A 115343-nucleotide genomic window follows, 5' to 3' on the forward strand; every position below is an offset into this window, starting at 1 on the left:
AAGCTCTTGTTGCAAGCTTGATTGTTTTGTTTGAAGTTGAGCTAGATATTTCTGAACTTGCTCAAGCTCGGCACGACACTGGGTAAGTGCATGTTGCTGGGTTTGCCATGCATTAAATTTAGTTTGCTCGAGTGCAACAGCTTGCTGCTCTTGTTGTTGCTGCAAATCGAACAAGGCCTTGGAGACTGCACTGTCATCAACACGATAGGGATGATGTGTACTTCCGCATACTAGACAAGCTTCGCCTTCTTTAAGATTGGCCCGTAACTGCTCAATATTTTCAGTGTGTAGTAAACGCTGCTGTTGCAAAATGTGCTGTAACTTTTCACGTTCAGCTTTTGTTGTTTGGTAGTCTTGTTCAGCTAACTGGCAAACGGTTTTAAGCTGTTCTTCTTGCGCGGAGGCTTGAGTATGTTTTTCGGTGAATTGTTGAAGCTCAGCATATAGCTCATGATAAATTTTTATTTTTTGCTGAATCAGATCTAACTGTGTGACTTGAGCAAGTTTCTGATCTTTATCTTTACGCTGCTGTTCAAGTTTTAACTCAATTTGTTCAACTGTGCCGAGTGAAGCTGTGAGTTGTTCAACTTCACTTTTAGCTTCCGATAGCTTTTGGCGAGCAAGGGTAGGGTTTCCGAGCTGTTGTTCAATTGCTTGGTAATTTTGAATAAATTGCCCAAGTTGATGTAGATGTGCTGAAAGGCCTTTATCCAACACAGCATATTGCTGAGTTTGGGTAAGCTGTTGTTGCAGATGAATTTGGTTCTGCTCAAGCTGTGCAATGTGCTGTTGCACAGTGTTTTGCTGCTGGTGCAGTGGACTGAGTTTTTGCTCAAGTACGTTTCTTTTTTCTTTGCACTTTTTATATTCATCGGCAATAAAAGCACGTTCCTGAATGGACTGCCGAACTTGATTTAAAGCATATTGATGCTGTTGCTCAAAATCGAGTGTCTGTTTGAGCTCTTGTTCTGCGAGTTGATATTGTTTTTGTCCCGTTTCAAAAATTTGCACCAACTCATTAAACTTGGTTTGAGCTTGATGAATTTGCGGCTCAAGTTGTTGTAGGGTTTGTAAATTTTGAGATTGCTGAAAAACTTGTGGGCGTATTTCAGAGAAAACTTCGAGTCGTTTTAATTGCTCACGCTCACCAGCCAATTGTTGATGATGATTTTGTTGAGTTTGAAACTGTTGCTGTTTAGCTTGAACTTCTTGCTCAAGTTTCGCCTTACGTTCAAACCATTGTTGCTGTTTGTCTAAGATATTTTTTTGCTGTTCTAATTTTTGATGATTTTGTTCAGCTTGCTGATATTGTTCGGTAAAAGCCGCAATTTCTTCATCAGACAAAATTTCAATGTGGCCTAAGAACTCTTCAAGCTGTTTACGCTGCTTTGCTATATCTGCAGTTTTACGAAAAGCCAGCTCACCAATTTTGGCGAAAATGCTGGAGTTGGTCAGGTACTCGAGTAACTCACCTCGTTCGCTGTCTCGTGCTTTTAAAAACGCGGTCACTTCTGACTGGGCAAGTAACACGGCACGCGTAAATTGTTCAAAAGAAAGTTGAGTAATTTGTTTAACTTTTTCATCAACCGCTTTGGCTTTGTCGGCAAGCACGACACCGTCGGTCAGGCATTTTAAGTGGCGCTGTACACTTTGTAATTTACCATTTGGGTTTTCGCGTGCCCGTTTAATTTCCCAACGTGCCAAATAGCGTTTTTGATCTTGTGCGATAAAGCAAAGCTCAGCGAAACCATGTCCTGTACCACGGCGTAAGACTGTTAAAGGTGAGTTGGTCAATAACTCGGAACCATCAACATCTTTTAATTTGCCGTCGCTGTCTTTTAGACGTGGAACCCGATTAAACAAAGCTAGACACATGGCATCTAAAATGGTCGATTTACCTGCGCCAGTTTTCCCTACAATTGCAATTAAGCCTGCATGGGCGAGAGGCGCGCTTTCAAAATCAATAAAGTGTTCATCAGAAAGGGATGCCAGATTTTTTATTCGAATGGATAAAATTTTCATGACATATCCTTAAGGTGTTGCATCATTTTCAAGATGTTTTTGTGCTTCTTGTACTAGACTTAGAAAATCTTTTAAGACCGAATCATCGGTGCTGTAACCTTGTTTTTCCCAAATATTTTGAAAGAGCTTTTCTGGTGTTGGCGGTTCAAGTGCGATTTGCTGAGTGGTATTTGAATCAGCCGCATCTTTATTCACATATTGACGTGAAATACGTACTAAACGATAGCGGTCAGGGGGTAAGGCCGCTTCAAACTGCTGACGTAAATTAGGCTGCGGCGGCGTTAAACTATAATATTCAATATCGACATATTCACGGTGGTCAATATTCTCAATTACGCCGTTTGGCAAGGCTTTGAGTTGTTGTAGCACCTCATTTAACTCACCACGAATACGGTGCAACTGTATACAACGTGGAATTTCGACAGCGTCAAATTGCAAACGGCTGTCTGCCTCCTGAGTCGGGTCGATTTTGACCTCAACCACTTGGTGCTTATAGTTAATTTCACTAAAAGAAAGCGGAATGGGTGAACCGCTATAACGAATGTGTGGCTGGCCTACTTTTTGTGGTTTATGTAAGTGCCCTAAAGCGACATAGTCGACAGCATCTTCAAATAAAGTTGTTGAAAGTGCCTCTTCATTACCAATAATAATTGGGCGTTCAGAGTCGGATGTTTCCCCACCTTGCATATGGGCATGTGACATCAAAATAAGCGCTTGGTCTGGTGTTTTACGACGTTTGGCTTCTGCAATGAGTTGCTGGTGCAAATAGGCAATCGCATTTTTGCTATTGGTGGTATGTTCGTTAAAGCCCGTAATTTCGGCCGAACGTAAAAAAGGCAGGGCAAGGCACCACGCTACAATATCTTGATTTTGATTATAAATAGGTAAAAGTAATCGATCGAGATCTAGGGTTTTATCTTCATTCCAGCGAACCACGCCCACGGTTTTTGCGTTGTATTTTTCTAAAAGCGGTTCAACCTGTTCAATACGGTAGCCTGAGTCATGGTTACCCGCAATCATGAGTGTTTGCATGTGCGGTGCAATGCGATGTGCATCTGCTAAAAATTGGTAGAGTTGTTTTTGTGCTTGAGATCCAGGGTTAATGACATCAAAAATATCGCCGGCAATGAGCAGAGCATGTGGTTGTTTTTCTTGAATTTGAGTGAGTAACCAGCTTAAAAATTGTTGGTGTTCGTAGTGGCGTGAATGATTATAAAAAAACTGCCCCAAATGCCAGTCAGAAGTATGTAGAAAATGTACGGACATAGAAACAGACATCAAACCAAAATAAACACAGATACGTTAGCATAAATTGGCGAGAGATTTTATCAAGACATTTTAAAGTGCTCGTTATTTAAGCCCCACTAAAACTTGAATTAAATTTTTCACTTTAAACGCTGCTTTGTTACTATCGACTTAAACCATGAACTTTGAGAAAAAAATGACCATTCATGAATACGAAGTAAAAATACAGTGGGAAGGCAATACGGGTACAGGCACTTCTTCTTATCGTTCATATAAAAGAGACTTTAGTATTCAGCATCCGCAAAAGGCCACAATTCAAGGTTCATCAGATCCTGCCTATTTAGGCGATGTGACCAGATGGAACCCTGAAGATTTATTGGTGGCATCAGCTTCAGCTTGTCATAAGCTTTGGTATTTACATCTGTGTGCAGTCAATCATATTCATGTGCTGAGTTATGTCGACAAAGCACTTGGCTTTATGGAAGACGCAGATCCCGTTAAACGTGGTCATTTTACCCAAATTATTTTAAGACCAGAGATTGTTTTAGAAAAAGGTGCTGACCAAGAACTTGCAGCAAAACTGCATGAAGAAGCACATCACGAATGCATGATTGCCAATTCGGTGAATTTCCCAATTACATGTGAAGCCAGCTTTAGCTTTGCTGAATAAATAATATGAAATGCCACCGATAAAAAGGCGGTGGCTATAAATTAAAAATAAATAGAGTCGTTAAATAAAATCTTTAAGCTGCATTTTCATCGACTTGAAAAATACCAAAAACGTTGTGGTCTAAATCGACAAAGTAACCATGCCAAGCACGGCCCGGAATAGCGAATTTATCCATCGCGACAATACCACCTTGCGCTAAAATTTTTGCAGCCACTTCATCGAAGTTTTCCACCTGAACCGAACAGGTAAATGCATTGGTGCCATATTCCATCGGAGGGGTTTGAGCGGGGCGTTTTAATAGTCCCCCCATAATTGAAGGTGTCTCTATGCGGTAATATTCAATCGGTAAGTTTTCATCGAGTTTAAATTGCCAGCCAAACACAGCTTGATAAAACTGCGCATCGCGGGCAGGGTTTGAAGACTGGATTTCAAAATAGGCAATGTTGTTCATATTATTTAAATCATATTTTTATGGTGTAAAAAGTATACGCATAGCCTTTATAGCCACGAAAGGACTATTGTGTATGCTGAGCGTAAAATAAATGAAAGTGCTAGAAAATAAAAACCGACGATTCGAGTGATGAGAGAATCGTCGGTCAAAAACTTCATCAAGGGTTTCGGCTGCTAACAAAACCTAATCCGAAGGAAGGAAAGAGTCGTAATGAAAGGTCACCGAAACAATTTTGCGGATGCCGTGCAAAGGAAGTATTCGGTTGCTGCGACCTTATTACCCTATATAACGTCAAGAGATCAGGATTGGTTGACAGAAAAATGAAAAAAAATCGAAAAAAATTTATAATTATTTTTTGAACCCATAAATTAGGCAAAAATATGACCAAATTACGTTCTTACTTTCTCTGGTTTTTTGGTTTATGCATCGTACTTACCTTAATTGTAGGTGTGGTTGCAGCACTATTACCAGCGAGTGTAGGTGGTATTTTAACAGCCGTTCCATATTTAGGCGCAATGATTTTTGTCTTATTTAAATTTTTAAAGAAAGAACGCCGTGCACCGACTGTACAAGAAAAAAAGAAATTTACTTTAGGTTTTAGTCTGATTTTTTGGGGCTATAACTTGTGTGGTGTTTTATTTGGCCTGTTTTTATTTGCCAGAAAAGACCCTGAGATTTTGCAGAACTTTATGCTTTACCTCAAACAGCCTCAGTTCTTAAGTATTATGGTGATCATGCTTTTAATATTAGCTATTCCACTTTATTTAATTACCTACTGGTTTTATGGTAAACAAGCACAGCGCATGGCTGACAAAATGTTTAACGTGCAATAGATCACTATGAAAACTCATACGTTTAAATATAAATGAGTCTTATACAATTAAATAAAACTTGAATCCTCAGCTTAGGAGGAACTATGAATAAGAATGTATTAATTACAGGTGCAAGTGGTTTTATCGGAACGCATTTAATTAAGTTCCTCTTACAGAAAAATTATAACGTGATTGCGGTGACACGGCAGGCTGGAAAGGAATCTGACCATCCTGCCTTGCAATGGGTGCAAAAGTTTGAAGATATTTCGACACGTCAAATTGACTATGTGGTGAATTTGGCAGGCGCAAATATTGGCGAGAAACGCTGGACCGAGTCACGTAAAAAACAACTCATTGAAAGCCGAGTAAATACGACCCGAAAATTGTATGCGTGGCTCAAGCAATCTGAAATTTTTCCGGAAGTAATTGTGTCTGGTTCTGCAATTGGTTATTACGGAATAGATGATCAAGAAAAGTGGACAGAAGTGTGCACAGAACAAAGCTCGCCACAGCCTATTTTTATGTCCGAGCTTTGCCAAGAGTGGGAACGCGCAGCGTTAGCAGACGCTCAGCAAAATACTAAAATTATTCGTTTAGGTGTAGTGTTTGGGCAGGGCGGTGGCATTTTGCCTAAAATGTTGCTTCCTATTCGACTCAATTTAGTCGGTCAAATTGGTCACGGTCGTCAGCCTGTAGTTTGGGTACACATTGAAGATGTATTAAATGCAATAGAGTTTATATTTCAGCATCCTCAATCTGCTCAAATTCACAATATAGTAGCGCCAGAAAACGTGGCTCAAAAAGCTTTTATTGAACAAGCTGCTGAGGTTTTAAATAAGAAACCACTGTTGTCAGCACCAAGCACGGTTTTCCGCTGTTTGTTGGGCGAACAGTCGCAATTGATCTTAAATGGTCAGTACGTCAAACCCGCTGCCTTACAAGCAGAAGGCTTTGAGTTTGCTTATCCCAAGTTAAAAGCAGCTTTAGAGAATATACTCACCTCAGGCTAAGATTTTATTTTGCAAGCGCTCTGGTGAATATGCTTTGGCATCAACTAAGGTTGGTTGACCCAGCATAAGTTGACGGAGCAATTGCGCAGAGCCTGCGCCCATACATAAACCATTTCTAAAATGACCAAAGTTTGCCCAGAGATTGTCCATTTCAGGCATTTTGCCAATGTAGGGAACGCCATTTGGTGAACTTGGTCTAAGTCCTGCCCAACGATGTACAATCGGGAAATCGGCCAGTTCAGGCACCATTTCTAAACATGCTTCTAAAATATTGTGCTGAGTCGTTTCATCGGTAGAGGTGTCAAAACCACGATGTGCCATGCTTGACCCGCACACGATATGACCGTCCATACGTGGAATCAAATACATCACTCGATTCATACACATGGTCGGTAGCCAGTGAGCAGGGGTTTTAAATAACAGCATTTGACCTTGAACAGGTTCGACTGGAATTTCGAGTTGTAATTGTGTGTTCCAGTAATGGCTCCAAGCACCCGAAGTTATTACAAAATGGTCTGCCGTATGTTTGCGACCATCTTCGGTTTGTAGCGCTTGTATCACATCGCCCTGTTGAATCAGTTTTTTAACAGCAGTGTGTTCGAAAAACTCAACTTTTGGATGTTGTTTTAAATAGAGAATCAGTGACTGTAAAACGCGTGGGTTGCGAATATTAGACAGTTCAGGGAAATAAATGGCTTCTTGAAACTGATCGGAAATATGTGGATTAACTTGCTCTAGCGCATCTCGTTGTAAGTATTCACAGCGCTGCATCGGTTCTTGATGCTGCTCGGCGTAGGAAAGTCCAACGTCAAAATCTTCTTCATCAAAAATCAGCATGCCTGTGTCATGAATTTCAAAATCAATCCCTGTAACAGGGTAGAGCTTTTGGTTCCATGCTTGATAAGAGGCTTTGCCAAATTGAGCAAGTTGGTTCACTGCATGCACATAGCGCCACGGGTACATCGGAGAGAGAATACCTCCGCCAGCCCAAGAGGCTGCTTGACCCGCTTGTTGTTGATCAAAAATGCTGATGGTACAGCCTTGTTCAACCAACTCCAGCGCAGACATTAACCCACTTATGCCCGCGCCAATGATTGCAATATGCATGCAGTGTTATCCTTTCTCTGCGAACTTAGTTCATTTCCTTGAGTTTTTCAGCAGCGGTTTCTGCAAAGTAAGTCCAGATTCCGTCTGCACCAGCGCGGCGGCAGCACATGAGTGATTCTAAAATGACTGAGTCTGATAACCAGCCATTTTGAATTGCGCCAGCTAACATCGCGTATTCGCCACTCACTTGGTAAATGAATGTAGGAACACCAAAGGTATCTTTCACTTCACGTACCACATCCAGATATGGCATGCCCGGTTTTACAATCACCATGTCGGCGCCTTCTTGAATATCAAGCGCGATTTCATGTAAAGCTTCGGCACGGTTGGCAAAGTCCATCTGGTAGTTATATTTATTACCACCTTTGAGGTTGGATGCAGAGCCAACAGCATCACGGAACGGACCATAGAAGCTAGACGCATACTTTGCAGAGTAGGCCATGATGTTGGTGTAGATGTGACCATTAGCTTCTAAAGCCTGACGAATTGCGCCAATACGGCCATCCATCATGTCACTTGGTGCAATTACTTCGGCACCTGCTTCTGCGTGACTTAAGGCTTGTTTAATCAAGCATTCTACAGTCTCGTCATTGAGCACATAGCCAGTTTCATCAATAATGCCGTCTTGACCATGAGTGGTATATGGGTCGAGGGCACCATCGGTAATTAACACCATTTCTGGTAATTCTTTTTTAAGCAGACGACATGTGGTTTGTACTAAACCATCTTCATGCCATGCAGCTTCTGCGGTGAGGCTTTTATCTTCTTGCGGGGTAACTGGAAAAAGAGCCAGTTTTGATACGCCCAATTCCAAAAGTCTTTCAGCTTTTTTCAGTAACAAATCTGCCGACAAACGCTGAATGTTCGGCATACTTGGAATATCTTGGGTCTGATTTTGTCCCGGTAATACAAATACTGGATAAATCAAGTGATTGGTAGTGAGCTGTGTTTCGCTGACCATCGCACGCAACTGGTCATTTTTACGGATACGGCGCATGCGAGTGGCTGGAAATGCAGGACGATTGAACGTATAAGTCATAACAATCTCGATGTTCGGTATTACACTAGGATAGGTTGGCGGATATTCCATTACTGTCAACCGACTGCTGTATTGTAGCCCCATAATGCTGGATTTGTACAAAATTATGGGTGTTTATCATGCTTTTAAATTTAGGCAACATATGAGTGAAGAAAAGAAAAATTGGACTGGGAACATCCATTTAGGTGCAAAAACTGACCTAACTGTGGTTCTCAACCAATTATGTAAGGCGTTTAATAGCTCTCCTTTTTTTAAGCATAGTGGAATGATTATGCGTGTGGTGGACGGGCACATTGAAGGCTATATCGAGATGCAACCCAACCTGATTGGCAATCTGGCATTTCAGATTTTGCATGGCGGCGTTGCTGCAACTTTGCTCGATAGTATTGGCGGAATTGTGGCAATGGAACACTTATATCGCCGTTCAACTCCCGAAACTTTAACTGAAACCATTAAACAAGTGTCACGTTTGGCAACCGTCGATATGCGTGTAGATTATTTAGCACCGGGGCGTGGTAAATATTTTATTGCACGTGCCGAAGTACTACGTTTAGGTCGTAAAGGCTGCACCATGCGTATGACCATGGTCAATGATGAAGATAAAGCCATTGCTGCGGGTATTGCTTCATATGCCTATTAAGCAATGAATTGAATCATTTAAAAGCGCCAAGTGCGCTTTTTTTAGTGTTTGAAAAGCAGAAATTTTTACAAAATCTTTGAGATAAACATTAATTTAATTAGAACGAACGCATGAGTTATAAAATTTTATTCTCATATTATGAGGTTTTAGCGTTAAAATTAGCTCCTTTGACAATGCGGTATGTCTTGTTTATAGAAAAATAAAAACTCTATAACAAGGTGTAGTGCGAGATTGATGGCAAAGCCAACTCATCTTTAGGAACATACCATGACTGATGCACAAAGCAATGTACAAGAAACAGTGCCAACAACATCTGCCTCGGATGAAAACAATCAAAACAAGCGCAAAAAATTTCTTGGTTTTTTTGCGCTGATTTTATTGATCGCCGCTATTTTGTATGCAATCTGGGCATTATTTTTAAATAATTCCGTGAGTACGGATAATGCCTATGTCGGTGCAGAAACCGCGCAAATTACTTCAATGGTGAGCGGACAGGTCGCTCAGGTTGTCGTAAAAGATACCCAAACTGTACATCGTGGTGACGTGCTGGTTCGTATTGATGACCGTGATGCCAAAATTGCATTAGCTCAAGCTGAGGCAGAACTTGCCAAAGCAAAACGCCAATATAAACAAACTGCGGCAAACAGTAGTTCTTTAAACTCTCAAGTGGTGGTGCGTGCTGACGAAATTAACAGTGCCAAAGCACAGGTTGCTCAAGCACAGGCAGATTATGACAAAGCTGCTTTAGAGTTAAACCGCCGTGCGCAGCTTGCCGCCTCTGGTGCAGTGTCTAAAGAAGAGCTCACTAAAGCACAAAGTGCAGTTGAAACAGCCAAAGCAGGGCTAGAGCTTGCTAAAGCTGTTTTAGCGCAAGCTTCTTCAAGCCGTAAAGCTGCTGAAAGTACTTTAGCTGCAAACGAAGCGTTAATTCAGGGTGTAAGTGAAACTTCGACTCCGGATGTACAAGTTGCACAAGCACATGTAGAACAAGCTCAGCTTGATTTGGAACGTACCGTGATACGTGCGCCAGTCGATGGTGTGGTTACGCGTCGTAATATTCAAGTTGGTCAACGTGTTGCACCGGGCACGAGCATGATGATGATTGTACCGCTTAACGATTTATATGTAGATGCAAACTTCAAAGAAAGTCAGTTGAAAAAAGTCCGTCCGGGTCAGGCTGTCACGCTTACTTCAGATTTATATGGCGATGACGTTGAATATCATGGCAAAGTGATGGGCTTCTCTGGTGGTACAGGCTCTGCCTTTGCCTTAATTCCGGCTCAAAACGCAACAGGCAACTGGATTAAAGTGGTTCAACGCTTACCGGTTCGTATAGCACTTGATCCGAAAGAACTTGCTGAACACCCACTGCGTGTTGGCTTGTCGATGGAAGCAAAAGTCGACTTATCTGCGAAGTAAACGCTTATGAAAACGCAAACACCTTTTGCCGAACTAAGCGGTGGCCGTTTAATACTGGCAGCGTTTGTTATTGCCTTGTCGAATTTTATGGTCGTGCTCGATACGACCATTGCCAACGTATCTGTACCGCATATTACCGGTAACCTTGCCGTTTCAAGTACACAAGGGACATGGGTTGTTACGTCGTATGCTGTTGCAGAAGCGATTTGTGTACCTTTAACAGGTTGGCTTGCAGGGCGCTTTGGAACCGTTCGGGTTTTTATTTTTGGTCTGATTGGTTTTACCATTTTTTCTTTCTTGTGTGGTCTAGCAAACTCGTTAGGCATGCTGGTGTTTTTCCGTATTGGACAAGGTCTATGCGGTGGCCCACTCATGCCACTCAGTCAAACTTTGCTGATGCGTATTTTCCCTCAAGAAAAGCATGCACAGGCGATGGGTCTATGGGCCATGACGACCGTCGTTGGACCAATTTTAGGGCCAATTTTGGGTGGTCTGATTAGTGATAACCTGTCTTGGCACTGGATCTTCTTTATTAACTTACCGGTTGGGATTATTTGTGTTTTAGCAGCAATGCGCTTGTTAAGAGTGGCTGAAACAGAGACGATTTCTTTAAGAATCGATACTGTCGGTTTAGGTCTGTTAATTTTGTGGATTGGTGCGCTACAGCTCATGCTCGATTTGGGGCACGAACGTGACTGGTTTAATAGCACCAGTATTATCGTTTTAGCTTTAACTGCCGCCATTGGCTTTGTAGTGTTCCTGATATGGGAACTCACCGACAAACATCCCGTCGTGGATGTCAAAGTCTTTAGGCATAGGGGCTTTGCTATTTCGGTGCTGGCTTTGTCGCTCGGCTTTGGCGCATTCTTTGGCAGTATTGTACTGATTCCGCAGTGGTTGCAAATGAACCTTTCCTACACCGCGACGTGGGCCGGATATTTAACTGCAACCATGGGCTTTGGTAGTTTGACCATGTCACCGATTGTGGCAAAACTTTCGACCAAACATGACCCACGTGCGCTGGCGAGCTTTGGTTTAATTTTGCTGGGTGGTGTGACCTTAATGCGGGCATTCTGGACGACAGACGCCGACTTTATGGCACTGGCGTGGCCGCAAATCTTGCAAGGTTTTGCTGTACCGTTCTTCTTTATTCCACTGTCAAATATTGCCCTCGGTTCAGTGTTGCAGCAAGAGATTGCATCTGCTGCGGGCCTCATGAACTTCTTAAGAACTATGGCAGGGGCAATTGGGGCTTCAATTGCAGTGACCGTGTGGGACGACCACGCCAAAGTTGCCCGTAGTGAAATGGTGTCAAACCTACATACGACTGAAGTACAAAACACACTTTTGCAAAATGGTTTTACGCCTGACTCGACCTTAGGAATTATTTCAAACCTTGTCGATAAAGAAGCCATTACCATGTCGGCAAACCATGTATTTTTGCTATTTGCGATGGTGTTTGTATTTGCAGGGCTGGTCATTTGGCTGTGTCCAAAACCCAAACAGGTCAGCGGCATGCCTTCTCACTAAATATAAAAAAGCATCTCTTCGGAGGTGCTTTTTTTAGGCCAACTACAAAATGAGCAAGTTTATAAATAGCAGATTTTGCCTGTATTTAAAGAAATAAAGCATGCCAGAATTGGGCAAATCAGTTATAAAAGAGTGTGATAACAAGCAAGGAGGCATCACACAGAGCATAAAATAAATACCCTCAATCATTTAATATTATTAAAACTTTATTTTTATCAAAGATTAAAAAACTGAAGACCTGAAAACAAAGAAGCTTGCATGGCAATTGCATGGATAGGCAGGCGTATATATTGGAGTTATCACGTGAATAAAAGATATTCATTTTTGTTCAGTAGTTTATTAGCAGTCGGTTTATTACAAGGATGTGGAGATGACTCCTCGTCAGATCAGCCCAAGGATGATTCAAATACAACCCCGCCCAATTTAATTGTAGATAACGACCCCACCAGTTGTAGCAAACTGGCACAAGACGGTTCAAGCGTGGTGGTCGGTTCAAACCAAAATGGTGACCCAGCCGCACCAGAGGGTGCGTCGGGTTATAGACTCGGTAACACGGTTAAATACGCAGATAAATATATGGTGGTGGCAAATACGCCACTTGCGGTAAAAGCAGGTTGTGATGTTTTAAAAGCAGGTGGTAGTGCAGTCGATGCAGCCGTAGCGGTACAAGCCGTGCTTGGTTTGGTCGAGCCACAGTCGAGTACCATTGCCGGTAGTGGTTTTATGATGTATTACGATGCCAAAACCAAGCAAGTCACTGCTTATGATGGCCGTGAAACTGCCCCTGCCGCAGCCAACGAATTTTATTTAATTCGCCAAGATATGGATGACCCAAATTCACCTGCACCTGTGCCAAGTGCGCGCCGTAGCGGTCGCTCGATTGGTGTGCCGGGTGTGATGCGTTTACTCGAACAAGCCCAACAAGAACATGGCAAGCTTGAATGGAAACAGCTTTTTGGTGAAGCGATTGGTTTGGCTGATAACGGGTTCCGCATTCCGGGGCGTTTGGCAGATGCCATTGCAAGCAATGCGAGTAATTTAGCGCTTGATGCAGATGCAATGAGAATCTATTTTCATTCAGATGGTTCACCACGCAAAGTCGGCGAGACCATGACCAATAAAGAATATGCAGATACACTTAAAGCAATAGTCTCCGAGGGTGCAAATGCATTGCATACTGGTCGGATTGCTCAAGCGATTGTTAGTGAAGCTAGCCGAACTGAAGGAGAAGACCCAGCAAAAACTCCAATTACCCCAAGTTTGATGACTTTGCAGGATTTATCGAACTATCAGGTTAAAAAACGCGACCCGATTTGTACGACGTATCGTGACCGTTACTATGTATGTACCATGCCGCCTCCATCTTCGGGAGGGATTGCGGTTGCGCAAACGCTGGGTATTTTAGAAAACTTTGATATGTCGCTTTATCCACCTAAAAACCCTGAAAATGAAGGCGGTGTGCCCGATGTCATGGGTGTGCATTTAGTGTCTGAAGCAGAGCGTTTGGCCTATGCCGACCGTGACAAATATGTGGCAGATACCGACTTTGTTCGTTTACCAGCACAGGGTATTGCAAGCTTTATTGATAAAAATTACCTGAAACAACGTGCCGCACTAATTAACCCGAACCAAAGTATGGGCGTTGCACCAGCAGGTAATTTCAACCCAGCTTCGGGTGTCGACACGACTGTTGAACATGGCACGACTCAGTTCACGATTGTAGATGCCTATGGCAATGTGGTTTCAATGACATCGACTGTTGAATCGAGCATGGGTTCATTCCACATGGTGGATGGTTTCTTGCTGTCAAACCAGTTAACTGACTTTAGCGCAAACCCTTATGACAGCACTGGGGCGCTGGTTGCCAACCGTGTAGAAGGGGGCAAACGCCCACGCAGTACTATGGCGCCAACCTTAGTGTTTAAAGGCACCACGCCAGATGAGTTTTATATGGCAACAGGTTCACCAGGTGGCGGTACCATCATTCAATATGTAGTTAAAACTTTAGTGGGTGTATTGGACTGGAACTTAAACGCACAGCAGGCAACTTCGCTTGTTAACTTTGGCGCGACCAATAGCAAAAACACCAATGTAGATAGCTCGAATGTACAGCTTTCTTTGCTTGATTTGATTGAAGGCTTAAAAGCGAAAGGGCATGGCATTTCTAACACTGCGCAAACCAGTGGTATTTCAACGGTTATGAAAGTAAATATAAATAATCAAAGTAAATACGCAGGTGGGGTAGACCCACGCCGTGAAGGGATCGTGTTAGGCAATGGAGCCTTATAGACCCAACTTAAAAAAAAGCTGTCATTTTTGGCAGCTTTTTTTATAAGGGGCCTTGAAAAAAACAAAAGGCACTCAATTATGTAAGTATGTTCATCAGTGGCAGACTGTTGATAAAATGCACAGCATTTTATTTTAGTTATGCTATGATGTGCAGACATTCATGGGGATGTTATTGGCTTCGACGCCGGTGATGAAACTCATAGATGCATGCCGAGAGCGCATTTTCTCTCGTAAATAAAATTTGCATTTTAATAGTCGCAAACGACGAAACTTACGCTCTAGCTGCCTAAGGGCAGTTTGTCCGCTTCCTAGAATACTTGTGGTTTAGGAACCCGACCGTAGCGCACGCACACAAGTCCGTATAGAGTCAAGCCTCGGGGCTTTATACCAAACTTAGAGGATCGCACCTTGTACCCTGTTCGTCGGGTCACTTGGTGTTAAAACAATAGACGATATCTAAGCATGTAGTATTCTCGAGCGTAGTGCTGGCGGACGCGGGTTCAACTCCCGCCATCTCCACCAAATACTAAGATCAAAGTTAATCACATATGATTAGAGTTGATCAAAAAGCCTTAAATCTTAATGATTTAGGGCTTTTTTAATGCCTTCGATTTAATCATTCTTGATTCAGCTTAATCATTGATAATCAAACTTTATCACTATAAGCTGTTATACAATTGTTATACGGTATAACACTATGCTTTCGGATGCCCAAGTAAAGTCATTAAAACCTAAAGAATCTAGATACTCAGTTGCAGATGGGGAAGGATTGAACATTTCAGTATTTCCAAATGGAAAAAAGAAATGGGTTCTGTCATACCGTCAAAATGGAAAGCAAAATCAAAAAATGCTTGGTGAATATCCCGTTATGGGATGTAAGGAAGCACGTCTACAAGCAAGACAATTAAAATTAGAATATCAAGGCAAGGTAGCCAATTCTCCACCAGTCCATAAGGTCATTGAGGAGTGGTTGAGTATCATGAAATCGCAATGGACCAGCAAAAAATACTATGACACGGTCGAATATCGACTTGCATATCTAACCGAAGACTTTAAAAATCTTCCAATTAATGAAGTTGAAAGAAAGCACATCTCGAAGAAAATTAAAGAAATTGTTGCAAAAGGTACTTTAGAAACAGCAAGCCGTGCATTAAGACTTGGCAAGCAAGTATTTGATTTTGCAATTGCATCAGATTATACAGATCGTAATCCATGTACATTGGTGGAGGATGTAATTCCAGAATATGAATCTGACAGCCACCCTTGTTTACCCGCAAGTGAAATGCCTGAATTTTTTAGGCGTATGCAAGCGAGCCATTCAAGTTCCATAGTTAAAATGGCAATGCTTCTAGTTTGTTATACAGGTACACGTATAACAGAATTATTAAAAGCTAGATGGGATTCAGGCGAATTAGATTTTGAAAATAAGGTTTGGATTATTCCAGCTGATCGCATGAAAAGAAGAAAGGAATTAATGGTTCCATTAGTGCCGCAGATTTATGCACTATTTAAGGAGCTAGAAAGCGTAAAAACAGATGATGGTTATATATTTAAAAAACGTGGAAAGCCTTATGAGTATATGACCTCTGAGTCGGTACTAACCATGATAAAAAGAATGGGTTACGAAGACAAAATGGTTACCCACGGTTTTCGTTCACTTTTTTCGACTCATGCAAATGAAAGTAAATTATTCCGTGGTGAGGTGATCGATTACCAGATCGCTCATGTGAATAAATCCACAAAAGCAGATAAGACAAGTAAAATTTATAACCGTGCCGAATATTGGGATGAGCGAGTAGAGCTTATGACTTGGTATGCAAATGAAGTAGATGAGTGGTTGAGAGCAAATGAATAAAAAAGCTGATTACACAATTATTGGATGTAAAGACGAGGCTGAATTTATTAAGCTATTGTCCAACCAATATCTATATAAAGATATTATAAAAAGCTCAATTCAAAAACTTGATCCAGAAAAGTTTGAAAATCAAGAAGATTATTATTCACGATGTGCTGATTTTGAAAACCTTATGAATAGATATCTTGGTGAGTTTGAAGAAAATTATAATGGTGCTGAGTTTCATTGGTACTTTTTAGAAGGTTTAAATGCTTTTTTTAATGAACACTATTTGCCAGCTTTATTGAGTTTAATATGTGGAATTGAAGCCTCCCTACGCTCAACACTTCATTTAATCAGCAACAGTGAAGTAGATAGATTATATATACCTGAAAATATGAATAAACAAATGATTATTACTGCAAAGCAGAAAGGTTTACCTATTTCAGCACTGGCTTTCCGTGATGAATATGATTTTCATGAAAAATTAAGTAATAATGACAAGTTAAATTTATTAAAGTTAAGAAACGATCTTATGCATGGAAACATCAGTGAATTTACCAAATCTGTTAATGATGAAAGAATATTTTATCCTATTCATTTATTAAATTCATTAATAGAAATAATCTTAATATCTAAAAAATGGCTCAAGGATTTAAATGAATTTAAAAGTAAATTTTGAATTAAGGCCGTTAATGCGCACCTTTAATTCACAATTTAATCGTAGTTAAAGAGTAATAAGTCCAATTATTAAAGCTATTAATTTGGACAAATTTTAATTTATAAAGTAGAAAATTGGAAAAATTAAAGTGGAAAAAAATTACTTTGATCAATTGGTAAATAATGAATCCCATTATGAAATTACATTTAATGATTTTGACGAATTTTTAACATTTATAAGACCAGATAAATTACATGTAAAAGATCTTATGACAAAATTAAGAATAGAATCTAACCCATCAACTGTTAATTTTCCTTCATTTAAGATAAAAGATTTTAAAGGTTATAGTACATTAGACAAGTCGATCATATATCGGGGACATGGAGAAAGTTGTTGGGATTTAAAACCAACCTTTTATCGTAATAAAAAAAATATTGGGTGGATTAAGACTAATTGGAGTGTAGATCAAAATTATGAGTCAGAAATTTTATTGAAATTCCAAGATTCCTGTGATTTAGCTGGTGTTCAATTACCATCAGACAATGATCAATTGAGAAGAAGACAAAAAAGTAAGTTAGTTAAATATAAGAAATCGTTTGGGAGAAGTCAGATAGATTGGTTTGATGATGATTTTTTTGAGTTGGCTGTGTATGCGCAACATTATGGAGTTGCGACCAGATTGCTCGATTGGTCCAAAAACCCGTTTGTAGCTAGTTATTTCGCTTGTTCTCATGCTCTCAAAATGAATTATGATCCAAATTCAAAATTTTGCATTTGGGTATTAAATTCTGAAAGTATTACAAATGAATTGAATCAAGTACTCGAAGTGCTTGATCCCCCTAAAGGCCTTAATCAGCATATTTCTCATCAACAAGGCATCTTAACTTACACGAAAAATCACATCAAAATTTTTAATGAATTTGGAACTCGACCATGCATGAAAGAGATTCTAAAGTATTATGATAGTGGATACAGATTATTAAAAATAACTTTAGGATATGAATTAATCATTGAATTATTTAATTATTGTAATTTTCATAATTTTAATGCATGTCATTTATTTCGTGGTGCCAGCGGTGCAGCAATGCACACAACTGATCTAATAAATTTTGATGACTATAAATATCCTATAGAAGATTAAAGGCGCTTATTTAGCGCCTTGAATTGCGGTTTTAATTTTAGCTACGGATTGAGAAGTCCATCCTTTATAAGTTTTGGACTCTCGATCTGGCGGAAACTCCTCCAAATAATATTTTTTAAATGTATTTGGAGCCATACCGAGTTCTTTAGCGAGCTGTCTTAAAGAATACCAAGACATTTAAATCTCCTTACTTTCCGCTTTTGGATTAGCCCACCAAAGAACAGGACCATTTTCTGAATCAAATGCTGCAATTAAAAATAGACCTTGTTCGGGTGGTTGGGGCCTCCAATTGCACCAATCGCTAGTGTTATCTTCCGGGATCTCTTCAATATCCCAATAATCAAAGTTTTCGATTATTATGAAAACGCCAAGATTCTTTTGCAGTTGTGCCCATTGTTCTTTTGTATAAAACTCAGCATGCTCTCCAATAGTGTCATGCTGTTCAATATCAGGGTGAAACCAGCAGCTATTTAAATCATCTGGCAGTTCAATTGGTTGAATTTGATATATCATGCTGTCACCTCACCAAAAAACATTATTAAAAAAGTTAAAAACCATAAAATATTTGTTCCATAAGTACTTCTTTCATTGTTTTATTCCCTCAAAAGCTTGTTTACGAGCAGAAGCCTGATTGTTGAGTAAGGAGATATGAGCATCCTTAATTAGCTCATTGCTCTGCATGACACGTTGCTTGGCATGGAGGGCAGAGGTCGCTTCGATACGACCCCTTAGAGTGCCGTTGCCATGTAGTTTGGCAACATACCTAAAGATATAGGTACTTAAGCGCTCCAACCCTCCATGTCCTTTTTTGCCTTGCATGCCTTCACAATCTGGTTTTCAAAGCTGGTACCTTTGAAGCGTTTATAGATTGTGGCCAGATCTGCCTCATTTTGTGTGTTATGAATTGCATGTAATGCTTGCTGGAATTCAGCCGTAAGTTGTTGGGCTGCATTCGGAAGTTGTTGTTGAGGTTGAGCTGCTGCTTGCTGAGTCTTTTCTTCCTCTGGTAAGTCTTCACCCGCATAGATATATAAACCCAAACCGTGTACGGCAATGCCTTTGACTAAACAACGCATCATCGCTTTGTTGATATCAAAAGCATTCGGTTTAACAATGGCTTTATTCCGATGATCCATCACTGGCAAAAACATGTACATGGTTTTACCAAACACTGTGACATCGCAATGAACCATCATAGATCCATCTGGGAAAGTCATTGGATCACGAAAAGCCCAGTTTGCTTGTGGATCTATGCGCATCAGTTTGTCCACGGCCCAAGCCCAAGACAGATATGACATGTTGTTTTTCTTTTCGATATGTCCAGATATGCTAATCGCTGCTAACTGTTCAAAGTGGTTAGCATTTTGATTATTTAAAACTGCTGGATTAATTGCTGCATTCATTTTTATTATCCTTATCTTGAGCCAGTGAAGCCGCGCTTAGTTTTATAAGCTTTGCGTTCCATTGATGAGATGTGAGAGTTACCCAAATCGATAGCCAACTTCTTTTTGCGTTGAAAGCTGATCTCTTGAATTAATACTTCCCAAATTTTTGGATACTCAGATTGGAACTTGGCCACATCTAAAGGCGTCTTAACTGAGTCCTTGATCTTGTAAAGACCCGAGCCATTAGCATTTGATGCATAGACAGTCCAACCAATGCGAACAGAGTAGAGGCCAGTATTGTCACGGCCTAGATAAGACTTATAGCCGTCTGGATGCTTTTTGAAGTTAGCCATGATTAAGCCTCCACCAACTTATTACGTTCGATGAAGCCTTTTAGAATTGCATTGATATTGCGGTGATCGTTGTAATCAGTGAAATCGATGTATGACTTACCGTTTACATCTGTAATTTCATTAATAGTGAGCTGAGTTACATCAACTGCTGTAAATTCTGAACCCGGAACACCGTAGCTATCCGGATGAGTTTCAAAGTCAAAGCTAACGTTTACTCGGAAGCCATCAAGTTTGATAACCGCAATACCTGATGTTTTACCAATGATCTTTGCTGTTTGAACACCATAGATGCTAGGTTGAGTTTGTGGTGTGAAGTTATAAGCATTAGAAGTAAGGCTAGATTGAGCTGTCTTGTATTCACAAGAAGCTAAGCCAGCAATTAAAACAAGAGCTGTAACGCCTGTTACTTTGATATGGTTGAATGGAATTGCATTTACATTCATAATTGATCTCGCAAGTTGCAAAAGCACATCGAAAGGTCAGAGAGTCGGTGTGCTTTTTTGTTGTTTGTGATAAAATATTAGCATACTAATATTAGTAGTCAATAGCTAAGCTTAATAAATATTAGTTTACTTATTTTTTGTGAATGGAATAAATTAAACAAAGCCCACTTAAAGTGGGCAGAATTAGAATTAAAATATTTTTAAAAATGGCAAGATTTTATTATTAAAATTAAGTTCTGTTTAGAATCAAAAGAAATGAGAAAAGACTTAAATAAATCCAATACCAAATCTCTCTGATTAGTTCTCGGCCACCGTATGCACCAACTATTTCAAAGCACAGACCAGAAGCAAATAAGGCCATTAGAGCCAAAATGAATAACATTACTCCCCAATCGCTTAATCCATACAAACGTTCTGGCTTTTCACCTTCCTTTTTTCTTTTTATCCAGCTTTTAAGTGATCTGTAGTAAAAGTAAGATGCACCTATACCAAGAACTATCATGAAGAGAGAAGATGCTGGGCTGTTAGTTGATGGACTGCCAGTCACTCTATATCCACTATAAATCGCAGCATTTACTTGAAAATTAGTAACCAATAAAAATATAAAAATTCCAAAATATTTTAATAAAATCATATGAGTCTCGTTTTAATATTTAACCTCTCTATTGTGTCTAACAACTACACCAATAATAGATATTTCAATCTGCAGCGAGTTAAGTGTTGGAAAGTCTGGGTTTAATGGTACTAATTCAATGATATCAACACCAAACTCATTCACTCCAATCACTCTATATTTTTTAAAAGTTGTTCTAGCAACTCCATGCTGTATTTCTTGAGCAATTACGAGAGATCCAGGCTTAGGCTCTAAATAACCATCAACAACTATCTCATCACCAGGCATAAACTCTGGTGCCATGCTTAGACCTTCGACCTTTAAAGAAAATACACATTCTGGTCGTGCGCCTTCATAAGTTGTCCAAGTTGTACCCAGAGGATTTAGCCCATCGTAGCCAACCTCGTGGAATAACCCAGCTTGTACATAATCTAATAATGGAATAGCACATAAAGGATTGGCAGGTAGAGAAACATTACTTTCATGATGTTTATTCGAAAAATTAGTATTGCCAGATTCAATTCCGGTTTGAAGCCAATAAGAATCAACACCTAAATATTTAGCAATTGAAGGGAGGTGTGAAGAAGAAGAGACTAAACCATTTTCAAGCTGACTTAGAGCTGACTGGGTGATACCAACAGCCTCAACTACATCTTTTTGTGATTTACCAGCTTTTTTTCTAGCTTCTTTGAGTCTATTGCCAATCATAAAAAAATCCTTTGCTACTGATTAAAGAATATTAGAGAACTAATATTCAATCAAATTAGAATTCTTATTGACTGAATATTAGAATGCTAATATTATCTGTGTATTACTTATATTTGAGAGATGGCCATGGAAACCATTTACCAAAATCTTGTAGAGCATTTTGGTGGGCAAGTAGCCGCAGCAAAAGCTCTTGATGTTAGTCAATCAAACATTAGTGGGTACACATCAGGTCGTTGGAGTATGTCAGCAAAAGTTGCAATTAAAGCTGAAAAAGCTACCAACGGTGAATTTAAGGCAGTCGATTTGTGTCCTGCCCTAAAAGAACTTAAGAACTTATTCGCTTAGGAATAACCATGAGCAAATTATCAATTGATCTTTCTGCAAGCGCCAGAAATGACGTTTCACGAATAATGCATGGTCTTGATTCAGGCAATCAGAAAGAGATTGCGGAACAATTAAAAGTTGATCCAAGCACTATAACTCGCCTTAAAACAGTTGAGAAAAACAATGGCTTAAATGAAATTGAAATGTTTTGCGAGCTATTGAGTTTACTTGGATTGAAGGTGGTACCAAAAGATTATCAAAGTATTGATAAAGAAAGAGTTGCAGCACTTTTAGTCATGTCTAAAAGCTGGATGAATCGTATTGAAACGGTGGATGACTTATTCCATGACGAAATCAGTGGTCAAAAGGAAAAACTTGGATATTAAAAAAGCCTGATTTCGTGGATCAGGCTTAGTTAATTCAATTACTGGCTAGAGGAACTGAATATGCAAACTAATTTATCAAATCAAACTACTAAAGACAATCTGCAAGAACAGAAGAGGCAGCAAATCATTCAATCTTGGTATGAGCTAGCTCTAAAAACGTTAGACGATTTACTTGAAAAGCGTAGAAAGAATTTGAAAAACCAAAACCGCGAAGAAAAAAATGCAGCGGTAAAACGTGATGAGTTTATGCAAGCACTTTCAGATCAGCACAGAATGCCACTTTTCCATGCTGGTCAAATCATCTCAAGTTTATATCGGGCTAAAAGAATCCGTTACTTAGGTAGCACTTTCATTCAGTTGAATGAAGAGGGGGATAAATGAGCTTAGATGCAACAATTTGGGCTTTCAAAGCAGAAGTGAAAACCTCAAGTCAAAGACTCGTTTTATTGGCTTTGGCTGATAGAGCGGGAGAATCTCACAAGTGTTACCCCAGTATTAAGCGAATGGTGAAAGACACTGTCCTTAACCGTAAAACAGTGATCAAAGTATTAGATGAACTTGAAGCAATTTCATTAATTAGATTTACAGGTGAAATCACTGGAAATGGTGTGAAGGTTTACCAGTTAATTGGTGTGATGGGCCGTGAAGAAAATGATTTAACCAGTCCCAAAAATGGAACTAGTACCAATAACGGAACTAGTTCCAATTTCGGTACTGGTTCCAAAAACGGTACTAGTACCAATAATGGGACCGCAACCAGTCCCAAAAACGGGACCGAGACCAGTCCCAATATTGGGACACAGAACCTATCAGGGAATCTATCAATAGAATCTAAAAATAAAAAAACATGGTTGAGTTTAAAAAAACTTGGTGAAGAAATACTTTTGGCAACTGATCAGGAAACTTACGAGCAGATCAAAAACGCGACTTGGTTCGATCGAGAGTTACGTGCTTTTGAACTCTACAATGCCGAGAAGAATCTTTGTGATGAACTCATGAATTACCACTTTGCAGATTGGTTAATCAACGCATGTGGAAAATACCAAGCACGTGAACAATCTAAAAAACCAACTTCTGGAACACGGGTTCGATTCCCGCAGGGAGAATCAAACTCACTAAGTTCAAAACAGATTTACGCTTTTGCTCAAAAGCTTTCTGTACATCCAGAGTTTGCAAGTAAATACGCTGAAGGAAACGAGAGCTATGAACAACTTGCAACACGTATCGCAGTAAAACTCGCAGATCCTGAGCAACAACAGAAATTAATGCCATACCTCATTCAAGTTGGTTTCACTACAAAGGGGCCGCATGACATCAATGAGCCTTGCTGAATACCGTGAATTATTTCCTATTCAGAAAAATAAAAAGCGCCGTTCAGCAAAGCAAACACGGGAACCAAGTATAGGGGAGGTTTTGTTAGTAACTCATCTTAAAGCCTGCAAGATTGATTTTGAGCAGGAATATAAATTCCATCCAAAACGTAAGTGGCGGGCAGATTTTTTAATTACGGGAAAAAAGATATTGGTAGAGGTAGAAGGCGGGATCTGGAGCGGTGGACGTCATACAAGAGGCAAGGGCTACATAGGGGATATGGAGAAATACAACGAAGCGGCAATGATGGGTTTTACAGTTTTACGGTTCAGTACAGAGCAAGTGAAAGCAGGTGTGGCGATTAAACAAATTGAGCAATTGGTGGGGTGATTATGAATATGCCAGTACAACACATTTTACAAGCGGTCGATTGGTCTAAATATAGTTTTGAAGAGTGGTGTCGCCAGCTTGGAGCTTGGCTTAATGGTGATACTGAAACTATGGTCAAAATTGTTAAGACGATGCCAACTAAACGCATCACTCAAAAACAACGTGAAAAATTAATGGCTATGTACATGAGTGATGAAACTTTAAAAGATCGCTTGTGTACTCGTCGTAAGGGTACTTGCTGTCAGTTAAATGATAATGAAGCACGTGGTGTACATAGACTGTTTATAGATATGCAGTTAATTGAAGACCATATTTTACAAGAATGGATCTCAGCTATATGGTCACATCATGTAATGGGTAATTCATTAAGAGATATTGCTCAGAGTAATGACACCTCAGTTAATCAAATTAGACAAGATTTAAAATGTGGCCTAGCTTATATCAAAAGTCGTAATCCACACTTTGCATTTGAAACTTTTGAAAAAATCACTTGAGTGTGCGCACGGGGTATGGCATATTTGTGATAACTTGGCGAATTAATATTTTATTGCCAAACAAATAGCTCGCATTGCGGGCTTTTATTTTTTTAGAATTGTAGTTTTAATATGGAAGAAATAATTTCAGCGGCAGCTACTATTCAGGGCTCTAAAATTCAAGCAAATGCCGCATTAGTCGGGGCTTTATTAGGTTTCTTAGGTGTTATTTTTACTTTAATTGCTACGTGGTTAACTGTTTTACGATCTGGCAAAGTTTCTAGATTAGCCGAGTTAAGAAGACAGGTATATTTAGAGACAATTGAAGCTTACTCACAAATGCTCTCCGAATTTGCCACCTTTTCAAAAAATCCCTTACAACTCAAAGATAATTTGTTCTTAAAAGTTGAGAGATTTGGATCATCTTTAGATAAGACAATGTTTGTATGCGATACGAAAACAAAAGAAGCAATTGTAGAGTTTTATGAAGTATATATTCCTGAGTTAAAAAACTTTTCAAAAGAAGTTTTTCCTTTCATTGATGCATATAAAGAACTCATTGCAGAAGAAAAACGTCATCAGGATGTAATGAATCAGTTTGAAAAGTTTTATTCATTACTTGATGAATTAAAAATTGAAGATCCTAAAAGTGATAAATTTAAGAACATTTTTGAACTATTGGATCATAAAATTGAAAATTCAACTAAAGTAATTAAGAAGATAGAAGAAAAAGAAGATTTTTATAACGGTTTAGAGATCAAGGTGTCATTGATAGCTTCTAATTTTATTGAAAAGCTAAATGAAAAATCATCTGAAGTGATGTATTTATTGCGTGAAGAAATTGATATTAATAACAATAAAGAATTAGATAAAAAATTAAACGAAAGACTAAGAAAATTAAATTAGTAATTTAAAGGTTATTGTCGTGTTATAGTCCAGTCTGATTAAAAACTGGTAAGTTAAATGAATATCTGTGTTGGTGGTGAGCTTGACGGGCAGAAGATAGAAAAAGAAGGTCGATTACTTAAAGCCTCTGAAATTGATCCATCATTTGAAACCGAGTACTACAAGCAGATTTTTAACCGAGACAACATCAATTATCAATTCTGGTTGCCTGTAGGTTCTAACTTGCATGACATGTCAGAAAAAGTACTAATTATTCTTAGAGCACCTAAAAACTAGTTTTATCGTTTGCCGGACGTATTACGGCGCAAAAGAGCCCCGCTAAATATCGATTATTGGCGGGGGTTTTTTTTTTTAAATTAAACTTGAAATTCATTGTTTAAAGCTTATATAGATAATTCAAACAATTAATAAATAAGGTTTAAAATGTCTAAAAATGCAATTTCAGATTTAGCTAAAGTTTTAGTTAATAATGTTTATTCAAAAACACAAGATACAACAGCCTTGGGAGGCTCTTTAATTCCTAAAATCTTGTTAGAGTTGGTTGAAGCTGATAGAGAGTTAGGCGGGCGAGGTTATCCTTTGGAAATATCAACGGATAGTAATGGAATGGTTATTACTGCAGATGATACAAAAAAAACAGAATCTTTCTCTTGGGATCAAGTGCCTAAGGGGGATAACAAAAAAGAAGTACATGAATTTATCGAACGAATATTGAGAGATCATTTCTACGCATAAAAAAAGGCCGCATTAAGCGGCTTTTTTATTGGATTAAATTTATGAAAAATGAAATCGGCTTTCATGTTCCTGTTCGACCAATGCCTCCCGAATGGCTTTTTGAATTAAATACCCCAAATTTTGCACCAGCACCTGAAATGTGGGAATGGATTAAACAAGTTTTTCTAGATCCAAAATCAAAATTATTTAATCCTGACCATATACATTTACGTTCATTTCGATATCCCGATATTGCTGTGATGTGGGCTAGATCTGGTTTTAAAAAGCAAGGGCGTCAAGTTATTGGTACTACCGAAAAAGTCATGATCAATGCGGGTGGCTGGAAGAAAGAACGACAAGAAGAACAATTCATCCAGTGGTTCAATTATTTACCTGAATACCTAATTACTTTTGATGCTTCATATTCACGCATAGCTAGTGATGTGAATTTTTGTGCTTTGGTTGAACACGAGCTTTATCACATTGCACATAAGAAGGACCAATACGGAACACCAGCTTATAACAGAGAAACTGGTATGCCTAAGTTAGCTATTCAAGGTCACGATGTTGAAGAATTTACAGGCGTTGTCCGTCGATATGGAGCTAGTGAGGATGTTATGCGGATGGTTGAAGCAGCTAATAAAAGACCGCAGCTGTCACGGGCAGATGTTCATTACGCTTGTGGCACTTGTAACTTGAAGGTGGTTTAAATTTTTTTTGCCACTCTACTTGGACGTACTTGGACGGATAGAGATAAATGGCAAGGCTAAATAAACGGGTGAAACTCTATATAGTACGGTCACTTGCTACCTATGAGACACCTAGTGAAACAGCAAGGGGCGTCCAAGAAGAATTTGGTATTACCGTGACTAAACAGCAGTGTGAAGCATACGACCCAACAAAGAAAACAGGGCAGGACTTAAGCGAAGAATTTAAAACTGAGTTCTACAAAGTCCGCAAGGAAATGAACGACAACCTTAGCGCAATTCCAATCGCTAACATTGCCTACCGCCTCAAGCGCCTACAACGCTTTATCGATCATGAACAATTCAAAGATAACCCCGTATTAGTGCCGAGCTTAATGGAGCAGGCAGCTAAAGAGGTCGGGGGGCTTTATACCAATCGCAAAGAAATAACTGGGGCAGGCGGTGGACCAGTTAAAACGGAAAATACTGAGAAGCCGTTAGCACCAGTATATACACCTGAAGAATTAGACAAACTCAGCCCACAAGAGTTATCCCGTTTGGCAATTAATGGAAAGCTATGACATACGCACTTGATGAAATAGCCCCTTTAATTAAAGAGTGGACTATTAACGTACGATTGCCTGATGTTGTCTCTGAGATGACACGGCGTTATTACTACAAGGCTGTGATTGAACAGAACGAAAAGAGCAAACAAGCTGAATTAGAAAAGTGTAGAAATGATCCTATCCACTGGTTTAATCATTGGATCTGGACATACGATCCGCGTGGTATGTCATTTGGTTTACCTGCCAATATTCCTTTTGTTTTGCGTCCTAAGCAGGTTGAGCTTGTTCAATGGTTGCTTGAGCGTGAAAACACTCAGACCCATGGACTAATTGAAAAATCCCGTGATGAAGGGATGAGCTACGTTGTGCTTGGGTTTTATCTGCATCGATGGTTATTTGTTGAAGGGTTTGCAGGTGGAGTTGGTAGCCGTAAGGAAGAGTTAGTAGATAAGAAGGGCGACCCTAAAACACTATTACACAAATTCCGCGATATGTTCAGCAAAATGCCTGACTGGATGAAACCAAAGGGTTTTGTCGAGAAAGTGCATGATAACTACATGCGAATCATTAACCCGGATAACGGCGCAACCATTACTGGTGAAGCTGGTGACAATATTGGCCGTGGTGGACGTACCACGATGTACTTTTTGGACGAATGGGCATTCGTTGAACGTCAAGAAGCTGTAGATGCTGCTATCTCGCAAAATACAAACGTTCATATCAAAGGTTCTACTCCTAACGGTATTGGTGATCGATTCCACCAAGATCGTTTTAGCGGTCGTTACGCCGTTTTTACAATGCCTTGGCGAGCTAACCCAGATAAGAACTGGACCGTTACATATAACGGCAAAGAGATTCATCCGTGGTATGAAAAGCAGCTTGCCACGCTTGACGATGTTGTACTTGCTCAAGAGGTCGATATTAACTATGCAGCGTCAGTGGAAGGTGTATTGATTCCTTCAGCTTGGGTTCAATCAGCAATAGATGCACATACAAAGCTGAAGATAGAGCCTACAGGTGATCGTATAGCTGGTTTAGACGTTGCTGATGAGGGCCGTGATAAGAACTCTTTAGCTGGGCGACATGGCATAGTTCTGGACTACATACAGTCATGGTCTGGTAAAGGAGATGATATTTTCTATACCACTCAAAAGAGCATGGATATTTGCATAGAACGTAAATACCTCACAATGTTCTATGACGCAGATGGCCTAGGCGCTGGCGTGCGAGGAGATGCAAGGGTTATCAATGAGCAGCAACGAGAAAAGGGCTGGGATGAAGTAACAGTTGAGCCTTTCCGTGGATCCGGTGCGGTTAATGATCCAGAGGGTGAAATGGTAGAGAAGCGACTTAATAAAGACTTCTTTGCAAATTTGAAAGCTCAGTCTTGGTGGTGGTTGCGTCTCCTTTTCCAAAACACCTACCGCGCTTTAAATGGTATGGAATATGACCCCGATATGCTTATTTCCATTTCTAGTGAGATAGAAGAAAAAGAGCGTACCAAGCTCCTTATGGAACTATCGCAACCCACTTATACAAAAAATGCCGTTGGCAAAATCCTTGTAAATAAACAACCAGATGGAACTATGTCACCTAACAGTGCCGATTCCGTCATGATTTGTTTTAACCCTACTAATTCCGATATCAACATCTGGAATAAGCTGTAAAGAGTCTATCTATGGGATTATTAAAATATACTGCTGATAGTTTTCAAAACTTTGCGGCACGCCTAGGCTTGGGCGCAGGAAGCCAACATGACCAGTCAACTTACGGTTTCGATTTTTTAAGTCGAGACCGGGTAAAGCTGGAAGCAATGTATCGATCGTCTTGGGTGGTTGGTCAGGTTGTTGATGTAGTCGCTGAGGATATGACCCGTGAGGGTGTAAATATTCGAGGTTTAGAAGATCCAAGCGATGCGATAAAGATCAATTCTGTAATGGATCAGCTAGAAATTTGGGACAGATTGAGCGATACGATCAAATGGGGCCGTTTATATGGCGGTGCTATTGCTGTGATGTTGATTGATGGTCAAAACGTTGGTACGCCGTTAAATATCGACACTATCGGCAAAGATCAATTTAAAGGTTTGTTAGTTCTGGATCGATGGCTTGTTACACCAACTCTTACAGATCTTGTCACTGATTTTGGCGTTGATTTTGGCAAGCCTAAATACTATGACGTGGTTGCTGATTCCTTTGGCTTAAGTGGTATGCGTATTCACCATAGCCGTGTTATCCGTCTCGATGGTGTGAACTTACCTTATTGGCAACGAATTGCTGAGAACTTGTGGGGCATTTCAGTAATTGAGCGCTTGTTTGATCGTCTTACTGCTTTTGATAGTACCTCTATGGGTGTGGCTCAATTGGTCTATAAGGCCCATTTAAGGACCTATAAAGTAAAAGGGCTTAGATCAATCATTGCAGCTGGCGGTAAAGCATTTGAAGCACTTGTAAAACAGATTGAGCATATTCGCTTATGGCAATCCAATGAAGGTATGACCCTCATGGATGCAGAAGATGAATTTGAGACACATCAATATTCTTTCTCAGGATTAGATGCTGTTTTACTTCAATTTGGGCAGCAGCTCTCAGGTGCCTCTCAGATCCCGTTAGTCCGCTTATTTGGTCAATCACCAGCTGGCTTAAATGCTACTGGTGAATCAGACCTTTCCAATTATTACGACAACATCAACCAGCAGCAAGAGCGCCGTTTGCGCACACCACTCCACAAGCTAATCAGAATTATTTCCTTATCCACTTTAGGTAAGGATGTGCCTGAGGGGTTTGAATTTGATTTTAAATCTCTATGGCAAATTGATGATGCGGCTAAAGCTGAAATTGCTGACAAGGTTACTAGCGCGGTCTGTAAAGCTGAGGAACAAGGCTTGATTTCCCGTCAAACTGCAATGAAGGAACTCCGCCAGAGCAGTGAAACAACTGGTATTTATTCCAATATCAGTGATGAGGAAATTAAAGACGCAAAGGATGATCCACCCCGACCAAGTGAGTTAGATGATGGAGAGATTACGCCACACACCGAACCGAGCGAGAAAGGTGGAGATCCGCTACGGGAGCCAGTTACGGAAGATAGCTAGCTATATCGACACTCTTGTTAAGGGCTTCGATGTAGATGACCCAACTGTTTATCCTTCAATAGTTACTGCATTACGCCGTTATGCTGAAACATTAGACCTTTGGGCTCACAATGCGGCTGGTAACATTCTTATGGATGTGGCACTGCGTGATGAGAAAACTTGGCTTATATACGCTCAAGACTTATCAAAAGGTGTTAAGGACCAGATCCGCAATACTGATATAGGTGCTACATATCAACAACTATTGGCCCAACAGGTAAGGCTCATTAAATCCTTGCCATTAGAAGCAGCACAGCGTGTACATGATCTTTCTACACGTGCTTTGATAGAAGGTGGCCGAGCAAGTGAAATATCAAGCTTAATTATGGCTACAGGCCGAGTAACTAAGGCGCGTGCAAACACCATTGCGAGAACTGAAGTATCTCGTGCCGCTTCGGTTTTTACACAAGCACGTGCTGAGGCTTTGGGAAGTGAGGGGTATATTTGGCGAACTTCTGAAGACAGTGACGTGAGACAAAGCCATAGAGAGATGAATGGAAAATTTGTCTCATGGGATAAGCCTCCAACTTTAGATCGACTCACTGGACATGCTGGATGTTTACCTAATTGCCGGTGTTATCCAGAACCAGTGATACCAGAATTTTGAACCACCTAAGGGTGGTTTTTTTATGCCTGCAAAAAAGGTGAACCATGTTTAAAAGCAAAAAAGTTAAGGGCAAAAAAACAGTAGATCGGTCCAACATTTATACATCAGGGCAAATTGGCCGTACCCGTGAAATTACGCCTGAAGGGTACTTGCTTTGCCGTGATGTTCGCTTAGCCCGTACTGGTATTTTGATTTATGGCGATGGAGAGGTGCCAGTCAAAGCAGACAATACAGGCTTAATTCAAATTTATCGTGGAGAAGAAGTTCTATTTTCTCCAACTACAATTTCCAGTGGTGAAGGTAAACCAGTCACAAATGATCATCCAGATGATTGGGTATCACCTGAAAACTGGAAAATTTTTTCTGGAGGTTCTGGCCACAACATCCATCGAGGTGAAGGAGAAGATGCTGAGTATTTGATGGGTGACTTATTGGTTATGGATAAGGAAGCAATTGATGCTGTCATGGCTGGAAAAGTAGAAATTTCCCTAGGTTACGATGCTGAATATACAGAGGTCAGCCCGGGCAAAGGGGTTCAGAGCAATATTGTGATTAATCATATTGCATTAGTTGATAAAGGGCGATGCGGTTCTCGCTGCTCGATTGGAGATAGTTTTATGACGACCAAGGTCAAAAAGAAAAAACTCAGTTTTGCTGACCGTATCCGTAATTTGGTGAAAACTGGTGATGCAGACGAAGCTGAAAAAATAGCTAAAGCTGTAGAAGATGAAGAGCTTGAAATCCCTACAGAGGATGAAGAGACTGGCGAAGTGGATGAAGGTAAAACTAGCGACGCCCTCAGTCTTCAAATTCTAAAAAAGCTAAACACTATGGATGCTCGTTTAGATAAATTGGAAAAGAAAAAAACCAAAGATTCCGAAAAGGAAGAAACTGAAGACGAAGAAGAGGGCGAAGACGGGAAAGAAACCAAAGACGATATTTTGGAAGCTGAAGAAGCTGCAAAGTTATCTGAAAATGGTGTTCAGTCTTACACTGGGGATTCCCTTCAAGAAATTCGCTCCAGAGCTGAAATCCTTGTGCCGGGTATTAGCTTACCGACCATGGATGCCAAAACAGCAGACGTTGGCAAAGTTGCTTTAGGTGTTAAACGTACGGCGCTAAAACAAGCGTATCAGGACCCTAAAGTAAAGCAGACAATTGATTTATTCACTAGTGGAAAATCTGATTTTGATGCTATGCCACAAGCAACAATTGACGCGGCTTTTACTGGAGCTGCTGAGTTAATCAAATCACAAAACAATGCCAAGGGATTCCGTTCAGGTGTTTCAACTAAAGACTTTGGCCGTCAACCATTAACAATCGACCAGATCAATGAGCGTAACCGCGCTTACTGGAACAAAAAATAAGGATTAATTAATTATGGGTAATGCTTATCTATATCGTATGCCATCAGGCATTCCGGGTGATGTGTCTCGTAAATCGCACTCAACTATTGAGTCACACCCTATTGGCTCTCAATTTGCTGCATTTGGTTTGTTCGGGAAGATTGACCCAGCTACAAGTAAATTTGTGGCTTTAGAGGCTGCTGATACCGTAGCTAAAATTTACGGTCTTTTGGTGCGTGCTTATCCAACACAGTCAGCACAGAATGAGCTGGGCAAAGCGGTACCTTTAGCTACTGGTATTACTGATGTTCTGCGCCGTGGTTATATGACGGTTAAATGTAATGCTGGAACAGCTGCTAAAGGCGGCACTGTCTACGTGCGTATCGGAGCTGGTACAGAAGCTAAGCCAGTTGGCGGTATTGAGGCTGTGGCTGATGGGGCAAATTCAATTGCATTACCAAGTGCAATATTTATGCATGCTGCAGATGCTCAAGGCAATGTAGAAATTTCATACAACATCTAAAAATTTAAATTAAGACACGGCTCGCTATAGGCGGGGTTTTTTTGTCTGGAGAAAACACGATATGAGTAAATTACTCTTAGCTACAAACATGGCAGCAGCTGTAGCGTTGGGAACAACAGCAATGCCGGTACGTGCGCGGACGCGTGACCAGATGATGACATTTGATGCACGTACTGTTGATAGTACTGGCTCATTCTTAGTTGGGGAATTGGAGCGTTTAGACCAAACGATTCATGATCCATTGGCTGATGTTACATGGTCACGCGATATTGATTTGCGCTCAGACGTATCTATTGCGGATGAAACATCATCATTTACTAATAGTGCCTTTGCTGCTGCTGGCGGGCCTTCTCCGGGTGGTAAAGCTTGGGTAGGTAAAGATGCGGATGCAATTCAAGGGATTGCATTGGATATTGGTAAAACCGCACAGCCTTTAACACTTTGGGCTATGCAAATTGGCTGGACAATTCCAGAACTGGAGTCAGCCATCAAAGTAGGCCGACCAGTTGATACTCAAAAATATTCAGGTCTACTGTTAAAACACAATATGGATGTTGATGAGCAGGTCTATATCGGTGACAGCATGCTTGGTGTTGAGGGCCTGCTTAACTCGTCAAAAGTAGGAGCTACTAACGTTGGCACCTCATGGGCAACAGCTACCGTTCAAGAAATTCTTGATGATGTAAACCTTATCCTGAATAACGCATGGATCGCATCGGCATTTGCAGTGGTGCCTGACAAGTTGCTATTGCCTCCAGTTCAGTTTGGCTACCTTGTTTCACGAGTGGTTTCTGATGCAGGTAATATCTCAATCCTTGAGTACTTGAAGCTTAATTCACTATGTAACGCCAAAAATGGCCGTCCTTTAGATATTCAACCTTCTAAATGGTGTGTTGGTCGTGGAGCTGGTGGTACAGACCGTATGCTTGCTTATACACAAGCACAGCATCGTGTTCGCTTCCCAATGGTGCCTTTACAGCGCACTCCAATTGAATATCGCGATTTACGTCAATTGACTACCTATTTTGGTCGTCTTGGTGTTGTTGAGTGGGTTTACCCTGAAACAGCGTATTACGGTGATGGGCTATAAGGATCTAGACAATGAGTAAAAAAGTACAAATTCTGCTTTCAAAACAATTGACCGTGAATCTAGGTAAAGATGAAAACGGTAATCCACGCACTTTAAAGCTAGAAGCTGGTTTGCAAGAGGTTGATCCAGAAATTGCTGATCATTGGTTTGTAAAAGCCCACGCTCAGGAAATTCCTTCAAATGCGGCATACACCAATGAGCTTGAAGGCTTGATCAAGGAAAGGGATGACGAAATTGCAGCAATGCAAATCCAACTTGATAAAGCCACAGAGCAAATTGATAAACATGCTGGTGAGATCAAGGAAAAGGATAAGGAGATTAATGATCTTAAAGTCCTTTTGGCTAAAGCTCAGCAAGAACAGTCTTCACCTGACGAAAAAGCTAAAGAACTAGCAGCAAAGGCTAAGTAACCATGTTAGATGAATCAACCTTTCGGCAGAACATGCCGGAGTTTGCGGATACTGCGCGGTATCCGTCTAGCCAGTTCAACTTTTATTTGAACTTGGGTAAAAAGCTCTTGCCTGAAGATCGTTGGGTTGATTTCTACGATGAAGGCTTGAGTTTTTTTATTGCTCACTATTTGGCTTTATTTGCCCGTAACGCTGCATTAGCTACGGTTGGTGCTGCTGGTAAGGTTGTAGGAAATGAAACGGCCAAGGCGGTTGATGGTGTTTCTAAATCAATGGATGTTTCAGGGATTCTTTATCCTGATGCAGGATATTGGAACCAGACAAGCTACGGCATTCAGTTCTTTATGTTGATCCAGATAGTTGGCGCTGGAGGGTTTCAGCTTTGAGTGTAAAAGTTACAGGGGAAGGATTAGCAGGCATATTTGAGGCTATTCAGGTTCTAACCCAACATGAAGTGTTAATCGGTATTCCACACGGTGAAACTAGATCTGATGCAGATATGACTAATGCACAGCTTGGGTATTTACATGAAAGTGGATCACCAGCAATGAATTTGCCTGCCCGTCCTTTTCTTGTACCGGGTGTAGAGGCAGTAAACGATCTAACGGCAAAGCAATTAACCAAAGCTGCTGATGAGGGCTTGAAAGGTAATTTGGCTGGAGTTAATAGATTCTTACACATAGCGGGCATGACTGCCCAAAACAGTGTTCGGCGCTATATAACGACTGCGGCTTTCACCCCTTTGTCTCAAGCTACCATTAATGCACGTCTCCGGGCTGGTAAAACCAGAACAAAACCATTGATTGATACTGGTCAATTACGTAATTCAATTACTTACGTAATCCGAAAAAAGGGGGAATAGATGCCATTTCTAGATGTATCGGATGTGCTGCAGGATCCTGATTTTATGTCCAGTGGTCTGATTTGTAAGCGAACAGCTGTAATTGTTGGTAGCAATGGTCGTGCTCAAACAACTATCACCAATCACACCTTTAATGCTGTGGTAACAACCAATAATGGTTTTCAGTTAGATCGAAAGCCAGACGGTACCATTATTAAGGGTGCAATCAATATTCATACTCAATTTGTACTTATTCCGGGTGATCAAGATCATCAAGCGGATGAGATTACATGGCAAGGTAAAAACTATATTGTTCATCAAGTTTTATCTAATACGCAGTATGGGAACGGCTTTATTAAAGCTATCTGTATCCTGAAACCAGTCACAGGCTAAATCATGAATACATCCGCAACAGGTGGTTATTTATCACCTGATGGTGGAACTGTGCCTAATGACCAGACTTTAGAAGATATTTTGCAAGAGTTTATCCATTCGATTACGGGTATCGCTGGTGAATATGTTCGCCCTCGCTTTCAAATCATCCCGCCCTCTATACCAGAGGTCGGTACTGATTGGGTAACGTTCGGAGTTCAAAACCAACTGTCTGACGATGGGCCTTACTTCTCCCAAAATCAGGAAAATCTTAAATCTGTCCGTCACGAAGATTTTGAGGTTTTCCTTTCTTTTTATGGGAACAACGGCCAGCACTTTGCAAAGTTATTTATCGATGGTTGTGCCATTCCACAAAATATATCGCAGCTTAAAGAGCATCAAATCAAATATATCGGAATTGGGCGGGTTACTACTGCGCCTGATCTTATCAATGAACAGTATGTCCACCGTTTTGATGTTGTCGCAAATTTTAGACGCAAGACAGCTAGGACATATCCAATTCTTCCTCTTTTAGACACCTCTGGGATTAATACCCAGACTTAGGAGTAACCATGACATTGTCCACCTCTGATGTTGTTAATGTCTCCATTAGTTTGGCGGCGTTAGCAGCGGGGCCGCGTAGCTTTGGCTCTTTGCTTGTATTGGGGGCTACCGATGGTGTAGTAGATCCAGTTGAGCGTTTACGTGAATATTCAGATCCAACGCCAGTAGCATTAGATTTTGGAACTGATGCACCAGAATACAAAGCGGCACAAAAGTACTTTGGGCAAGTGCCTAAACCTCGAGTTTTATATATTGGCCGTTGGGTTAAGGCTGCAAGTTCGGCCGTTTTAAAAGGTGCTGTTCTATCCTCAGCCCAGCGAGATATTGCAAACTTCACAGCTATTTCTGATGGTTCGATGAAAATCACCATTGATAGTGTTGAAAAAATTGTCACTGCATTGAATCTATCAGCTGTGACCAATTTAAATGGTGTAGCTTCGGCATTAACCGCAAAGCTCGGAACCGCTTCAGTAACTTGGAACGATGTATACAATCGCTTTGAAATAACATCATTAACCACTGGTACCACATCAACGATTTCTTACGCTATTGCCAATGCAACTGGCACAGATGTTTCGTCATTGATGGGCTTAACAGTTGGTCATGCATCGGTACCAGTGAATGGTTATGCTGCAGAACCTTTAATGGATGCGATTACCCATTTAGCTGACAAATCCCTTAAATGGTATGGATTAGATATCGCTGAGCCAATCTCGGACGCTGATGTTGAGGAAGTAGGAGATTTTATTCTTGCTGCAAATCCACCACGTATTTATGGCCAGACAATTACAAACGCATTAGCTTTGGATGGTACCAGCACAACTGATCTGGCTTATAAGCTCAGCAAAGCCAACAATGGCCGAGTATTCACAATCTTTTCTGGTGATACCCCACATGCAGCCGCTTCGGTATTTGGACGAGCATTTAGCGTCAACTTTAATGGCACAAATACAACCATTACATTGAAGTTTAAGCAGCTACCGGGTGTAGAAGCTGAAGACTTGCAAGTCTCACAAGCGAAAGCGCTTAAAGATAAAAACTGTAATGTCTTTGCTGGATACAACAATGACACGGCCATTTTACAAGAAGGCGTTATGTGTGATGGCTCATTCATTGATGAGCGTCATGGTCTTGATTGGTTGCAAAACCATTTAGAAACAGCACTGTGGAATCTTTTTTACACCACACCAACCAAAGTTCCACAGCTAGAAAGTGGCGTAAATCGTCAATGTACGGTGCTTGAGCGAGCATTAGAGCAAGCAGTAACGAACGGGCTTATTGGCCCCGGTCAATGGAATGGTGATTCTTTTGGGGCCTTAGAAACTGGTGACTATCTTCCAAAAGGATATTACGTCTTTGCCAATAGTTTAGATGATCAAGCTCAATCTGAACGTGAGGCGCGTAAATCCCCAGTATTCCAAATCGCAATCAAATTGGCTGGGGCAACACATTTCTCTGATGTGCTTGTGTCTGTTAATCGATAATAAGGACAAGAAAATATGTCTACATATTCATTTATGGATACTCAGTGCACTCTCGCCAGTGATGATGGGGTAATTGACCTAGGTTACGGTGCGGGCGTTGCAGATGAAGGTATTACCATCGCGATGGCTGGCGATGCTAACACCATGACTATTGGCGCTGATGGTGAAGGGATGCATTCATTAAGTGCCAATAAGTCTGGCACTGTGACTGTACGATTATTAAAAACATCGCCAGTTAATGCCAAGCTCTCCAATCTTTACCACATTCAACGCTCAAGCACGAAAAAGTGGGGTAAGAACACTATCACACTGAACCATACCGGATCTGGTGACAATGCGACCGCCACGAAATGTGCTTTTAAGAAACATGCTGATCTAGCTTATAAGACAGTCGGAGACTTTAACGAGTGGGCTTTTGATGCAATTAAGATCGATCAAAAGTTAGGAGCTTATGACTAATGCAAATTGGTAATCATAATTACGAAATTGGCCGCTTAGATGCTTTTGATCAATTTCACGTATCCCGAAAAATTGCACCTATTGTTCCTACGATTGTTCCCTTCATGACTGAGATCCTGAAAAGTAATGTAATGGATCTCTTAGATAAGTTTGGGGATGATCCCGATAACCCAGATCTAAGCGCTTTAGAAGATTTTGATCTAAATAGTTTTGGTGAGGCGATTCAGCCTTTTATTGATGCATTTGCGAAGATGCCCGAAGAAGATGCTAACTACATTATGAAAAAGTGCTTATCTGTCGTTACACGCGACGGTGCACGATTAGTAGTTAAAGATGCTTTGATGTTCGATAACTTAGGTATCGAGCACATCCTCCCGCTAACAATTGCAGTGATTCGTATTAACTTGGGAAATTTTATTCAAGGGTTGCTTACTCAGGCATTGAGCAAGAAACAACCCACATAAAATTTATGCATTTACCAGACCACGAAGATTGGCTTTTACGGCCGGTGATTCGTGGTCTTTGTCGTTTTGAGTCTTTAAAAGATGGAACTGTAGATCTAGCTGATATTGCATTGATGAACGATGCATTAGATGTGCAGGCAGATAACCAGCTTTTACTTGAAAGATTTAACGATCAAAAGAAAGGTTGAGATAAACATGAGCGATACAGTTATTCGTGATTTCTTAGTGTCCTTGGGTTTTTCTACGGATAACGAAGGCGCTAGAAAAATGGGCGATGCCCTCAAAGGGGTGGAGCTAAAAGCTACATTACTACATAAAACACTTTTGCTTTTGGCAACAGGTGCAGTTGTGGCAGTAGCAAAGACAGCAAGCGAACTCGATAAGCTGTATTACTCATCTCAACGTATTGGCGCATCTGCTTCAAATATTAGAGCCTACGGTGATGCAATCTCACAAATGGGTGGTAATGCTCAAAATGCATTACAGTCGCTTGAGAACGTAGCACAGAAAATGCGTAATTCACCCGGTTATGAAGGCATGCTTACAGGCATGGGAGTTGCTACCCGTGATGGTAATGGCCAGTTACGTGACCGTGTGGAAGTAATGAAAGACCTTTCAAAGACTATGAAAGGCATGGATTATTACCAAGCAAACGCTTACGCCAGTTCACTAGGTATTGATGAAAATACTCTTATGGCCATGCGTGATGATAAGTTCATCAGCAATATGGAGAAATACCAGAAATTACGGCAGGACGTTGGTTTAACTGATGAGCTAACTAAATCTGGTACAGAGTTCATGTTTCAGTTCCGTGATATTACGATGACAACTAAGGCAATCACTGAAGTTGTTGTAATGACCGCAGGGCAGGCACTTATACCCATCCTCAAGATGATTAATAACTTCTTGCGAAGTGCTATTGCTTGGTTCGCTGAACTAGATCCACGGTTTAAAGCAATTCTGGCCACTGGTTTAAAGTTTGCTTTGCTCGCAGTGATCTTTGGCGGTTTTATTGGAACGATTGCTAAATTGGCCTCAGTATTGCCAATGTTGAAAGGGCTACTTTTCCTGATCAAGTCGTTACGTTTAGCTTTCTTGGCTTCACCTATCGGTATTGTATTAGCACTTGCCGCTGCTATTGCTGCATTGTGGGATGACTACCAAACTTGGAAAAATGGTGGTGAAAGTCTTATCGATTGGTCTAAATGGGAGGGTGGCATTGAAACGGCAATTGCACGTATTAAAGAATTAGCCGAGTTAATCAAAAACTTAAAAGATAGAACTGTAGAGTTTGTTATAAAGGCAATTGATGATCCAGCAGGAACCGCAAAAGAAACTGTTGCAGCAGTAACTGAAGCTGCTAAAACTGGTGCAGCTGCTGTAGTCAACGCTACAAAAAACACAGTGAGTAATATTAAAAATACTGTGAATAGCACTAAAACAGGAAGAACACTTCAACTTTCTCAACAAGATATCGATGACCTAATTAAAGTAACTTCAACTGAAGTGGTTGCTTCTCTCAAAGGTGAGGCATTTACCAAACAAACACATGGTGTAGTAGATACAATTCTAAACCGTGTGGCATCAGGTAAGTGGGGTGAATCAGTTCGAGATGTTGCAAATGCACGAAGGCAGTTTACTAAGATTACAGGGCCAAAATCCTACAAAACTAAGTCTGGTAAGGTTATTAAGTTAAATCCGTATGGCTCAGTGCAAAACATGCCTTTAAAAGATGTAAATCCTAAGGTCCGTGCGGAAGTACTAAGTTATCTTGAGAGAAGGGCGAATGGTCAAGAATCCAGTGTAGGTGAACATTTGAATTATGCTAATCCCTATGTTTCAGATAAGAAAAATAGGGATGCATGGGTTGATGCATTTTATGAAAAATCCAAAAAAGATGGTTTGGTGTTTGGGTCTGGAAAAAATGTACATGGCCATGGGACGACTAAGGATTTGATTAAATACAAGCCAAAGCCTTTTTCTATTGCTATCTTAGGCGGGAGCAGTTCGAATATTAATGATCTAAATAATTTCAATATTCGAAATACATCGGCACTTGATAATAATCCTCATAAAGATCAAGTTAATGCTGTAAACTCTAAAACTTCAAACGTTACAATTTATCAAAGCCATAAAACCCAGATGACTATTAATGGCGCCAATAATCCATATGAAACAGCTAATATGGTGAAACGACATAATGAAAATACAATGGTTCAAATGGCTAGAAATGCTAAGAGTATTGTGTCTTAAAAAGAGGGTATATGAAGTATTTACTTTTAATGTCTTGTTTATTGCTGCCAATTTCTTCGATGGCAGCACCATCACCTTATGCTGAAAATACATTTGGTCGAATGCCTCATAAAGATATTATGAGACTAAATAAAGATGCTTGTGAAGTTGAAGGGAATGCAACAGGAGATACAGCCAGTATTGAAGAATGTATTGATTATCAAGAAAAAGCATTCGATAAACTTGTTGAGATATACAATAGACATGACATAACTGCACCTTCATGGGGATTATGTATTGGTCAATCACATATTCATCCATCATTTAATTACGTGATTATGCTTGGTTGTATGAAAGTGGTTAAAGACATTTGTAAGGAGACAAAAGACGGTAAATGGGAAAATCCAAATCTATGTATGAAAAGTATAGAATCTGGAGCATGGATTAATAATCCAAAAGTATATCAACCATACAATCCTCAATAAAAATTTTGAAAGCATAAATTTAATAAGAAACGGATTATTTTCCATGAAAACTATTACTTGTTTACTTAGTTCTCTTCTCATTTCTGCCTCAGCACTTGCACATGAAAATCCTGACCGTATAGGGAAGTGTTTTGTAGTGGATGGGAAGAATATTACTAAAGGATGTATTATTTCATCTGGTGGCGGTGCGGGTGGGATGTATACGCTTCTTACAATTGGTGAGAAAGAATACTTAATTGAAGAGTCAACCATGAATCCTGATAGTGAAGATAGATCTATCTCCATGGGGGGTGACTCAGATGAGCTATTGGAAGCTAAAGAGTACTACCGTGATAAGAAGACTAAGAAAGAGCTCAAGGAATATAAAGAAGGAGCTTGGCTTTGTTATAAGCAAGTGAGTGGCAAGATGGATGCTTGCTATAGGTCTAGATGAATTTTTTTTAAAAAAACTTAACTAAATGAAAAAAATATGAAAATTATTTAATTAGATCTGAAGATTAAAGAAAACCATATACCGCAAATCAACAATACTTTATAATAATTAAAATTATTATTTTTAGGGAGGGGTTATGAGTGCAGTTAAAAAAGACTTAAATAAAACTTATAAGCTCAAAGACTCTACTGAATCAACTGGGCCTCGATATCGCACCCTTAGGCAAGCTAGTAAAAAAACGAGATTCGATGCGCGTGCTAGAGCCGATTTTTCTTATTCTATCGCAGGGACTACAGTAAATCATCGTGTCGGCGTAAGTCAAATTATTAGAATTCGGCTTTTTAAAATTGCTGAAGCTTTAATATCACCCTTAAAACTTTCTGAAGTTAAAATTACTCAAGTTAAGTCTGACAGTTCAGAATCTTTCTTTTTATATAGTTCAACATTTTCAATAGAAACTGCATTAGATTTAAATGAAAAAATGAATGATGAGCTAATTAAATTATTAGATACTTTTGAGTTTGAAGAACTTTTAAAGTGTTCAGTGATTTTTACGGCAGAGAACTTAGAACGAAAATAAGGTTATATTAATAAGGTTATATTGTGGATAGTATTGAGTTTTTAGACTTTTGCAAAAAAATTAAAGCAATTCAACCAATTGGGGAAGTTGAATATAGACAAATTGTTGGCCGTAGTTATTATTGTGCTTATCACAAAGTAAAAGATAAGGCTTTATCTTTGGGTATGCCTGTCGATGCTTATCAAGGTGGGACACATATTACTCTTACTAAAACTCTTGAAAGTTTCAAACCGGCCTCACCAAAGTTAAAAGGGATAGCATTTAGACTGAGAGACTTTCATAAAAGACGAATTCTTGCCGATTATCATTTAGATATGTGTATTTCGGAAGTTATGGCAGAAGAAGCCTTGCGAAGTTGTGAAAAAATACTTGAAGAATTAAGTTATTTTAAATAAATCCTTTAAAGATAGTTTTTATTAGAGAAAATACTTATTAACCCTGCAATTGCAGGGTTTTTTAACGCCCGGAGAAAAGCATGGCTATCACTGAAACAGTTGGCTCCCTCTTACTTGGTGGTCATCGTTCAATAATGGGTTTATTTGCTGATGTGGTGATTGAAGAAAATCATTCTGATGAACTTGTTATTACTGAGCATCCTGTGGAAAAGGGTTCACCGATTTCTGACCACTGCTATAAAGCACCGCCCGAGGTAACAATGAAAATCGGATGGTCCGAAAGTGCTGGCAGAATGAATGGACTTATAGGTAATACGTTTATCGGTTCTGATTTGTCTCTACTAGGGATCTACCAAGGATTACAGGCTTTACAAGGTCAGCGTCTCGTTATCTCTACGGGGAAACGGCTTTATACGGATATGCTCATTAAGTCTTTAAAAAACGTCACAGAGGAGACTTCCGAAAATGCATTAATGATCGATATTGTTTTTAAGAAAGTTTTTATTTCTACCACTAAAGAAACATTAGTTTCTATTGCTGATCAGAAGAATCCAGAAGTTACCTCTGATGTGGTTGACTCGGGATCGAAACAGCCTAAACAAGTTGAACAGTCTATGTTGTCTCAAATCACTGGTTTGGGTCAGGTTGGCGGTGCTTACACGGTAGGGCTTTAATATGGCTTTGTATGAAATTCCTTTGCTCGATCGCAACCAAAAGTTTTTTATCAAACTGAACAAGGTGAATTACCAACTCAAGCTTGTTTTTCGAAAACGATGGTACCTAGATATTTTTCAAACTAATTCAGAGCCTGTTGCCTTAGGTATTCCTTTAGTCTCAGGTATCGATATTTTAAGCCCTTTTAGTCATGTAATTAGCGGCTCAATGTACGTTCAAAACCTCAATGAAGATGAGAGCCAATCATTTAGTGATTTAGGTACCAACATAAAACTATTTTGGCAGGATCCTTAAATGACTGAACAATGGAAGCGAAATTGCCGGCTAACCGTCCAGCTTAAATATGGGGAGCCAGAGGCATTGGATTTATCTGAAATGCGGATTGTATTTCGTATTAATCAACCTACAGCTGAAACACCCAAAGCAGCGGAGTTTTATATCTATAACTTATCAGTCGATACCATGAACCGGCTTGCTGGCGAGGATAATTCCAACGTGGGGGCAATGGTGTCTTTTGAGGCTGGTTACGGTGAAGAGTTGGCCACAATTTTTAAAGGTTCAACATTCCAATATCGCCGTGGACGAGAAAGCCCGACAGATACCTTTTTATGCATTCTGGCTCAGTCTGGTGATAAAGCTAAAAACTATGCGTTGGTTAATAAAACCATTGCAGCTGGTACCTCAGTCGATCAAGTCAAGAATGAGCTCGCAAAAGAGTATCAAGCGAATGGAGTGGAAACAGGCGAACTGCCACAGCTTAGTGATCAGAAATATGTCCGCGGCAAAGTAATGTTCGGGTCATTAGACGACCAGATCAGACAGTTTTGCAAAGACACAAATACCGAGTACTTCATTGACGATGAATACTTATACATGGTTGGTATCAGTAGCTTTTTACTTGACTCAGTTTTTGAAATGGATGCCAGCTCGGGCATGATTGGAATGCCTCAACTCACAACAGAGGGGCTAATGGTGAATTGCTTGCTCAATCCACAATTGCGCCGTGGTGGGCGAATTCATGTTGATACGACAAGCATTCAAACTCAGGCTTTTGATATTGATTATCAAAGTCAGGGAGTTGACCAGCCGCAGAAAGATCTTAAAACAGCTGGTGGCATTAATGGGATTTACATCATTAAAGCGGTCGAGCATTACGGCGATACACGCGGCGATGATTGGTATACAAGCACAGTTTCAGTTGGTCAGGGTGCTGTAGTTCCTAAATCGGGTATTACAATTACGGCGGTGGATTGATATGGCTTTAAGTAATAACGAAAGATCGCCTCATTTACTCAACATAATTAATGATGCGATTAAATCAGCCTTGGCCGTAGTCTGGACCAATCTTCCTTGTATTGTTGAATCTTATGATCCAGATAAACAAACAGTATCTGTTACCCCAGCTATTCAAATACCTGTTATGCGTGAAGATGGTTCAATGGATTTAGTGGATCTACCATTAATACCAGATGTGCCTGTGTGCTGGCCTAAGGCTGGAGGATTTGCTTTAACATTTCCAGTTAAGCGGGGTGATGAGTGTCTAGTACATTTCTCATCTAGATGTATTGATTTGTGGTGGCAAAACGGTGGTATTCAGCCACCATTTGAAAACCGTAAACATGATCTATCTGATGGCTTCGCTACTTTTGCGCCGCAATCTCAGCCCAAACGTTTAAAGAGTGTGGCCACTGATGCAGTTGAATTAAGAAATGATGCCGGTAATGCCAAGATCCGGATTAATGATGCTGGCGAATTAGAGTTTTTCGGTACCAAGGCATCTTTTAATTGCCCAGTTGAAATGAAAGAAGGATTAAGTGTCTTAGGGGCGTTAAAAAATAACGATATAGATGTTGGCTCTAGCCATGGCCATACGAAAGTACAACCAGGTAATGGTGAATCTGGTCCACCAAAACCATAAATAAATGAGGGGTCGCTGAAAGGCGGCTTTTTTTATGCGCTATAGAAAGCTAGATGATGATGGGGATTATAGCTTTGGCCAAGGTCAAAACAATTTCCATATAAATACACCTGATGGTGTAGCGCAGGCGGTAAAGACTCGCCTTAAATTTTGGGTAGGTGAATGGTTTGCTGATACTTCCGACGGCACCGGATGGACTACGGACGTTTTAGGGAAATTCACCGACCATTTGTTTGAGCTCATGATTCGACAGCGCATTTTAAGTACTCAGGGTGTTTTAAGAGTCGATTCGTTTGATAGTCAATTTGATGGTGAGACACGAAAGCTATCGATTCAATCAACCATTACAACGATTTACGGTTCAGCCAGTTTACAAGGGGAGATTTAAAGATGGCATTAACTAGCATAGCCCCTGTAATTAATCAGTATGGTGCTACAGCTGCAACTTATAGTGAAATTGTCGAGTATTTAAAGGATAAATACCGAGGAATTTACGGCCAAGATGTTTACTTGGAAAACGATAGTCAAGACGGTCAATGGATTGGTGTTATCGCACGTGCAATTGCTGACTGTAATGCTGAAGTTATAAATGCTTATAACTCTATGTCACCGAGTACCGCTGATACTGATGCGCTCTCTCGCAATGTAAAGATTAACGGTATTCGCCGTGCAGTGGCTACACAATCAAGTGTTTCGGTGGTGTTGGTCGGTGTTGCTGGCACAATCATTAATAACGGTATTGTGAGCGACAAAAATAATAATCGTTGGTTATTGCCGGCACAGATTATTATCCCAACTGAAGGGGAAATTGTTGTATCTGCTATAGCTGAAAAAGCTGGAGCAATTCTAGCGCTGCCCAATGCTGTTACTACTATTTCAACACCAACACGTGGTTGGCAATCCGTAAACAATCCTCAGGCATCTACTTTAGGTGCTCCGGTCGAAAGCAATACTAAATTACGTCAACGCCAAGCATTATCAACGGCCATTCCTTCGCGTTCTTATACAGAGGGGATTTTAGGAGCTCTATTTAGTCTTGATGGTGTGAGCCGTTGTAAGGTTTATGAAAATCAAAAATCATTTAATGATCCGCTAGGCTTGCCGCCAAACTCGTTGGCCGTTGTCGTAGCGGGGGGAGATGATCAATTGATTGCTGAGACGATTCGAGTAAAGAAGGCACCCGGTTGTGATCTGTACGGAAATACAACTGTGATTCGTCCAACTGTATACGGTGATCCTGTCTCCATCGAGTATTGGCGACCTATTCAGAAGTCTATTGGTATCCGTTTTGAATTAACGACTAATTCAGATTACACAGTAGATATTGGGGAGCAAATAAAGAGCGCTTCAGCTGACTACATTAACCAGCTCGATATTGGCGACCGTATTGCAATTAATAAGCTGTATGTACCAGCAGGCTTATACGGCGCATTAGATGCAAGGTCTTATGAAATAGAAAGCCTTCAATTAACTGTAGATGGTGTACCGATAGAAGGTGATTACACCTTAGCTTTTAACGCCGTGGCCTATTGTGATTCAGACAATATCGAGATCAGTGTTGCCGGAGGTGGTTAATGCAAACAGATGATTACTTGAATCTGATCATTAATGAACACCGATCTAAACCAAACTTTAATAAGACGGTCAAAGTATCGATTGAGCCGATTATTGATTGCATGAACGTGCTGCAAAGCATGAATGAAAAGTTTGATTTAGATACAGCAAGTGGGGATCAATTAAACATCTTAGCCGAATGGGTGGGAGCTCCAACTGTTGTACCTGACATTGTGCCACTTCCTTTTTTTGGATTTGAGGGGCAACCAGAGTCACTAACATTTGGTGAGACGGATGATCCTGATATTGGCGGCTTTTGGCGTGAATCAGGTGTAAGCAGTTACCGTGGCCAAAGTATCCCACCTCAAAAATTACCCTCTGTAGTGAAAGCAAAGATTTTGCTTAATAACTGCGATTGCACACTGGATGAAGCATTTGAAATCTGCAAGTTATTGACTGATGTGCCTTTCAAATTAAAGGACAACAGAGATATGACTGTCACGTTTGAATTTCTTGCTGAGTTTCAACCCATAGATAAAGAACTAGTTCGCTTGTTGTTTCCCTTACCAAGCGGAGTTGAGCTAATTTTTTCGGATGAAGTAGATGGATAAGCTAGAAGAATTTAGCCTGAATGGGCCAAAAAATACCGATGGGTTAACTTTATTGAGCGGTTTCCCATCAAATAAAAAGCCAGCTCGTCAATGGTTCAATTGGTTATTCAATTCACTAACCAAAAAGATCAATGAAATTATTGATGGCAAGCTAGATGCAGGTGCTAATGCGGTTTCTGCAGCAAAATTAGAAACAGGTCGAAAGATAAACATAACTGGTGTAGTAAATGGTAGCGGTACTTTCGATGGCTCTCAGGACATCACGATTAATACGATTGGTGGTGGAACATTGGGCGAGAAAGCAATCGCAATTATCCGTCTTAATGGTGCAAGTTTTGATTTAGTCAAAAGCCGTGGATTTGCTTCAGTTGCCAATATGGGGGGCGGTCAAATCGAATTTACTTTGACAGAAGATGCGCCTGATACAGATTATGGGGTTGTTTGTACTGGAACGAGTAATCGTGCTGATGCGGTCAGCTTACAAGAACGTGAAGACTTTGCCCGGACATTAACAAAGTTTCGCTTAATGGGCGCATTTGGTGGCGATAACACCCAAGGTGCTTATACTCCCAAAATATGTACTGTAGTCGTCTATTACTAAACTTATTAAATTATTTATCTAACCGCCTTCTGGCGGTTTTTTGTTGCGTGGAGATCCTAAAAGATGGCAACAAACTGGAATGCTGTATTGGCAAATGTAAACAACGCTGCTGATATTTTATCTATCTTACGAAAAGTGCTTGGCCAACTTGATGGCAAAGTCGATTTAACTAAAATCGATGAAATTATTTCTGATTTAGACTCCATGAAAATTGGGGTAGACACTGCTTTAAGCGATGTACTTTCAGCGCTTGTAGACTTTGACAATGCTTCACAAGAAGCACTTCAGCAAGTTATTCAGTCAGGCTTAATTGAAGGATTCGCAACAGAAGCCGAGCTTTTAGCTACTCGCCCAACTGTATTAAAAAAATATGCCAAAGCTGAAGATACAAAAGTTATTTGGTTTTGGAATAAGCCAGAGGGAGCGCCAGATGGTAATTACTGGATTAAAACTGGTTTAAGTGAGTTAGACCAATCAAAGATATATACAGATGAAAAAACTAACGAAGTAGAAAGCACCACTAAGGACTTTGCTACAAATGCAGCACTAATTGCTGCAGGAAATTTGAGTAAAACTGGCTCAAAAAATCTAATAGACTTTCATGATAAAAATGGTGATATCCCCGCGGCTTTAAATGAATTTGGAGAGTTCGAAGCCCAAGATTTTAAAAATGAACATGGTAGCTTTAATACAGTTGTTCAAAGTATTACGCGCCAGTCTTTAAGTGACTTCACTCATATTGATTACGATGCAGATGGAAATATCATATTTGGAATGAAGAAAGATGGTTCATTTACTACAGCCAACCCATCTTTAAAGTATGGATTATCTGACTTACGTGCTGGTTCTGTCCCTGCATCTGAAATTCAAGCTCTCGGCATTGCGTTAGATCAGAACGCAACTGAAAATGATATACCTTATGTGTTTGAAGTCGAAGTGAGTCCATATCAAGCTGATGGCACTCAAGCACAACGCATGTCTACAGCTATCAAGATTGGTCCTAATAAGCTGTATGTAGTATTCACGCAATTTAGCACTTATAACAGTGATCAACAGGATGGACGTTTAGTTGCTCGAACAGTTGATTATGATCTGGTTGCTAAAACAGCTATAGTTTCTGAAACAATTCCTATAATTGGAAATAAGACTGGAAATAACTTTCGTCACCCCCATTTGATCCGACTTAAAGATCGAATTCTTTTAATTTTTAATGGAAATACCCCTGACCTATGGGTCTATGAGTCATTTGATAACTGCACTACTTGGCAACTAAAAACTCAAATTGATACCACTTCAATAGCACAGATGCCATGGGCCTTAGCTCTTGATTCAGTTGTACGAATTGAAGAAGGACCTTTTGCTGGTCGAATAGTTGCTGCACTATTTTATTACGCAGCTAATTCTAGAATTGGAACTGTCTACAGTGATGATAATGGTGTTACATGGAAACGTGGCTCAATAATTAATAGTGCTGATTACTTCCCAACATATTCAACATTGAATGAAATGTCACTCGCTTGTGATGCACATAATGACTTGATTTTTGCAATTCGAAATGAATCCACCTCCGCAGAATCTAGATATATCATTTTCGCAAAATCTACAGATGGTGGGCATTCCTTCCACTTCTTTAACCAGAATATTAAAACTCCGACTGTGGGGGTGCAAATTGGAATGAAACAAATTGCTCCCAATTCATTTGGAGGAGGCATTCCAAAAATTATTGCAACGCATCCGGTAGGTAATAACCGCACCCAATTCATTTTGCGTGCTTCTTATGATGGCTGCCAATCTTGGGCATACGACTATAAGCCTTGGCCAATGACTGAAATCGTTGGTTACTCTTCATTAATCCCACTATCTGCAAAAGATTTTGCGCTCGTTGTAGAGAAGGGGCCGATGTTAAAAGAACAATCAGTTGCTATTAAATTTCTAAATTTGAAGGAGATTATGTAATGTCTACAGCGATTAAAAGTAATGAGGTTTATGCTGGAAACAAAGTGCTTCCAAATGTTGTAGACCTCATTACAGAAACCTCAGAACGGACAGAATTCTTAAGAAAACTTCTAGCAAATATCGGTGGTGATACTTCCTATATAACAGATCAAAATTCAGATGAGATCTTCGATAAGTTAGTTAATCACCGGAAACGTGTAGTTGAGGATGGCGGACAGGTCTTATCAATGGCTAATGTTGCTAGGGCATTGGTTTTTGCAAAGAAAAGCAATCTTAGTTCAGATTTGTGTTCAGCTTATAGCCCAGACTTCGGTATCAAAACCAACGGATCAAGTGTTGTTAAAATTTATGACTTAAATGGTCGAGATTGCGAATTAATAGCTGGATCTTTAGAAAGAGCGGTGGATGGTAAGCTAAATGTCGTAAAGAATTTAATAACAACAACTATGATTTCCAAAGTCAATTCAATAGCAGGCGGCCCTGGTATGATCCTTGGCGTTTGTGTTCATGATGAAGATGCTGGAAGTTCAACTTCCCAAACAGTAAGAGGCATGTATATGTCTGATAACGCTAATGCTAGTGGAGCTGGGTTGGGATATCTCGAAACAAATAAAGGAGGGCTTTCAAGACTTTATTATAAACGCCAAGTTGATGGGATAATAACAAATTTACCTTATGACCAGATTTCGAATTATAAAAAATTCTCTGGATTAGTTGGTTATATGTCAAATATAGAAACGACTAAAGGGGTTCCAAGAGTCGAAATTTACGAAAATGGGGTGCTTAAAGCTGGTGCCGATGCGCCACAAAAAGATCTCTCATTAATTCCGATTTACCCTGTCATTTCTATGCTATCCCTAAATTCATTATTTAGTGAAAGCTGGCTTATAAAGTCCACATCACAAGCATTGGCTTTATCTTTAAGTAATTACTTAAATAAAAGTATTTAAAGACATACATTTCAGGCACCCAAAAGGGTGCTTTTTTTTGCCTAAATTCTGGAGTAAAAGGCATGGAACCAGTTTCAACAAGCGGTTTAACAGCATTATTAAAATTTTATGGGGCAGCAATTATGGTGACTTTAGCAGTCGCCTTAGTAGCAGCAGTCGTATTGATGACACGTATGCCTCGCTCACCTCAAGAGTGGGCCGTAGGTTTGATTTGTACAGTTGTATCAAGTTTGGCTGGCGGTTCATTCATTATTGTGAAGTGGGGGCTTCATGAGTGGATTACTGATATTTGGGGAATGATCGCTCTTGGTGGCTTCTTCTTTATTTGTGGGATTCCCGGATGGGCTCTAGTCCGATGGATTTTTAACTTTATTGATAAACAGGAAGGCAAGACGATTGTCGAAGTAATCAAAGAAGTTAAGAAAGCCAAAAGAGATATCGAAAACAGTTAATGCCGCCTTCGGGCGGTTTTCTCATATTTATAGGAATGCAAAATGACTATTGAACAATATATTGAAGAACTTATTAAGCGTGAAGGCGGGTATGTAAATAATCCTGCTGATCGCGGCGGTGCTACTAAGTACGGTATTACTGAAGCCGTAGCCCGAACCAATGGGTTTAATGGCAACATGAAAGACTTGCCACTTGATGCAGCCAAAGCAATCTACCTTAAAAACTATTGGACAGCTCCGCGTTTTAATCAAGTGAATGTAATTAGCTCATTAGTTGCTGAAGAGCTTTTAGACACAGGTGTAAATTGCGGTACCGGTTTTGCAAAACCACTTTTACAGCGTGCATTGAACTTGCTGAATAACCAAGGTAAAGCTGGTTTTCCAGATCTTGAAGTTGATGGGGTTTATGGATCTACAACATTGGGAGCTCTAAAAACTTATTTGGCCAAGCGTGGCAAAGAAGGTGAGAAAGTCCTTGTGCGAGTTCTAAATATTATGCAAGGCCAACGTTACATTGAAATCTGTGAACGAAATCCAAACCAAGAGCAGTTCTTCTATGGGTGGATCAGTAAGCGAATAGTAATTTAAATTTACTAATTATTGACCTATAGCTCTAATAAAGTGCACTTTAAATTCTGAGTGCACTGATTTTTTATAGTTTAAAAAAATTATGTAAATCTCTATTTAACTTATAATTATTTCAATAAAGAAATAATAACCTGTTCTATTTTTTTTAATTCAGTTGATCTAATAACATTGCCCAAATGCATCATTGAGGCAACCTTAAATTCTGGTCCTGTATTTAGTATAATTTCTCCTTTATTTGTGAATTGTGGCCCAGCGTATAAAATACCTAATAATTTTATTCTTGTACCCCATAATATATTACGAGTTTTAGCATCATAGTATGAGCTGTTACTGTTATACAAAAATACAGGTGATCCTGATGAACCAGGAAAGCATGCCAAATCTATCATGAATTCTGGGCGTCCATTGTATAACTTATTCGGACTTGTAGCAGTAATTCCTCGTCTAACTAAAGGTAGATTATTTACCATATCATTAAGACCATTCGGGCAACCTACCATTGTAACCTCTTCAATATGATCTAAATATTGCCAATCTGAGTCTTCAGGAATATTTTCCATTGTCCAAAAACTTGCTGTTATAGGCGTACCTTTTAGCGATGCTTCATGTATAACATGTGAGATGATAATTGCACATAAGTCAATATTTTCATCTGGATGTTCGATTACTATATTTTGTATAGGAATTCTAGCTTCGTAAAAACCATCTTTAGGTTTGTCATTGTCTGAAGCTAAATGAAATTTGATAAATATTTCATCTGCACCTGCTATTACATGCTTATTTGTGACTAGAGCTTTCACTGAAATGTTCTCTTTTTTGTCAAACATGAAAAGAAAACCAGTACCAAACCCAATTATATTTCCTTGGGATAGCGATGTAATCTTAATGGTTGAATATAATAAATACTCAGAAGAGCTTAGTTTATTTGACATTTATTAGTTCCTTTTGATAAATATTAGCAATAATTATTTTTTCATTCTATTTTGCAAGGAGCGTGTTACCTTGCTCTTTTTAAATGACTATAAATATTATTTTATAGAAGTTTTCAAATAGATTGGATAATTAAATTTATTAAATCTTTAAAATTTTAGGAAATATTTCTTATGGCTATAAATATCTTTGGTACTGAAGCAAATAATTGTGACTCAGTTTTAGACGCACCAGCGTCAGCTGATATTAACATTCACAACACAAATGCAAATAATGTAAAAATAGTGTATAAAATTAGAGAAGACAAAAATAAGATAAGAGAAAAACTTTTAGAAAGTTTGGAATCTGGAACACCTTATCCTGTGGTTGAACGTTTTATTAATTCCCTTGAAGGTATTGATATTAATAATACAGAAGCAATTGCAAAAGAAGTATATAGCTCGGGTCTAGATAAGTTCTTAAAAAGTAAAACTCTTGGAGTTTTAGGCTTTGTTTCGTCAATAGTGGGAATTATTTCACCCTTTATTCAATAAGACTAAATACTCATAAAGAAAATTGTTTGATCCAATTAAGCCTTTGAGTTTTCTTATTTTTTTTAGTTTTTCAAAATCTTTATTTCTTTTTGCTTGTATTTCTAAATTATGAAGATTTTGAATAACTTTATTTACATCGAATTTTAATTTTTCATCTCTAACTGAAATTGATTTTTGTTTACTTATTTTTTTAGAGCTACTTCTGACCTCATAGCATGTTCCTACATTTTCAAAATTAGCATTTTCCACAACTAGATCACAATCTTCAGGTACGCTTATACCTGTTTTAAAACCTTCAAAACCAATATTTGTAAATCTCATTTGTAATTCACCTAATTATTTAGAGATTAGCATATACGTAAAATTAAATAATTTTAAATATTATCCTTTTATTTTTATCAATTCATCCCATTTAAAAGGATTTCTACTTAATTTATCCCGCGACATCGACCAGTTACGACCTGGTACATAACATGGACCAACACCGAGCTTTTTCTTCCCGAATTTTGTGTGCACGTTATCTAGTGTTTTCATCAATTGTTCTTTCTTTTCTATTGCTTTAAAATCTGTGAGCAGGTCATAGGTATGGCCTGATTTGGGCTCAAGACCCGTCAACACTACGCCGCACTTTTTGTATTTAATTCCTTCTTTATAGATTTCGTTCAACATTCTTGTTGCTGCTTTAACAAAATCAATAGCGCAATCCGTGGGCTCAGAAAACGAACCTGTGATTGATCTGTTGTAGAACGGCACATTGGGATCAAAAGGGTTTGACTGTACAAAAGCAATCATACATCCGCACAACAATTCTTCATCTCTTAAGCGCTTACACGCATCTTGAGCATACATTGAGATAGCTTCTTTTAAGTCAGTTAGCTCAGTTACGCGACCACCGAAAGATCTAGACGCGACTATTTGTTTTTTTGATGGAGGAGTGTGCTCGATCTCAATGCATGATATGCCCTGTAGTTCGTAAATAGTTCGAGCCATAACAATCGAAAATTTTTTTTGCATCTCTCGAGGTTCAGCACAAGCTAAATCAAACACCGTATTAATACCCATGCTTTGCAATTTTTTTGAGTGCTTACGGCCAACTCCCCAAACTTCAGATACTTCAATTAATGAGAAATAATATTCTTTGTTGCACGGATCCATTGTTACCAGATCGCACACACTGTTAAAGCCAGGGTTCTTTTTAGCAATATGATTTGCAATTTTCGATTCCGTTTTACTTCTGCCGATACCGACGCAGACTGGTAAGCCAAGCCATTTCCAAATTTGTTGGCGCATCTGCTGGCCAACTTTCTCCAAATCATAGTTCTTCTCATAAGCGGTGAAATCAACAAAGCATTCATCAATTGAGTATGGTTCAACTTCTTCAGCGGTTACGTACGAGCTCAGAATCTTATGAAAACGTCTCGACATTTCTGCGTACATTGCATAGTTGCTTGAAAGTACAATTACGTTATGTTGCTGAACAATGTCTTTAATTTGAAAAAGTGGCACACCCATTTTTATATTTAAGGATTTCGACTCATTGCTACGCGCCACGGCGCACCCATCGTTATTGCTGAGTACAATCACAGGCTTATTATTCAAACTTGGGTCAAAGACTCTCTCACATGAGACGTACATGTTATTGACGTCAATCAAGAAAAAAACTTTGTTCTCATGTTTCATGATTTTCTAATCATTTTAATGACGCAGGTGACAACGCCCCAGATAATTAGTTCTTGTCCTTCTTGTAGGTAGATATTTTTATATTCTGGATTTTCTGCTTTAAGCCATTGGCCAGACTCATCAATCATTAATCGTTTAACAGTAAAATCATTATCAATAAGGGCTACAACAATATCACCGTGTTTTGCATCAAGACTACGATCGACAATTAGTTCATCATCAATTTCGATTCCTGCATTCAACATAGATAAAGATGCAACTTTGACAATAAAGGTTGCAGTTTCATTCTTAATTAAGTGCTCATTCATATCGAGAGCTTTGTCTATGTAATCTTGCGCCGGAGAGGGGAAGCCAGCGTTGATCTTCTCTAAAGCATAAGGCACAAGCATGTGTGTTGTTGGAACAACTTGCTTTATAGATAAGGCTTCAGATAAAACAATACCTTGGGTGAGGTATGGCTTTATCTGGATAATGGATGGTGCAATTTCGCTCATAGAATATCCCCTAACTTGAATTTGTAACATATTCAAGATGATATGCTAGAGCTTAGTTAAATTTCAAATTTAAAAAGTTGTGGATAAATAATGATTAGTCGTAACTTGTCGTTCTTAATAGTGCATTTGGTCGGAAATTATGCAGATAAATTTACATTGTAACTGTGGAGGTAAAAGGCATTTAAATCAGAATAAAAACAAAAAAAATATTCAATCCAAGACGAAAGTTAAAACTAAATTATTGATTTAAGACTTATCCACAAAGTTAACTATAAATGTTTTTCTTAACTTTGCTATGCTATCTCCCCATGAATCATACAGTTGAAAACTAAGTAAAAAGTCAAGATTGATATATTTTTTAAAATCTCATATCTTGATTACAAACATAGGATAGATTTTATGTCTTGTGTTTATCCTTTTTAGATAACCACGAGACGAAAAGTGGGAAGTTGAGAAGGAATCTTGAAACCCCCGCACAGTCGAAAATTCTTAAGCAGGAACGTCGACTGGGGGAGGAATATAAACCTGCATTGACTTGTGTCATATCATTTACAGTAGAGAGCAATGCTACCAACAATGCTTACTACTGCTGACTGATGTTGCGATACAATCAGCTTATACGAGTGTAACTGCGACGCTACCAACGACGCTGTCACCGATGACGACATTCGATATGCATTAGCTGTATTAAAACGCAAAACATGGCACAAGGCAATGTCTCTTTAACAGGAGATTGCTATGACGAAGATATTTATCCTCGGCATGAAATTACTAAGCTTAATAGCTGACGTAATTCAAGTAGCTGATTTTATTATGCGATGATGTATTAATATTTTAATTTAAGGCTAATTAGAACCGTTTGCTGGGGCAGGCGGTTTTTTGTATGGTTTAGGAAAATAGTTAGCAGTAAATTCACCAAGCGGCATCTCGAAGAAAAACTGGTCAGCATCTTCTTTTTTGCAATTCAGCCAATCTTCTCGATACTCATCAGGAATAACAATAATAGACCGCTTTTCATCTTCTGGTTTATGGAACTGACTCATGAAAGGGTGATTATCTGCATTAATGGTCAGCATCGACATAGACCTAATTTGCTGTCCGTCAATTATTGTAGATTCATAAATGGCAGCCACAGTGAATGGCATGCCATCCTCTCGATAAATTCCCCATCTTTCCGCTTTACCGTTTACGTAACGTGGTTCATAAATTTTTTCAACTGGGATTAAAGCAAACTGACTTTTAGCCCACGCATGTCGGAAGCTGGGCTTTTTATCTACAGTTTCAGTTCGGGCATTGTATGTGTACTTAGAGAACTTTAAATCATGGTTCCAAGGCGGGATCATGCCAAACTTAACCTCACGCCATTCTATTTTGCCATCTTTAGAAAAAAAAAGAGGACAGTCGTAACCTGGATAAATATCGGCCTTATAGTCGAACGTAGGTTCAAAGAGATCTATTAGGTGTACCCGGTCTTTTGATATAGGTTCATAGTTCGCACACATTTTAATTCTTCTTTTAATTTCCATACTATATAATCTAATTATAACCAATTGAATGTTAAGTTTTTATATATTTTGGAGGGGAGTATGTTCGAACAAGTTGTACCAGTTGTGAGTTTTACAATTGCAGTGGGTACATTTATTTTTCAATTTTTTAAGTTTGTAAAAAATAAAACCCTTCTTCATATTTGTATCAGCGTAATTTTGTTGATAAGTGTTTCTACAACAGCTTATTATTGGAATAAAGATCAAAGGAAAAATAAAATTGCATTAGCAGCAAATGCATTAATTAAGCATAGAACTGGAGAGAATGTAGTAACTTGGGGAGACCAAAAGTTCCTTATGGCATCATTGTCTTTTTTAGAGAAAAACAAAGATGTCTATCCTGAAAGCTATATGAGAGCACAGAAAATTTGTAAAAATAATTCTTGTGAGCTGGCTAAGTACAAAGATGATTCATCAGATATAAATTACGACTATAATATTAGAAATGCCGCTGATTCGATTGAAGGTATTCTTCTAGGGATAAGCCTTCTAGAAAGATAATTGATCAATAAAAAGACTGTTGTTAATCATACTTAATCAAAATTAAATGTTATACATGAGTTATACCAGCATGTTATACAATAAAAAACTAACTATAAAATCAATAATTTAAAACATCTGTTCAACTCCCGCCATCTCCACCAAAATTCGAAAAAGCCCTGAAACGTAAGTTTCGGGGTTTTTTATTGGCTATTTTAGCCAATTCTGCTCTAAGCTATTTGAGTTATTTGTCAATATTTATAGAATAATTAAGAAATATTTAATGAATACTGATGATTTAAAAAAACTGATGTAATTTTAGATAATATATGACCAACGTTCTTCATCTTAAGTTCTTCTGATAATAAGCTGAATAGCGATAAATTAAATAATATTGATTATTTAAGTGTAAGCTTTAAGGAGGTTAAGCATGAGCTGAAGAATAAAACTAGAATTTGGATATTTAAGATCATTCATTCTATTGGATAAAAATTATTTTTGATTTAAAAAACAGCATAATAAAGTAAAAAAAGAGGCTCCAAATTTTGGAGCCTTTTTTGATTAATTTTCTAATTTAATCAAGACACTGCGGAAATTTTCTAAAGCCGACTCGATATTTTCAATAATTTCATTAGCTAAAATATCTGGATCAGGAAGATTATCTAAATCTGTCAGGCTTTTGTCTTTAAGCCAAAATACGTCGAGACTCGTTTTATCCCGTTTGACTAATTCATCATAGCTAAATTTTTTCCAACGACCCTCAGGATTATTTTCAGCATGCCAAGTTTCAGAACGCTCAAAACGATTCATAGGGTTGTAGCATTTGATGAAGTCTTGTAGATCTTCAAAGCGCATTGGTTTTTTCTTTAAGGTGTGATGTACGTTCGTTCTATAATCGTAGTACCAAACTTCTTTAGTCCATGGATCTTTGCTAGCAGGTTTATTATCAAAGAAAAGTACATTTGCTTTTACACCATTGGCATAAAAGATACCTGTAGGTAAGCGAAGAATAGTGTGTAATTCAGTTTTGGACAGTAACTCTTTACGGATCGTTTCACCAGCTCCGCCTTCAAACAAAACATTATCTGGAACAACAACAGCAGCCTGTCCAGTTGTTTTTAACATCGAACAAATATGCTGTAAGAAGTTAAGTTGTTTGTTTGATGTGGTTGCCCAAAAGTCTTGACGGTTATAAGTCAGTTCTTCCTTTTCTTGTTCACCTTCTTCATTCGTAAAACTCATTGAGCTTTTTTTCCCGAAGGGTGGATTTGCCAAAACATAGTCAACAGTGATTGGACTAGGGGCAATCAGCGCATCATTTGGAGAAATGAGGCTATCTTTATCAATTTCTCCAATGTTGTGCAGAAACATATTCATCAGGCACATTCGACGAGTATTCGCAACAATTTCATTACCATGGAAAGTACTGTTCTTTAGAAAAGTTTTCGCATCTTTATCTAAAGGGTTATCAGAATTTTTGGTTAAAAATTCATAAGCAGAAAGGAAGAATCCTCCAGTGCCACATGCGGGATCTGCAATTGTTTTGTTAGGTTCTGGTCGCACACATTGAACAATTGTTTTAATTAAAGAACGTGGTGTAAAGTATTGACCTGCACCAGATTTAGTATCCTCAGCATTTTTCTCTAATAGACCTTCGTAGATATCACCTTTGACATCCGTACTTAATGTAACCCATTGAGTATCATTGATCATTTCAATTAGACGAGACAACTTTGCAGGGTCTTGAATTTTATTCTGAGCTTTCGTGAAAATTTGGCCCAACATACCTTTTTCTTTCGCCAGATCACGTAGAAGGTTAATGTAATGAAGTTCTAACTCTGCACCTTTAGTATTTAAAAGCGTATCCCATTTGTATTTTTCAGGAATACCCACATTACGCTGATAAGGTGGTTTTGAATACTCATCAGCCATTTTTAAGAAGATGAGATAAGTGATCTGTTCGAGATAATCCCCATATCCAACACCATCATCACGAAGGGTGGTACAAAAGCTCCATACTTTTGAAACTATAGATGATGCACTCATAAAGTTGCCTCTGCATTAACTTGTGTAGATTGGTGAATAAATTGGTTAGATCTTAAGGTCTTACCCATAGTTTGATAAATGAGATTAATGAGGTTCTCAGCTCTTAATCTCATGAATGATTCAAAATCATCTTTACGGATCTCCTCAGTTGATATGAAATGACCTTCTAGAATTGAGTCCATTTGCTCATCAGAATATTGAGTCGTATTAAAATTCTGTAATCGACTTAAATAGATAGATGGTGCTTTGCCTCCAATTGCTCTATTTGTAGAGGCTGATAGAGGGGTTTTGTTAATAATAGAATCATATACTGCGGGTTTTATACCTTTTTCCTTACACCATTGTTGAGGGAAAATATGGTGGATATCTAATGGCTTACCATCTAAATCAAGCTGCTGAATAGTTTCGTTCCAAAAGAAGTCCTTTGCACCTTCACGGAGTACCAATGTATTAATACCTTTATAAGCAGCACTTTGACGAGATCTTAAAGTTTCAAGGCGCTCAGGTTGAAATGAAGCGTCAAAAATAGTTCTGATAATGGTTTCATTATTGTCTATCCATGCGATGATATCTTCTAAGTCATTGGCCGTTCTTGTTTCAGCGGCTCCACCATAGAGTTCACCTAAGACGCCACACCAAAACCATTGTTCTAATTTTTGTAGAATTTTAGGTTCACGCCAATTCATTTTTCTTTCAGCTAACTTTGTCATAATTGCAGCGAGAGGAATAAGCTGACCACGGTATGGCAATTCACGCTCTGAGAAAAAGCATTGTTTTGTTAGGAAGCTTGCAACTTCAGCAAAACCAGTTTCAACAGCATTTGCCCATTTCTTATAATCTTGCAAAGTCAGATTTAGTACGGCTTGTCGCTTAGCTGAAATTGCAGAAAGTAATTTACCTGTTTTACCCTCTTTCTTATCGATTTGGCGTTTTTCATAAGTGGTTAATAAACTAATAACTTGTAAAAAATCAGTTGGTTCAAGTTTTGAGATTATTTTTCTGTTTTCAACAATACGTTGATAACGTCCATCAATACCTTGTTTCTGATCTCCATACCAGTCTTCGCGTAGATTATTGTCTTTATCGTTTTCTGCTGCAAATGATGCAGTGACTAATTCAAAGACTGATAATGGGACTCCACCAGTATTTACTTTTTCAAATACGAGGCAAACAGCATCCTTGGATGTGTTTTGATTAAGCTGAATGACTGGAATTTTATAAGATTTGAATTCCTGTAAAACTTTATCTTTAAAGTCAGCAAAACGAATATATTTTTCTTGATTGTATTTGAGTAATCCCATTTCCCAAGCATGGCTATTAAAGATTAAGCTACAAGGGAAAAACATCGCTTCATACTCTTTCTCAGTCGTTGAGAAGTCTAAGGTAATGAGCTGACCAGCACCATTTTCGATTTTTTTAAAATCACGATCAAAATTGGTTTTAACAGTCTTATCTTTACCTACCGAAATGAAAGCATCATCGAATTGTCCATTAAGGGCAGCTTCGATATCAATATAGTAATAACGTTCAATTTCCTGGCCTTTTTCAGTAAAGGTTTTGACGGGTTTATTTAAAGCTAGGACTTGAGTTAAGGATGTCAGACGCTGTTGACCATCTAAGATTAGATATTTGGGTGACGGAGTTTCACTCGAAAACTCTACATTTTCAACGGCTCGCACTTTAAAGTTTACAGGCCCACCTGTTTCTAAAAGCATGACTGCACCAACTGGAAATGAGCGTGCAATACTGACTAATAGGGAGCGAATATGTTCATCGTCCCATACCCAACCACGTTGGAAGTCTGGTAATTGAAGTTCACCATTTTTGATTTGATGAATTAAAGTTTCTAATTCAGGTTGTTTAGTTTCGAATGTGCTCATATCAGTTCCTGTTGAGCAGGCTTATCTTTTTCAGTGTTTTGGGTTTTAGGCTTACGTAGTTTTTTAGGAGCTTTCTTAGCTTTTTCTTTTGCCAGCTCCTTCTCTTTTTCAGCCTTAATGCGCTCAAGTAAAACTGAAGCAGGTTCATCGTTTGGATCTTGTGGAATGAGTTCACCTGAGAACGCTTTTGCTAAAATGGACGTTTTAAATTTAATTAATTTTACTAAATTATTTGAAATTTCTGCTTCTAAAGTTTGAATTTTTTCAAAATTATCTTCTATTAATTCAACTATTTGAATTTGTTCTAAATAATTTGGTAATGGAATTATTGCATTACCAACGTCTGTTTGATTAATACTTGCTTGATTTACTGCATGTTTAGCATTTAAACATAGAGAATCTTTTCCTTTGATTGAGCTCAAGTAATAAGCGATATATTTAGGTGAGACATTTTGAAGTAGCTTGCAACGCATAATATTACTTTCAAAAACTGTTGGCTCATTTACATTTAATTTGCTAACAAAAGCACATTTTCCTAAATATTCAATACTATTTACTCGATTGATAATTAAATCATTTTCATTGAGTTGATAAGTTTTTAACTCATCATTAGTTAGATTCAATCTTTTTAAATTATCAACTTCTGTGATTTTTCCATCATAAAAACTATCAATGCGAATAATACGAGTCGCATAATCATTATATTGATCAGCTGCTTTATATAAACCATTCTGAGGAGATACAGAAAATAAATTACCTAAACGAAATAAAGCCCAATAGGGTGGAAGTGAGTGTTTTCTTTTTATTTCTTCTGTTATAGCCTCGAAAGCTTTTGGCTTGGCTGGGTTTAGCTATTTTTTTTTTAGTTTTTTCTGATTTTTCCCAATCTTTAATTTTTGTCTTCCATATTAAGAATAAATTATTAAATTCACTTTCTTGAGACTTATGAATTGATTCAATTAAGGAATGAGAGTTCTTCAGTATATCAATATTAGCATTACGCCATTCTTGTGTAAGTTTTCCTTCAAAAGCTTGAATAAGAATAGCTTCACGATAAACATTTAACTGTTCCTTAGCCATTTCTAATGATTCGATACCATCATCAATTTCAGAAAATAACTCTTCAATTTTTTGAATAATTCGGATTTGTTGCTTTAAGGGGGGGAGGAGAATGGGATTTGCATCAAATACTCTCTTGGTTACATGAACCATTCCAGATCCATGTGCTTTGGCATAAAGCTCATTGGTAATATGTGTAAGTAAATAGAACAAAAAACTCTTATTAATTCCTTTATGAGGAATAACTTTAAAAATATGCTGATTAAGCCAAGCATCTTCATTTTTCCAAATATAAGTACCTAAAGAAGCCGACCAAGCGAATAGCAGATCACCTTTTTTTACCTTATATTTTTCTTCAAATTGATGGTTTGTATAATTATAAAAAGCATTTGGATTGTTAAGATTTTGAATGCGAATAATCGGTAGGCCAGTTGTTTCCCATTCAGTAGGTTTAAATGCTCGACCATTAATATATGTCGCAATTGAGCCTAGATTAGAAATAGCCCAGCCTTGAGGAATTTTCATAGACATTATGCGACTAACTCCAAATTCATTTCTTCAATAATATGGTTCATTTCATTCCCAAATAATTGATACATACGTCCTAAACCACCTTCACTATCAAATGGTGCCATTTCGAGGTCATCATGCTCAATATGGAAAGAGTTTGCAATGTGATCACGTATCATTCGTAACCATTCAAGTTGTATGTCAGAGAACTTAGAGCCTTCTGTATTGTTCGATTTAAAAATCCACCGTTTAAAGTTTTGACGCACTGTAGCATCATACGGCACTAACGCTTCATCTAAACCACAAACACGACGTAATAAAGACATAAGGGCTGTGAGATCATTGATTGGGCGAGAAGCGCTGGTATCGTAATTCTCTAAATATGCAAATGCATCCCACACACGTAATGGTGCAAGTTTAGGGCGTTCATGTTGTAATTTCAGCAATAGATCTTTAATCATGGCATAAGTGACTTGAGCACGTTTTTGTGGAATATTAAAATAAATATTCAATGCGGAAATTTCATCAATATTTTCATGTAGATATTCGATGAAATCTTTTTTCAGTGCTTCACAGTTAGTCTGGATATCACCCGCCCATTCAGCTATTAATACTTCATCGATTTCATCTTCGAGGTACACTTGCTCAGTTTGCTTGCGTATACTATCAAGCAATTCGATTAAATCGCCATCTAGAATTTTGACAGCTTCTTTGACTCGAGCTTTAAGAATAGGTTTCACATGGTCATCAGAGACTTCTTCATCAGATGTCAAGCCGTGCTGTTCCATAGCGATCTGATTCACTTTATCGGAATCAACCGCATCAAAAAGATTTTTTACAAAAGACCTTAAGCTTAAACCTTTGGTCTCCTTTTTAAAAAGTTCAAGTTGGTAGTCATCTAATTGGCGTTCCATCCGAGAAAGGCGGTTTGCGAAAGAAACAACGGTATCTGTATCATGTACTCCTAAAGTTAAGCCTCTTGCAAGGTCTTTTAATGTTACAGTAGGTTTTGACTCCAAAGGTTGGCTAGAAGTTTTTAAGGATTCAGTCACCCCGATTGCGTCTACAATTACATAACGACTCTTAGCACCTTTAGCAGAAGGAGTTACTTTTTTCAGATTTTCTTCATCTAAAGTACGTGTACCACGACCTTTCATTTGCTCGAAATAATTTTTACTTTTCACATCACGCATAAAGAGTAGACATTCAAGTGGTCGAATATCTGTACCTGTTGCGATCATATCTACAGTGACTGCAATACGTGGATAAAAGTTATTACGGAATTGTGCTAGAACTGTTTTTGGATCTTCATCAATTTTATAAGTAATTTTTTTGCAGAATTCATTGCCTTCACCGAATTCATCTCGAACGATTTGAATGATGTCATCAGCATGACTGTCCGTCTTGGCAAAGATAAGTGTTTTTGGCACTTCAGCTCGACCAGGGAAAATGCTTGGTAAGTTGTTTTTGTAGGTTTGTACAACTTTACGGATCTGATCAGGTAAAACAATTTCTTTATCTAATTGCTTTTTTGAGTATTCAGTATCTTCATCGGTTGTTTGCCATTTTGTTTTACGCGTCTTTCTTTCACGTAACTGGATTAACCGTTCAGCCTCTACCTTAACACCTTCTTGAGTATTCTTGGTGCGAATAATAAAAGTATCATTACCAACGTTTACCCCATCAGCAACAGCTTTTTCGTGATCATATTCACTGACCACATTTGCATTGAAAAAACCATAAGTACGATTATCAGGAGTTGCTGTTAAACCCACTAAATAAGCATCGAAGTAGTCAATGACTTGACGCCATAAATTATAAATTGAACGGTGACATTCATCGATAATAATTATATCGAAAAACTCAGGAGGAATTTTTTTATTATAGACAACAGGTAGGGGTTCCTTTGGTTGAGCTATTTGCTGGGGAAGGCTTTCTTCTTCCTCAGAGTCATCCATTGGTTCATCTTTCAGTATTGAATACATCCGTTGAATTGTACTGATATAAATTTCAGCATCAGTAGGAACATAACTGCTTCTTAAACGGCTAACACTATATAACTCGGTGAATTTTCTCATATCATCTTGAGGAATATAGGTCATAAACTCTTGTTCAGCTTGTTCGCCTAAGTTCTTAGTATCAACAAGAAATAGAATTCTTTTAGGTTTGGCATGTTTTAAAAGACGATAAGAAGAAGTAATTGCAGTAAAAGTTTTACCAGATCCGGTAGCCATTTGGATTAAAGCACGAGGCTTATCTAACTTAAAAGATGTTTCTAAATTTTGAATGGCAGTGATCTGGCAATCGCGCAAGCCTATCGTGTCTAATTTAGGTAAGTCCTGTAAACGTCCACGGAATGATTTTGATTCCTGTGAAAGTTTTAAAATAGTTTCTGGCTGGAAAAAACTGAATATACGGCGAGATTTTGGCTTTGGATCCTTGAAATCTGTAAAACGAGTAATCACTCCTGTACTTTCAAAAACAAAATTTAAGGGGTAATCATTATTAATATATTTGAGAGTTGAATTGGCATAACGAGAAGATTGTTCTTCTACGGGGGTTATTTTGTCTCCCCATTGTTCAGATTTTGCTTCAATTACGCCTACAGGCTCATTGTCTATAAATAGAGCATAATCAACAGGGCCCGTAGAAGTTGGATATTCCCTAATCGCAATACCTAATCCCGCTGAGAAATTCATATTCGCTAAATTTTGTATTTTCCACCCAGCTTCAAGTAGTTGAGCATCAATGTTGTCCCGAGCAATTTGTTCTGGATTTCTGTTCAAAGTCATTAATCTTTATCCCCCTAAAATTATTTAAATTTATTTTGATTAATTTATCATGCTTTCAATGGCGTATTGACTGAAATAGTGCAATAAATATTAAAAAACTCTGTCAATAGAAAGAAGTATTGTAATTCTATAACTTTTAATTATTTGAAGTTTGTAATTTAAATTCTATGTTCATTAATTTTATCAAATTTTTTATCATTAGATTTCTAAAGAGTAAATAGGTAAATATATACTTAAATAAAAATTAATAAAGATAAGTAGAAACGTTTTCTACTTAGTAGCAACTAGATAATAAAGCATACTCCCCATTCCATTTTTTCCTTTACTGAGGACTTTAAACTTACCTGTTAAATGACCAGTTTCTGTATCCCATTGTACGTATGGAGCACATTTATCAATAGTCGTCTCTGCATTCGGATTATTAATCTTGTCGCATTCTATGTAAGCGTCATATTTCACTTTACCAATAGGAGCTATATCAAATGTTGGACTTACTGAGCGGTAACCATAAGTAATAAAATCAAAATCATCTGGGTCTTGTATGAGTAAATCTAGTTGAACAATCTTGTTGTGATTTTTCTTAAGGAATTTAGCAAAATTCACATCTTTTTTAGGTATTCCTTTATAGCTGGGAATAGGAGTCGCATAGAGATTAAAGCCCACTGACATGAGTATAGTAATAAGGAGAAGTTTTGTGAGGTTAATAATTTTCATGGACAATTCCTGATGTATTTTTCTTAATAGCAGAACGTTATAGATGAATTTAGGAAGTATTAAAACTAATAATATACTGCGCATTACAATAAAGTAAGTAAGAGCTCTGCTGAGCTCTTTTTTATTTAATTAGATATCGGTTCTTGAATAGTGGATCTTTCAATTGCTTCTCTTTCTAATAGATATAACTCATTAACTAAAAGAAACTCTCTAAACATTTGGGTATAGTTTCCGTTTGATTCTCGGTGTGCTCGAGCATTTCTGAAAGCTTGATAAGTTCCAATGAATATGTTCGCTCGACCAATAATTTCGGATTTATCTGTTAAATTCCATATAAGAGGGCAGTTTGGAGAGTTAAAAGACTGAGAAAATAGCTTGTAGCTGTGTTCAGTTAACTTGGTGCGATCTCTAACAATATCTTCTAGACGCTTATAAGCTTTTAGAAGAGCTGAGTCAGGATCGTGCTTAAAAAGCAGAGCAAGGTCAAAAATTCTATCATCTAAAATTGAATAAGGTAGTTCCAGAGGATAGTAGCGTTTAGACTTATTAGTTTCAGAAACTTCTTTTGTAAAAGGATAGATATAATCGTGTAGTCTGATTGGGCGGATGATTTCTTGTTTAAATAGAAGTTCAATTTCTGAGTCATTTAAAGTTGAATTGTTTGTCTTTCTTAAAATTTTTGAACTTACCAATATTTCTTCAGTTTCTATCTCATGTCTTTTTAATAATGTTAGTGCTGTTGCTAAGCCTCTAGGGCCTTCACCCATATATCCTGAGGTAAAACCTGAGCGTATTACATAAAAGCTCTCATTTTCATCTTTAATAATAAAGGCATGAGTCTGCTCATTGGTAAGAAGCAAAGCATAGGTTAAATCTGAATGAGTTTGAATTAAATTACAAAGACTCATTAGACAGGTTTGAGTTATTCCCTGATTTCCCCAATACTCTACGTGATAATAATTTTCAGTTTTAAACATTTGAATAATTAGTAGTTGTTAAATGTAGAGTGAATAATGAAATATAATTTATTAAAAATCTATAGCTTATGGAAATATGAGTTCACTGTAATTTTTTAATCTTAATTTATTTATAACGATCATATTCCCAAGGCCCCCGTGCCACAACAGAACTTTAATTTTTTGCGCTGATTTAAAGTCATCCACCATTGCGACACAGAGATAAGGGAGCTAAGCCAAACGCTTAGCCCATGTCTTCTTTATCGCACCGTCGCATCACACTAAAAAAAGTAGGGGCAAAGTCCTGTGGGAGAGCAGGACTTTGCAAACTGACATGTTCTAGGCGTTGCATGAGCTTAGGCGAATACACTTGTTCAAGCCGTTGGTAAATACAGTCGCAACTGGCTTGGGTGTGCCCACCAGACAGGCAAATTTTTTCAAAATCCTGCTGAGTGTGGAGGTCACAACCCGAAACGCTGTAATCGCCGACAAAGAGGCCTAAAACCAAAATAGTTTTATAAAATTTCATATTATTCTCGTAATGATTGGGGATATATCAATGAGAAAAAATAAACCGCTATATTTTAAGTTTTAAAATCATTTTTAAAGGCAATAGTTAACCCGCCTATAAAAGCAATAAAATAAATGATTTAAATTTTAAAATAAAAATAATTTATAGATTTAAAAATTTAGATAATATAAAACCCAAATTTTAAATAAATAAAAAGTTTATAAGGGAGAGGGGGTTAATCTAAAAAAGGTCATGGTTAACTCCTAGAATTTATGGAGCCCTACCACCAAAAATCACCGTCAATTGATTATGGTGGTAGAACGAAAGGGGGTTAGCAGACTGGGATCCAAGGAACCAGCACGCGCGAGCGCGTCCCCCTCCCGTCCTACCGCAAAGAAAAGGGACGCAAGGGTCTAACGACTTATAGTGGAACTATAACCCGCCATGGATCTACGGTCTGCTAAAACCGACTGGCAATGTAGGCCAGCGGGACCATAATAATCATAAGTTTTTAACAGGTCAATTCAATTTAAATAAAATATTATAAAAAATTTAAATATAAATTTATATTTTAATTAAACTCAAAAGTTAATATCTCTAAAGCTATAAATTAATAAAAATAATAAAGCTAAACTAAACGTTTAGCCTGTGCTTAAAATGTGTAACGGTAATTAATAAATACACGGTGCTGGTCCCAATCTTTCCGAGACATGCCATTTATTTTTTCACCTAGGTTTGCATTTTCAAACTTCGACTCATAATGCAAAAATGAATAACGCATATCTAAATTTTTAACCCATGGCAAGGCATAACTCACCGTAAAATCAAAGTAACGCTCTTTACCCTCAATATCACTGCTAATGTTACTTTGGTGAGCGCCAAAGCCATAAATATACTTCGCCTCGGTTTTTAAACCTTTCACGTAGTCTTTCCAGTTATATTTCAACCGTAGGGCAACGGCGGTTTCATCGTTATTGGTAAAGTCGGGGCCAATGGTCGCAGAGGTCGGAAACGGGTTGGTGCCGTGGTCTTGCGTTAAAACCGAGTTGCGGGCGGAGGGCACAGCAAAGTTATCTTCTATCCAAAAACCATCAAACTTTGAAACGGCAATGCCACCTTCAAGGTTATTTTGGACCACATTTACATCGACAAAATAACCATTCCCACGGTTGTTAATGTCTTGACCTTTGACACAGTCCAGCTCGGACTCGGCACCACATTTAAACAGCTTGCCATCATCACGCGAGAAAAAAGCACCCGTGTTAAATGTCCACACCAAGCCATGCAAGGGCAATTTATATTGAGCAATCGCCCCGTACTTTTTTAAATAATCTTTGCTGTTTAAATATTCGGCATTTACGCTCCAGTTTTTGTACTGATACTTGGCACCGAGCAAACCAACGTAATCAATGCGCTCGTCATTTTCCGTGACTAGTTTTTCAAATGAGTCCATGCTGCGCGGTTTCCAGCGATCATAGTAGGCGATGTAAGTCTGTAGTTGATCATTCAGTTGAAACTGACCACTCGCACCCGAAAAAGTGTCAGGCACTGCGCGGTTATTGGTGCTTTTAAGCAAGAGCGAGTCTTGCAACTGGCGACCTAATTTAATTTCGCCTTTATCGCCAAGTTTTGCCTTGATGTAGAGCTGTCCTAAAGTCGCAAAGTTTTGATCGAGCTTGCCGTTATTTTCGACCTCTAAAAGCTGAGCGCTCGGCTTGCCAGAGTCAAATAACTTGGTGACCGCATAGAGTGAGCCATCTACACCTAGCCAGTCCCACATGTACGGTGACTGATAATTTAACTCAAGCCCTAAAGCGCTTTGTTCATATTCACTCGACGAAGGCGAAGGATTAGCAAGCGTGGGGTGGGCAGTGCCTTCATCGTTCCAGTAACGGGTGTTGAGTTTTAATTCTAACTTGCCAAATTGTTGAGGAAGCTCTGCATAAGCGTTGCTCACACTGCTTAAACCAATACAGCCCCATAGCAAATATTTATTCATTTTAAATTCCTTTTTTAAGCATGAATAAGCCCTTTGCCTAACACTGGGTTAGGCAAGCTTTTTATGAAATGGATGAATTAAGGAGAGAGTTTTTCGAGCACTTGGCCTTTGGTTTCAATGGCAAACAAGAAGGTCACTAGGCCACCAACGAGCGCCACAACGGCAAGCACACTAAACACATATTGAATGCCGTAACCACCAACCACGAGGCCGACCATAACTGGCCCAATTGCAGAGCCGGCACGTAACCAAGCGGTACTAAAACCAATGCCCATCGCACGTAGGCGAGTTGGGTAAAGTTCGGCAGCATAAAGGTATAAAGAGAATGAAATGGTTTGCAAAATGGCATAGCTAATCGTTGCGAAAATTACAACTTCCATCGCCGATTTTGCGCCTAAAACCGAGAGACTCATGAGTGGAATAATTGCCAAGAAAAACGCTGCACTGTACCAAGGGCGGCGGCCGACTTTATCAATCATTAATGCACAGATAATAGAGGCAATCACCCCTACGCCCGAGGTAATCCAGCCATAACCTAAACTGGTTTGAAGTGACAAGCCAAAGTGTTGTTTGTAGAGAGATGGCAGCCAAGTCACCATGGCGTTGTTCACCATGTACACGCAGAACCACATGCCCCACAGGGTAAAGGTACGTTTGCGGTAAATGCCACGGAACAGCTCACGCCAGTCGGTTTTTGCCATGCCTTGTGGGTTAATTTCTTTAACCACAGGTTCAGACAAAGTTTTACCGCTTTTGATGGCACCGTCTTCAAAGCTTTTAACGACTTGATCGGCTTCTTTAAAACGGCCTTTTGAAGCCAGCCAGCGTGGTGACTCAGGCAAGAAAAACCTTAAAGGAATCACCAGTAAAGATGGAATTAAGCCTACAATAAACATGACTTTCCAGCCGTAAATTGGCATCAGGAAAAATGCAGCCATGCCTGCAAACATAAGACCAAGTGGGAATAAAACTTCGTAGAGCAAGAAAAACTTACCGCGCTTTTCCGCACCAATAAACTCATTAATATAGGCACTCGCAACAGGCACTTCGCCACCTGTACCAACACCTTGCAAGAAACGGAAAATTAACAGCGACATTCCGCTCCACGCAAACAGACAAGAAATGTCCATTGCCACAAACAGTAAAATGGTAAAAGACAGCACTTTTAAACGACCGACTTTTTCGGCAAGAGAACCAAAAAAGATCGCACCGACCAATTGCCCGACATAGCCCGCGGCAATGATCGCGCCGACATAGGCAGGCGTCAGATGCCATTCGGTAATGAGTTGGGGTAAAGCAAAGGCAATTGCTAGAACAGTATAAGCGTCAAAAAAGGTCGCGATACCAATGGTTATACGCATAAATTGCAATCGACCGGTGACGGGTAGTCGTTCAAGTCTTGCAATAATTTCCGCATTTTTTTGATGATGACTAATTTGTTCTACATCCGCTAGATTTGTCATCTTCTATCTCCTTATTACTACATTCCTCGTAGTTTTTTTGTTCTATTTCGCACTGCCTGTTCACCACAGTTTGCATGCTTTTTATTATTGTTTTTAAGAGACATGCCCGATGTTTGGCCTCAGGCAGCGTACAGGAAAAAAAGGCTAGCGTACATGCTAGCCCGAATAGAATTTAAGCAACGGCTTGGGTTAAATCGACCTTGCCAATTCCGGCTTGACGCATCGCATCATGAATTTCTTGCTCAGCACCATCAGCGAGTGGAAGCAGAGGCGAACGTACAGTGGCATGGTCCAAAATTCCGCGAGCAACCAATGCATGTTTAAGCGCGACCGTGCCTTCCATGTGTGAACCGCGGTGATAAACATTGCGAGTCACTGGTAATAATTGATCGTGAATCGCACGAGCTTTGGCGTAATCTTTAGCTTTACCTGCTTTAATCATTTCAATTAAAAGTTCAGGGGCAATGTTGCCATAGCCAACCAATGCGCCGTCTACATCAAACATGGTGTGAAGCAAATATTCATCGTGGCATGTCAACACCTGTAAGTCTGGGCGTTCACGGCGAATAATCGGAATTTCGACATCCCAGCGGCGCATGTTACGCACACCATTTTTCATGGCAAACACGCCTGGCTGTGCAGAAATATCGAGTAGGGTGTCTAGGTCGTAAGTGGCCTTCGTTGCATCTGGATATTGGAATAAAATAGATGGCAAACCACTTTCTTCATAAATTGCTTTATAGCGGTCTTGTGGTGCGCCTTTTTGATAACCAAAACGCAACCAGCCGTGTGAAGGGTAAATCAAACCTGCCGAAGCACCCGCGCTGACTGCACGTTTTGCTTCTTCTGCTGCAACCGAAGTACCTTCGAGTGTAATCCCTGCAATTACCGGAATTTTGTCATCTACCGATTTAACAAAGCTTTCGATGACCTGCATTTGTTCTTTTTGCGACAAGAATGTTCCTTCACCTGCATGCCCAAGAACAACCAAGCCTTTCACACCATCAATACTGCCTAACCATGAACCTAAACGTTGAATTGCATTATGGTCTACTTGTCCGTCACGGGTAAAAGGAGTCACAGGTGCTGGGGTTAATCCACGTAAATCTAAACTCATAATCGTACTTCCTATACAGTCTAATTAAATATTCTCTGGTTCTTAATCTGACTTAAATCGTGTTGTAGAGAACATGATTGGAGTATAGAAATAGGTGAGCTATGTAGGAATTACCAATTCTTGAATTTCAGTTATACTGAAAATGTATGGCTCAAAATATTGCCTATTTACGATTTAGGAAGAATCGATGAATTATGAATTATGGAAAATATTTTTAGATGCGGTGGAACTCGGTAGCTTAAGCAAAGTCGCGATGCTGCATAACACCAACCAACCGCAAATTAGTCGGCAAATGAACGAGCTTGAAGCGCAATGTGGTGGTCGTTTGTTTAACCGAACTGGCCGCGGCGTTGAGCTCACCGATTTAGGCCAGCATTTACTTCCTAAAATTCGTTCATGGCTGAACGTAACCGACCAACTCAACAATGAAATTTTGCACTCGACCGATACCCCGATTGGTACGGTGCGCATTGCCAGTTTGCCGTCTACAGCACATCCATTGTTATCGACTCTGTATAAAGTGCTTCAAGAGAAATATCCCCTAATTAAACTGTCAGTGCGTGAAGGGCAAGGGGTGCATTTGGAAAAATGGCTCGAAGATGGCAGCGTCGATTTAGCCATACTCTATCGATTTAACCCGACACCTAAACAGGGCGATGTTTATCTTACCGAAGCCGATACCTATTTGGTGGGCTGTGAAGGAGATGCACTCACTCAGGCAAATCAAGTCGAGTTTAAAGAGGTAAGTCAGTTACCGCTGGTCACGTTTTGTAGGCCAAGTAACTGGCGCAATTTTTTAGACCACATGGCTTATGAAAATGGGGTAGAACTAAACATTGTGTTTGAAGCCGACTCGATTAGTTTACAAACCCATTTGGTTTCCGAATCTCGCATGTACACCATGTTGGGGCCGCAAGCGTTGAAGAAGGCCAGCCAATACACCTCAATTCAAGCTGCAAAAATTATTAACCCCGCGCTCAAGCGCTATATTTCTTTGTCTATTTCTAAGCACGGCTATTTAACGCCTGCGTGTAAGGCAGTGATGGAAGAAATTAGGAATTTGGCTGATTTGCTTTAAGAGGAGTGCAGCAAAACGAGCGGGCAATTAATTCAATTTATTAAACAGTGATTTAAGTTTTACTTGAATTATTGCTTGACTTGTTTAAATGATAATTATTATCATTTGTGAGTTCCTTGTTTTGAGTCCAATTGCTGTGAACAAAACTTCTTTGCTTGTAGATCAGTTATATAGAAGTCACCAAAGCTGGCTTCACCAATGGTTGAGACAAAAATTAGGTAATACTGATCAGGCCGCAGATCTGGTTCAGGACACATTTATTAAACTGCTACAAACGCGAGACGAGCTATTCGGCATTAAGGAACCGCGTGCCTATTTAACCTCGATTGCTAAAAACCTGCTTATTGACCAAGTGCGCCGTAAACGCATTGAACAAGCTTATTTAGATGGCTTGAGTCAAATGGAATATATGCTTGACGCGGTGGCTTCACCCGAAGACCAGATGCAAATTATTCAAGCAATTAACCAGCTTTGCAAAGCACTCGAAGGGGTTTCCGAAAAAGCACAGCAAGCTTTTATTTTGCATTACCTCGAAGGCTATACCCATAAAGAAATTGCCGAGCGTTTAAATGTGTCCACCAAAATGATTCAAAAATATTTGGCGAGCTGTTTAATTCAGTGCTACCAAAACAGACAAAACATGGACGCTTGTATTTAAATGGCCGTGGATAAAAGCAAGCATCACCAACTGGTTGAAGAAGCCGCGCATTGGATTGTTCAACTGAGTTCGGATGATGAACGCTCACGAAAAACCGCCAAACAAAAATTTGAAGAGTGGAAAAAAACCAGTGAGCAACATCGCCAAGTGGCTGCCGACATTGAACAGTGTATTGGGTCAATTCAAAAACTTTCCCAAACCAGCGGACATAAAAAAGTTACTAAAGTCGCTCTTAAAGCTGGCCTAAGCTCAGGCAAAGCCTATAAACATTTACGTGCAGGAACAGCTTTTGCTATTGTGTTTGTTGCCATGAGTGGGGCGTTATTTTATTTAACTGACACCACTGTGGCCTATGTGACTGCTGACATTCAAGGGCAATCGGGGCAGTGGACCACGCAAACCTTGCCAGATGGTTCACGTCTAATTTTACGTGGCAAAAGTGCAGTCAATCTTGATTTTAAAACCAACCAGCGAGTGGTTGAGTTGGTACAAGGTCAAATTTATGTCGATGTTGCCAAAGATAAGACTAGACCGTTTTTGGTCAAAACCAGTCATGGGAAAATTCAGGCACTCGGCACAGCTTTTAGCGTCAGTTATGACCCTTCGACAACCGAGCTCAAAATGTTGCACTCAAAGGTAAAAGTAGAGGCCACACAAGTTAAAACGACCCAATTGCATGCGACTCAAAAAGCCATTGTTGAAGCAGGGAAAGCCATTAAAATGGACAAGAATGGTGTACAAAAACTGCCTGCACTGAATGTTTATAACGAACAACAAAAATGGCAAAAGCATCAGCTTATGGTAGAAAACCTGCCGCTGAATCAAGTGTTACAAGAGCTAGACCGCAACTACAAAGGCAAAATTATTTTTAATGATGCGGCACTGCAACATGTGCGGGTCAATGCTGTGTTGCCTTTAGATCAAACCACAGAGTCGCTTAAGCTTTTGGCTACGGTTTTTCCAGACCTGAAAATTAAGCAAATCACGCCGTTTGTGGTCATGGTTTCTTTAAAATAATAAAAAATTAAATTTATTTTCGATTTTAGGTTCCACTTTTTTGAAAGTCGTTCGTCATAGTAAGTAGAAGCAATAAATATGGATCATTTTAATTTGTTTTATTGAATGATTCTTATTACGATTTACTGGGGCGGGGCAAATGAAAAAAGTGGGAACGGGGCAAAAGCAGAATCGATCGATTTTTCGATTTTCAACACTGGCGTTTGCCATACATGCTGTGTCGATGGGTGGGCTTGTTGCGCTGCCTATGCAGCAGGCCTATGCACAAACAGCCGGAGTTAAAAGCTATAACATTCCTGCCGGTCGCCTTGCTAACGTACTGAATCAGTTTGCCGAACAATCGGGTACTTCAATTGCAATGGATGCCCAGCAACTCCAAGGGTTGCATAGCCTAGGCTTAAAAGGCAATTTTGCCGTTGAGCAAGGTTTTGAGCAGCTTTTAAAAGCAACCGAATTTAATGCTGTAAAAGTTGGGCAGGGCTACACACTCAGCAAAAAATCTACACCACGGGTAAGTTCATCTAAGGTTCAGGCCGCTAGCCTGCCGCCAAGTAGTGCCGTAATTGAAGAAGACGCATCGGTACGACTCACGCCAATTGTGGTGTACGGCAAAGAAGACCGTGACACAGAAGGCTATAACAAAGTTTATGACGCAAACCGTTCTTCGGTTTATGCGGGCAAAGACTATGTCGAACGCTTTAAAGGAACCAACCCAGCCGATGTTTTACAAGGTATGGTGGGAGTCTATAGCGGTGATGCCCGCAACAGTGGCGCACTCGACCCAAGTGTACGTGGTGTGCAGGGTGTTGGTCGTGTGCCTTTAACCATTGATGGCACCGAACAGTCGATTGCCGTATGGCGTGGCTACAACGGGGTAAACAACCGAAACTATATCGACCCCAATCTCATTGCGGGCATTGAAGTCATTAAAGGCCCCTCTTTAGAGCGCAATACCACATCTTCTGTTGGCGGCGGTGTAGTCGTTAAAACGCTAGAGGCCGATGACATTGTTCGTCCGGGTAAGTCCTTTGGTGCCGAGTTAAAAGTAGAAGGCTCAACCAACTCAATTGATCCGTCTTTGCCAGACATGAGCAAAGTAGGCCAAAACTACGATGACACAACGCCTTGGATCGACATGAACGGGGCAAAATACGACCCCGATATTTATAAAAAGAACCGTACCAGAAGTGACAATTCTAATTTTTCGGGCGATGACTTAGCGGGTCGACTGGCAATTGCCACCAAGCAAGATAAATTCGATTTACTGGCAGTTTATGCAGTACGTGAGCGCGGTAATTATTTTTCAGGGACACATGGCGCGGGCTACTATAAACGAGCGACACCGGACAGTAGTCTCGATTTTATTCCTTACTTTGCCTATGCCTATCAACCGGGTGATGAAGTTCCCAACACTTCAAGCCATATGGAGTCGTGGTTATTAAAAGGGACCTATCGCCCAACCGATAACCAGACTCTTAAACTAACTTACCGAGATACCAAAAATATTTTTGGTGAAATTATACCGTCTCGGATTGTTTGGGGCATTACGCCTGACTTGGGTGTTCCGCAGTGGCCTTTAAGCAATATTCACTCTAAAGCCTATAGCCTCGAATATAAGTTTAAGCCTGAGAATAATCGCTGGATTGATTTCTACGCCAACATTTGGCAAACCGACACCGAAAGCCAGACCTACACACGTGGTGGGTGGCCAACCACAATCGATTTTCGAGATAACACGATTATTAACACGGCGATAAGCCATTCTGACAATACGCGTAAAGGCATTACGGTCAGCAATAAAACCCGTTTATTAGACCAGCTTGATTTGACGCTCGGTGGAAGTTTCTTAAAAGAAAAACTAACGTCCGACGATATATATGGCGAATTTGGCCCGAGTTATTCGCTCTATCAGGCGCTGCCACGAGCAGGGCGCCGTGAGGAAAAAACGTTCGATTTTAACTTTAATTATAGACCGCTATCTTGGTTAAGTTTTGATGCGGGCATGCGTTATCGCTCGTATTGGGCTGTTGATGACTTTTTAAATAAGTCTTTGCAGAGCGAGATTGACCCGAGTTTAAATCCGCTTTTTACCAAAAAAAGTAGGCTTAAAGAATATACCTTTGAATATCAGACCATGCCTGAGAGTTATACCTCGACTCAGCAGCGTTTAATCAATGTTTTAAAACAGCGCTATGCCACAAAAAATCCTGAGTGGGATGGGCAGCTCGACACTGTGCCCGCCTCAGAGAGCACGTTGTATAACATGATCTGGTCACAGAAAAATACGCTGAGCTGGAAAGCAGATGCAAATGGACAATTGTCGCTTGCCGATAATCCTTTAAACCAGCTCAATGCCTCTGGACAAAAGTACGTCGTGACTGGCGATAACTTTATGTCGGTGGTAGACCAAGTTCCGGTTGAGTCGGCCGACAAAGTTAAAGATAGCGGCTGGGCACCGCAGTTAGGTGCCTCAATTCAACTCACGCCAAACAGCAGAATCTATGCACGCTATGCAGAGGAATATCGCTTACCAAGTTTGTTTGAAAGCACTGTCGGTTTTTCTGCCATGTTGCCATATCAAGCAATCAAACCTGAACATGCTTTTAACTACGAAGTAGGGTATGTCTATGACATGCGTGACTGGTTTAGCACAGCACGCAATGCTGACATTAAGCTCGCCTATTACTACAACAAAACCAAAAATGTGATTGAGCGTGACCAGAACCTTATTTTTACCAATATGGATGAGCAAAAGCTGTCAGGTCTAGAGCTACAAAGCCGTTTTGATAATGGCGGTTTCTTCACAGACTTGAGCGTGGCCTATAACTTAAAAAATGAAGTATGTGACACCAATAGTGCCATTAACAAAATGATTTTAGGCGGCACGGTTCAAACCGACCAGGGCCTTGAGTTCCGCGAACCGTATCAGCGCTGCGTCGATGATGGTTTTCCAAATGGCTACTTAGTAACAATGGCTACTCCTGAACTGAGTTTCCACGGTTTGCTTGGCGCACGCTTTTTTGATGAAAAGTTAGAGCTCGGTGCACGCGCAACATTCTATAAAGCTTATGAAAGCCCGCTACGCAAAAATAATGATGCTAGCGTCAATAAAGGCTATTACCTCAATGTACCTTTGGCTTGGGATGATACGTGGATTTTTGATGCCTATGCGCGTTATCAGGTCGATAACTACAACACGGTTGAGTTTGTCGGCAGTAATCTTTCTAACCAGTTTTATATCGATCCTTTAACTCGTAGTGCCATGGCTGCACCCGGCCGAACGATGAAAATTAGCTGGACCACTAAATTTTAAACAGAATTTGATTCCCTCTACACATACATAAAAGGGGAGTCAGGTAACGGTAAATAATAAGGTTGAATGATTATTATTTACAAAAAGAACGAGTAGGTTTGCAGCTGGGCCTACTCAATAAACTAAAAATAGCGAAATCGTTATTTTAAATTAAACAATAACTTAGTTTTAAAAAAGATGGAGTAACAACAAATGAAAATCTCTCAACTGTTCTTGGGTCTCGTTGCTTGTTCAACTGCATTTGCTTATGCAGGTATTGATGGTATTTCGAGTAATGAAAGTAACATCAAAATCGGTGCTGCTGCCAATGCAAGCCATCCGGGTGGTGTAGCAGCGGTGTCGGTTCAAGCTGCGGGTGCACCATATAACGCTTTTACAGGTTTTAGTTCGTTAAAAGGTTTGGCTCAGGCTTTTGCTGCTCAGGGAACAAGTAACACCAATGTAACGGTTGGCAGCAAAACCTTTAATATTTCGCATATTCCAGTGTCTGCAATGCCACCTTCACACAGTGCATTAGGTAATTTTAACTTTGGTCAGGTGGGCACACAGGAAGTCTATTTTGGTGAATGGTGGAAAGCGGGCGACACGCCGGCAAGCGCGAGCCATACCGTTTACTATGCGGGTGATAACACCAATACCACTGTTCCAACCGCGGGTACTGCAACCTATACCGTTGCAGGAATTAACGGTTCTGCAAGCAATCTGTTAAGTGGTACGTTCACGGCAAATTATGGTGCGGGTACACTTGAAGGAACGCTTACAGGAACTGGTACGGCTGTTTCATCATTAAGCCTAGATGGTGTGGCATTTAACCCAGGTACTGCTGCGTTTGCAGGTTTGGCAACGGCTAATGGTACAGCTGGTGTCGACAACTCTGGTGTGGTGCAGGGTCAATTCTTCGGGGCAAATGCTTCGGCTTTAGCGGGTATTGCCCAGTTTGATAACGTGTCTTACAACACTGCATTTGGCGGTGCTAAAAATTAATGAATGCAAAAGGAATCTACACACGTAGGTTCCTTTTGTTTTTTGGCTTTTGCTTGGTTGCTTCAGGTTTATTGTTTTATGAAACGAACGCTTTTGTGCTGTCTGACATTGTTGAGTTGTCCATTTTTATATGCCGACGAAGACACACAGCTTCGTCTCAATCAAAGCTTGGACCAAACGCTTTTACAAGAACAGCGCCAGTTTCACGAACAGGGAACCATTCGTAGTACCGAGCAATTACCAAAACTTCAAATTAATGGACAAGAATATAGTGTTGAGCCAAACCCGAATGATCTTGCCAAGGCGTTATATTTGGCAGTCATGCAAAAACAGTGGCTCAAAGCCACGGTTTATTTAGAACATTATAAGAAATATGTTGGCTACGATCGGGCTTTAACCGACTTTGCCGAAGGGGCAGTTGCACGTTCTCAGGGTCAACTGAAATTGGCTGAACAAAAATTTCAAAGCAGCCTAAAACAACAACCTCATAATTTAATTTGTGAACTTGAGTTAGCGCGCGTGCTGTTTGAACAACAGAAGAATAAGGAAGCAGCACGCCTTTTTATTTCCATTCAAGACCAACTGAAACAAAGTGATCCTGCGGTAATTCCATCTGGGGTTTTAACAACAGTGAATACCTTTGTTCAGGCATTAAAAAAACGAGACTCTTGGCAAGGCTCGGTTTCAGCGGGTTATACCTATGTCAGTAATTTAAATAGTGCCTCTAAACAGACTAAAACTTGGATGTCTTATCAGACAGATAATAAAGGTAATATTATTGGGGGGCAGAAAATTACTAGTGAAAAGCAAAAAGCTGAGTCAGCAACGGGTTTAGATTACGAAGCCAGTCTGATTAAACGCTATGCGATTGAAGGCCATCATGGCGTGGCTTTACGTGCGCTGGCGTTTGGACAGTCCTATAACGACCACGCGGCATTTAATGAATCTACCATTAACATTAATGCAGGCTACAGCTACTTTGACTTAAAAAATCAAATTGGGGTGAGTCCGCTTTTTGAACATAAACGTTATGGCAATGATGGTCTTTACAATGCCTGGGGCGCGCGTGCCGAATGGATGCATTTTATCTCGGCAGATAAAGCCTTCAAGCTTGAAGCTGAGAGTAAAGATTTTAATTATCAGAAATATAAAAGCTTTGATGGTATAGAAAATTCAGCTTTTGCCACCTTCTGGAAAATTTTTCCAGACCAGTGGACTGTTTTTGGTGGTCTAGATGTAGTCGATAATTCTGCAAAAGAAAAATATGTAGCTGCCTATGAACAGCAAGGTGCGCGGTTAGGTGTAACCAAAAATTGGAGTACTGGTTTTAACACTACGTTATTGAGTTCTTACCGTTGGCGTCAGTTTGATAAATATGCTGTAGGTTATTTGGCCCGTCGTCATGATTTTGAACAAAACTATACCTTTGTTATGCAAATGCCTCGCTTTGAGTTTTATGGCATGACGCCTAATTTAACCTATCGCTATAACCATAATAAAAGCAATGTTGATTGGCTGTATTCCTACGATAAACACCACATTAGTCTCAAGCTTGAGCATCGTTTTTAGGGAATAAGCCATGAAATCAAAATCATTATTCCTTACACATAAGCCGATTGTTATGTTGCCTTTACCACAAGCGTCGAAGCACTTTTATAAATGTTTAACCGTAGTGGTGGTGATTGGACTGCATGTGTTCGCTGTCTGGATGCTGAGTCATTTAATTGAACCATATACTTTTAAAGCATCACCCAAAGTAGATGCATTAAAAGTAAGTTTTGTATCATTGGCACCTGCTAAAAAGCCATCGGTTGAAAAGACTGAAAGCCAACCTAAAAATAGTGTAACGCCTCAATCTACTTTAAACAGTTCGGTATCTCATGCGCCCGATCAGCCAAAAAACTCGCCTACAGATGTTCAAACATTAGCGTCAAAAACTGCTTCTAAAGAGGCCGTGCAAAATAATTTAAATGACAAACAGCAAGTACAATCAAAAACGACTTTAAATAATTCAACTTCACTCCAACCAGCGCAGCGTACAGAAAAGCTGGTGACTCATACCGATAAAAAACTGAGTTCGACAGACTTTGAACAAACGCAAACTGAGCAGTTGACACAAAACGCCAATAGTGAAACTAAAAGTGGTGGGGTCAAAACACCCGCAATGCAGCAAGAATATTCCAAAACCCCTAGCACTCAAGTTGAACACGATGACGTTGTTCAGGTGAGTAGCGTGGATGTGCTGAGTTTTGGTGGGCTTGACTATGATGACCGTGAGTTAAAACAACAAAATCGTTTGGTTGAGCTTCGGATTCGCATTAATGAAAAAGGGCAGCCAATCAACATTCAATTACGTCAAAGTTCGGGCATTCAAAGCCTTGATGAACGGGTCATGCAAGCTGCACGTAAATCCAGATTTAAACCCCACAAAATTAACGGTGGAGCCGTGACCATCGTTGTGGATTTTCCAGTCCAACTCAAACTCAATCGGGGCCGCTAACCGATGAGTAATATCTATTTTGCAGGAGAAAGATGATGAATTCATCTACAGAACAAATCATTAGCAACAGTTTGTCTTTACGTTTGAAACAAGAAACTGCTGCTGAACACGAACGTATGCATCAATTAATGTCAGAGGCAAAGGTGTTTTCAAGTAAAGAAAAATACGCGCAATTTACTTTGTCTCAATATTACTTTCAGCGTGAAATTGAACATCTTTTTGAAAAAGAGGGTGTAGCTGGACTGATTCCGGACTTAGACATTCGTGGCCGCTCAAAACAAGCACTTGCCGATTTAAATGATTTAGGTATTCAACCCAACGGGCAGCAATTACAGAGTGAAAACGTACAGCTACCCGAAGCTTTAGGCTGGATTTATGTGTCTGAAGGTTCAACTTTAGGGGCCGCATTTTTATTTAAAGAAGCTCAAAAGCATTTAGGTTTTTCTGAAACGTTTGCTGCACGTAATTTAGCGGCATATCCCGAAGGGCGCGCTAAAGTCTGGAAACGTTTTGTAAAAGCACTGGATGAAGCAGGCTTTGACCAAACCCAGCAAGACCGAGTCGTTCAAGGAGCTTTAGATGCCTTTGGATATTTTGGTCAAGCGCTTGATCAGCTTGATGAATTGAAATAATAAAAAGTGGATAAAGGGAATACCCGATATGGATAAACTCAATCAAGTAAATGTAATCGTAAAACATGAGCAGTCGTTAGCACCCGCTCAACCAGTCAGTAAGCTTGCCCGTTCTGTTTGGGCACGTTGGGTGTTTATTGGTTTGGCTTGGTTGTGTATTGCACTTGGCATATTGGGGATTTTTATTCCGGGTTTACCTACCGTTGATTTTATAATTTTGGCGGTTTTCTTTGCTGCTCGAGGTTCTGAAAAACTCCATCAATGGTTTCGAAATCATCGCTATGTCGGCCCACTCATTCGTGTGTGGCAAGAACATCGTCGTATTCCCAAAAAGGCGAAATACATCTCGACCTTAAGTATGAGTCTGGCTGCGGGACTGATGATTTGGATTATTCCACATCCGTGGTTTGTCTATCCAGCAATTTTATGTATGGCAGGGGTATTGGCGTGGATGTGGCTTAAAAAATAAAATTATGACTGGCATTTTTGCATGGTACGCATCATGGATTTTACAAAATTACGCGGTATTTCAGGGCTTTGTAAACTTAAACTTCCAAGTTTATTCATAAATTTAGGTGAGTATTGGCGTTCTAAACGATGATAAATGCAGGTACAGCTTGCACGGCTATGACCAGCCGCAATACATTTCAAATAAAAATCACGATGAGGACTGTTTTTTTGACCCGCGAAGGCAACAGATACAAATAATAATCCCCCTAAAAAAACTGAAAAATTATAAAGTGACATATATCTACTCGTGATTATTGTTATTGATTATCCATATTCTGGCATAACTTTTTCAGGTCCAAAACCAGTTGATTTCAACTAGCGGCTTCATCATAGTTAGAACAGTTTTGGAGGTCAAATTGATTTAAGGATGAGAACAGTTTAGTGTTTTAAAAATAGTCAATTTTGATTGTTGCCATTTTAAAGACAGTGTTACGACATTACGCACCCTATTTTTTTACATAGTTTTTTGCTTTCATAAACGCTTTAGTATTATTCATTTTTAAATCATTTATATGCAACTTAATTGCTTTAAAGTTTTAATTTAACAGGATATTTTATATGACAGATACCCCAATTAAAAAAGACACAGAAAGTACCTGGGCAATATGTCGAGATCCTGTTTTACTCACCATGGTGGGTGGGGCAATTGATACTATTGGTTTTATTGCATTGTTTGGTTTTTTCACCGCGCATGTGACGGGAAACTTAGTGTTGGCAGGGGCAGCATGGATTAAAGGTGGCTCGGGGTTATGGATAAAGCTCGCAGCAATTCCACTATTTATTTTGACTGTTGTCATTACCAAACTATTAATTGACCGCAGTCAGGTCAAGCACAAAACACTGTCTTATTTATTTTTATTTGAAGCTATTTTTCTATGTGCTTTTATGGTGGCAGGGCTTTACTTCGAACCATTTAAAGATCCGGATGCGCTAACAGTTGCAGTAACAGGAGGACTGGGTTTAATTGCTTTGGCTATTCGTAATACTTCAAGCAAAACCCTTATTAAAAATATTAGCCCAAGCACCATGATGACAGGTAACACTACCCAGCTCGGGATTGATATTGCCAACTTACTTAAAAACAATAATGCAGCCAATCGGGCAAGTTTTCTAAAAAGCGCCAGTATTGTAATTGGTTTTGTGATTGGTGCTTTCTTAGGGGCGATCCTCTATGTCTATTTTGATTTCTGGAGTGTAGCGCCGTTTATCTTACCAATTTTGTATTTCTCTTATTTAGCTTCACAGCAAAAGTTCAACCAAGCTTGATTTGAAAAAATAACAAAAAAGCCTGAATTAAAATGAGTTCAGGCTTTTTTTTGAAATAAAGGAAGACGGAAGCGGAGTCGAAATTGTTCGTTCACTGCTTTACAGGCATAATGACCAGATGGGGAATACATTCGATTAAGGAAGGCAGAATGACAAAGTCTTACCATTATTCAATCATAACAATAATGGCTTTGCTCAGTGGCTGTCAGGTCATTCATTTAAAAGAAAGTAATTTAAGCAATGCTTTAAAAAGTAAGAATGAAAGTATTCTGACCGATGGCACCTTAAGCCATCAAACCCAAAACTTACTGTATTTGGTCAAAGAAGATGAAAAAACTTGCCTGCAAAATTTTGATGATTGTTTAAAGAAAATTCAGAGCTTGTCCGAAAATAGTAGCCGAGAAGAACGCTATGCTGCGCTGAGTGAAATTTACTTGGCAAAAGCTTTAGATGTCGGGCGTAGTAGCCAGTGTCATGTTATTAATAAAAGTAAGAGTTGCGTTGAGCAAGAGTTAGCGCTGTTCGATAAAAGCTTGCGCTATAGTTATGTCTATTTATTTGATTCTGAAGAGTCGCCGTTTGATCGGGTGTTTGACCATCGCCAAAATCAGGTACGTATTTTTTATAACGTGGCCTTGTCAAAGCTTATGACCACGTATTTTAATCATTTAAATACACATCGTTTTCCGCCATTGCTGAAAGCAGATGGGCATGAGTACCACGTCAATTTTGACCACGCGTTAGATGTACAAAAAATTGAAGTCGATACTTTTCGCTCCAGCTATAACATGAACTTTTCTGGTTTTAATACCGTTAACCGTAAGGATGGTTTGGGGGCAGAGTTTATTGTTGGACGTAAAGAAAATGATGTGAATCACGGCTTCATTTTAGACCCCGATAATTTTTATGCTCGCCAAGCCAACCCTAATATTCATTTACCACGCTTCTTTCCAGCTACTGCGATTGCATACCCAAAACAAAAAGCCACAGCCGATCAGGTCATTGCTGGGGCAGAGTTAGAAATTTCAATGTTCGATCCATATCGACAAGACCGTGTAAAAATTGAAGGTGTGGACTATCCACTGACTGCAAACTATTCGGCTCCTTATGGGCTTTGGTTGTCGAAATATAATTTAGGTGCGGCAGGTTATTGGTCTTTAATTAATAAAGAAGCCAATTTAATCATGCCACATTTATATATGCTGGAGCCCTTTAACCCGAATAAGAAAATTATTGTGTTTGTTCATGGTTTAGCTAGTAGCCCAGAGGCGTGGGTGAGTCTAACCAATGACATTATGGGCGATGCTGAATTAAGGAAAAACTATCAAGTTTGGCAAGTGTTTTATTCAACCAACATGCCGATTTTTGAAAGTCGTTTTCAGATTTATTCATTGTTGAATCAAGCTTTTCAAAACGTTGCTAAAGATAGCTATGCTGCACACGATGCAGTGTTGGTCGGGCATAGTATGGGCGGCGTGATTAGCCGTTTATTGGTGAGTAATGCCGATGTTTCAGAGCAAGCCATGCAAAAAATGAATGAAGCGCAGTTAAATCGTTTAAAAGAAAATCCGATCATTCGTGAGCGTTTTCAGTTCAAGGCTTTGCCATATTTTAATCGAGTTGTTTTTGTTTCGGCACCGCATCATGGTACAGACTACGCTGATCGATGGTTTACCCAAATTGCCCGCCGTATTATTCGTTTACCGGCTGACTTTTTTATTGCGGTCGAAATGAGAGATGAGAAAAATACCAAACTCAGAAAAGGCTTAATTGAAAATGGGGCGAGTAATTTAAGTCGCTCTTCTAACTTTATGCAGTTGACTCAAGCCATTCAACCATCGCCCCAAGTGGTCTATCACTCGATTATGGGCAATATTAACGGGACAACAGATAAGTTAAAAAGCAGTGATGGGATTGTGCCTTATCAAAGTTCACATTTGGGTGGGGAGCAGTCAGAGCTGATTATTAAAGGTGGCCATTCAATTCAAAATAGCCCAGAGGCAATTTTAGAATTACGCCGTATTTTACGATTGCATTTAAAGCAGTCGCAGCCTTCAAAATAGAAATTTTTGTTTTTAGAAAACCACTGCTGAACTAGGTCAACAGTGGTTGAAATAATTAATTTAACTGATTTTGTTTGAGCGATTTTTTATGCTCAAAGTAGCTGATTGAAAAAATAACCAAGCCGACCAAGTACAACACACCAGACAAAAGCAGTAAGTCTAAACCTGCTGCATAGAGTAACCAAAGTGCATAGATTGAAGCGACACTTGCAATCGCAATATGCGGTGTGCGTTTATGGCGAATGGATTCTTTAAGGTAAAAAGCTGACACCAGAAAATAAGGCAGCAAAATCATGACTGATGAAATCAATAAAAGTTGAGTGTAATTTTTATTGAAAAAATACACGGCAATTAAAGACCCTTGTACCACAAGCGTCGTCAACCAAAGTGATGAAATCGGTACATTATTTTGATTATTCTTTAAAAATAATTTCGGGAAAGCACCATTTTTTGCAGCTAAAAATGGAATTTCAGTGGCAAATAAGGTCCAACTTAAATAAGACGATGCAACTGAAATAATCAACCCGATGGTAATAATGATGGTACCCGGCAAGCCGATCAGTTGCTGTAAAATGGTCGCCATAGATGGGTTATGCATGCCTGCAAGCGCTTCACGGCTTGCCACACCATAAGCCAATACTGTCACCATCACGTAAAAACTTAATGCCAGCAAAACACCTAAAATAGTTGCTTTGCCAATGTCATGACGTTTTTTTGCACGCGATGATAAAACCACTGCTCCTTCAATACCGGTAAATACCCAAAGGGTAATCAACATTAGGTCTTTCACTTGCTGCCAAAGTGGAACTTGCAAAGAAAAGTCATGTAAGTTGAGTTTGAATAGATCAAACTTAAAGGCAATGAAGGTAAAGAAGATGAAAACCACCATTGGAATGATTTTGGCAATGGTTGCCAGTAAATTCACAATCGCAGCTTCTTTAATGCCTCGACTCACTAACCAGTGTACCAGCCATACAAAAATGCTTGAGCCAATCAGTGAATAGAGCGTATTACCTTCACCAAAAATAATATGGTCTTTGCTGTCGGTAAACATACCAATGCCTGAAAAGGCAATCACCACATAACCCACAATACCAATGGTAGTACACAACCAATAACCCCACGCCGAGCAAAACCCGATCAGGTCTCCAAAGCCTTCGCGTGCATAGTTATAAATACCGCCGTCAAGGTCTGGTCGTTGACGCGTTAAATGTAATAGCGAGAGAGCCAAGAAAATAATGCCGACCCCGGTAATGAGCCATGCAACAAGAAGGGCAGAGCCGTTGGCAACTTGAGCCATATTTTGGGGAAGGCTAAATACGCCTGACCCCACCATAGAACTAAAGACCAGCGCTGTAAGAGACAATAATCCGATTTTGGCAGCAGACATGGTATTTATTCTTTAAAAAATTGAGAAAGTTCAGCAATGTGTTCTGGTCCGATACCACAACAACCACCCACTAAACTTGCACCTGCTTGCTGCCATTGTTTAGCAAAACCAAGATAAGCTGGAGCATCTAAGTCTTTACGAATTTCATCGAGACCATCGTTGGCAGTAGCGCTTTCATCTTGCGGTGGGAAAGCATTGGCGTAAGCACCAATTTGTACAGACTCTGGAATGAGTCCTTTAATTTCATTAATTGCTTGCAAGATCACTTCAGGTTGGCAGCAGTTAAACAATACTGCTTTGGCATTTGATTGTTTGATGAAATTAGCCACTTGTTGCATATTTTCGCCTGAACGAAGTAATGCTTGTTCTTGTTTAATCTCATCTTGCAGCGTAAATGACACCCAATAGTCTTTACCATCTTGTGGTAATAACGCATGGACTGTTTCGACTTCTTTTAAGCATGATTGGGTTTCTGCTAACCAAAAATCTACTTCCGGTGCCAAGGTATTAATGATGGGTTCTGCAAGGTTTTTAGCTTGTTCAGGTTGAAACAGGTCTGCACGGTAAGAGCCAAATAACGGTGGTAAGCAGCCCGCGATTTTGACATTTTTGCCGCTTTCTTTAACTGCATTTTTTGCCTGTTCAATTGCAACTTTAATTAAACGCACACCGTCAGTTTCAAAGCGTTCTTGTCCAATATGAAATGGCACAACAGCATAGTTATTGGTGGTAATCACTTCTGAACCAGCATTGATAAAATCAAGATGTACTTCTTTTACTGTTTCTGGTGCTTCAATGAGTGCAAGCGCAGACCACTCTGGTTGACGAAACGGAGCACCACGACGGGCCAATTCACGGCCTAAACCGCCATCTAAAATCTTCATAAATTACAACATAAAGGGAGAAAAAATAATTGAGTTAATCTAGCGTGTAGATGGATTGTGTTCAATCGCGAATATGCTCGATATATTTCTAAATAAATTAGATTGTTATGAATATTTTTTCTTAAAAGGAATTCTGTAGATCATGTTCAGTTTTACTGATGAACTTCATGTGAAAAAGATTACGTATTTATTTGAAAATATAGACTAAAAAATAATCTTATAACGCGCCATATTGTTGCCAACTTTCACCAGTATGCTGCGTTTTATAATACGCTTTAAGCTGTTCAAGCTGCATAAAGTGTATGCCTGACCAAATTAATAAACTGATGAATATTAAAACTTTAGACAAGCTGTGAACTTTTTCTAGGCGAGCAAAAGCTAACAGTACAAAAAATAAGGCAGGTAAAAATATAAAGAATTGAACAGGGGAGAAAAATAAATGAGCAGTACTGAAATATAACGCCGCTGCACTGATGAGCAGATTTAAAACAGAACATAGCTTTTGATATTTACCGAGCTTAAATGCATACGCGGTGATGGCAAGTAGTACGGCTGAGCTGATGTAAATTGCTGTACCGCCAATCATCCACATATAAAACCCGCTTACCAAAAGATAAGCCAGCAGCAAAAAAAGCACAAGCTTAAAACATAATGACAAGAGGCGAGGTGATGATTTTAAAGGCGTCATAGCGAATCTAAATATCTCAAGTGAGGGCTTAAAAAACAAAAGGACGAATCGAAATTCATCCTTTTGGTATTTTACTTATACATCGTCAAACTTAGTTTGCCTTTGCAACTGGGGCAGCAGCAGTTTCATCGTTTGCAGCTTTGAACGGAGATGTATAGTTCAAGCCAAGTGTAGAACTTGTGTACTGACGAACTTTGTCGAGTAACACAGGATCTTTGCTTAAGTCTTGTTTATAAGAAACCACAATTTCATGAAGCTTCTGGTTCCACTTACCTTCAGTTTGCTGAGGGAAAGCTTTTTCAAGCAAGTTAAGCATGATGTATGGAGAAGTCGAAGCACCCGGAGACGCACCTAACAATGCAGTTACAGCACCATCTTTAGACGCAAAGATTTCTGTACCGAATTGAAGTGTTGCAGGTTTACCCGGTTCTTTCTTAATGATCTGAACACGTTGACCACCTTGGCTTAAACGCCAGTCTTCAGCTTTCGCATCTGGGTAGTATTTACGAAGTTCATTTAGACGGTCTTCATCTGACATCATGACTTGGCTCACCAAGTATTTAACAAGATCAAGGTTTTCCAAGCCAACAGTCGTCATTGGTAAAACGTTGTTTTTGTTTGTTGATGCAAGTAAATCAAGCTGAGAACCATTTTTCAGGAACTTGTTTGAATACGTTGCAAATGGTCCAAACAATACATATTTTTTACCGTCGATATAACGTGTATCAATATGTGGTACAGACATTGGAGGCGCACCAAGTTCAGCACGGCCATATACTTTCGCTGTGTGTTCAGCAGTAATTTTTGGGTTGTCAGTAATTAAGAACTCACCACCAACAGGGAAGCCAGCATATTGTTTAGCTTCTGGTAAACCAGTAAGTTGCAATAATTTAACTGCTGCACCACCTGCACCGATAAATACAAAACGTGTTTTAACGTGATCTACTTTACCAGTTTTCAAATTTTTGAAAGACACAGTCCAAGTTTTGTCATCATTTTGGCTGATGCCAGTCACTTCGGTTGATGTCTGTAATTTGAAATTCGGGTTTTGATTTAAATGACCTACTAATTGTTTAGTGATTGAACCATAGTTCACGTCAGAGCCAACATCCATACGGGTTGCTGCAACTTTTTGACTAGGGTCTCGGTCATTCATCACTAAAGGTGCCCATTGTTTAATAACAGCTGGGTCTTCAGTAAATTTCATACCTTTGAACAACGGGCTTTGGATCATGGCAGCATAACGTTTTTCTAAGAATTGAACGTTATCGCCCCAAACGAAAGCAATGTGTGGAACTGGATTAATGAATGATTTTGGTTCAGCTAAAACGCCTTGTTTTACCTGATATGACCAGAACTGTTTAGCAACTTCAAATTGAGAAGCAACTTTTTCAGCTTTGGCAATTTCCATCTTACCGTTTTTCTCTTCGGTATAGTTCATTTCCATAAAGCCAGAGTGGCCTGTTCCGGCATTGTTAAAGCCGTTTGAACTTTCTTGAGCAACTTGGTCAAGACGTTCATACATACGAATTTGCCAGTTTGGTTCAAGCTCAGTGAAATAAGTACCGAGAGTGGCACTCATGATGCCGCCGCCAACAAGAACAGCATCAACAACTGGCTCATCTTTTGCAGTTTCAACTTGTTTTGACGTTGTTGGTCTAAACAAGAATGCAATACCTGCGATTAGAATAAGAATGATTAATACCAGAAGGTATTTCAAAAACTTTTTCATGTAAGGGGGACCTTAAAATAAGTTATTTGAGTCACTTAAGGTGTGAGGAAACCTAGACAGCGTATCCAGACAAAACGGATATAAATGCGAAAGTAAATTCTCAAAATTAGAGAACTTCGAAAAAAATAAAAATTACTTGGGATTATCGCAAACACTCTATATTTTAGACTAATTTTGCATTGACAAGACAATTTTTATAATAAATGGGGTTCATCAAAATCATAAATATGATTTATATTTAACCAAACTGAGCTTTAAAAAGATAATTTAAGCTCATTGTTTTTATTTAAACATTTGAAATTAAATTAATAATTTTAATTTGATTAAAGTTAAATCATTTGAAGAATATTTGCCTATAAAAATCGATTAATTTTTATTTCATACCATATTTATGTAAATAAGCTGCTCGTAAGTGCTTATTTTCTGTCATACATTGTTCTTATTAATATTGGTTCTATAAAGATTAAATTAAGGGCATATCTCTGCATAAGAAATATGCCCTTTCAGATTTTATGATGCTACATAGAACGGTGCAGTTGAACGTGGTAACGCTTCGCGTCCACGAATTTGGTCTGCAATTTTCTCGGCAATCATAATGGTAGTTGCGTTTAAGTTACCGGTAATAATGAGTGGCATGATAGAGGCATCAACTACACGTAAACCCTTCATACCGTGTACACGACCTTGACCATCTACAACAGCCATTTCATCTTCACCCATCTTGCAGCTACAAGATGGATGGTAAGCTGTTTCTGCATGGTTACGAACAAAGTCATCAAGCTCTGCATCAGTTTGCAAATGTTTACCCGGGCTAATTTCATCACCACGATATGGATCAAGCGCAGGTTGCTGCATGATTTCACGAGTAATACGAATTGCATCGCGGAACTCGCGCCAGTCTTGCTCAGTCGACATGTAGTTAAACAAGATACTTGGATGCTCAAATGGATCTTTCGATTTAAGTTTGATTCGACCACGTGAAGGCGAACGCATTGAACCTACGTGTGCTTGGAAACCATGTTCTTTCACTGCATTACTACCGTTGTAGTTAATGGCAACTGGCAAGAAATGATACTGGATATTTGGCCATGTAAACTCATCCGAACTACGGATAAATCCGCCTGCTTCAAACTGGTTACTTGCACCAATACCTGTACCGTTAAATAACCACTCGGCACCAATTGCAGGTTGGTTATACCATTTCAAGGCAGGGTATAAAGAAACAGGTTGCTTACATTTATATTGTAAGTACATTTCTAGATGGTCTTGCAGGTTTTCACCCACGCCCGGCAAATCATGAACCACATCAATGTCCATTGATTTTAAAAAGGTACTTTGACCTACACCTGAACGCTGTAAAATTTGCGGTGACGCAATTGCGCCTGCACACAGTAATACTTCACGTTTAACCAAAGCACGTTGCAAGTTGTTTTGATCAGCACCAATAATATATTCAACACCAATTGCTTGCTTTTGATTAAACAAGATTTTGTTGGTCGTCGCATGAGTTAAAATAGTGAGGTTTGGACGACCTTTTGCCATATCCAAATAACCACGTGCGGTACTTGAACGACGGCCTTTAGGCGTAACGGTACGGTCCATTGGACCAAAACCTTCTTGTTGGTATCCATTTAAGTCGTCAGTACGTGGGTAACCTGCCTGTACACCTGCTTCAACCATGGCATGGAATAGCACATTGTTGCCATTTTTTGGTGTAGCCACTGATACAGGGCCGCTATCACCATGATAGTCGTTGCCACCAATGTCACGAGTCTCGGCTTTTTTGTAGTAAGGCAAACAATCGGCATAAGTCCAGTTTTCAAGGCCTTTATGGGTCGCCCATTGTTCTAAATCCATTGCGTTACCGCGGATATAGCACATACCATTAATTAAAGATGAGCCACCTAAGCCTTTACCACGACCACACTCCATACGACGGTTGTTCATGTGTGGCTCTGGGTCAGTTAAATAAGCCCAGTTATAGCGACGACCTTGAAGAGGGTAGGCCAAAGCTGCCGGCATTTGTGTACGGAAATCCAAGCGATAATCTGGTCCACCTGCTTCTAGCAGTAAAACGGTGGTATCTTTGTCTTCAGTAAGACGCGCAGCGAGTACATTTCCGGCAGATCCTGCGCCAATAATAATGTAATCATATTCTTTAATATTCATAACTATCCTTTTTTTACTAACAGTTTGCCTGAGCAATCTATAAAGACTGCTCGGCATATGTGATTTAGGTTGAAGGTTTTACAGCGATTGAGGCATTAAAAAATGCTTTGATAATCGCCAAGTTCAACTTGAATAGATTTGATACGGGTATAGTGCCCAAGCGTAGTTAAGCCATTTTCGCGGCCTACACCAGATTGTTTATAGCCACCGACTGGCATCTCGGCAGGCGATTCGCCCCAAGTGTTAATCCAGCAAATACCAGCTTCAATTTGGTGAATAATGCGATGAGCACGGCTGATGTCTTGAGTAACAACCCCAGCAGCTAAACCAAAGGTGGTGTCGTTAGCACGGCGGATGACTTCTTCTTCGGTTTCATAGCTTAAGATGCTCATGACAGGTCCAAAAATTTCTTCTTGAACAATGGCCATCTGGTCAGTGCAGTCACTAAATACTGTCGGTAGTACATAAGCGCCTTTGGCAAGTTCGCCCTCAGTTGCGCGGCCACCACCAATTAACACTTTAGCGCCTTGTTGTTTGCCTGACTCAATGAAGGACAACACTTTTTCCATATGAGGGAAGCTAGTGAGCGGACCGAAGTTTGTGTCTTCAGCCATTGGATCGCCAATGCGAATACGTTTTACACGCTCTACAACCGCTTTTTCAAAGTCAGCTAAAAGTGATTTTGGAACAAATACGCGTGTACCGTTAGTACATACCTGACCTGAGCTAAAGAAGTTCGCCATGACTGCAATATCTGCGGCACGGTTGAGGTCGGCATCTTCACAAATAATCAGTGGAGATTTACCACCGAGTTCCATGGTCACTTCTTTTAGCGTAGAGCCAGCAGCACTTGCCATGACTTTTTTGCCAGTTTCCACACCACCAGTAAATGAGATTTTTTCAATCACGGGATGTTCAGTCAGCCACTGACCGATTTCACGACCAGCACCTTGCACCACGTTAAATACGCCGTCTGGAACGCCTGCTTCTGTATAGATTTCTGCAAGTTTAAATGCAGTGAGTGGAGTGGTTTCACTTGGTTTGAAAATCATGGCATTACCCGCAGCAAGGGCAGGGGCAGATTTCCATAAAGCAATTTGAATTGGATAGTTCCAAGCACCAATACCAGCAACTACACCTAACGGTTCACGGCGTGTATAAAAGAAACTTGATTCGCGAAGTGGAACTTGTTCACCTTGAATGGCTGTTGCAAGTCCTGCGTAGTATTCGAGTACATCTGCGCCAGTCACAATATCGACTGTAGATGTTTCGCTAAAAGCTTTACCTGTGTCGAGTGTTTCAAGACGGGCAAGCTCATCATTACGTTCACGAAGAATGTCGACAGCACGACGTAAAATACGTGAACGTTCCATGGCAGTCATGGCAGCCCAGATTTTTTGTCCTTGTTGGGCACTTTGTACAGCAGCTTCAATATCTTGTTCAGAAGCTTGTTGAAGAGTCGCGATTGTCTCGCCGTTGGCAGGGTTAATACTATTAAATGTTTTACCACTGGTTGCTTTAACGTAGCGTCCATGGATATACAATTGATGAACTTGTACATCACTCATTTTGTCTCTCCTGCAAAGGCTTGTTCGCAAATTGCAATTGCGTTTGTACATAATCGTAAGCAATGGAACGAGCAAGATTGCTGTCAAATTCGTTATGACGGCTTAAACTGCCTCGTAACCATAATCCATCAATCAATGCTGCCAAACCTCTAGCGGCAACACTGGCCTGTTGTTCATCCATTAACTTAAGAAAATAAAACTTTAAGTTGGAGTACAGGCGTTGATCATTAATCTTTTGTAAGCGGCTTAAGTCTGGTACATGCATACTTGCTGACCAAAAGTCCAACCAGACCCGCATTGCTTTTTCATTGACCTGACTAATGTCAAAGTTAGAGTCGATAATGGCCTTAATCTGGCTCTCTGGATGCGAATCTGCTTCTGCTCTGTACTGTTCGGTTTTACGACGCAGAACATTTAACATTTCTTGCATACAGGTATTTATCAACCCTTGTTTGTCGCCAAAATAATGGCTAACAATGCCGGTCGACAGCTCGGCTTTTTTTGCAATTTGAGCAATGGTGGTATTGGATAACCCCACTTCATAAATTACGTCGAGTGCAGCGTTCATGATTTCTTCACGTCGCACATGTTCTGGTTTTACTCTGCGTTTTGTCATGGTTGTCCACATCAGCACTTTTATGGGTGCTTAAAATTCAACATGTTAACTTGCAGAGCATCATAGCACTTTTTTATCATACTTGTTATTGATTGAACGTTCAATCAATAACAAGTATGATATGTAAAAATCAATGAATTTTTGAACAAGCTTCTAAAAATAAAGAGGTGAAATCAAAGGTTCTTAAGGATAGGATGATGCGCATAAGTACATTACTTATCACGTTATTTTGAGAAAAATACACCGATTGCAAGGAGCAATAAGATGGTGTTGAAAAGTGATGGATATTCTTCAGACCATATTCGGTTAAATCGTTTCGTATTTTGGAGTTCAGCAATCAGTATCGGTATTTTTGGCCTACTTTTTGTGCTGTTTCCAGAAAAAAGTCAGTTTTGGCTGACCTATGTACAAGAGCAGGTAAATCACTTTTTTGGGTGGTATTACATGCTAGTTATTGTGCTGTGTCTGGGTTTTGTTGGTTGGCTCGCTTTTTCGAAAGTGGGGCAGATTCCTTTGGGAAAAGATGACGACAAACCAGAGTTTAGTTATTTGGCTTGGACTTCAATGCTGTTTTCGGCAGGGATTGGTATTGCGCTACTTTATTATGGTGTGGCCGAGCCTGTTGACCATTTTTTAAGACCGCCAGAAGGTGAGGCAGGAACGATTCAGGCAGCCCGTAATGCGATGACTTATAGCTTTTTGCATTGGGGGATTCATGGTTGGGTGCTCTATGCATTGCTCGGAGTTACTTTAGGTTACTTTGCTTTCAGACAAAACTTGCCATTAGCACTTCGCTCGGCGCTTTACCCAATTTTTGGAGAGCGAGTGCATGGCTTGGTGGGTGATTTTGTCGATGGCTTTGGAATTTTAGCGACGGTCATTTCTTTGGTCACCAACTTGGGAATCGGAGCGTTGGTGCTGGTATCGGGCATTTGTTACTTACTGCCGCAAATTCCGGATAACTCTGCGACCTTAATTACTGCCGTGCTCATCATGATGTTCGTTGCCACGATTACGACAGTGGTGGGTATTGAAAAAGGTTTGGCGTGGTTGTCGCGTATTAATTTACGTCTGCTATATGCCTTACTTTTATTTGTATTTTTAACGGGTCCGACAAACCATTTATTAAATGGTCTGGTGCAAAATACAGGCGATTATCTCAATAACTTTATTGGTAAAAGTTTTGATATGTATTTGTACAATCAAAAAGCCAGTGGCTGGTTGGGTTCGTGGACTGTATTTTATTGGGCTTGGTGGATTGCATGGGCGCCTTTTGTCGGTATGTTTATTGCCCGCATTTCAAAAGGACGTACCATTCGTGAAGTAGTATTAGGTGTATGCCTGATTCCACTCGGCTTTACACTGGCTTGGATTTCGGTTTTTGGAAACACTGCAATTTATTTTATCTTGCAGCAAAAACAGAAAGTATTAGGTGATATGGTCTTAACTGATCCAGCATTATCTTTATTTAAATTACTCGAATATCTGCCGTTTAATCCGTACGTTGCGGGTATTGTTGTTGTAATTTGTTTCGTTTTATTTTTGACACCAGTTGGCTCTGGTACACTAATGATCGCTAATTTGTCCTCAAAAGGGGGCACCAATGATAGTGATTCACCGATCTGGTTACGCGTCTTTTGGTCTGTGGTAATTACCATTGTAAGTATTGGCTTACTTTTAGCCGGTAGTTTTAACTCCATGCAAAGTGCTGTGGTGTTATGTGGTTTACCATTTTCAGTCATTATTTTGCTTTATATGTTTGGTTTAGCCAAAGCGTTAAAGCAAGATGATTTTGACCCTCAATTAGTGAAAAAACAGTTAGCTGTTTCAAAAGACATTTCAGTCCCATCGAATTGTGACCAGAATAAAGTGACCGAGGTTTTATAACCTCAATCGATCACATCTATATATTATTTTTTTGCGTTTAAAGTCGTCTTTTCATTGTTTTAAATAAGAGTGAAAAGACGAAATTAAATATTTTGTTTTTATTTTATTCCTTGAGGATTGTATGGCAACAGATAATCCAAGAGCAGTTGATGATTTAACATTATCTAAATCTAAAAAAGACCCGCTCAACCGTGTGGTTTTTTATTTTTCAGCTGTACTTATTTTAATTTTTTCTCTCGTCACGTTTTTGTTCAACGATTTTGCAAATCGAGTCATGAATGCTGTGCTTCAGTGGGTAACTTCAACCTTTGGTTGGTATTATCTGCTTGCGGCAACACTATATATGGCCTTCGTGATTTTTATTGCCTGCTCAAGATATGGCAGTATCAAATTAGGACCTAAGCATTCAAAGCCTGAGTTTAGTTTACTCAGTTGGTCTGCCATGCTGTTCTCGGCTGGTATTGGTATCGACCTCATGTTCTTCTCGGTTGCTGAACCACTATCTCATTACATGCAACCTCCGGTCGGAGCAGGTCAAACCTATGAAGCAGCACGCCAAAGTATGGTTTGGACATTGTTTCACTATGGTTTAACTGGCTGGTGTATGTATGCTTTGATTGGTATGTCATTGGGATATTTCAGCTATCGTTATAATTTGCCGCTTACCATTCGCTCTGCACTTTATCCAATCTTTGGACAAAGAATTAATGGGGCAATTGGGCATAGTGTTGATACAGCTGCCGTGATCGGGACAATTTTTGGTATTGCGACGACCTGCGGGATTGGAGTAGTACAGCTGAATTATGGCCTACATGTGTTATTGGGGTTACCAGAAAATATCTGGATGCAATTTATCCTGATTGCTGTTGCGGTCGGCATTAGCGTTATTTCGGTGACATCCGGGGTCAATAAAGGCCTGCGGATTTTATCTGAAATTAATATTTATGTTTCGGTCGGGTTATTGCTGTTTATTTTATTCTTGGGAAATACTGAGTTTTTACTCAATGCCCTTGTCCAAAATATTGGTGACTATTTAACTCGTTTCCCTGCTTTAGCATTACAAAGTTTTGCTTTTGAACAGCCGAAAGAGTGGATGAGTAGTTGGACTTTCTTCTTCTGGGCGTGGTGGATTGCTTGGTCTCCATTTGTAGGACTCTTTCTGGCACGTATCTCAAGAGGGCGTACCATTCGTGAGTTTGTATGCGGTACCTTAATTATTCCACTTCTATTTACACTCACGTGGTTATCTATTTTTGGTAATAGCGCACTGCACAGTGTTATTTTTGAAGGCAACCAAACCTTAGCAGCAACGGTATTAGCAAATCCGGCTCATGGTTTTTATGACTTATTAGCACAATATCCGGGCTTTACCTTTATCGCTTCAATTGCCACCGTAACAGGGCTTTTGTTCTACGTGACTTCTGCCGATTCGGGAGCGCTGGTTTTAGGTAACTTCACCACTAAACTTACTAATATCGATAATGATGCTCCACGTTGGCTAAGCGTTTTTTGGGCTGTGGCGATTGGTTTACTCACATTAGCCATGCTCATGACCAACGGCATTACCGCCTTGCAAAACGCAACTATTATTATGGGGTTGCCGTTTAGTTTTGTGATGTTTCTTGTGATGGCTGGGCTTTATAAGTCCCTTAGACTTGAAGATTACAGGCATGCTAGTCGCAGTATGAATGCAGCGCCAGTCGTAGGGAACGTTGATATTCTGAACTGGAAACAGCGTTTAACTCGAGTGATGCATCATCCGGGAACTACTGAAACACACCGCATGCTAGATACGGTGTGTTTGCCAGCTGTTCAGGCTGTTGCTGATGAGTTGATTAAGCAGGGTATGAATGTGGACGTGCAGCAAACCCCGCTTGAAGATGAAGATACGCTTTACCATCTAGATCTCACTATCCATTTGGAAGAAGAGCAAAACTTTGTTTATCAGATTTGGCCTGTACGCTATAGCGCGCCGAACTTTAGCCAGCGTGTAAAACGAGGCAAACAGTTCTATTTCCGACTTGAAACCTATCTTTATGATGGCTCTCAAGATAACGATCTGGTCGGTTACAGTAAAGAACAGGTCATTAACGATATTTTAGATAAATATGAAAGACATATGACATTCTTACATATTAATCGTATTAGCCCCGGGAATCGTCCATTGTTCCCAGATCCACAAGCTTAAGAGGAAAATGCATGGCTTCTCCTTATCTACATTCTTTTGCTTTATTTTTCTCTTTGCTCAATCCATTTTTAATGAGCATTTATATGATTGGCCTGATTCGCCATTCAGAAGCTAAGGTGTTTAATAAAGCACTGATTCAGGGAAGTTTGATTGCTTTTGTCGTCTTCATGCTATTTGCATGGGGCGGCGAAACAATTTTTAGTAAATATCTGAATGTACGTTTTGAAGCCTTTCAGATTTTTGGAGGTCTTATCTTTTTGGTGATTGGCTACCGCTATGTGTTTCAGGGTGCCGACACCATTGGAGAAATGCGTGGTGCTCCAGAACATCTGGCTGGCACCATTGCCATGCCGTTTATGATCGGCCCAGGGACTATTAGCGCTGCGGTAGTCACAGGGATTGAAATGTCAATTGGTGAGGCAGCGCTAGTAATTGCCTTCACCTTGTTTTTAACTTGCAGTATTTTGATTTTGATGAAATTTTCACATGATCATTTACGCTATAAACATGCCAAACATATTGACCGCTATTTTGATATTGTCGGGCGTTTATCTGCTTTATTAATTGGTACGATCGCCATTGATATGATTATTAATGGTGTGACAGGCGTCATTAATAAAGTTTAGCAAGTCATTCATAAGAACCTGCTATGCCATTGAACATGGAATAAAATGGCATAGCATCTTCTAAAAAATTCTAAGATAAATAAAACAGCTTTAAAAAATAACTTTAAAAATAGTGCCTTAAAAAATTAAATTTTTAAAAACAATCAAAGATATTAAAAAATACGATGCTATGTTATGGATTTAAGCATGTTTTTTTTGTGAATTATCAACCATAATGTTGACTGAGCTTGTTTTAAGACAGAGTTGAGCTATGCCTACATTAGATGAAATGACCACAGCAACTGATGATCAGTCTGAATTGACGATGTCAGTTTTGATGACGCCTGATATGGCAAATTTTTCAGGTAATGTTCATGGTGGTACGATTCTAAAACTACTAGACCAAGTCGCTTATGCTTGCGCAAGTCGTTATTCGGGTGGCTACGTGGTGACTTTATCTGTAGATAAAGTAAATTTTAAAGAACCTATTTATGTAGGTGAGTTGGTAACCTTCTTGGCAAGTGTGAACCATGTAGGTCGTACTTCAATGGAAGTCGGTATCCGTGTTGAAGCGCAAAATATCCAGAAGCGGACAGTGCGCCATACCAATAGCTGTTATTTCACGATGGTTGCTGTTGATGAACAGGGTAAGCCATGTGAAGTACCTCAATTAAATCTCAATACAGAATGGAAGCGTTGCCGCTTTGAAGCTGCTGAGCATCGTAAGGTTTTACGTCTTCAAGAAAATCACAACCCATCTTGTAGCATGTATAAGAAAACTTCTTAAAAAAGATTGAATTAAAAAAGGATCGAACCGCAGCATGGTTCGATCCTTTTTCTTCTTTACCAAAATTCAGCGTCCATTTTTCATTTTAGTAAAATTATCTCTGAGCTTGGAGGAGAATGCTGAGAGAATTAACGAGTTGCAGGAGCAGCTTCAGAAGCAGAACCTACAGCATCAGATGCAGCATTTGCAGTGTTTGCTTGTTCTTGAGTTGAAACAACAACTTTTTCTTCACCAGCAGCGTTATGTGCTTGGTCGTGCTTAGAAGCAGCAAAAGTTGAAGCAGCAGTTAAAGCAAGTGTAGTAGCGAGTAAAGTTTTAGCTAATTTCATTTTATGGCATCCTTAAATTTCATTTAAAAATAAATTAAACCTAATCGTTCATACATACCTGAAACCTGTATGGCTGAATGACTAAGCTAGGACACATGCTAAGCTGAGGTTGGTATTACATCAATTAACTTAACAATCTATTACGGCTATCTTAACAATATGAAATATACGGGTCATTTATGTGAGCAATCTGTAAAATAAAGGGGCTTAAATACACCTTAAAATGTGAAAAAATATTTCTTATCGAGTGAAAAAAAACCAAATTGGTTACGTAAACCTAACACTCTGGCATGAATTATGAATATGCTTGAATAGGATATTTCGTTTGAATTGTAGATATTAAAAGTTAATTTAGATAATTGATGAGATGCCTGTCACAAATTGAGAGCTTTAGCCTGATAATTGAAAAGTATATCTTCAAAGTTAAAAATCATTTTCATGGGATTTAAACAGTGATATACCTTTCTTAGTTTTTTATACCTTGTTGATTTGAGCCGCTTGTGAAACTGATAGCCCCAAAAACTGTTCCCACCCATATTATTTCCGGTTTTTTAGGGGCAGGAAAAACCACGTTGTTACAGCATTTATTAAGCCAAAAGCCTAAAGATGAGGTTTGGGCTGTATTAATGAATGAATTTGGGCAAATTGGAGTAGACCAACAACTCTTACCCCAAGAAGAAGGATATGCGGTCAAAGAACTATTAGGGGGCTGTCTATGTTGTAGCAGTCAATTACCGATGCATATTGCTTTAGCCCGTCTATTGAGTGAACAAAAGCCAGATCGACTCTTTATTGAGCCGACTGGACTTGGACATCCTTCTCAATTATTTGACCAACTGACTGAACCTCATTGGCAAAGCAGTTTAGCTATGCGAGCACTGATTACGGTGGTAGATGGCAGTCGTTTGCACGATACCAATTGGGTTAAACAAAACCTTTATGAAGATCAGTTAAAAGCTGCTCAAATTGTGGTGGTATCACATACCGATGTGATGACTTTTGAAGATGATCAGGCGCTTGAGCTATTAAAAGACGAATACCAGCCTTATCATCAAGAGTGGATTAAAATTGAACATGGTCAGTTAGCGTTAAATAAAATTGATGTAGCTGCTCGTTTAACTGAGCGATCTATACAACCTTTACTGAAACTTCAAAAACAAATGACTGAAACCGAGGTTAAGAAGGAAATTAATCAATTACCTTATCATTATGTCGAGTCGGCACAAGGCTATATTGTGGCAGGTTGGAAATTACCTAAACGCTGGAAATTCGATTTTTATAATTTGCTAGATTTATTATGTGCGCAGCAAGACTGGCTTCGAATTAAGGGAATTTTTAACACAGATCAAGGGTGGAAAGTTTTTAACTTTAATCCTGATCAGTTTAATTATAAGTCAGGTGAAGAGGGCATTGATAACCGCATTGAAATCATTAGCGAACATAACCATGATTGGTTAGTTTTTGAAACAGCTTTACTTGCCTGTCAGCTTGAAGAATAGAGAACATTAAACCAAAGATGATTTAATGTTCTCATAATGGATTTAAGGTTTTGTATCTAACACAGCTTTAGCTTGAGCATGATCAATATCTTTTTCCCAGTGTGCAATCACTACGGTCGCGACACAGTTACCAATTAAGTTGGTACAGGCACGAATAATTCCAATAAACCAGTCGACTGAAAGTAGAAGCACTAAGCCAATTGCAGGGAGACTTGGTATCACTGAAAGTGTGGCTGCAAGAATAACTAAAGCCGAGCCTGGAATACCGTGAGCGCCTTTAGATGTAATGAGCGAAACCAGCAAAATAGCCAGTAAGTCATGCATAGACAAATCAATATTGCAGGCCTGTGCAATAAAGATCACCCCTAACGTTAAGTAAATTGAAAACCCGTCTAGATTAAAAGAATAACCTGTAGGTATGACTAACCCTACAGTGGAATCTTTGATTCCCAAATTTTTGAGTTTTTTCATAATTTGTGGAAGAACAGAGTCAGAAGAAGCAGTACCTAAAACAATAGCGAGTTCATCTTTAAAATAGCCCACAAATTTGAAAATATTGAGACCAGCAAGTTTTAAAATCGAACCTAAAACAATAACGACAAATAAAATGCAGGTTGCATAAAACAGTAAGACTAAATAACCCAATTGTAAGAGTGAATCTAAACCAAATTTGGCAGTCGTATAAGCCACTGAACCGAATACACCAATTGGAGCTAAACGAATAATGAGCCCCATAATTTTAAAGAAGACTTCTGAAAAAGCTTCAAGTGCTTGACGTACCAGCTCTGCTAAATGTTTAGGAATTAAAAGTAGGGAAACACCAAATAAAATAGCGATCAATAAAACCTGTAAAATATCGCCGTTTGCAAAAGCAGCAGTGAAAGTTTTTGGAATAATATTGAGTAGAAATTCCGAACCTGTATGCATCTCGTGGGCACGTTCGGTATAGGTACTTAAATCTTTTGCATCTAAATGGCTAATATCGATATTCATACCGACGCCCGGTTTAAATACATAGGCCACAATAATGCCTAAAATTAAGGCAATAGTAGTAACCACTTCAAAATAAAGAATGGTTTTTGCACCGACTTTGCCCATTTTTTTTATGTCATTTGCACCATAGATTCCCAGTACAACAACACAAAACACAATTGGTGCAATAAGCATCTTAATTAAAGAAATAAAACCATCACCTAATGGCTTGAGAGATAGGGAGAAATCATGGAAACCGATTCCAACTGCAACTCCAAGGAATAGAGCACAAAGAACCTGTAAAAATAAACTACGCTTGAGCTTTAGCCACATAAGTCATCAATTTTAGCAAGAGGAAAATATATCTCTCTAAAGCAAAAAGCCGGCCAACTATAACTTGAGGGGAGCGTTTTGGAAGAATATGCAAATTTCACATGACTATGCTTTGGATTGTTCAGTTTTTTTATAATTTCTTATCCAAAATCGAGTATCCTTAGCGCCAAATTTTGGGACATATTAATCATGGCGCTTAAAGCAACAATTTATAAGGCAGACTTGAATATTGCCAATATGGATGACCATATTTATGGTGATTATCAACTGACGCTTGCCTTGCATCCTTCGGAAACTTTAGAACGCTTAATGGTTCGTTTGATGGCCTTTGCTCGTTTCGCAAGTGATGAGCTTGAGTTTACTAAAGACCTTTTTGAAACTGACGAGCCAGCGTTATGGCAAAAAGATTTAACGGGTCAGTTAGAAACATGGATTGAAGTTGGTTTGCCATCTGAAGATAAAGTCAAAAAAGCCAGTGCACGTTGTAAAACAGTGGCGATTGTTGTTTATGGCACACAAGTCGAAGACTGGTGGAAACGAAACAGTAAAATTAAAACGTTAAGTAACGTTCAGGTTTGGCAAATTGCCCCTCAAAGTACAGTAGAGCTAGAGCAACTGTGTGAACGTACGATGCAGCTTCAATTAAATGTCATGGACAACGAGTGGACGCTTTTAGGTGAAAAGGGCCAGGCAACTGTTGTGTGGACACAGTTACAGTAACACAGAAAAGCGCAACAAATTCTACAGATTCAGTTGGTACACTAATGTACCAACTGCGATTTTAAAGATTCAGATTAAGGGGTAAACCATGTCAAATGAATTAGAAATTATCGATTTAAAAGTAGGCGAGGGTAAAGAGGCTGTTAAAGGCGCTTTAATCACGACTCACTATACAGGTTGGTTAGAAGATGGCACAAAATTCGATTCTTCAATTGACCGCGGTAATTATTTTGAATGTGTGATTGGAACAGGCCGTGTAATTAAAGGCTGGGACCAAGGCATTATGGGAATGAAAGTTGGCGGCAAGCGTAAATTAATCGTACCTGCTCATTTAGCTTATGGCGAGCGTAAAATGGGTAAGATTATCCCAGCTAATTCTAATTTAATTTTTGAAATTGAATTATTCGATGTCAAAACTCGTGACTAGTGAAGAACTTAAAGCCCTTTAGAGGGCTTTCTTGTTTATATGAGCTTTAAATATAAATACATTATTAATTTATATTTTAGCTTTATGAATATTTAAGATTATTTTCAGATTATTTGATTATAAATGCTAACTGAAAAACTGTTCATTTGCAGGCAGTGTGATATTAAGACCAAATTTCAAAAAGTTTGTGGCTTAACATCAAATTTCACATAAATAATCTATATTGATATTGAGACGCTATTTCATGACTATCCGCTTTGCATCTCCTTTGTTGAACATATCACTTGGCTTGGCCTTGGCAGGTTTGTCAGGCATGGCATTAGCTAAACCACCTAAACTGGACGCTTCAACACTTACGGTGATTGGTTATCATGAAATTACCGATACTAAAAATGCCTTAATTCCTCAATATGCAGTGACCACTCAACAATTTACACAGCACGTTGACTGGCTACAAAAAAACGGATTCCATTTTATTACGGTTGATCAGTTGATCCGTGCTCATCAGGGTAAGGCTCAACTGCCTACAAAACCAGTTTTATTAACTGTAGATGATGGTTATCAATCTTTCTATCAAAATGCTTATCCAGTCATTAAAGCTAAAAAAATTCCGGTTGTTCTTGCTGTTGTAGGTTCATGGTTAGAACCAAAAGCAGGGCAGAAAGTTGATTTTTCAGGGGAAGAAATCCCACGTGACAAAATCTTAAGCTGGGGTGAGCTGAAAGAGATGCAAGATAGTGGTTTTGTAGAAATTGCAAGCCATAGCTATCATTTACACCGCGGTATTACAGGCAACCCGCAAGGTAACTCTGAACCTGCTGCAACAACTCGTTTTTATGATGTTAAAACTCAAACCTATGAGAACGATGAACAATATCAATCACGTATCTATAATGATTTAAAGAAAAATAACGAGCTACTCAAAGCGCATGGCTTACGTTCACCACGTATTATGGTGTGGCCATATGGTCGCTATAATATGCAAACTGTCCAAATTGCGAAAAAATTGGGTATGCCAGTGACTATTACACTGGATGATGGGGCTGATCACGCAAAACAATCTCTACAAAATATGAGCCGTATTTTGGTAGAAGGCGATATGACGACTGATGATTTGGCTCAAGAAATTAAAAATCGTGAATTGAATTTAACGGATAACAACCGTCCGCAAAAAATTATGCATATCGATCTGGACTATATTTATGATCCAGACCCGAAACAGCAAGAACGTAATTTAGGTCATTTGTTAGACCGAATTAATGCGATGGGTGTAAATACTGTCTATTTACAAGCATTTTCAGATCCAGATGCGAATGGCTCTGCTGATATGGTGTATTTCCCAAACCGTCATATTCCAATGCGTGCCGACTTGTTTAACCGTGTAGCATGGCAAATTCAAACGCGTACGCCTGTAAGTCGTATTTACGCGTGGATGCCTTTATTGGCATGGGAACTACCAAAAACTGATCCAGTTTCTAAAGATTTGGTTGTGACGGAGCAAGCAAAAACAGGTGAACACCTCAACATGGGTTATATCCGTTTAAGTCCGTTCTCAGCAGACGCACGCCAAACTATTCGTGAGATTTATCAAGATTTGGCGAAGTCATCTTCATTTAACGGAATTTTATTCCATGACGACGTCACCTTATCTGACTATGAAGATGCAAGCCCAGATGCCTTAAAAGCTTATGCGAAACAAGGTTTACCTACAGATTTGGCAAAAATTCGCGATAACGATCAAGATTTGCAAAAGTGGACGGCATATAAGACAAAATATCTAGATGATTTTGCAATGCAACTTGTTGATGACGTGCGACAATATGAACCGTTCTTACTCACCGCACGTAACTTATATGCGCAAGTTGCTTTAAAACCATATGCAGAAAACTGGTATTCACAATCGCTTGAAGAGTCATTAAAACGTTATGACTTTACGGCTATTATGGCAATGCCTTATATGGAACAGGTCGATAATGCTGATCAGTTCTATAAAGATATGGTTGATCGCGTGAAACAATATCCAAATGGTATTAAGAAAACCGTTTTTGAATTACAGGCAACCGACTGGCGTAAAAACGAAAAGGTACCTTCAACTGAAATGGCCGCAACAATTCATTCTCTTTATCAGCAAGGTGTAATGCATGTCGGATATTACCCAGATGACCCAATTAAAGATCATCCGGATGTGGACACTATGCATAAAGCATTTGCTGAAAAATCATCTCGTCTTGTGCCGTAGTTGAGGCTAAAACATGACAATCTTTGCTGCAATATGGTCGCATGCCTTAAAATTCGTTTTCTATTATCCATTATTCATGTCGTATTTATGGATGATTGGCGCGATCATTTTCTATTGGAAAGAACGTCAGGCTCCGCCTTACGATCAACCTGCTCCATTAGAGAGTTATCCAAAAGTCGCTGTGTTAATTCCTTGTTTTAATGAAGGGGATAATGCAGAAGAAACTATTAGCCATGCATTAAAACTGGACTATCCTCATTTTGAAGTGATTGCGATTAATGATGGTAGCTCGGACAATACAGGCGAGGTACTCGACCGGTTAGCAGCACAATATGAAAAACTCCGTGTTGTTCATTTGGCTCAAAACCAAGGTAAAGCGATGGGGCTGCAAGCCGGAAGCTTAATGACCGATGCCGAGTTTTTAATTGGTATTGATGGGGATGCTTTACTTGATCCTCATGCAGCAAAGTGGATGATTCGTCATTTTCAGGAAAATCCAACAGTTGCAGCTGTGACGGGTAACCCACGTATCCGTACTCGCTCAACTTTATTAGGGCGTATTCAGGTCGGTGAGTTTTCTTCGATTGTCGGCATGATTAAACGTGCACAACGTACCTTTGGACGCTTATTTACCGTATCTGGTGTTATTACCGCTTTTCGTAAGAGCGCTGTTCATCAAGTGGATTATTGGTCACCAAATATGTTGACTGAAGATATCGATATTACGTGGAAATTGCAGCGTGCAGGCTGGGACATTCGTTTTGAACCGAATGCCTTAGTCTGGATTTTAATGCCTGAAACTTTAAACGGTTTGTGGAAACAGCGTTTACGTTGGGCTATGGGTGGGGCACAGGTATTAATTAAAAATATTGATGTGTTCACTAAGCCAAAATTAAATTTTTTATGGCCATTAATGTTTGAGCTGTGCTTAACCTTAGTTTGGTCGTATTTAATGCTCGCGATGGCTTTATTATGGTTGGTACATTTTATTTTACCAGTCCCTGCTTTAGCCGTTGTGAGCTCTCCATTTTTACCGTATGGTAGCGGTATTTTATTGGGGGCGACTTGTCTCATTCAGTTTGCTTTAAGCAAATGGATGGATAGTCGTTATGAACCACATCTAGGAAAAAACTATTTCTGGATGATCTGGTATCCATTGGTCTTTTGGCTAATCACCATCTCGGCAACTATTGTGGCATTTCCGAAAGTTTTAAAACGTGGAGATGAGAAACGTGCGCGTTGGGTGAGCCCGGATAGGGGCATTCGTGGATGAAATGCAATAGTCATGAGATTTTAAAGATCGTGCTGTATTGATGTCTGGGGAAAACCACAGCACTTCGTTAGGTAAAGAGAGAAATGAAGACAAATTCGTTGATTATTGATTTACGCCGTCAATTACCATGGCATAAACGCTATGCTTCTACAACAAGCACAGCCATGATGTGGGCGGTTTGGTTGTTGCTGTGGCGTCCATTTGTACTAATCTGGGTTTTGGCTGAGCTCCAAAAAACACATTTGGTTCACCGTTTGTTTAGTGCGTTTGGTTTAGGCATTGAACATGGCATTACTGCGTTAATTGCTTGTGCAATTTGCTTATTGTTGTGGAGTCATGTGCTGCCTGAGCATCGTGTTGGCGGTAATGCGCTTAAAGCAAAACAGACTGATGATTATGCGCGCTATTTTGATTTACCTGAATATGAAATTGAGCAGGGACGTAGTCAGAAAATTACAGTCGTTCACCATGATGAATTAGGTAAAATCGTTAGAGTTGAATAAAGCATATTAATGAAAAAAAGCCCGCATCATGTGGGCTTTTTTTACGCTAATTTCAGTATATCCATAAGTTTTAAACTGTAGAGTGCAGTGCTTGTGCGGGTATTATTTACCTTTGAAAACAGGAGGTCGTTTTTGCAACATGGCAAAAACACCTTCTTGAACATCTTCTGTTGTGAGCAATGGTTGAAGATGGCTTTGCAATTGCTTAAAGGCAACCTCGTAACCTTCGTTAATAGCTTCACGAGCAGAGGCGAGGGTCACTTTTACAGCAAGAGGAGCAGCTAGCGCAACATGTTCAGCAAGTTCTATTGCACGGTTGAGTTGAGAACCATCTGGGCATATTTCGGTAATCAGGTTCATATCAAAAGCTGCTTTTGCATCGAAAGAGTCACCAGTGAGTAAATAACGCATGGCTTTGGCCCAGCCTGCGGCTTGAGTAAAACGTGCAGTAGCTCCCCCAAAAGGTAAGATGCCACGTTGAACTTCCATTTGAGCAAATTGTGTATTTTCACTCGCAATCGTAATATCTGCGTTGAGGAATAGTTCTATACCAGCGGTGTAACAATAACCTTGTACCGCTACTATCAAAGGTTTACTGAGCTTTTGGCCGATTGTGCCCCAAGGGTTAATTTCATTTTCACTAAAATCAAAAACACCTGTAGCGAGTTTAGGTTGTAACTCAACTAGGTCTAAACCAGCTGTAAAATGATCGCCATGAGCAAAAATAACCGCGCAGCGCAGGGCATCATTATTTTCATATTCGGTGAGTGCTAGTGATAAGTCTTTGATCATGTGACTATCAAAAGCATTACGTTTTGCTGCCCGATCTAGACCAATTAAAAAAATATGCCCGCGAGTTTCACGGCTGACTTTTCCTTCTTGATTTGACATATTGTCATGCTCTTTATTCGTCTTTAATCATGTTTTAAACAATCATTTAAAAACTAGCAAATATAATTTGTTGATGACTCGATCAGTATTTCTTTTGTCTATGTATTGAAGTAAATCAAATTTATGCGAAAGGACCAATCCTAAGATAACGTCAATTTCTATCATTTATTTAAATTAGCAGTTTGCTTCGCTTTATATTTTTCTCATAATACCTCGTCAAATTGATCTCAATAAGCAGCTGTTTTATGTCACCTCTAGAAATCTTTGCGGTCTTGATTAGCCTGATTGGAGTCGGATTAACGGTAATCCGTAATATGTGGTGTTGGCTGTTTAATTTCTTTGCCTTTGTTTTATATGCCTATTTGTTTTACGAATTTAAGCTATATGGCGAAACGATTTTGCAGTTCTTTTTTATGGTGGTAAATTTTTATGGCTTTTACTACTGGCTTAAAAGAAAGCAGCAAGATCACGATATTCGAATTGAACCGATTGCAGTTCAAACCGCTGTCATCCAAATGATCATTGCCGCGGTAGGTGGCTTGCTTTTTGGCTTAATTCTTAAAAACTTTACCGATGCAGCAGTGCCTATGCTCGACTCTCAACTTGCAGCATTTAGTTTGCTTGCAACGTATTGGACCAGCCGAAAACATATTGCGACTTGGGTACTTTGGGTATTTGTCGACATTATTTATGTCGGTATGTTCATCTATAAAGATTTATTTTTAACAGCTGCGTTATATGCAGCATTTGTTTTGATGGCAGCTTATGGTTGGTATCAATGGGAAAAGGTTAAAAAGAAACAGCTTTTAGCCTCTAATCAGCTTTAATTTGGAGAGTGATCATGTTGTTGAGCTTAGAGGTTTATAAACAACAACAGTTTGATCAAATGGCTGCAAAAATAATGGCCAAGCCAAAAGAATATTGTGAATTTAATTCTGTATCTGATTTTTATAACGCTGCATGGCTCAACGGTTTTCCACAAGGTAGCCAGATTTCAGCTACTGGTTTAGATGATGGTGCTGAAGAGTTTTATGCAGTTATTCAGTTTAAACAACAGTATTTGAAATTTGATATTAAAGAAAATAATTCGATAATTATCTTTCAGGATATGAATGGGAATGTTTTAAAAAGTAATTTTTGATTTATAAAATAAAATCTAAAAAAAAGCGACTTAACGTCGCTTTTTTTTAATAAATAAATTTGGAAATTTTATTCGCTGTTTCAACAACTAGGTTTGCGATATCTTCTTTAAATGTTCTTTCATCGTAAGTGGTAATTGGACAACTTACAGAGATAACAGCGACCATTTTACCGTTTGACTGTTTAAAAATAGGCGCCGCGCAGGCTGCCATATCGTGATTGTAATGACCCCAGCTCACCATGGTTTTTTGAGTTTTTACGTATGAAAGCCTTTGCAATAAAGCTTTTAAATTGGTTGGCGTCAGATCAGAGAAACTGTCCCAATCGCTAAAATTGCGGTAACGCTGACGTACTTCAGTTTCAGGTAAATCAGATAAAAGCATTTGACCAATGACAGTTGCATGGGCAGGCCAGCGAGTTCCTAAACTAATGTTGCTCGTGAAGGTTCCCATAGACTGGATATTATTTACAAAGACAATATGAGTACCTTCTAAAATAGAAAGATGTACAGCGAGTTTGGTTTGGTCACGTAGTTCTTTCATTAATGGTGTCGATAAATCGAGTAATGAAAGTTTAGATAAACTGTTAAAACCAAGTTCCATGACTTTGGAATCGAGTGCATAAGTTTTTTGAGATGCTTTTCTTAAATAGCCACAAGATTCGAGTGTATAGATCAGACGAAATGCACTAGAACGGTTCACTTCTAAAATTTCAGCAATTTCTGTAATGGTCATTTCTTGCGCTTGTTGATTAAATGCTTGCAAGATAGCTAAACCCCGTACAAGTCCGGGAACTAAATATCGGTCATCATTTTTTGTTGTTTCCGATTCGTGCGAATCTTCTTCAATTGCTATGCTCATTCGTGTCATTTTCCTATAAATAAAACATGATTCAATTTGGGGCATGCTGCTTTATTTTATAACTATTGTAATTGTTAAAAATGCATAAAACAATTTTTATATTTAAAACTTTGTTTCCTTCTTGAAACGTAACAAAATATTTAAAAATTAATAACACAATGAATTTTATATTTATTTTTACTTTGACAAAAAATGATCAAGGGGATTATGCTTAGCTTGTGTTTTGAAAATCAAATTATGTTTTGTATATAAAACAAAATGAGGACGCAAGGTATGAGTTGGATCTCAGTTTGTCAGCAGGGTGACGTTAGCGAAGATGAGCCGAAAGCCATCGAAATTGAAGGGAAAAAAATAGGCGTATTTTTCGTCGATGAAAATTACTTTGCTATCGAAAATGTTTGCCCTCATGCGTATGCCTTATTAACCGAAGGATTTATCGAAGATCAGACTGTTGAATGTCCATTGCACGAAGCAATTTTTGACATTCAAACAGGTGAGCTAAAAAGTGGGCCAGGGTGTAGAAACCTATGTACGTACCCAGTTCGTGTTGAAGGACAGGATATTCAAATTCAACTCTAGTCCTCACATGTACAAGGAAGCAGAACAATGAAGACATTTAATGAAAAGTTGGCAAGCTGGATTCATGCAACGCCGGCAACCGAAGCAGGTATCAACAATATTCAAATTCCAGGTCAATCTGAATTGTTGGTTTGGCAGACACGTTATAAAGAACCAACTCTCTATGAACAGGATTTTGTAAAAAACTTGATTCAGGCATTTTCTGCGGGCGCAACAGAGTTAGATGACGTTGTTTCTGCACTTAATCAACAGGGTTTCCGCTGTGAATCTGGTGATGAATGGACTTCTGCAAGCTTTACAGAAGAAATGCAACGTTTAGGTTATTGATTCAGGGAAGAATAAAATGAACGCAATCGTATCAACTTCACAAAGCGCTGAAGAATATTTAGAACTTGGTTTACGTGACCAATGGCATCCGGTTTTGGCAAGTTGGGAAGTCGCTGCTAATCCAGTCGGTATTACCCGTTTAGGCGAAAATATCGTGGTTTGGCGTGATGCCGAAGGTCAGGTTCATGCACTTGAAGATCGCTGTCCACACCGCGGTGCTCGTCTTTCCCTAGGTTGGAACTTGGGTGACCGAGTTGCTTGCTGGTATCACGGTGTTGAAGTTCGTGCTGATGGTGTAGTTGCTGATGTGCCAGCGGTTCATGAATGTCCAATGACCGGCACTAAATGTTTAAAGAACTATCCTGTCATTGAGCAACATGGCGCAATCTTTATCTGGTTTGGTATTGATGCAAATGAACAACCAGCACCGCTTGAGTTCCCAGAGCAACTTGCAAGTGAAGAGTGGAGTGCGTTCCTTTGCCAAGCAGACTGGAAAGTAAACCATCAATACGCGATTGATAATGTAATGGACCCAATGCACGGGACCTATTTACATGCGACATCGCACTCGATGGCAGATGGTGAACGTACTGCAGAGATGAAGCACCGTACCACCGATAATGGCTTTGTTTTTGAAAAAGAAGGTCAAACAGGTGTGAACTTTGACTGGGTTGAATATGGTTCAACAGGTGCAAGCTGGTTACGTCTTTCAATTCCATACCGTAAACAATTTGGTCCAGGTGGTGAATTCTGGATTGTGGGTTATGCAACGCCAATTGATGCCAACAATACTCGCGTATTTTTCTGGCGCTGCCGTAAGGTGAGTGGTTGGCAACGTAATGTATGGCGTTTCTTATATCGCAATCACTTAGAACAGTTGCATTGGGATGTATTGGAACAAGACCGAATTATTTTAGAAAACCTTGCGCCAAATGCGCGTGAAAAAGAGTTCCTCTATCAACACGATGTGGGTCTTGCACGTTTACGCCGTTTAATGAAAAAAGAAGCTGAAAAGCAATTAAAGAAAATTGCTGCACTAAATGCATCAAACCGTATCGAGATGCAGGAAGAAGCTCATGGCTAATGTAGCGTTGTTGCAAGGCAAAAAAGTTTTAGTGACTGGTGCTGCACGTGGTTTAGGTCGAGATTTCGCTCAAGCCATTGCCGAGGCTGGTGCTGAGGTTGTGATGGCAGATATTTTATCTGACTTGGTGCAACAAGAAGCACAAGCGTTACAGCAACAAGGGCTAAACGTTCATGCTGTCACCGTTGACCTTGCCAATGCAGACTCTATTGAAAATGCGGTTGCAAAAAGCGTTGAAGTATTACAGGGACTAGATGGCCTTGTGAATTGCGCGGCACTGGCGACCAATGTCGGTGGAAAAAATATGATTGATTATGATCCTGAACTTTGGGATCGGGTCATGAATATTAATGTGAAAGGCACATGGCTCATCAGTAAGGCTTGCGTTCCTCATTTAAAGCAATCGGCTGCTGGCAAAATTATTAATGTCGCTTCCGATACAGCACTTTGGGGCGCACCGAACCTGATGGCTTATGTTGCGAGTAAAGGTGCAATTGTAGCCATGACGCGTTCAATGGCAAGAGAGTTGGGACAGTTCAATATCTGTGTCAACACATTGTCACCGGGCCTTACTCTGGTTGAAGCAACCGAGTATGTGCCACAGGAACGTCATGATTTATATGTCAACGGAAGAGCGATTCAACGTCAGCAACTTCCACAAGATTTAAATGGAACAGCATTGTATCTACTGTCGGATTTGTCCTCTTTTGTGACAGGTCAAAATATTCCGGTCAATGGCGGTTTTGTCTTTAACTAAGGAGTAGTCAAATGATTACAGGGATCGAGATTTTAAAGTTTGGAGTTGAAGATAGAGCCGCTTCAAACAAGTTTTTGGCAGATTTTGGTTTAAGCCAAAGTACTTCGGATATTGAAGGCACAGATCTTTACCAAACCCAAAATGGCAGCAAAATTTATTTATTTAATTGTGATGATGACCTTTTGCCTGCTGCCATTGAACAAGGTTCAACTTTACGTGAAGTCACTTGGGGCGTTGATAGTCTTCAAGACCTAGAAGACTTAGCTGTACGTTTGGCTGATGTAAAAGGTTTTAAACGTTCTGAAAATACAGTTCA

Annotated in this window: 124 protein-coding genes and 1 other RNA gene (2 of these 125 running past the window's edge); 84 read left to right on the plus strand and 41 right to left on the minus strand. The window is 39.4% G+C overall.

Translation table 11 applies throughout. The features are described from left to right. On the minus strand, positions 1-2022 hold the 5' portion of the coding sequence (locus tag J663_RS05605) for an AAA family ATPase (RefSeq protein ID WP_033848364.1). The gene continues 1575 nt to the left of window position 1, outside the view; only the first 2022 of its 3597 coding nucleotides appear in the window; it begins with the start codon at positions 2020-2022; its stop codon lies off the left edge, out of view. Positions 2023-2031: 9 nt separating this feature from the next. Then, positions 2032-3300 carry an exonuclease SbcCD subunit D gene (locus J663_RS05610; RefSeq protein WP_033848366.1) on the minus strand — a complete coding sequence of 423 codons (1269 nt, stop codon included), beginning with the start codon at positions 3298-3300 and terminating at the stop codon, positions 2032-2034. Between the two features lie 163 nt (positions 3301-3463). Here J663_RS05610 and J663_RS05615 point away from each other — a divergent pair, with 163 nt between their 5' ends. Further along, complete coding sequence (locus J663_RS05615) at positions 3464-3937, plus strand: OsmC family protein (RefSeq protein WP_033848368.1); 474 nt, start codon at positions 3464-3466, stop codon at positions 3935-3937. A gap of 73 nt (positions 3938-4010) precedes the next feature. Here J663_RS05615 and J663_RS05620 read toward each other — a convergent pair whose 3' ends face one another. Next, entirely contained in the window at positions 4011-4388 is a 378-nt protein-coding gene (locus J663_RS05620; RefSeq protein ID WP_005303175.1) for a VOC family protein, read from the minus strand. A gap of 380 nt (positions 4389-4768) precedes the next feature. Here J663_RS05620 and J663_RS05625 point away from each other — a divergent pair, with 380 nt between their 5' ends. After that, positions 4769-5221, plus strand: coding sequence for an ABZJ_00895 family protein (locus J663_RS05625; RefSeq protein WP_033848370.1), 453 nt, complete (start codon positions 4769-4771; stop codon positions 5219-5221). 83 nt (positions 5222-5304) lie between these two features. Then, a complete protein-coding gene (locus tag J663_RS05630; RefSeq protein WP_033848372.1) occupies positions 5305-6210 on the plus strand; it encodes a TIGR01777 family oxidoreductase in 906 nt (301 codons plus the stop codon). Here the strand turns inward: J663_RS05630 and J663_RS05635 are convergent. Next, positions 6202-7317, minus strand: a complete 1116-nt coding sequence (locus J663_RS05635) for an NAD(P)/FAD-dependent oxidoreductase (RefSeq protein WP_033848374.1) — start codon at positions 7315-7317, stop codon at positions 6202-6204. The genes J663_RS05630 and J663_RS05635 overlap by 9 nt on opposite strands. 25 nt (positions 7318-7342) lie before the next feature. Further along, positions 7343-8356: a porphobilinogen synthase gene (gene hemB, locus J663_RS05640; protein ID WP_004794101.1), complete on the minus strand. Its 1014-nt coding sequence runs from the start codon at positions 8354-8356 to the stop codon at positions 7343-7345. A 142-nt stretch (positions 8357-8498) separates the two neighbouring features. Between hemB and J663_RS05645 the strand changes: the two genes are divergently transcribed. The 8 genes from J663_RS05645 (at position 8499) to J663_RS05675 (ending at position 17870) form a co-directional block, all read left to right on the plus strand. Then, a complete protein-coding gene (locus J663_RS05645) occupies positions 8499-8996 on the plus strand; it encodes a thioesterase family protein (RefSeq protein WP_002121786.1) in 498 nt (165 codons plus the stop codon). Between the two features lie 267 nt (positions 8997-9263). Next, the gene (locus tag J663_RS05650) at positions 9264-10415 is read left to right on the plus strand and encodes an EmrA/EmrK family multidrug efflux transporter periplasmic adaptor subunit (RefSeq protein ID WP_033848376.1); all 1152 of its coding nucleotides are present in this window, start codon (positions 9264-9266) and stop codon (positions 10413-10415) included. Between the two features lie 6 nt (positions 10416-10421). Beyond that, positions 10422-11945 carry a DHA2 family efflux MFS transporter permease subunit gene (locus tag J663_RS05655; protein ID WP_033848379.1) on the plus strand — a complete coding sequence of 508 codons (1524 nt, stop codon included), beginning with the start codon at positions 10422-10424 and terminating at the stop codon, positions 11943-11945. A gap of 303 nt (positions 11946-12248) precedes the next feature. Beyond that, the gene (ggt, locus tag J663_RS05660; RefSeq protein WP_033848381.1) at positions 12249-14234 is read left to right on the plus strand and encodes a gamma-glutamyltransferase; all 1986 of its coding nucleotides are present in this window, start codon (positions 12249-12251) and stop codon (positions 14232-14234) included. 162 nt (positions 14235-14396) lie between these two features. Beyond that, positions 14397-14756: a transfer-messenger RNA gene (gene ssrA, locus J663_RS18600) on the plus strand. Positions 14757-14931: 175 nt separating this feature from the next. Further along, positions 14932-16089 (plus strand): tyrosine-type recombinase/integrase, encoded by a 1158-nt coding sequence (locus J663_RS05665; protein WP_033848382.1) that lies wholly within the window; start codon positions 14932-14934, stop codon positions 16087-16089. Continuing rightward, positions 16082-16750: a hypothetical protein gene (locus J663_RS05670; protein ID WP_033848384.1), complete on the plus strand. Its 669-nt coding sequence runs from the start codon at positions 16082-16084 to the stop codon at positions 16748-16750. The genes J663_RS05665 and J663_RS05670 overlap by 8 nt, the downstream gene beginning before the upstream one ends. Positions 16751-16877: 127 nt before the next feature. Continuing rightward, entirely contained in the window at positions 16878-17870 is a 993-nt protein-coding gene (locus J663_RS05675) for an FRG domain-containing protein (RefSeq protein ID WP_033848387.1), read from the plus strand. 6 nt (positions 17871-17876) lie between these two features. Here the strand turns inward: J663_RS05675 and J663_RS19410 are convergent, their stop codons facing one another. The 8 genes from J663_RS19410 to J663_RS05710 all read right to left on the minus strand — a co-directional run bounded on the left by J663_RS19410 (position 17877) and on the right by J663_RS05710 (position 21372). Further along, on the minus strand, positions 17877-18047 hold the full coding sequence (locus J663_RS19410) for a hypothetical protein (RefSeq protein ID WP_005042582.1): 171 nt from the start codon (positions 18045-18047) through the stop codon (positions 17877-17879). After that, positions 18048-18383 carry a hypothetical protein gene (locus J663_RS05680; RefSeq protein ID WP_033848390.1) on the minus strand — a complete coding sequence of 112 codons (336 nt, stop codon included), beginning with the start codon at positions 18381-18383 and terminating at the stop codon, positions 18048-18050. A 72-nt stretch (positions 18384-18455) separates the two neighbouring features. After that, positions 18456-18662, minus strand: a complete 207-nt coding sequence (locus tag J663_RS05685; protein WP_033848392.1) for a hypothetical protein — start codon at positions 18660-18662, stop codon at positions 18456-18458. Continuing rightward, positions 18650-19273 (minus strand): DUF1071 domain-containing protein, encoded by a 624-nt coding sequence (locus tag J663_RS05690; RefSeq protein ID WP_033848394.1) that lies wholly within the window; start codon positions 19271-19273, stop codon positions 18650-18652. The genes J663_RS05685 and J663_RS05690 overlap by 13 nt, the downstream gene beginning before the upstream one ends. A gap of 11 nt (positions 19274-19284) precedes the next feature. Further along, a complete protein-coding gene (locus J663_RS05695) occupies positions 19285-19608 on the minus strand; it encodes a hypothetical protein (protein ID WP_033848396.1) in 324 nt (107 codons plus the stop codon). A gap of 2 nt (positions 19609-19610) precedes the next feature. Continuing rightward, positions 19611-20051, minus strand: coding sequence for a hypothetical protein (locus J663_RS05700; protein ID WP_033848398.1), 441 nt, complete (start codon positions 20049-20051; stop codon positions 19611-19613). 229 nt (positions 20052-20280) lie between these two features. Continuing rightward, positions 20281-20685, minus strand: a complete 405-nt coding sequence (locus tag J663_RS05705) for a putative four-helix membrane protein (protein ID WP_050598804.1) — start codon at positions 20683-20685, stop codon at positions 20281-20283. 12 nt (positions 20686-20697) lie between these two features. Then, positions 20698-21372, minus strand: coding sequence for a LexA family protein (locus tag J663_RS05710; RefSeq protein WP_033848401.1), 675 nt, complete (start codon positions 21370-21372; stop codon positions 20698-20700). A gap of 126 nt (positions 21373-21498) precedes the next feature. On the opposite strand from J663_RS05710, the gene J663_RS05715 reads away from it, so the two are divergent. The 43 genes from J663_RS05715 (at position 21499) to J663_RS05925 (ending at position 51851) form a co-directional block, all read left to right on the plus strand. After that, the gene (locus J663_RS05715) at positions 21499-21717 is read left to right on the plus strand and encodes a YdaS family helix-turn-helix protein (protein ID WP_033848403.1); all 219 of its coding nucleotides are present in this window, start codon (positions 21499-21501) and stop codon (positions 21715-21717) included. A gap of 8 nt (positions 21718-21725) precedes the next feature. Continuing rightward, positions 21726-22082, plus strand: coding sequence for a helix-turn-helix domain-containing protein (locus J663_RS05720; RefSeq protein WP_033848405.1), 357 nt, complete (start codon positions 21726-21728; stop codon positions 22080-22082). 60 nt (positions 22083-22142) lie between these two features. After that, positions 22143-22463: a hypothetical protein gene (locus J663_RS05725; RefSeq protein ID WP_033848406.1), complete on the plus strand. Its 321-nt coding sequence runs from the start codon at positions 22143-22145 to the stop codon at positions 22461-22463. After that, positions 22460-23413 (plus strand): helix-turn-helix domain-containing protein, encoded by a 954-nt coding sequence (locus J663_RS05730; protein ID WP_033848407.1) that lies wholly within the window; start codon positions 22460-22462, stop codon positions 23411-23413. Before J663_RS05725 ends, J663_RS05730 begins: the two co-directional genes overlap by 4 nt. Continuing rightward, on the plus strand, positions 23391-23783 hold the full coding sequence (locus J663_RS05735) for a DUF559 domain-containing protein (RefSeq protein WP_033848409.1): 393 nt from the start codon (positions 23391-23393) through the stop codon (positions 23781-23783). The genes J663_RS05730 and J663_RS05735 overlap by 23 nt, the downstream gene beginning before the upstream one ends. After that, positions 23780-24277, plus strand: a complete 498-nt coding sequence (locus J663_RS05740) for a hypothetical protein (protein WP_033848411.1) — start codon at positions 23780-23782, stop codon at positions 24275-24277. The genes J663_RS05735 and J663_RS05740 overlap by 4 nt, the downstream gene beginning before the upstream one ends. A 111-nt stretch (positions 24278-24388) precedes the next feature. Then, positions 24389-25162, plus strand: a complete 774-nt coding sequence (locus tag J663_RS05745) for a hypothetical protein (protein WP_033848413.1) — start codon at positions 24389-24391, stop codon at positions 25160-25162. Between the two features lie 57 nt (positions 25163-25219). Beyond that, on the plus strand, positions 25220-25438 hold the full coding sequence (locus J663_RS05750) for a hypothetical protein (protein WP_009392747.1): 219 nt from the start codon (positions 25220-25222) through the stop codon (positions 25436-25438). A gap of 147 nt (positions 25439-25585) precedes the next feature. Beyond that, complete coding sequence (locus J663_RS05755; protein WP_033848415.1) at positions 25586-25897, plus strand: hypothetical protein; 312 nt, start codon at positions 25586-25588, stop codon at positions 25895-25897. 41 nt (positions 25898-25938) lie between these two features. Continuing rightward, positions 25939-26586 (plus strand): putative metallopeptidase, encoded by a 648-nt coding sequence (locus J663_RS05760; RefSeq protein ID WP_033848417.1) that lies wholly within the window; start codon positions 25939-25941, stop codon positions 26584-26586. Positions 26587-26633: 47 nt separating this feature from the next. Beyond that, on the plus strand, positions 26634-27143 hold the full coding sequence (locus J663_RS05765; protein ID WP_033848418.1) for a DUF2280 domain-containing protein: 510 nt from the start codon (positions 26634-26636) through the stop codon (positions 27141-27143). Further along, positions 27140-28795: a terminase gene (locus J663_RS05770; protein ID WP_033848420.1), complete on the plus strand. Its 1656-nt coding sequence runs from the start codon at positions 27140-27142 to the stop codon at positions 28793-28795. The genes J663_RS05765 and J663_RS05770 overlap by 4 nt, the downstream gene beginning before the upstream one ends. 11 nt (positions 28796-28806) lie before the next feature. After that, complete coding sequence (locus J663_RS05775) at positions 28807-30222, plus strand: DUF1073 domain-containing protein (RefSeq protein ID WP_033848424.1); 1416 nt, start codon at positions 28807-28809, stop codon at positions 30220-30222. Beyond that, entirely contained in the window at positions 30182-30868 is a 687-nt protein-coding gene (locus J663_RS05780) for a phage minor head protein (RefSeq protein ID WP_033848426.1), read from the plus strand. The genes J663_RS05775 and J663_RS05780 overlap by 41 nt, the downstream gene beginning before the upstream one ends. A gap of 44 nt (positions 30869-30912) precedes the next feature. After that, the gene (locus J663_RS05785) at positions 30913-32235 is read left to right on the plus strand and encodes a DUF2213 domain-containing protein (protein ID WP_033848428.1); all 1323 of its coding nucleotides are present in this window, start codon (positions 30913-30915) and stop codon (positions 32233-32235) included. Between the two features lie 13 nt (positions 32236-32248). Beyond that, positions 32249-32737 carry a hypothetical protein gene (locus J663_RS05790; protein ID WP_033848430.1) on the plus strand — a complete coding sequence of 163 codons (489 nt, stop codon included), beginning with the start codon at positions 32249-32251 and terminating at the stop codon, positions 32735-32737. A gap of 61 nt (positions 32738-32798) precedes the next feature. Beyond that, positions 32799-33827, plus strand: a complete 1029-nt coding sequence (locus J663_RS05795; RefSeq protein WP_033848431.1) for a DUF2184 domain-containing protein — start codon at positions 32799-32801, stop codon at positions 33825-33827. 11 nt (positions 33828-33838) lie between these two features. Then, positions 33839-34237 carry an STY1053 family phage-associated protein gene (locus J663_RS05800; protein ID WP_033848433.1) on the plus strand — a complete coding sequence of 133 codons (399 nt, stop codon included), beginning with the start codon at positions 33839-33841 and terminating at the stop codon, positions 34235-34237. Positions 34238-34239: 2 nt separating this feature from the next. Further along, positions 34240-34623, plus strand: coding sequence for a DUF4054 domain-containing protein (locus J663_RS05805; protein WP_033848435.1), 384 nt, complete (start codon positions 34240-34242; stop codon positions 34621-34623). Then, positions 34620-35099 (plus strand): hypothetical protein, encoded by a 480-nt coding sequence (locus tag J663_RS05810; protein WP_033848438.1) that lies wholly within the window; start codon positions 34620-34622, stop codon positions 35097-35099. Before J663_RS05805 ends, J663_RS05810 begins: the two co-directional genes overlap by 4 nt. After that, complete coding sequence (locus J663_RS05815) at positions 35100-35471, plus strand: hypothetical protein (RefSeq protein ID WP_033848441.1); 372 nt, start codon at positions 35100-35102, stop codon at positions 35469-35471. Between the two features lie 3 nt (positions 35472-35474). After that, complete coding sequence (locus tag J663_RS05820; RefSeq protein ID WP_033848443.1) at positions 35475-36014, plus strand: hypothetical protein; 540 nt, start codon at positions 35475-35477, stop codon at positions 36012-36014. Between the two features lie 8 nt (positions 36015-36022). After that, positions 36023-37498, plus strand: a complete 1476-nt coding sequence (locus J663_RS05825) for a DUF3383 domain-containing protein (RefSeq protein ID WP_033848445.1) — start codon at positions 36023-36025, stop codon at positions 37496-37498. Positions 37499-37513: 15 nt separating this feature from the next. Then, complete coding sequence (locus J663_RS05830; protein ID WP_033848448.1) at positions 37514-37957, plus strand: phage structural protein; 444 nt, start codon at positions 37514-37516, stop codon at positions 37955-37957. Further along, positions 37957-38421 (plus strand): phage tail assembly chaperone, encoded by a 465-nt coding sequence (locus J663_RS05835; RefSeq protein ID WP_033848450.1) that lies wholly within the window; start codon positions 37957-37959, stop codon positions 38419-38421. Before J663_RS05830 ends, J663_RS05835 begins: the two co-directional genes overlap by 1 nt. Positions 38422-38426: 5 nt before the next feature. Continuing rightward, a complete protein-coding gene (locus J663_RS05840) occupies positions 38427-38609 on the plus strand; it encodes a DUF6889 family protein (RefSeq protein WP_016802831.1) in 183 nt (60 codons plus the stop codon). Positions 38610-38616: 7 nt separating this feature from the next. Further along, a complete protein-coding gene (locus J663_RS05845) occupies positions 38617-40674 on the plus strand; it encodes a cell wall hydrolase (RefSeq protein WP_033848453.1) in 2058 nt (685 codons plus the stop codon). Positions 40675-40685: 11 nt separating this feature from the next. Continuing rightward, complete coding sequence (locus J663_RS05850) at positions 40686-41138, plus strand: hypothetical protein (protein ID WP_033848455.1); 453 nt, start codon at positions 40686-40688, stop codon at positions 41136-41138. A 43-nt stretch (positions 41139-41181) separates the two neighbouring features. Then, complete coding sequence (locus tag J663_RS05855; protein ID WP_033848457.1) at positions 41182-41571, plus strand: hypothetical protein; 390 nt, start codon at positions 41182-41184, stop codon at positions 41569-41571. A gap of 136 nt (positions 41572-41707) precedes the next feature. Further along, positions 41708-42151 carry a hypothetical protein gene (locus J663_RS05860; RefSeq protein ID WP_033848460.1) on the plus strand — a complete coding sequence of 148 codons (444 nt, stop codon included), beginning with the start codon at positions 41708-41710 and terminating at the stop codon, positions 42149-42151. Between the two features lie 23 nt (positions 42152-42174). Then, a complete protein-coding gene (locus J663_RS05865; protein ID WP_033848461.1) occupies positions 42175-42546 on the plus strand; it encodes a hypothetical protein in 372 nt (123 codons plus the stop codon). Between the two features lie 80 nt (positions 42547-42626). Next, the gene (locus tag J663_RS05870; RefSeq protein WP_033848463.1) at positions 42627-43220 is read left to right on the plus strand and encodes a phage baseplate protein; all 594 of its coding nucleotides are present in this window, start codon (positions 42627-42629) and stop codon (positions 43218-43220) included. A gap of 1 nt (position 43221) precedes the next feature. Continuing rightward, on the plus strand, positions 43222-43515 hold the full coding sequence (locus tag J663_RS05875; RefSeq protein WP_033848465.1) for a phage baseplate plug family protein: 294 nt from the start codon (positions 43222-43224) through the stop codon (positions 43513-43515). After that, complete coding sequence (locus J663_RS05880; RefSeq protein ID WP_033848467.1) at positions 43516-44475, plus strand: phage protein; 960 nt, start codon at positions 43516-43518, stop codon at positions 44473-44475. A 1-nt stretch (position 44476) separates the two neighbouring features. Further along, the gene (locus tag J663_RS05885) at positions 44477-45139 is read left to right on the plus strand and encodes a Gp138 family membrane-puncturing spike protein (RefSeq protein ID WP_033848469.1); all 663 of its coding nucleotides are present in this window, start codon (positions 44477-44479) and stop codon (positions 45137-45139) included. 34 nt (positions 45140-45173) lie between these two features. Beyond that, on the plus strand, positions 45174-45527 hold the full coding sequence (locus J663_RS05890; protein ID WP_033848471.1) for a hypothetical protein: 354 nt from the start codon (positions 45174-45176) through the stop codon (positions 45525-45527). Between the two features lie 2 nt (positions 45528-45529). After that, positions 45530-46714, plus strand: a complete 1185-nt coding sequence (locus tag J663_RS05895) for a baseplate J/gp47 family protein (protein ID WP_033848473.1) — start codon at positions 45530-45532, stop codon at positions 46712-46714. After that, the gene (locus J663_RS05900) at positions 46714-47304 is read left to right on the plus strand and encodes a DUF2612 domain-containing protein (RefSeq protein ID WP_033848474.1); all 591 of its coding nucleotides are present in this window, start codon (positions 46714-46716) and stop codon (positions 47302-47304) included. Before J663_RS05895 ends, J663_RS05900 begins: the two co-directional genes overlap by 1 nt. After that, positions 47297-47905, plus strand: coding sequence for an autotransporter outer membrane beta-barrel domain-containing protein (locus tag J663_RS05905; RefSeq protein ID WP_033848475.1), 609 nt, complete (start codon positions 47297-47299; stop codon positions 47903-47905). The genes J663_RS05900 and J663_RS05905 overlap by 8 nt, the downstream gene beginning before the upstream one ends. A 63-nt stretch (positions 47906-47968) precedes the next feature. Beyond that, positions 47969-49861 (plus strand): sialidase family protein, encoded by a 1893-nt coding sequence (locus tag J663_RS05910; protein ID WP_033848476.1) that lies wholly within the window; start codon positions 47969-47971, stop codon positions 49859-49861. After that, positions 49861-50811: a hypothetical protein gene (locus J663_RS05915; protein ID WP_033848478.1), complete on the plus strand. Its 951-nt coding sequence runs from the start codon at positions 49861-49863 to the stop codon at positions 50809-50811. Before J663_RS05910 ends, J663_RS05915 begins: the two co-directional genes overlap by 1 nt. Before the next feature lie 62 nt (positions 50812-50873). Next, on the plus strand, positions 50874-51263 hold the full coding sequence (locus J663_RS05920) for a hypothetical protein (RefSeq protein ID WP_033848481.1): 390 nt from the start codon (positions 50874-50876) through the stop codon (positions 51261-51263). Between the two features lie 42 nt (positions 51264-51305). After that, entirely contained in the window at positions 51306-51851 is a 546-nt protein-coding gene (locus J663_RS05925) for a glycoside hydrolase family 108 protein (protein WP_033848483.1), read from the plus strand. Between the two features lie 107 nt (positions 51852-51958). On the opposite strand, the gene J663_RS05930 is transcribed toward J663_RS05925, so the two are convergent. Next, the gene (locus J663_RS05930) at positions 51959-52783 is read right to left on the minus strand and encodes a S1 family peptidase (protein ID WP_033848485.1); all 825 of its coding nucleotides are present in this window, start codon (positions 52781-52783) and stop codon (positions 51959-51961) included. Between the two features lie 171 nt (positions 52784-52954). Here J663_RS05930 and J663_RS05935 point away from each other — a divergent pair, with 171 nt between their 5' ends. Beyond that, positions 52955-53314 (plus strand): hypothetical protein, encoded by a 360-nt coding sequence (locus J663_RS05935; RefSeq protein WP_033848487.1) that lies wholly within the window; start codon positions 52955-52957, stop codon positions 53312-53314. On the opposite strand, the gene J663_RS05940 is transcribed toward J663_RS05935, so the two are convergent. The 4 genes from J663_RS05940 to J663_RS05955 form a co-directional block, all read right to left on the minus strand. Beyond that, on the minus strand, positions 53297-53635 hold the full coding sequence (locus J663_RS05940; RefSeq protein WP_033848488.1) for a hypothetical protein: 339 nt from the start codon (positions 53633-53635) through the stop codon (positions 53297-53299). The two genes, J663_RS05935 and J663_RS05940, sit on opposite strands and share 18 nt — an antisense overlap. A gap of 60 nt (positions 53636-53695) precedes the next feature. Continuing rightward, complete coding sequence (locus tag J663_RS05945) at positions 53696-54994, minus strand: Y-family DNA polymerase (RefSeq protein WP_033848491.1); 1299 nt, start codon at positions 54992-54994, stop codon at positions 53696-53698. Continuing rightward, positions 54991-55488, minus strand: coding sequence for a LexA family protein (locus J663_RS05950; RefSeq protein ID WP_033848492.1), 498 nt, complete (start codon positions 55486-55488; stop codon positions 54991-54993). The genes J663_RS05945 and J663_RS05950 overlap by 4 nt, the downstream gene beginning before the upstream one ends. An 845-nt stretch (positions 55489-56333) precedes the next feature. Continuing rightward, positions 56334-56990, minus strand: a complete 657-nt coding sequence (locus tag J663_RS05955; RefSeq protein ID WP_033848733.1) for an SOS response-associated peptidase family protein — start codon at positions 56988-56990, stop codon at positions 56334-56336. An 84-nt stretch (positions 56991-57074) separates the two neighbouring features. Between J663_RS05955 and J663_RS05960 the strand changes: the two genes are divergently transcribed. After that, positions 57075-57533 (plus strand): hypothetical protein, encoded by a 459-nt coding sequence (locus J663_RS05960; protein ID WP_033848494.1) that lies wholly within the window; start codon positions 57075-57077, stop codon positions 57531-57533. 540 nt (positions 57534-58073) lie between these two features. On the opposite strand, the gene J663_RS05965 is transcribed toward J663_RS05960, so the two are convergent. The 11 genes from J663_RS05965 to J663_RS06015 all read right to left on the minus strand — a co-directional run bounded on the left by J663_RS05965 (position 58074) and on the right by J663_RS06015 (position 72559). Continuing rightward, on the minus strand, positions 58074-59558 hold the full coding sequence (locus tag J663_RS05965; protein WP_033848496.1) for a type I restriction-modification system subunit M: 1485 nt from the start codon (positions 59556-59558) through the stop codon (positions 58074-58076). Continuing rightward, positions 59555-61438, minus strand: a complete 1884-nt coding sequence (locus tag J663_RS05970) for a GmrSD restriction endonuclease domain-containing protein (protein WP_050598805.1) — start codon at positions 61436-61438, stop codon at positions 59555-59557. The genes J663_RS05965 and J663_RS05970 overlap by 4 nt, the downstream gene beginning before the upstream one ends. After that, the gene (locus J663_RS05975; RefSeq protein ID WP_081404633.1) at positions 61435-62256 is read right to left on the minus strand and encodes a restriction endonuclease subunit S; all 822 of its coding nucleotides are present in this window, start codon (positions 62254-62256) and stop codon (positions 61435-61437) included. The genes J663_RS05970 and J663_RS05975 overlap by 4 nt, the downstream gene beginning before the upstream one ends. Then, positions 62192-63028, minus strand: a complete 837-nt coding sequence (locus J663_RS18555; RefSeq protein ID WP_050598807.1) for a restriction endonuclease subunit S — start codon at positions 63026-63028, stop codon at positions 62192-62194. Before J663_RS18555 ends, J663_RS05975 begins: the two co-directional genes overlap by 65 nt. Further along, positions 63028-65799 carry a DEAD/DEAH box helicase family protein gene (locus tag J663_RS05985; RefSeq protein ID WP_033848499.1) on the minus strand — a complete coding sequence of 924 codons (2772 nt, stop codon included), beginning with the start codon at positions 65797-65799 and terminating at the stop codon, positions 63028-63030. Before J663_RS05985 ends, J663_RS18555 begins: the two co-directional genes overlap by 1 nt. Before the next feature lie 270 nt (positions 65800-66069). Then, positions 66070-66597, minus strand: coding sequence for a hypothetical protein (locus tag J663_RS05990; RefSeq protein ID WP_081404634.1), 528 nt, complete (start codon positions 66595-66597; stop codon positions 66070-66072). 41 nt (positions 66598-66638) lie between these two features. Then, the gene (locus J663_RS05995) at positions 66639-67490 is read right to left on the minus strand and encodes a TIGR02391 family protein (RefSeq protein ID WP_033848502.1); all 852 of its coding nucleotides are present in this window, start codon (positions 67488-67490) and stop codon (positions 66639-66641) included. A gap of 223 nt (positions 67491-67713) precedes the next feature. Beyond that, positions 67714-67998, minus strand: coding sequence for a hypothetical protein (locus J663_RS06000; RefSeq protein ID WP_033848504.1), 285 nt, complete (start codon positions 67996-67998; stop codon positions 67714-67716). A gap of 634 nt (positions 67999-68632) precedes the next feature. After that, positions 68633-69979, minus strand: coding sequence for an OprD family outer membrane porin (locus tag J663_RS06005; protein WP_033848506.1), 1347 nt, complete (start codon positions 69977-69979; stop codon positions 68633-68635). A 77-nt stretch (positions 69980-70056) separates the two neighbouring features. Further along, positions 70057-71442 (minus strand): MFS transporter, encoded by a 1386-nt coding sequence (locus J663_RS06010; RefSeq protein WP_033848508.1) that lies wholly within the window; start codon positions 71440-71442, stop codon positions 70057-70059. 172 nt (positions 71443-71614) lie between these two features. Then, entirely contained in the window at positions 71615-72559 is a 945-nt protein-coding gene (locus J663_RS06015) for a dihydrodipicolinate synthase family protein (RefSeq protein ID WP_000050876.1), read from the minus strand. 187 nt (positions 72560-72746) lie between these two features. On the opposite strand from J663_RS06015, the gene J663_RS06020 reads away from it, so the two are divergent. The 9 genes from J663_RS06020 (at position 72747) to J663_RS06060 (ending at position 83210) form a co-directional block, all read left to right on the plus strand. After that, complete coding sequence (locus tag J663_RS06020) at positions 72747-73637, plus strand: LysR family transcriptional regulator (protein ID WP_033848510.1); 891 nt, start codon at positions 72747-72749, stop codon at positions 73635-73637. Positions 73638-73773: 136 nt separating this feature from the next. Beyond that, on the plus strand, positions 73774-74295 hold the full coding sequence (locus tag J663_RS06025) for a sigma-70 family RNA polymerase sigma factor (RefSeq protein WP_081404649.1): 522 nt from the start codon (positions 73774-73776) through the stop codon (positions 74293-74295). Further along, on the plus strand, positions 74296-75312 hold the full coding sequence (locus J663_RS06030) for a FecR family protein (protein WP_033848514.1): 1017 nt from the start codon (positions 74296-74298) through the stop codon (positions 75310-75312). Positions 75313-75451: 139 nt separating this feature from the next. Then, a complete protein-coding gene (locus J663_RS06035; RefSeq protein WP_033848515.1) occupies positions 75452-78625 on the plus strand; it encodes a TonB-dependent receptor domain-containing protein in 3174 nt (1057 codons plus the stop codon). A 192-nt stretch (positions 78626-78817) separates the two neighbouring features. Further along, the gene (locus J663_RS06040) at positions 78818-79609 is read left to right on the plus strand and encodes a Slam-dependent surface lipoprotein (RefSeq protein WP_001991318.1); all 792 of its coding nucleotides are present in this window, start codon (positions 78818-78820) and stop codon (positions 79607-79609) included. A 102-nt stretch (positions 79610-79711) separates the two neighbouring features. Beyond that, positions 79712-81178: a porin family protein gene (locus J663_RS06045; RefSeq protein WP_081404651.1), complete on the plus strand. Its 1467-nt coding sequence runs from the start codon at positions 79712-79714 to the stop codon at positions 81176-81178. Positions 81179-81188: 10 nt separating this feature from the next. Next, positions 81189-82109, plus strand: a complete 921-nt coding sequence (locus tag J663_RS06050) for an energy transducer TonB family protein (protein WP_033848519.1) — start codon at positions 81189-81191, stop codon at positions 82107-82109. A gap of 32 nt (positions 82110-82141) precedes the next feature. Continuing rightward, complete coding sequence (locus J663_RS06055) at positions 82142-82741, plus strand: biliverdin-producing heme oxygenase (RefSeq protein WP_002000381.1); 600 nt, start codon at positions 82142-82144, stop codon at positions 82739-82741. Between the two features lie 28 nt (positions 82742-82769). Beyond that, positions 82770-83210 (plus strand): YbaN family protein, encoded by a 441-nt coding sequence (locus tag J663_RS06060; RefSeq protein WP_033848523.1) that lies wholly within the window; start codon positions 82770-82772, stop codon positions 83208-83210. Between the two features lie 2 nt (positions 83211-83212). Here J663_RS06060 and J663_RS06065 read toward each other — a convergent pair whose 3' ends face one another. Continuing rightward, a complete protein-coding gene (locus tag J663_RS06065) occupies positions 83213-83488 on the minus strand; it encodes a hypothetical protein (RefSeq protein ID WP_033848525.1) in 276 nt (91 codons plus the stop codon). A gap of 321 nt (positions 83489-83809) precedes the next feature. Between J663_RS06065 and J663_RS06070 the strand changes: the two genes are divergently transcribed. Continuing rightward, positions 83810-84517, plus strand: coding sequence for a YoaK family protein (locus J663_RS06070; protein ID WP_033848527.1), 708 nt, complete (start codon positions 83810-83812; stop codon positions 84515-84517). 149 nt (positions 84518-84666) lie between these two features. Then, on the plus strand, positions 84667-86580 hold the full coding sequence (locus tag J663_RS06075; protein ID WP_033848528.1) for an alpha/beta fold hydrolase: 1914 nt from the start codon (positions 84667-84669) through the stop codon (positions 86578-86580). A gap of 55 nt (positions 86581-86635) precedes the next feature. Here the strand turns inward: J663_RS06075 and J663_RS06080 are convergent, their stop codons facing one another. The 7 genes from J663_RS06080 to betI all read right to left on the minus strand — a co-directional run bounded on the left by J663_RS06080 (position 86636) and on the right by betI (position 95627). Then, complete coding sequence (locus J663_RS06080; RefSeq protein ID WP_033848531.1) at positions 86636-87970, minus strand: basic amino acid/polyamine antiporter; 1335 nt, start codon at positions 87968-87970, stop codon at positions 86636-86638. Between the two features lie 5 nt (positions 87971-87975). Further along, on the minus strand, positions 87976-88854 hold the full coding sequence (locus J663_RS06085; RefSeq protein WP_032056883.1) for a homocysteine S-methyltransferase family protein: 879 nt from the start codon (positions 88852-88854) through the stop codon (positions 87976-87978). Positions 88855-89071: 217 nt separating this feature from the next. Continuing rightward, positions 89072-89542 carry a hypothetical protein gene (locus J663_RS06090; protein WP_068972714.1) on the minus strand — a complete coding sequence of 157 codons (471 nt, stop codon included), beginning with the start codon at positions 89540-89542 and terminating at the stop codon, positions 89072-89074. A 91-nt stretch (positions 89543-89633) separates the two neighbouring features. Then, the gene (mqo, locus tag J663_RS06095; protein ID WP_032052492.1) at positions 89634-91274 is read right to left on the minus strand and encodes a malate dehydrogenase (quinone); all 1641 of its coding nucleotides are present in this window, start codon (positions 91272-91274) and stop codon (positions 89634-89636) included. 510 nt (positions 91275-91784) lie between these two features. Beyond that, positions 91785-93443: a choline dehydrogenase gene (gene betA, locus J663_RS06100; protein WP_033848534.1), complete on the minus strand. Its 1659-nt coding sequence runs from the start codon at positions 93441-93443 to the stop codon at positions 91785-91787. A 95-nt stretch (positions 93444-93538) separates the two neighbouring features. Next, on the minus strand, positions 93539-95011 hold the full coding sequence (gene betB, locus J663_RS06105; protein WP_005075388.1) for a betaine-aldehyde dehydrogenase: 1473 nt from the start codon (positions 95009-95011) through the stop codon (positions 93539-93541). Next, complete coding sequence (gene betI / locus J663_RS06110; protein ID WP_005070763.1) at positions 95004-95627, minus strand: transcriptional regulator BetI; 624 nt, start codon at positions 95625-95627, stop codon at positions 95004-95006. The genes betB and betI overlap by 8 nt, the downstream gene beginning before the upstream one ends. Before the next feature lie 264 nt (positions 95628-95891). On the opposite strand from betI, the gene J663_RS06115 reads away from it, so the two are divergent. From J663_RS06115 to J663_RS06130, 4 genes are all read left to right on the plus strand, one after another. Further along, on the plus strand, positions 95892-97514 hold the full coding sequence (locus J663_RS06115) for a BCCT family transporter (RefSeq protein WP_002117782.1): 1623 nt from the start codon (positions 95892-95894) through the stop codon (positions 97512-97514). 121 nt (positions 97515-97635) lie between these two features. Further along, complete coding sequence (locus tag J663_RS06120) at positions 97636-99702, plus strand: choline transporter (protein ID WP_033848536.1); 2067 nt, start codon at positions 97636-97638, stop codon at positions 99700-99702. A gap of 11 nt (positions 99703-99713) precedes the next feature. Beyond that, complete coding sequence (locus tag J663_RS06125; protein ID WP_002117499.1) at positions 99714-100328, plus strand: MarC family protein; 615 nt, start codon at positions 99714-99716, stop codon at positions 100326-100328. A 250-nt stretch (positions 100329-100578) separates the two neighbouring features. Beyond that, complete coding sequence (locus J663_RS06130; RefSeq protein ID WP_005070756.1) at positions 100579-101094, plus strand: acyl-CoA thioesterase; 516 nt, start codon at positions 100579-100581, stop codon at positions 101092-101094. Between the two features lie 128 nt (positions 101095-101222). Here J663_RS06130 and J663_RS06135 read toward each other — a convergent pair whose 3' ends face one another. Next, positions 101223-101423: a hypothetical protein gene (locus J663_RS06135; protein WP_032005829.1), complete on the minus strand. Its 201-nt coding sequence runs from the start codon at positions 101421-101423 to the stop codon at positions 101223-101225. Positions 101424-101923: 500 nt separating this feature from the next. Between J663_RS06135 and J663_RS06140 the strand changes: the two genes are divergently transcribed. Further along, complete coding sequence (locus tag J663_RS06140) at positions 101924-102922, plus strand: CobW family GTP-binding protein (RefSeq protein ID WP_033848539.1); 999 nt, start codon at positions 101924-101926, stop codon at positions 102920-102922. 42 nt (positions 102923-102964) lie between these two features. Here J663_RS06140 and dctA read toward each other — a convergent pair whose 3' ends face one another. Beyond that, positions 102965-104227, minus strand: coding sequence for a C4-dicarboxylate transporter DctA (dctA, locus tag J663_RS06145; protein WP_033848541.1), 1263 nt, complete (start codon positions 104225-104227; stop codon positions 102965-102967). Positions 104228-104416: 189 nt separating this feature from the next. Here dctA and J663_RS06150 point away from each other — a divergent pair, with 189 nt between their 5' ends. From J663_RS06150 to pgaD, 5 genes are all read left to right on the plus strand, one after another. Further along, positions 104417-104947: a YaeQ family protein gene (locus J663_RS06150; protein WP_033848544.1), complete on the plus strand. Its 531-nt coding sequence runs from the start codon at positions 104417-104419 to the stop codon at positions 104945-104947. An 88-nt stretch (positions 104948-105035) separates the two neighbouring features. After that, entirely contained in the window at positions 105036-105374 is a 339-nt protein-coding gene (locus J663_RS06155; RefSeq protein WP_002117532.1) for an FKBP-type peptidyl-prolyl cis-trans isomerase, read from the plus strand. Between the two features lie 244 nt (positions 105375-105618). Then, positions 105619-107613, plus strand: coding sequence for a poly-beta-1,6-N-acetyl-D-glucosamine N-deacetylase PgaB (gene pgaB / locus J663_RS06160; RefSeq protein WP_033848546.1), 1995 nt, complete (start codon positions 105619-105621; stop codon positions 107611-107613). 13 nt (positions 107614-107626) lie between these two features. Next, entirely contained in the window at positions 107627-108886 is a 1260-nt protein-coding gene (pgaC, locus tag J663_RS06165) for a poly-beta-1,6-N-acetyl-D-glucosamine synthase (protein ID WP_033848547.1), read from the plus strand. 83 nt (positions 108887-108969) lie between these two features. After that, a complete protein-coding gene (gene pgaD, locus J663_RS06170) occupies positions 108970-109389 on the plus strand; it encodes a poly-beta-1,6-N-acetyl-D-glucosamine biosynthesis protein PgaD (protein ID WP_033848549.1) in 420 nt (139 codons plus the stop codon). Between the two features lie 102 nt (positions 109390-109491). Here the strand turns inward: pgaD and J663_RS06175 are convergent, their stop codons facing one another. Then, the gene (locus J663_RS06175; protein ID WP_033848551.1) at positions 109492-110280 is read right to left on the minus strand and encodes a crotonase/enoyl-CoA hydratase family protein; all 789 of its coding nucleotides are present in this window, start codon (positions 110278-110280) and stop codon (positions 109492-109494) included. A gap of 245 nt (positions 110281-110525) precedes the next feature. On the opposite strand from J663_RS06175, the gene pnuC reads away from it, so the two are divergent. Next, positions 110526-111107 (plus strand): nicotinamide riboside transporter PnuC, encoded by a 582-nt coding sequence (gene pnuC / locus J663_RS06180; protein ID WP_033848552.1) that lies wholly within the window; start codon positions 110526-110528, stop codon positions 111105-111107. Between the two features lie 14 nt (positions 111108-111121). Beyond that, positions 111122-111421: a hypothetical protein gene (locus tag J663_RS06185; protein ID WP_033848554.1), complete on the plus strand. Its 300-nt coding sequence runs from the start codon at positions 111122-111124 to the stop codon at positions 111419-111421. Between the two features lie 46 nt (positions 111422-111467). On the opposite strand, the gene J663_RS06190 is transcribed toward J663_RS06185, so the two are convergent. Next, entirely contained in the window at positions 111468-112280 is an 813-nt protein-coding gene (locus J663_RS06190; protein ID WP_033848556.1) for an IclR family transcriptional regulator, read from the minus strand. Between the two features lie 273 nt (positions 112281-112553). Between J663_RS06190 and J663_RS06195 the strand changes: the two genes are divergently transcribed. The 5 genes in view from J663_RS06195 to J663_RS06215 are tightly spaced (at most 27 nt apart) and all read left to right on the plus strand, a layout consistent with a single transcriptional unit that may run on beyond the window. Continuing rightward, positions 112554-112859 (plus strand): non-heme iron oxygenase ferredoxin subunit, encoded by a 306-nt coding sequence (locus tag J663_RS06195; RefSeq protein ID WP_002117586.1) that lies wholly within the window; start codon positions 112554-112556, stop codon positions 112857-112859. A gap of 27 nt (positions 112860-112886) precedes the next feature. Next, complete coding sequence (locus J663_RS06200) at positions 112887-113186, plus strand: recombinase-like helix-turn-helix domain-containing protein (RefSeq protein WP_005070730.1); 300 nt, start codon at positions 112887-112889, stop codon at positions 113184-113186. 16 nt (positions 113187-113202) lie between these two features. After that, positions 113203-114270, plus strand: coding sequence for an aromatic ring-hydroxylating oxygenase subunit alpha (locus tag J663_RS06205; RefSeq protein WP_005070727.1), 1068 nt, complete (start codon positions 113203-113205; stop codon positions 114268-114270). Next, positions 114263-115027 carry an SDR family oxidoreductase gene (locus J663_RS06210; protein WP_033848558.1) on the plus strand — a complete coding sequence of 255 codons (765 nt, stop codon included), beginning with the start codon at positions 114263-114265 and terminating at the stop codon, positions 115025-115027. Before J663_RS06205 ends, J663_RS06210 begins: the two co-directional genes overlap by 8 nt. Before the next feature lie 11 nt (positions 115028-115038). Further along, positions 115039-115343, plus strand: partial view of a VOC family protein gene (locus J663_RS06215; protein WP_033848560.1) — the 5' end (the start) only. 625 nt of this gene lie beyond the right edge of the window; only the first 305 of its 930 coding nucleotides appear in the window; it begins with the start codon at positions 115039-115041; the stop codon falls past the right edge of the window.

This window comes from Acinetobacter sp. 826659 (assembly GCF_000588515.1).
GTDB classification, from domain to species: Bacteria; Pseudomonadota; Gammaproteobacteria; order Pseudomonadales; family Moraxellaceae; genus Acinetobacter; species Acinetobacter pittii.

Excerpts from the sequence above, each read along its gene's own strand:
- J663_RS05610 (WP_033848366.1), bottom strand. The coding sequence starts at position 3,300 with ATGTCTGTTTCTATGTCCGTACATTTTCTACATACTTCTGACTGGCAT.
- J663_RS05615 (WP_033848368.1), top strand. The coding sequence starts at position 3,464 with ATGACCATTCATGAATACGAAGTAAAAATACAGTGGGAAGGCAATACG.
- J663_RS05620 (WP_005303175.1), bottom strand. The coding sequence starts at position 4,388 with ATGAACAACATTGCCTATTTTGAAATCCAGTCTTCAAACCCTGCCCGC.
- J663_RS05625 (WP_033848370.1), top strand. The coding sequence starts at position 4,769 with ATGACCAAATTACGTTCTTACTTTCTCTGGTTTTTTGGTTTATGCATC.
- J663_RS05630 (WP_033848372.1), top strand. The coding sequence starts at position 5,305 with ATGAATAAGAATGTATTAATTACAGGTGCAAGTGGTTTTATCGGAACG.
- J663_RS05635 (WP_033848374.1), bottom strand. The coding sequence starts at position 7,317 with ATGCATATTGCAATCATTGGCGCGGGCATAAGTGGGTTAATGTCTGCG.
- hemB (WP_004794101.1), bottom strand. The coding sequence starts at position 8,356 with ATGACTTATACGTTCAATCGTCCTGCATTTCCAGCCACTCGCATGCGC.
- J663_RS05645 (WP_002121786.1), top strand. The coding sequence starts at position 8,499 with ATGAGTGAAGAAAAGAAAAATTGGACTGGGAACATCCATTTAGGTGCA.
- J663_RS05650 (WP_033848376.1), top strand. The coding sequence starts at position 9,264 with ATGACTGATGCACAAAGCAATGTACAAGAAACAGTGCCAACAACATCT.
- J663_RS05655 (WP_033848379.1), top strand. The coding sequence starts at position 10,422 with ATGAAAACGCAAACACCTTTTGCCGAACTAAGCGGTGGCCGTTTAATA.
- J663_RS05665 (WP_033848382.1), top strand. The coding sequence starts at position 14,932 with ATGCTTTCGGATGCCCAAGTAAAGTCATTAAAACCTAAAGAATCTAGA.
- J663_RS05670 (WP_033848384.1), top strand. The coding sequence starts at position 16,082 with ATGAATAAAAAAGCTGATTACACAATTATTGGATGTAAAGACGAGGCT.
- J663_RS19410 (WP_005042582.1), bottom strand. The coding sequence starts at position 18,047 with ATGTCTTGGTATTCTTTAAGACAGCTCGCTAAAGAACTCGGTATGGCT.
- J663_RS05680 (WP_033848390.1), bottom strand. The coding sequence starts at position 18,383 with ATGATATATCAAATTCAACCAATTGAACTGCCAGATGATTTAAATAGC.
- J663_RS05690 (WP_033848394.1), bottom strand. The coding sequence starts at position 19,273 with ATGAATGCAGCAATTAATCCAGCAGTTTTAAATAATCAAAATGCTAAC.
- J663_RS05695 (WP_033848396.1), bottom strand. The coding sequence starts at position 19,608 with ATGGCTAACTTCAAAAAGCATCCAGACGGCTATAAGTCTTATCTAGGC.
- J663_RS05700 (WP_033848398.1), bottom strand. The coding sequence starts at position 20,051 with ATGAATGTAAATGCAATTCCATTCAACCATATCAAAGTAACAGGCGTT.
- J663_RS05705 (WP_050598804.1), bottom strand. The coding sequence starts at position 20,685 with ATGATTTTATTAAAATATTTTGGAATTTTTATATTTTTATTGGTTACT.
- J663_RS05710 (WP_033848401.1), bottom strand. The coding sequence starts at position 21,372 with ATGATTGGCAATAGACTCAAAGAAGCTAGAAAAAAAGCTGGTAAATCA.
- J663_RS05715 (WP_033848403.1), top strand. The coding sequence starts at position 21,499 with ATGGAAACCATTTACCAAAATCTTGTAGAGCATTTTGGTGGGCAAGTA.
- J663_RS05720 (WP_033848405.1), top strand. The coding sequence starts at position 21,726 with ATGAGCAAATTATCAATTGATCTTTCTGCAAGCGCCAGAAATGACGTT.
- J663_RS05725 (WP_033848406.1), top strand. The coding sequence starts at position 22,143 with ATGCAAACTAATTTATCAAATCAAACTACTAAAGACAATCTGCAAGAA.
- J663_RS05730 (WP_033848407.1), top strand. The coding sequence starts at position 22,460 with ATGAGCTTAGATGCAACAATTTGGGCTTTCAAAGCAGAAGTGAAAACC.
- J663_RS05735 (WP_033848409.1), top strand. The coding sequence starts at position 23,391 with ATGACATCAATGAGCCTTGCTGAATACCGTGAATTATTTCCTATTCAG.
- J663_RS05745 (WP_033848413.1), top strand. The coding sequence starts at position 24,389 with ATGGAAGAAATAATTTCAGCGGCAGCTACTATTCAGGGCTCTAAAATT.
- J663_RS05750 (WP_009392747.1), top strand. The coding sequence starts at position 25,220 with ATGAATATCTGTGTTGGTGGTGAGCTTGACGGGCAGAAGATAGAAAAA.
- J663_RS05755 (WP_033848415.1), top strand. The coding sequence starts at position 25,586 with ATGTCTAAAAATGCAATTTCAGATTTAGCTAAAGTTTTAGTTAATAAT.
- J663_RS05760 (WP_033848417.1), top strand. The coding sequence starts at position 25,939 with ATGAAAAATGAAATCGGCTTTCATGTTCCTGTTCGACCAATGCCTCCC.
- J663_RS05765 (WP_033848418.1), top strand. The coding sequence starts at position 26,634 with ATGGCAAGGCTAAATAAACGGGTGAAACTCTATATAGTACGGTCACTT.
- J663_RS05770 (WP_033848420.1), top strand. The coding sequence starts at position 27,140 with ATGACATACGCACTTGATGAAATAGCCCCTTTAATTAAAGAGTGGACT.
- J663_RS05775 (WP_033848424.1), top strand. The coding sequence starts at position 28,807 with ATGGGATTATTAAAATATACTGCTGATAGTTTTCAAAACTTTGCGGCA.
- J663_RS05785 (WP_033848428.1), top strand. The coding sequence starts at position 30,913 with ATGTTTAAAAGCAAAAAAGTTAAGGGCAAAAAAACAGTAGATCGGTCC.
- J663_RS05790 (WP_033848430.1), top strand. The coding sequence starts at position 32,249 with ATGGGTAATGCTTATCTATATCGTATGCCATCAGGCATTCCGGGTGAT.
- J663_RS05795 (WP_033848431.1), top strand. The coding sequence starts at position 32,799 with ATGAGTAAATTACTCTTAGCTACAAACATGGCAGCAGCTGTAGCGTTG.
- J663_RS05800 (WP_033848433.1), top strand. The coding sequence starts at position 33,839 with ATGAGTAAAAAAGTACAAATTCTGCTTTCAAAACAATTGACCGTGAAT.
- J663_RS05805 (WP_033848435.1), top strand. The coding sequence starts at position 34,240 with ATGTTAGATGAATCAACCTTTCGGCAGAACATGCCGGAGTTTGCGGAT.
- J663_RS05815 (WP_033848441.1), top strand. The coding sequence starts at position 35,100 with ATGCCATTTCTAGATGTATCGGATGTGCTGCAGGATCCTGATTTTATG.
- J663_RS05820 (WP_033848443.1), top strand. The coding sequence starts at position 35,475 with ATGAATACATCCGCAACAGGTGGTTATTTATCACCTGATGGTGGAACT.
- J663_RS05825 (WP_033848445.1), top strand. The coding sequence starts at position 36,023 with ATGACATTGTCCACCTCTGATGTTGTTAATGTCTCCATTAGTTTGGCG.
- J663_RS05830 (WP_033848448.1), top strand. The coding sequence starts at position 37,514 with ATGTCTACATATTCATTTATGGATACTCAGTGCACTCTCGCCAGTGAT.
- J663_RS05835 (WP_033848450.1), top strand. The coding sequence starts at position 37,957 with ATGCAAATTGGTAATCATAATTACGAAATTGGCCGCTTAGATGCTTTT.
- J663_RS05840 (WP_016802831.1), top strand. The coding sequence starts at position 38,427 with ATGCATTTACCAGACCACGAAGATTGGCTTTTACGGCCGGTGATTCGT.
- J663_RS05845 (WP_033848453.1), top strand. The coding sequence starts at position 38,617 with ATGAGCGATACAGTTATTCGTGATTTCTTAGTGTCCTTGGGTTTTTCT.
- J663_RS05850 (WP_033848455.1), top strand. The coding sequence starts at position 40,686 with ATGAAGTATTTACTTTTAATGTCTTGTTTATTGCTGCCAATTTCTTCG.
- J663_RS05855 (WP_033848457.1), top strand. The coding sequence starts at position 41,182 with ATGAAAACTATTACTTGTTTACTTAGTTCTCTTCTCATTTCTGCCTCA.
- J663_RS05860 (WP_033848460.1), top strand. The coding sequence starts at position 41,708 with ATGAGTGCAGTTAAAAAAGACTTAAATAAAACTTATAAGCTCAAAGAC.
- J663_RS05870 (WP_033848463.1), top strand. The coding sequence starts at position 42,627 with ATGGCTATCACTGAAACAGTTGGCTCCCTCTTACTTGGTGGTCATCGT.
- J663_RS05875 (WP_033848465.1), top strand. The coding sequence starts at position 43,222 with ATGGCTTTGTATGAAATTCCTTTGCTCGATCGCAACCAAAAGTTTTTT.
- J663_RS05880 (WP_033848467.1), top strand. The coding sequence starts at position 43,516 with ATGACTGAACAATGGAAGCGAAATTGCCGGCTAACCGTCCAGCTTAAA.
- J663_RS05885 (WP_033848469.1), top strand. The coding sequence starts at position 44,477 with ATGGCTTTAAGTAATAACGAAAGATCGCCTCATTTACTCAACATAATT.
- J663_RS05890 (WP_033848471.1), top strand. The coding sequence starts at position 45,174 with ATGCGCTATAGAAAGCTAGATGATGATGGGGATTATAGCTTTGGCCAA.
- J663_RS05895 (WP_033848473.1), top strand. The coding sequence starts at position 45,530 with ATGGCATTAACTAGCATAGCCCCTGTAATTAATCAGTATGGTGCTACA.
- J663_RS05900 (WP_033848474.1), top strand. The coding sequence starts at position 46,714 with ATGCAAACAGATGATTACTTGAATCTGATCATTAATGAACACCGATCT.
- J663_RS05905 (WP_033848475.1), top strand. The coding sequence starts at position 47,297 with ATGGATAAGCTAGAAGAATTTAGCCTGAATGGGCCAAAAAATACCGAT.
- J663_RS05910 (WP_033848476.1), top strand. The coding sequence starts at position 47,969 with ATGGCAACAAACTGGAATGCTGTATTGGCAAATGTAAACAACGCTGCT.
- J663_RS05915 (WP_033848478.1), top strand. The coding sequence starts at position 49,861 with ATGTCTACAGCGATTAAAAGTAATGAGGTTTATGCTGGAAACAAAGTG.
- J663_RS05920 (WP_033848481.1), top strand. The coding sequence starts at position 50,874 with ATGGAACCAGTTTCAACAAGCGGTTTAACAGCATTATTAAAATTTTAT.
- J663_RS05925 (WP_033848483.1), top strand. The coding sequence starts at position 51,306 with ATGACTATTGAACAATATATTGAAGAACTTATTAAGCGTGAAGGCGGG.
- J663_RS05930 (WP_033848485.1), bottom strand. The coding sequence starts at position 52,783 with ATGTCAAATAAACTAAGCTCTTCTGAGTATTTATTATATTCAACCATT.
- J663_RS05935 (WP_033848487.1), top strand. The coding sequence starts at position 52,955 with ATGGCTATAAATATCTTTGGTACTGAAGCAAATAATTGTGACTCAGTT.
- J663_RS05940 (WP_033848488.1), bottom strand. The coding sequence starts at position 53,635 with ATGAGATTTACAAATATTGGTTTTGAAGGTTTTAAAACAGGTATAAGC.
- J663_RS05945 (WP_033848491.1), bottom strand. The coding sequence starts at position 54,994 with ATGAAACATGAGAACAAAGTTTTTTTCTTGATTGACGTCAATAACATG.
- J663_RS05950 (WP_033848492.1), bottom strand. The coding sequence starts at position 55,488 with ATGAGCGAAATTGCACCATCCATTATCCAGATAAAGCCATACCTCACC.
- J663_RS05955 (WP_033848733.1), bottom strand. The coding sequence starts at position 56,990 with ATGTGTGCGAACTATGAACCTATATCAAAAGACCGGGTACACCTAATA.
- J663_RS05960 (WP_033848494.1), top strand. The coding sequence starts at position 57,075 with ATGTTCGAACAAGTTGTACCAGTTGTGAGTTTTACAATTGCAGTGGGT.
- J663_RS05965 (WP_033848496.1), bottom strand. The coding sequence starts at position 59,558 with ATGAGTGCATCATCTATAGTTTCAAAAGTATGGAGCTTTTGTACCACC.
- J663_RS05970 (WP_050598805.1), bottom strand. The coding sequence starts at position 61,438 with ATGAGCACATTCGAAACTAAACAACCTGAATTAGAAACTTTAATTCAT.
- J663_RS18555 (WP_050598807.1), bottom strand. The coding sequence starts at position 63,028 with ATGTCTATGAAAATTCCTCAAGGCTGGGCTATTTCTAATCTAGGCTCA.
- J663_RS05985 (WP_033848499.1), bottom strand. The coding sequence starts at position 65,799 with ATGACTTTGAACAGAAATCCAGAACAAATTGCTCGGGACAACATTGAT.
- J663_RS05990 (WP_081404634.1), bottom strand. The coding sequence starts at position 66,597 with ATGCGCAGTATATTATTAGTTTTAATACTTCCTAAATTCATCTATAAC.
- J663_RS05995 (WP_033848502.1), bottom strand. The coding sequence starts at position 67,490 with ATGTTTAAAACTGAAAATTATTATCACGTAGAGTATTGGGGAAATCAG.
- J663_RS06000 (WP_033848504.1), bottom strand. The coding sequence starts at position 67,998 with ATGAAATTTTATAAAACTATTTTGGTTTTAGGCCTCTTTGTCGGCGAT.
- J663_RS06005 (WP_033848506.1), bottom strand. The coding sequence starts at position 69,979 with ATGAATAAATATTTGCTATGGGGCTGTATTGGTTTAAGCAGTGTGAGC.
- J663_RS06010 (WP_033848508.1), bottom strand. The coding sequence starts at position 71,442 with ATGACAAATCTAGCGGATGTAGAACAAATTAGTCATCATCAAAAAAAT.
- J663_RS06015 (WP_000050876.1), bottom strand. The coding sequence starts at position 72,559 with ATGAGTTTAGATTTACGTGGATTAACCCCAGCACCTGTGACTCCTTTT.
- J663_RS06020 (WP_033848510.1), top strand. The coding sequence starts at position 72,747 with ATGAATTATGAATTATGGAAAATATTTTTAGATGCGGTGGAACTCGGT.
- J663_RS06030 (WP_033848514.1), top strand. The coding sequence starts at position 74,296 with ATGGCCGTGGATAAAAGCAAGCATCACCAACTGGTTGAAGAAGCCGCG.
- J663_RS06035 (WP_033848515.1), top strand. The coding sequence starts at position 75,452 with ATGAAAAAAGTGGGAACGGGGCAAAAGCAGAATCGATCGATTTTTCGA.
- J663_RS06040 (WP_001991318.1), top strand. The coding sequence starts at position 78,818 with ATGAAAATCTCTCAACTGTTCTTGGGTCTCGTTGCTTGTTCAACTGCA.
- J663_RS06050 (WP_033848519.1), top strand. The coding sequence starts at position 81,189 with ATGAAATCAAAATCATTATTCCTTACACATAAGCCGATTGTTATGTTG.
- J663_RS06055 (WP_002000381.1), top strand. The coding sequence starts at position 82,142 with ATGATGAATTCATCTACAGAACAAATCATTAGCAACAGTTTGTCTTTA.
- J663_RS06060 (WP_033848523.1), top strand. The coding sequence starts at position 82,770 with ATGGATAAACTCAATCAAGTAAATGTAATCGTAAAACATGAGCAGTCG.
- J663_RS06065 (WP_033848525.1), bottom strand. The coding sequence starts at position 83,488 with ATGTCACTTTATAATTTTTCAGTTTTTTTAGGGGGATTATTATTTGTA.
- J663_RS06070 (WP_033848527.1), top strand. The coding sequence starts at position 83,810 with ATGACAGATACCCCAATTAAAAAAGACACAGAAAGTACCTGGGCAATA.
- J663_RS06075 (WP_033848528.1), top strand. The coding sequence starts at position 84,667 with ATGACAAAGTCTTACCATTATTCAATCATAACAATAATGGCTTTGCTC.
- J663_RS06080 (WP_033848531.1), bottom strand. The coding sequence starts at position 87,970 with ATGTCTGCTGCCAAAATCGGATTATTGTCTCTTACAGCGCTGGTCTTT.
- J663_RS06085 (WP_032056883.1), bottom strand. The coding sequence starts at position 88,854 with ATGAAGATTTTAGATGGCGGTTTAGGCCGTGAATTGGCCCGTCGTGGT.
- J663_RS06090 (WP_068972714.1), bottom strand. The coding sequence starts at position 89,542 with ATGACGCCTTTAAAATCATCACCTCGCCTCTTGTCATTATGTTTTAAG.
- mqo (WP_032052492.1), bottom strand. The coding sequence starts at position 91,274 with ATGAAAAAGTTTTTGAAATACCTTCTGGTATTAATCATTCTTATTCTA.
- betA (WP_033848534.1), bottom strand. The coding sequence starts at position 93,443 with ATGAATATTAAAGAATATGATTACATTATTATTGGCGCAGGATCTGCC.
- betB (WP_005075388.1), bottom strand. The coding sequence starts at position 95,011 with ATGAGTGATGTACAAGTTCATCAATTGTATATCCATGGACGCTACGTT.
- betI (WP_005070763.1), bottom strand. The coding sequence starts at position 95,627 with ATGACAAAACGCAGAGTAAAACCAGAACATGTGCGACGTGAAGAAATC.
- J663_RS06115 (WP_002117782.1), top strand. The coding sequence starts at position 95,892 with ATGGTGTTGAAAAGTGATGGATATTCTTCAGACCATATTCGGTTAAAT.
- J663_RS06120 (WP_033848536.1), top strand. The coding sequence starts at position 97,636 with ATGGCAACAGATAATCCAAGAGCAGTTGATGATTTAACATTATCTAAA.
- J663_RS06125 (WP_002117499.1), top strand. The coding sequence starts at position 99,714 with ATGGCTTCTCCTTATCTACATTCTTTTGCTTTATTTTTCTCTTTGCTC.
- J663_RS06130 (WP_005070756.1), top strand. The coding sequence starts at position 100,579 with ATGCCTACATTAGATGAAATGACCACAGCAACTGATGATCAGTCTGAA.
- J663_RS06135 (WP_032005829.1), bottom strand. The coding sequence starts at position 101,423 with ATGAAATTAGCTAAAACTTTACTCGCTACTACACTTGCTTTAACTGCT.
- dctA (WP_033848541.1), bottom strand. The coding sequence starts at position 104,227 with ATGTGGCTAAAGCTCAAGCGTAGTTTATTTTTACAGGTTCTTTGTGCT.
- J663_RS06150 (WP_033848544.1), top strand. The coding sequence starts at position 104,417 with ATGGCGCTTAAAGCAACAATTTATAAGGCAGACTTGAATATTGCCAAT.
- J663_RS06155 (WP_002117532.1), top strand. The coding sequence starts at position 105,036 with ATGTCAAATGAATTAGAAATTATCGATTTAAAAGTAGGCGAGGGTAAA.
- pgaB (WP_033848546.1), top strand. The coding sequence starts at position 105,619 with ATGACTATCCGCTTTGCATCTCCTTTGTTGAACATATCACTTGGCTTG.
- pgaC (WP_033848547.1), top strand. The coding sequence starts at position 107,627 with ATGACAATCTTTGCTGCAATATGGTCGCATGCCTTAAAATTCGTTTTC.
- pgaD (WP_033848549.1), top strand. The coding sequence starts at position 108,970 with ATGAAGACAAATTCGTTGATTATTGATTTACGCCGTCAATTACCATGG.
- J663_RS06175 (WP_033848551.1), bottom strand. The coding sequence starts at position 110,280 with ATGTCAAATCAAGAAGGAAAAGTCAGCCGTGAAACTCGCGGGCATATT.
- pnuC (WP_033848552.1), top strand. The coding sequence starts at position 110,526 with ATGTCACCTCTAGAAATCTTTGCGGTCTTGATTAGCCTGATTGGAGTC.
- J663_RS06185 (WP_033848554.1), top strand. The coding sequence starts at position 111,122 with ATGTTGTTGAGCTTAGAGGTTTATAAACAACAACAGTTTGATCAAATG.
- J663_RS06190 (WP_033848556.1), bottom strand. The coding sequence starts at position 112,280 with ATGAGCATAGCAATTGAAGAAGATTCGCACGAATCGGAAACAACAAAA.
- J663_RS06195 (WP_002117586.1), top strand. The coding sequence starts at position 112,554 with ATGAGTTGGATCTCAGTTTGTCAGCAGGGTGACGTTAGCGAAGATGAG.
- J663_RS06200 (WP_005070730.1), top strand. The coding sequence starts at position 112,887 with ATGAAGACATTTAATGAAAAGTTGGCAAGCTGGATTCATGCAACGCCG.
- J663_RS06205 (WP_005070727.1), top strand. The coding sequence starts at position 113,203 with ATGAACGCAATCGTATCAACTTCACAAAGCGCTGAAGAATATTTAGAA.
- J663_RS06210 (WP_033848558.1), top strand. The coding sequence starts at position 114,263 with ATGGCTAATGTAGCGTTGTTGCAAGGCAAAAAAGTTTTAGTGACTGGT.